Origin of the sequence: Tsuneonella deserti (assembly GCF_014644315.1) — a bacterium.
In the GTDB taxonomy this organism is placed as follows: Bacteria; Pseudomonadota; Alphaproteobacteria; order Sphingomonadales; family Sphingomonadaceae; genus Tsuneonella; species Tsuneonella deserti.
On record NZ_BMKL01000001.1, the window covers coordinates 616202 to 726376 of the forward strand.

Here is a 110175-nt window from a genome sequence, read left to right on the forward strand (position 1 = left end):
GCGCGACGCGGTCGATCTCGGCGCGCAGGGAGCGGTCGTCGTTCGAATAGTCGAAGTTCGTCCCGTCGGGCCAGTTGAGGCGGTAGAACGGGAAGACCGGCATCAATTCGACATCGGCGGCGATGTCGTGGCCCGACAGCGCCCACAGTTCCTTCAGGCAGTCGGGATCGGTGATCACCGTCGGGCCGGCATCGAACGTGAAGCCCTCGCGCTCCCAGTAATATGCCCGGCCGCCCGGCTTGTCGCGAGCTTCGACGATGGTCGTCCTGATGCCGGCCGACTGCAGCCGGATCGCGAGCGCCAGCCCGCCGAAGCCGGCGCCGATGACGCAGGCGCGCTTGCCTTCGGAAGAAACGGAGGTCGTCATGCAGCTTCCCTGGATAGTGGCGCGCCCGGTGTGACGAGCGAGCGGATGGCGCCCAGCACCGGGACCGGAGGCTTGCCGCACAGCACCCGCGCGCGGTCGCCAGGTGTCGAGCGGGCAGCGTAGAAGCGTTCGATCAGCGGTTCGGGCAGGCGGTAGAAGCGGCCGAATACCTTGTACCGCTCATCCGGGGAACCTGCACCAAAGAGCATCCGTCCGAGCTGCCGGTAGAACCGGGTCCGCCGCCAGTGGGCGCGGGCGCGGGCTTCCATCATGGCCGCGAGCCTCTCGCCGGGAAGGTCCGCCTCGCGCGCGATGGCGATAGCGGTCGCGGCCGCGAAGGGCAGGGTGTAGCTGGTCAGCGGATGGACGAAGCCGCCCCTCGCACCGGCAACCGCGACGCCGGGCGTGCGGTGAGCCGCCTGGAAGGCCGCGAAATCGCCGCCCGTCACCACCGGCAGCACGCCCGTCTCGTGGTCGAGACGCTCGCCGTCCCAGCCACGGGCTTCGCAATAGCGGTCGATCCGCCCGGCCAGCACCGTTCGATCGAGCAACGGCGAATCCGCGTAATAGGTGTCCTCGACGAAAAGCTCGTCCCCGGACAGCGGGAGAGTATAGACGAACCGGTAGGCGCCGTGCTGCTCCACCGCGGCGTCCATTATCACCGGTCGTTCGATCCCGTGCGGGCGCGCGGTGCGCAGGCGGCGGCCCATGAACACCTGCCAACCGCCTTGCAGCTGCGGCGCGCGTTCGATCCCACGGCAGTCGATCACGCAGCGCGCCTCGACCCGCTCCCCGTCGGCCAGGTCGATCCCGCGGGCATCGAGCGCGGCTATCGGCCGGTCGCAGTGCACCGTGCCTTCGGGCAGCAAGCGGCGCAGACCGGCATCGAAATCGGCCGAGGCGAGCGAGTGGTACGGCGTCGCCAGGTCGCGCGCGTGACCCGGGAAACGGACGGAATACCCGTCCCACCGGGTCTGATGCAGCTCGCGGAGCAACGCCGTGCCTTCCGCGTCGAGGTCGCTCGCGAACCAGCTCCAGCGATGGTTTCCGCCGAGCGTCGGCCCGGCTTCGACCAGCGCCACGCGCAGGTCCGGCCGGGCGCGGCGGAGCGCCAGCGCGATCAGCCCGCCGGCCAGCCCGCCACCGGCGATCGCGATATCGATGGTGCGCCCGTTCATCGGCGATTGCCCTAAGGCGCAATCCGGCGGCGGGCAACGCTTCCCGTCGGGCCGCGCGCATGGCATCACCCGCGCGATGAGTGGGCTGTTCACCCTGTGGGTGATCCGCGACAACCTCACGCTCAACATGGTCATGCTGTTCTGGCCGCTCGAAGCGATCCCCCAATGGCAGGCAGGGGCGTGAGGAACGGGCAACCTCGTAAAATGTTATTCCTCCCGCAAACAGGGGATTCAGCCAGAATGAGGACTACAGCTTTCGTCGCGGGCCTGACGGCCGCGCTCGCCGCCGTGCCTGCCTTGGCGCAGGACGATCCGGCGCCCGCCGGTCCCCCTGCGATGAGCGACACGGTCTATGACGACACCTGGCTCAGCCTTGGCGTCGGCGTCGGCTATGGCCCCAGCTATGACGGGTCGGACGACTACGCGGTCTTTCCTGCTCCGATCGTGCAGGGACGGGTCGCCGGCATCGGCATCCAGCCGCGCCCTGCGGGCCTTGCGCTGGACCTGATCCCGGACGCCGGCAAGGGCGTCGGTTTCTCTCTCGGTCCGGCTGCGCGGGTCCGCTCCAACCGTGCGAAGCAGATCAAGGACCCGGTGGTGAAAGCCGCTGGCGAGCTCGACACCGCGGTCGAGCTTGGCGTCAACGCCGGGCTCAGCTTCCCGGGCGTCCTGAACCCCTACGATTCGCTGAGCTTCAGTACCGATGCACTGTGGGACGTGGCCGGGGCGCACGGAGGCATGACCGTCAGCCCTTCGGTGACCTACTTCACTCCGCTCAGCCGCGGCATCGCCGCTTCGCTGTCACTGTCCGCCGAGCACGGCGACGGTGATTTCATGCGCTATTACTATTCGGTGACCCCGGCCCAGAGCGCGGCGAGCGGCCTGCCCACGTTCACCGCCGACAGCGGTTGGACAAGGGCGGGGGCGACCCTGCTCACCGCTTACGACTTCGGCGGAAACCTTGCCAACGGCGGCGTCTCGGCGGTGGTGATCGGCGGCTACTCGCGAATGATGGGTGATGCGAAACGCTCCCCCTACACCTCGATCCGCGGCAGCGCCGACCAGTGGTTCACCGCGGTGGGAATCGGCTATACCTTCTGACTTCTCCCGCGCCCCGAAAAGTCCATTGGGTCATCTCCCAGGGTCGAACCGTCGAATAGAGATTGATCCCGGTCAACGAACGGGTTCAAACTCGGTGGCAGAATCGAACCGAATTACGGGAAAGAGGATCCACTGCAATGACCGGACAAGGCGGCGAACATTTCGATGTCCTGATCGTGGGGGCGGGTATCTCGGGCATCGGCTCGGCGTACCACCTGCAGGACCAGTGCCCGTGGGCGAGCTATGCGATCCTCGAGATGAAGGACACGTTCGGCGGGACCTGGGACACGCACAAGTATCCCGGCGTTCGCTCGGACAGCGATCTCTACACCTTCGGCTACCGGTTCAAGCCGTGGGTCGGCGCGCCGATCGCCAGCGCTGATGAAATCCTCAAGTACATGGGCGAGGTGATCGAGGAGAACCACATCGGCGATCACATCCGTTACGGCCATCGCATCATGTCGTGCGCCTATTCGCGCGAGACCGACCGCTGGACGGTGAATGCAACCCGGCTGTCCGATAACGCCGAGCAGACCTTCACCTGCAGCTTCCTGTGGATGTGCCAGGGCTACTACGACCACGAAAAGCCCTACATCCCGCCCGAGTGGAGCGAAAAAGGCCTGTCCGACTACAAGGGCACGTTCGTCCACGCCCAGTTGTGGGATCCGAAGACCGAATACGCCGGCAAGCGGGTGCTGGTGATCGGATCGGGCGCAACAGCCGCCACGGTGGTCCCCGCGTTCGCCGAAAAGGCCGCGCACGTGACGATGCTCCAGCGTTCGCCGACCTACTTCTATTGCAGCGAGAACAAGAACGAGCTGGCCGACCGCCTGCGCCAGGTCGGCGTGGACGAGCCGACCATCCACCGCATCGTCCGCCAGCAGATCATGTTCGACCAGGACATGATGACCAAGCGTTGCATGGAAGAACCGGAAGTGGTGTTCGAGGAGCTGAAGGCCCTCATCCGCCAGTACGCGGGCGAGGATTTCGAGTTCGAGCCGCATTTTACCCCGCGCTACCGCGTCTGGCAGCAACGGCTCGCCTTCTGCCCCAACGGCGACATCTTCCAGGCTGCCGCGTCGGGCAAGGTGACGGTGGTGACCGACACCATCGACCGCTTCACCGAAAAGGGCGTGCGGACCTCGTCTGGCGAGGAGATCGAGGCGGACATCATTGTCGCCGCGACCGGCTTCAACCTGTCGGTCATGGGCGGCATCCCGTTCGCCGTCGATGGCGAGCAGGTCGATTGGTCGGAAACGGTCAACTACCGGGGCATGATGTTCACCGGCGTGCCGAACATGACCTGGGTGATGGGTTACTTCCGCGCAAGCTGGACGCTGCGGGTGGACATGATGGGCGACGTCGTCTGCCGCCTGCTAAACCACATGCACGAAACCGGCGCCAAGCGGGTCGAGGTGACCTTCCGCCCCGAGGACGAAGGCATGGAAGTGCTGCCCTGGATCGAGGAGGACAACTTCAACCCTGGTTACCTGATGCGCGGGCTCGGCGCGATGCCGCGCCGCGGCGACAAGGCCGAATGGCGGCACAACCAGGATTACTGGCGCGAGCGCGAGGAATTCCCCAACATCGACGTAGAGGGGCCGGAATTCGTCTACGACGGCAAGCGATCGGAAGCGCGAGCGCGCCGGCCGCTGGAAAACGCCGCCTGATAATGACGGCGAACGGAGCCGCGGCTGGACCCTAGCCGCGGCTCTCGATACGCACCGGCATGGCGGTAAAGCCATGGAGGAACGGGCTCGCCAACCGCGTGGGCTCGCCTTGGGGGACCACCCGCCAACCGCGCGCGACCCACTCCTCGATCAGCGTTGCCAGCTGGACCTCGGCCAGCCGCGCGCCCACGCAGCGGTGGATGCCGTGGCCGAAGCCGACGTGACGGCGCGCGTTGGCCCGGCCCACGTCGAACCGGTCGGCATCGGCGAAAACCTTCTCGTCGCGGTTGGCCGAGATGTACCACATGACGATCTTCTCGCCCGCCGCGATCTTCTGTCCGGCTAATTCCGTATCGCGCGTCGCCGTGCGGCGCATGTGCGTGACCGGCGATTGCCAGCGGACGATTTCCTGCGCCGCGTTGGGGATCAGCGACGCATCGCCATGCAACCGGTCGAGCTCGCCGGGGAAGCGGGCAAAGGCCTCGACCAGCCCGCTCATCGAATTGCGGGTGGTGTCGTTACCGCCGACGATCAATAGCGCGAGGTTGGCGATCCGCTCGATCGGGGTGAGGTGGCCCATCGCCTCGCTGTGCACCATCCGGCTGAGGAGGTCGTCGGAGGCGGGCAGCGCGCGCCGCTCCTCCATCAGCTGGTCGAAGCGGGCAAGCATCCGGCCCATCTCCCCCATGAAGCGCTGGTAGTATTCCTCGCTCTGGGTGTCGGGCGAGACGTTGCTCGCCATGTCGGACCAGGTCTTGATGTCGTGCCGTTCCTCGAAAGGCATGTCGAACAGGATGCACAGCATCCCCATCGTCAGCGGAATCGAGACCTGCTCCACCCAGTCGAACGTCTCGCCGCGCGGCAGCTCGTCGAGCAGGGTTGCGGTGCGGGCGCGCACCTGCTCGGTCAGGCGGACCATGCCGCTGGGATTGAACGCGGGGGAGACGACCCGGCGCTGCTCGGTGTGGCGGGGCGGGTCCATCGCGATGAAATTGGGAAATTCGTGACCGGCCACCCCGTCCTGGATGGTTATGTTGCCCAGCTCCGACGACCAGGTCTGGTGATCGAGTTCGATCGCGGTGACGAGATCGTGGGTCACCGCCGACCAGTAGGCGCCATAGGGGCTCTCGGCCCGCCAGCTAAGCGGCATCTCGGCGCGCATCCGGGCGAACGGCTCGCGCCAGCGGTCCTCGACATAGAGATCGTTGCTGCTGACATCGACCGGGGCTTCGGGACGGCGTTCGAGGGCGGCGGTGGCCATGGGGCGGGTCCTTTCCGGGTGGCGGCTTTACCCGATGCTCTCACAGGTCTAGACGCGTGTCATCCCCGGGGAGCCTGCGCAGGCTGAGAGGGTGGCTTCGCATCCACCGACCCGTCGAACCTGAACCCGTTAGCACGGGCGGAGGGAGGGCCGGTCGATGCGCCCCCAGTCCGTCCAGACAAGGACCGCGCGCACATGGCCGACATCAACTCCAAGCTCGAAATAGGCGTCACCACCGGCCCCATTCGCGGCAGCCGCAAGGTCCATGTCGGCCCGCTCAAGGTCGCGATGCGGGAGATCGATCTCGAACCGTCCAGCGGCGAGCCGCCGGTGCGGGTGTACGACACCTCCGGGCCCTATACCGACCCGACCGCGCAGATCGACATCCGCGCGGGCCTGCCGCAGCTGCGCCGCCAGTGGCAGCTCGCCCGCGGCGATGTCGAGGAATACGCCGCCCGCGCGGTGAAGCCCGAGGACAACGGCCAGCTCGGCCCGGACCGGTCGGGCGGGGTGCCGGCGTTCCCCAATGTCGCGAAGACCGTTCTCCGCGCCAAGCCCGGCGCGAACCTCAGCCAGATGCACTACGCCCGGCGCGGGATCATCACGCCCGAGATGGAATACGTCGCCGAGCGCGAGAACCTGGGCCGCGCGCAGCTAAAGCGCGAGCGCGATGGGCAGGACTGGGGCGCGTCGATCCCCGACTATGTCACCCCCGAGTTCGTCCGCGACGAAGTGGCACGGGGGCGGGCGATCATCCCGTCGAACGTCAACCACCCCGAAGCCGAGCCGATGGCGATCGGGCGCAACTTCCTCGTCAAGATCAATGCCAACATCGGCAACTCCGCCGTCGCGTCGGACGTCGCGAGCGAGGTCGACAAGATGGTCTGGTCGATCCGCTGGGGCGCGGACACCGTGATGGACCTCTCGACGGGCCGCAACATCCACGACACCCGCGAATGGATCATCCGCAACTCGCCCGTCCCCATCGGCACCGTGCCGATCTACCAGGCGCTCGAGAAAGTCGGCGGCATCGCCGAGGACCTCACCTGGGAGATCTTCCGCGACACGCTGATCGAGCAGGCCGAGCAGGGCGTCGATTACTTCACCATCCACGCCGGCGTGCGCCTGCCCTACATCCCGATGACCGCCAAGCGCGTCACCGGCATCGTCAGCCGCGGCGGATCGATCATGGCGAAATGGTGCCTCGCGCATCACAAGGAATCGTTTCTCTACGAACGGTTCGACGAGATCACCGAGATCATGAAGGCCTACGACATCGCCTATTCGCTGGGCGACGGCCTGCGCCCCGGCAGCATCGCCGATGCCAACGACGAGGCGCAGTTCGCCGAGCTCTACACCCTGGGCGAGCTGACGAAGCGCGCCTGGGAACAGGACGTGCAGGTGATGACCGAAGGGCCCGGCCACGTGCCCATGCACAAGATCAAGGAGAACATGGACAAGCAGCTTGCCGCCTGCGGCGAGGCGCCGTTCTACACCCTCGGGCCGCTCGTGACCGACATCGCGCCCGGTTACGACCACATCACCAGCGGCATCGGCGCGGCGATGATCGGGTGGTTCGGCACGGCGATGCTCTGCTACGTCACGCCCAAGGAACACCTCGGCCTGCCCGACCGCGACGACGTGAAGGTGGGCGTCGTCACCTACAAGCTCGCCGCCCACGCCGCCGACCTCGCCAAGGGCCACCCGGCCGCCAAGGTCCGCGACGATGCGCTGAGCCGCGCCCGCTTCGAATTCCGCTGGCGCGACCAGTTCAACCTCAGCCTCGACCCCGACACCGCCGAGCAATACCACGACCAGACCCTGCCGGCGGAAGGCGCCAAGACCGCCCACTTCTGCTCGATGTGCGGGCCCAAGTTCTGCTCGATGAAGATCACCCAGGAAGTGCGCGACTTCGCGGCGAAGCAGAATGCCGAGGTGGGCACATTCGTTGCCGCCGAGGAGGCGGAAGCCGGGATGGCGGAGATGAGCCGGGTCTACAACGAGGGTGGGCGGGAGCTGTACATCGGCGCCGGAAACCGCGAGCACGACTGATGGCGGACCTCTACGCCAAAAAGCTGGAATCCGAACGCAAGACGCTGTGGGCGACCTGCCGGCTGAAGGGGCTGCCGGTGGGCACTCCCGAGCGCAAGCGGATCGCCGAGATCGACCAGCTGATCGCGGAGCACAAGGCGAAGCAGGGGGTGAAGAAGGGGTGAATGTTGGCGTGTGCAGGCGCCAGGATCGCGCACTTCTGCTCGACGTGCGGGTCCGGGCCGCAGTCGCACGAGTGGACTGAGGACAACTTCTGCTCGATGAAGATCACCCAGGAAGTGTGCAACTTTGCGGCCAAGCAAGAGCGCCGGGGGGGGATGTTTCGTCGCGGCCGGGGAGGTGGAAGCTGGGATGGCGGAGATGAGCGAGCGTTTCGTAACGGCAACGATCTATATGGTAGAGCGGAGTAGATAATGCCCAACGTATTCTACTCTTGGCAGAGCGATCAGCCGCGGAAGGTTACGCGTGACGTCATTGAGGCCGCGCTTGCTGCAGCAATAAAGGATCTGAACGCAGACCTCATCGCTGCTGATCGTCCCGACGAGGAAAACTTACAGTTAGACAAGGACACGCAAGGCGTTCCAGGGTCTCCTGACATTACCGAGACAATACTGAAGAAAATCGATCTTGCATCGGCGTTTGTGGCAGACATGACGCCAGTCACAACGATGACTTCAGCCGCTGGCAAGGTCAAACATCTTCCTAACTCTAATGTTCTAATAGAACTTGGCTACGCGAAAAAGGCACTTTCGCCGCTGCGTCTAGTCCAAGTCTGGAACACGGCTCTCACTGGCTGCTGTCCTGAAGACCTTCCATTTGACATGAGAGGGCGGCGGGGCCCAATTGCGTTTGCCTTAGCTCGAGAAGCCGACAGGCCAACGCGTCAGCGCGTAACGGAGCAACTTACCAAGCAACTGGTTGAAGCTCTTAGGCTGATCGTTATCGAAGAGCCCGGCCGCTTACTCCCTGCTGATCGTTGGGCAGACAACGACGCAGAAGACAAATCGATCTGGCCAAACGAGAAAGGCGAGATGCTAATCAACGAGCCTGATCACGGATCAGGCACAAAAAAAGTTTTCCCACCTCCGCGAAGTTTTGTGCGGATCCTGCCTAGCCGATGGTTCGGTTCGGACGATCTAGACAGGCATGATCTTTTGATCGAAATGAATGGCGGGTTTAGCTGGGGTGCAACTTTAGACGGCGTTCTCACGTATCCTGGAAGTGTTCTGTTCGACGATACATCCAAGGTGCATGCAATCACCAAGCGGTTTGAGCGAACAGGTGAGCTCTGGGGGACCAGGACTGATCTTGCTCGAAAATTTGGTGAATACCTTTGTATTAGAGGCGACTCAATTCCGGAAGGTTGGCTCAAGTTCCTTGCGTACGCTCTCCCGCACATGACGAAGGGAGGGGCGGAGTGGCCAATGAAAGTTCGTCTGGGCGTGGTAGGTTTAGGCGGATGTCATTGGCCATCTGATCAAGGACTTGGGCGCCCCCCGCAGCTCTGAAAGAAGAGTATCTTGCCGAATTCACTCTACTGAGCAGAGACGTGGATGAGATTTGGCGAGCAGTGCTCGATGCATGGTGCGGTTATCGCAAGGTGTTCACTATTCCAAATCCTTCCGCTCAACAGCAAGAGGATTGGAAGCGCTTTTTGAGATCGGTGATAGGGGATTCACTGGCTCCGATCGTCGGCGGTTAACTGTATCGCACCCCTGCCGCTCTTTACTCCGACCCCAGCCGTCCGGTCAGCCACAGCCACCACATGCGGAAGTCGGCGGCGAGGCTCCATAGGGGGTAGGTGAAGGTCGCGGGGCGGTTCTTCTCGATCGTGAAGTGCGCGACCCTCAGCCCGTCACCGGCATCGCCAGCAGCCACCAATACCGGCCCGTCACCACCGCGCTGTTCTTCGGCTTCCTCCTGGGGCGCGGCTGAGAATAATTCTACCCGGTCCGCTGGGCTTGGGGTTCGCATCCGGCGAGCGGGACCAGCTTCGCCACCAGCCTGCGCAGCTCCCCCGCCGTCGTATGCCCGGCGACCACCTCGTGATAGCCGATCCCGGCCTTGCGCAGAGCCTCCTTCTTCACCGCGTCGCGCGCGGCGGCGGAAATGCCTAGGTGGTGGCCGTTCCCCTGGTACTCAAGCGCGTGAACCACTCGGGCGTTTTCGTCCATCAGGGCGAAATCGACCCGCTTGGAATTGATCGCGAAATAGGCGTCCTTGTCGGGGCTGGCGAGAAATTCGCCCAGGCTCACCTGCGCCATCACCTGCCAGCCGGGATTGCGCTCGATTACCGCCTTGTCGAGCGCCTTGAAGACCGCGGCCTCGGGCCTGTTGAGTAGCGCGCGCGCTGAGAACGATGCCTTGCTTACGGCTTTAAGCTGATCGGCGGCGAAGTCCGCTGCCTGCACTTCCGGCTCCTTGATCGGCACGAACTTCGCGCCGCGCTTGCCGTTGGCCGCATTGCGCCCGCGCCAGTAAGCGCGCCGCTTTTCGCGGTCGATGCGATTGAGCGTGCCTTCCAGCGCGATGCCGATCACGCCGCCGACGGTCATCACAATCAGCAGCACCAGCGGCTTGTCGAGCAGGGCAAGCAGGTCCGATATCATGGCCGCACTTTCCCACCCAGAAATGAGAAATGGATTAAGGCACTGATATCGTAAGTCTACGAATGGCCCGCAGCCCCGCGCGGTTGTTACGTCCTGGAAGCGGGGCGCATGTCTGGGAGACAGGCCATGAAGACGATGCTCGCGGCGCTGGCCGCTGCTGCCAGCCTGACCACGATCGGCGGCTGCGCCACGACCGACTATTACGACAGCCCCCATGGCTACTACGATCGCGGTTATTACAGCGAGTATGGCCGGTACGATTACGACCGCCCCGATCCGCGCTACGGCGGATATTATGCCGACCGCTACTACCGCAACGATTCCCGCTATCGCCCCTATCGCCTGAACCGGAACGACCGCATCTACCGTGGCCAGGACGGGCGCTATTACTGCCGCCGCGCGGACGGGACGACCGGCCTCATCGTCGGCGGCATCGCGGGCGGGGTGCTGGGCAACATCATCGCGCCGGGGGGCTCCAAGACGCTGGGCACGATCATCGGCGCGGTTGTCGGCGGAGCGGCGGGCGCGGCGATCGACGCGAACAACGTGACCTGCCGCTGAGGGGGCGGGCGGGCTAGCGGACCGCCGCCTCGATCTCCGGTTTCATGTCCGGCGTCACCTTCGCCTCGCGCGGGGCGAGGGCGGCGGTGCCGCGGCTGCCGTTCGCCTCGATATCCGCGATCAGCGCCTTCATCTCGGCGATCTCGCGCACCTGGGCCTCGATGATTCCGTCGGCCAGCTTGCGCACGCGGGGGTCGGTGATGGTCGCCTTGCGCGCGTTGTTGATCGCGATCGAGTGGTGCGGGATCATCGATTTCATGAACGCCGTGTCGCCGATCAGCGCCTGGCTGCGGTTGATCGCGAGCAGCGCAACCGCTCCGACGAGCGCGCCCACCAGCACGATCACCTTGGTCGTCTTCCCGCGGTACATCGGCCACATGAAGGCGAGCATCACCGCGGTCATCACGCAGCCCATCACCAGCGAGGCCATCAGCCGGTTGAGGCTGAACACCGCGTGGTCCCATTCGTAGACCAGCTGGTACATCAGCGGGAACATGATCGCGGTCGAAGTGGCGATCATGGCCGCGAACTTGCCCCAGCCCATCATCGGCTTGCCGTGTTGCTGCATCGTGTGCTTCTCCTGCTTTTACAGGGGACATACGCGCAGGTCGCGGCTTGGGGTTCAGATCGGGGCTTTCCTACTCCGGCCAAATCGGGATTACTGGCGCGGTGAGATGCCCGCTTCCCGCCCCTTCCGATCATTCCTGCCGCAAGGCTTGCAGGGCGTTTGCGGGCTCCGCCTTTTTCTACTCCAGGACAGTGGTCCATGCGGTCCATGGGTCCAACAAATGCGGCGCGGCGGCTTTGCGCAAAACACGCGACTCGCGCGGCCGTTCGTGCGAGGCTCGCGCCTCCCGCAACCTCGTTCCGGAGTGCGCATGACTGATCAGGCCAAGCCCGCCTACCGCGTGCCGATGGTGGAACGCACCGGCATGCGCCGGCTGGAGGAAAGCCGCGGACATTCGAAGCTGCTCATGCCGCTGGAGGGCAACGCGAACCACGTCGATGTCATGTACCTCGGCGCGTTCTGCATCCTGGCCGAAGCGGCGGCGGCGGGGCCGGGAATTTCCATCCTCGATACCGCGCGCTACTTCCCCATCGTGAAGGACATCGCGGTCGATTTCCACCGCATGGCCGCGAGCGACGTGACCGGTGAGTTTACTCTATCGGAGGAACAGATCGCCGGCCTCCTCGCCGATCTGGAGCGCAAGGGAAGCGCGGGCTACACCGCCGAGGTGCCGATGCACGACGCCGACGGCACGCTCGTCGCCACCGGGCGGGTGACGATCAAGCTATTGAGCCACGACTGGGGCGGTTAGTGCTGCACCACGATGTTGTCGATCCCGCCGAACGTGCGCCCCTCCGAAGGCTTGGCGACGAACAGCAGTCGGTACATGTCGGCGGTCTTGCACTTGGGGTCGACAACTATCGGGAAGCCGACCGACTGCCGGCGGACCGAGGTGGCGTAGCCGTCGTGATACATCACGTGCTCTGAAAGGAGCTGGTAGTAGTTGGCGGCGGTCTGGCGATAGCAGCCCAGGCGGATCGTCAGCGGGGCGTAATCGGGCGCGGCGGTGAGGTTGATCCGCAGATACCTCGCGGCGCTGACGCTGAAGTCCCATTTGAAGACGTAGGCCGGTGGCTGCGGGTTCCAGAAGATCTGCCGGTCGCGGCTCCATTCGCTGCCCCAGCCGCTCATGTCCTGGACCGAAAGCCCCAACTCGGGCCGCTCGCCCCAGTCTTCCGCCTCGAACACCCAGTCGGTCAGCGGCGCGAGAGCGAGGCGGAGGACCTGGTCGGCCGGTATCGATTCCGCCGGGGCAAGGACCGGCGACCGGGAGATGGTCGGGGATATCGCCGGCTGCACGCGGAGGGGCGCCTCCCGAAGTACCTGATCGGCCGGCGGGGCCGGAGCGACGGAGGCCGCGACGGGCAGGGTGGAAAGTGCGATTCCTATCCCCGCCGCGGCTCCGGTAACGAAAATGGCATGGCCGCGCTCCGCTGTTGACGTGCATCGCCAGTGTCACGGGCGGGCTATCCCGGGCTATTCGTAATCCTCCCGATCGCTCGGGGCGGGAAGGGTATGTCGGTCAGGGTTCGCCGCTGGGGGAGTTGGCGTTTTCCTGGCCCTCGACCTCCTGCTCGCCGAGCCGGCCGTGACCGTGATAGGCCGCGTTGCTTTGCCCGCCGTGAAAGCCCTTCCCGTTGTCCTTCGGCCCGATCGGTCCGCCGCCGCCCGCACCGCGGGTATCGATCGGGATGCCGGTGCCGCCGGGATCGCCCTTGTGTCTGTCGTCGACCATGCCCTGGGTCGGGTGCTTGTCGGCCATTTTTCAATCTCCGTTGCGTGTTTCTTCAACGGAGGCGGCGGGGCAAGCGTTCCGGCGCGCCTAGCCACGCGCCAGGCTGACCAGCACCCGGTCAAGCGACTGGAGGAAGCGCGAACGGTCGGCTTTGGCGAAGGGGGGCGGTCCCCCGCCAGGTCCGTCGAACCCGGCGCGCAGGTCCGCCATGATGGCCCGGGTCGCGATCGCGGTCCCGATGCTGCCGGCGTCGAACGGGCGGCCGTTGTGGGCGAGTACTTGCGCTCCGGCCTTGAGGCAGCGTTCGGCCAGCAGGATGTCGCCGGTGATCACCACCGTGCGGGGGTTGGCCAATGCGGCGATCCAGTCGTCCGCGGCGTCGAACGCGTCGCCAACCAGCACGCGGGCGACGAGCGGGTGATCGGGCACCCGGAAGAGCGAGTTGCTGACCACCTTTACCGCCGCCCCGTGACGCAGCGCCACGCGGTACACCTCTTCCTTGACCGGGCAGGCATCCGCATCGACGAGGATGGTGACGTAAGGCCGATCGTCGTTCATAGGCGCCGGCCTAGCGCCTCAGCGCGGACCTCGCCAACCGCAAACGGCCGCGCTGTCCGGAACCTTCACGCTTACCCCGCGTGAATGACGCAAGAAGATCGAAGGATTGCCAATGCTCGAACATGTTCCCTCCTTTCTAGGCCGTGCGCTCAAGAGCGTGCGCGCCGGGCACGGCAAGCTGGCGGCCGCCCGGCTGGCGAGCGAGGAGACCCTCGGGGCAGGCGGATTCGTCCTGACCAGCGTAGCCTTCCAGGACGGCGAGGAACTCGACCCGACCTTCACCGCCGACGAGGAAGACGCCTGCGCCCCGCCGCTCGCGTGGACCGCGCCGCCGGCGGGAACGAAAGGCCTGGCGCTGATCGTCGAGGACCCGGACGCGCCGAGCCCGCAGCCCCTGGTCCATCTGCTCGGTTGGGGTTTTCCCGTGGGTGCCGGCGCGCTGTTCGAGGGGGACGATCCACCGATGGTTGGACTGAACTCCTACAGCCAGGCCGGCTGGCTGCCACCTGATCCGCCGAGCGGACACGGCAAGCACGATTACGTTTTCCAGCTATTCGCGCTCGATGCTCCGGTTCCGCTCCAGCCGGGCGCAGGACGTGAGGCTTTGATCGATGCGATCGAAGGTCATGTCATCGGCGTTGCGCTGCTCACGGGGACCTACGAACGCGAATAGAGGCGGTTGAGGGAGCGGCGGCCGATTGCCGCTCGGAAGTGCCAGATTTCGCCGGATTTTTCGGAACGGGCGGCGGCTTGGCGGGTTGGGCGGACAGTCGCAATTTTCCTGGCAACCACTCAAGGACAGTCGCCATGAAACACCGCTTTCTTCTTGCTGCCGCTGCAACCTTCGCGCTCGCCGCTTGTGGAGGTGCGGACGACAATTCAGCCGACGCCACGGCAACAGATACGGCAATGACTGATAACGCGACCGTGAATCCCGCCCCCACTGGGGACGCGATGATGCCGACGAACGCGCAGGGCTTCGTCGATCAGGCTTCAGCCAGCGACATGTACGAGATCGAAGCCGGCAAGCTGGCCCAGCAGACGGGCAAGAGCCAGGCCGTGAAGGATTTCGGTGCGATGATGGTGAAGGACCACACAAAGTCCTCGGCCGATCTTAAAGCGGCTGCCGGCAAGGCCGACGGGGTCACGGTCGCTCCGAAGCTGACCGCCAAGCAGCAGTCCGGTCTCGACGCATTGAAGAGCGCCGGCGACAACTTCGACGCGACGTACAAGCAGCAGCAGGTAGCGGCGCACGAGCAGGCGCTTTCGATGCTCCAGGGCTATGCCCAGGGCGGCGACAACGGGGCGCTCAAGGAGTTCGCTGCGAAGACTGCGCCGGTGGTCGAAGGTCACCTGGCACAGGCCCGCAAGCTCCCCTGACGAACTTGCTCGCCGGGCTGCTCCGCGAAGGGCGGCCCGGCGACGTTTCGCTGGCCCGACTTGTTTGCACGACCTTGCGATTCGCTATTCCCGGCGACCCGTGCTAGTGCACTCCTGCTGACGTCGAAATTTGCGACGGACTTCGACTTTTGACGACCGCTTGCGCTTTCCCTGGATTGCCCCGCGTACCCAGACGACGACTTCCTTTCTTTTGACGACCTGACGCACGACCCCTTCGCACGCTGCGAAGGGCGCTATCGTTTCTTGAAAGGAAACACGCATGACCAAGACCGGAACCGTCAAGTTCTTCAACACCGACAAGGGCTACGGCTTCATCCAGCCCGACGACGGCTCGGGCGACAGCTTCGTCCACATCTCGGCCGTCCAGGCCGCCGGCATGCACTCGCTCGATAAGGACCAGCGCCTTAGCTACGAGATCGAGCAGGGCCGTAACGGCAAGGAGAGCGCGGTCAACCTGACTTCGGCCGACTGAGTTCTTCAATGAAAAACACCCCTCCCGCCCGTGCGGGAGGGGACCCTTCGGCCTCGCGGAGCTTTAACATGAGCCAGACCTTCGATTTCTACGACGCCCGCGCCAACGAAGCTGCTGCCGAGGCTGATGCGGCCACGCTCGACAATGTGCGCGAACGCAATCTGCGCGCGGCCAAGACGTGGCGTGCCCTGGCAGACCAGGCCCAAAAGGTCATGACCGATCGCCTGCGCACCGAGCGCGATCGTGCCGACCGTCGCGCTGCCGAGGAAGCCTGAACGGCTACCTGCTCGCCAGTTCGAACTCCACGTCGATCGTACGTGCGTCGCCCGCTGATGAGGGCGACGGGGCGAACGCATCTTGCGGTTGTGGCGTCTGCGGCTGCGGCTGCGAGGCCGGAACGATAGCTGGGTCGGCAGGCACCACATCGGCCGCATACGACCAGCCGGGCTCCGCCTGGGGCTCTTCGAGACTCGGCTCCGGAGGAGGCGCCCACTGGGCTTGTCGCCAACCAAACCGGCGCTGCGCGTAAATCCCTCGCATCGACAGCTCTCCGACTTCCACGATGCCCTCGGGCGTCCGCATCGCATAGTGGTCGGGCAAAGAGACTTGCTCGCTCAGTTCGCTGCCCGCTGCGCCGAACTGGATCGCGGGACGGACAATTTCCTCCATTCCGATGCCGGCGTGCTGGATCGGACGGGTGTTGATGGTAGCGCCGCTGACGACGCCGGCAATCGAGGCGAGCGCACAAGCGCCGAGAAACAAGGGCGTTGCCTGCATGGCCTCCGCTCCATTATTGCAACTGGTGTATGACCCACCAATGCACCCATTCCCGGCACGTTCCCGGCGCGAACGGGCCAGTGCGTAGAACGCCATTACTCACATATGCTGCGCGGCTGGCTTTGCTCGCCACGGGTTTGACCTTGGGCGCTTGCGGATCGACCCACGAGGCTGGCGGCGAAGGCCCGACTGGCTCTTCATCGCAGGCGGCGCCGGCAAGCTCGCAAGGCGTCCCCGGCGATACGAGCGACTTCCAGCCCTACGAGGGAATTCGCGCGAACGAGACGGTCCAGTTCACCGGCACCGAACCTTTCTGGGGTGGGCGCGTGACAGGCAACAACCTGACATATTCCACTCCGGAAAATCCGGATGGAGAGCCGGTCACGGTCGAGAGGTTTGCCGGTCGGGGCGGTGTATCGTGGAGCGGAAGCCTGCAAGGCCAGCCGTTTCGCATGGCGGTCACGGAGGGGCAGTGCTCCGATGGAATGAGCGACCGGGTGTATCCGTTCACGGTCACGCTCGAAGTGTCGGGCGAGCAGCGCCAGGGTTGCGCGTGGACCGATCGGCGCAGCTTCACCCCGCCATCCGGCGGGACTTAATCCGTTTCGACGCCCATCCACTCGGGCAAGAGCGCGGCATCGATGCTCTCGGTCCGCAGGTGATCGACCGCCAGGCCAAGCTCGGGATAGACGGCCTTGCGGCGTTGTTCGTCGGAATGGTCGAGCGGGACCACGATCAGCCGCCGGTTCACTTTCTGGCGCCAGTTCATCCGCGCGGTGTTCTCCTGGCCGACATAGCAACCCTTGGTGAAGCTGACGCCGTTCAGTTCGGCCGCATTGGTTTCCAGCCACAGTACGTCGCCCAGCTCTGCGCGACCCTCGGGCACGCCCAGCGAGAGACGGTGGGCGTGCCATGCCTTGTCGGCAGGCTCATCATCCGACGATGCCGGGGCGAGCCAGCGTTCACCCAGTGATGCAAGGCGCGGATCGCTCGCACCGCCGTCACCCGTGTGGGGCGCCCAATGTACGGTTACCGTATCGTCACGCTCGATGCGAAGCTGGCGGCGCAGGCGGTAGAGCGATAGCCGCCGAACCAGCTCGTCAGCGGTGGCGGCTTCGCAATCGAGCAGCAGCTCTCCCGGCGCACCGGGCCAGACGATCAGGTCGAACAGGGTCTTTCCCTGCGGGGTCAACAGACCCGCATAGACCGGCAACGGGCCGGTCACGTCGTTGGTCAGGAGCCCTTGAAGAAAGGCCCCTGCATCTTCGCCTGGGGCTTGCGGTGCGACACGGACGACGGCGCGTTCGAACAGGCGGGTAGCAGGCATGGGTGACAGATAGGAGCGGCCTCGCATAAGGGAAAGCCATGGCCGAATCCCTCACCATCCGCCGCCCCGACGACTGGCACGTCCACCTTCGCGACGGGGACATGCTGCGCGGCGTCGCGCCGTGGACCGCGCGCCAGTTCGGACGGGCGATCGTCATGCCGAACCTCACTCCGCCGGTGACAACCACGGCGATGGCGCGCGCTTATCGCGAGCGCATCCTGGCGGCTCTTCCGGCCGATGCGGATTTCGAACCGCTGATGACAGCCTATCTCACCGACGATAGCGATCCTGCCGATCTCGCGGCAGGAAAGAACGAAGGCGTGCTCGTTGCGGCGAAGCTTTATCCTGCCAATGCGACCACCAATTCCGCCCACGGAGTGAGCGACATCGCCAGGCTCGATCCGGTTTTCGCCGCGATGGAGGAATCCGGCCTCGTGCTGTGCGTCCATGGCGAGGTGACCGATCCGGAAATCGACATCTTCGATCGGGAGGCGGTTTTCATCGAACGCCACCTGGAGCGGATCGTGCGCCGGTTTCCGCGGCTGAGGGTGGTGCTCGAGCATGTGACGACCGAAGAAGGGGTCGCCTTCGTCCAGGGATCGGGCAACAACGTGGCGGGCACCATCACGCCGCAACACCTTCACCTCAACCGCAACGCCATGCTGGTCGGCGGCATGCGCCCGCACGCCTACTGTCTGCCCGTGGCCAAGCGCGAGAAGCATCGCCTCGCGCTGCGCAAGGCTGCCACTTCCGGCTCGGGCGAGTTTTTCCTCGGCACAGACAGCGCGCCGCACGCGCGCGGCGACAAGGAATCCGCCTGCGGATGCGCCGGCATCTTCAATGCGCCGTTCGCGCTGGAGAGCTATCTGCAAGTGTTCGAGGACGAGGACGCGCTCGGGAATTTCGAAAGCTTCGCCTCGCTCGACGGCGCGGCGTTCTACGGCCTAACGGCCAACGAGAGTTCGGTCACTTTGGTGCGCGAGGATCACGTTGTGCCCGAGGTGATCGACGCTTGCGGCACGCCGGTGGTGCCGTTTCACGCGGGCGAGACGCTCAGGTGGCGATTGGCGTCCGGCTAGCACGCAAGTCCCACACGAAGACCGCGATCGCGATCCAGATGGCGACGAACGCGGCCAGTTGTACCGGCAGCAGCGGCTTGTGGAAAACGGTGAGGCCCAGCACGAAGACGATCGTGGGCGAGAGGAACTGGACGAAGCCGAGCGTCGAATAGGCCATCCGCCGCGCCGCGACCGCGAACAGCCATAACGGGATGGCCGTCAGTGCGCCCCCCAAGACAATCAGCAGGCTGAGCGACCATTCGTGGCCGAACGAGGCGCCTGCGGGCGTGCTTGCGAACCACGCGACGGTGCCGAAGGCCGGAAGCAGCAGGATCAGCGACTCGATCGTCAACCCGGGCAGGGCGCCGACCGGCACCCGCTTGCGCAGGAGGCCGTAGGCGCCGAAGCTCAGGGCAAGCGTCACGCTGATCCACAAGGTGGTAAGCGCGCCTCCGAGCAGCAACGCGATCCCGGCGCCGGCGATTGCGACTGCCGCCCACCCGCGCGCGGTCAGCTTCTCGCCCAGCAGGAGGGTGCCGAGCAACACGTTGATGAGCGGGTTGATGTAGTATCCAAGACTTGCCGCGAACACTTCGCCGGTCTGGATCGCCCAGATGTACACCAGCCAGTTGATCCCGATCAGGGCGGCGCTGGCAGTGAGAGTGGCGAGTACCCGCGGCGATCCCAGGGCAGCGCGTATCTCGGGCCATTGTCGCCGCAACGAGACGATGACGAGGCACAGTGGCAGGGTCCAGATGATCCGCCAGGCGACGAACTCGAACGGCGGCACCGCACTCACGAATATGAGGTAGAGCGGGAGGAAACCCCAGATCAGGTACGCTCCAAGGGCAGCGGGGAGGCCTGACCGGGCAGGGGAGGACGCATCGTTCATGTTGCCGCGGCCTCTAGGCCTGCGGCCCCTCGCTCACAAGCGGCGCTTTCCCAACGGAAATCCTGGCCGGACCGCGCTTCGAAAAAACTTTGAACCTGAAAGCTCGGTTGCTGCCTGTTCAGGTAGAGGGTTCTATTCCTGAACAGGCAAACGGGGTGACACTCACGCTCCTGGTCGCGAGAGAATGAAAGGATAACCCGATGAAGAACACCGTATTCACGCGCGCCGCGCTGCTGATGGCCGTCCCCGGCCTCGCGCTCGCCGCTCCCGCCATGGCTGCCCCTGCTCCGCATAGCGCGGCCTACGCACACAGCGCGGTGTGGGGCGATATGGCCGTTAACCACGGCCGCGACCGTCATCGCCGTTACGAGCGCTCTGCAAACCGTTATTACGGCGGCGGCAATTATCAGCAGAGTTACTACGGCGAGCCGGTTTACGCGAACACCCGCGTGTGGCGGGGCGACAACGGCCAGTATTACTGCAAGCGCTCCAACGGGACGACCGGCCTGTTGATCGGCGGCGCGGGCGGAGCCCTGCTGGGCCGCGAGATCGCCGGCCGCAACGGCGACCGGACGCTCGGTGCGATCCTGGGCGCGGCGGGCGGCGCTCTGCTCGGCCGCGCAATCGACAAGAGCAGCACCCGCTGCCGCTGATGGCTTAGCGCAAAAGCAAGCTTCGCGGCCGTGCCCACCCACTGCCGCGCAAGCGCGAACCCCCTGGGGATCGCGGAAGGCGTCTCCTGCTTCGGCAGGGGGCGCCTTCTTCCGTGAGTAAAGGTATTGCGCTAGGCCAGGGTGCATGGTTCGCGTTGCTTCCACCGTTCTGTTGCTGGCGGCCATGCTTGCCGGATGCGGCAAAGAAACCGCTCCTGCTGCGATCGAGCCGCAGGACCCCGCGATCGCCCAGGCGCTGGGCGATCCGCTGATGACCGACCCGGACCTTTCCACCCGCAACGAGGGCGCGGCGGCGCTCACCGTCGTCACCGACGGTGGGCTGCCCGTGGTGCCTACCTCGGCAGATGCGGTCGCCGCCGCCCGCGCGGAAGCTGCCGTATTGATCGGTAGTGCGGATAAGCATGGCGAAATCCCACGGCCCTCGGGCAAGGTCGAACCACTCCCGCCCGGACACACGCCCGGCGATCATCTGGCGCTGCTCGAGGACAAGACCGCGTGCAGGGCCCGCCTCGACGGATCGACGATCTGGGCGGCGCGCCTGCCGGCTGCGCTGCCTGTCTATCCGCGCGGGGCGACGATCGCCGCGACCGGGGGCGAGGGGAACGGTTGCCGCGTCGTCGCGGTCGTCTTCACCACTCCCGTACCGGGGGAGGAGGTTCTGGCCTTCTACTGGCAACGGGCGAAGGCGGCGGGATTTAAACCGGAGCGCCGGGTCGCCGGGGACAGCGCAGTCCTGCAGGGCAATCGGGCGGGCGCGGCGTTCGACTTGCGGCTCAGTGAAACCGCCGGTGAAACGAGGGTCGAGCTGGCGACGGTGACGGGCTAGGCTTTGCGCGTCTCTTCGCGCAAGCCCACGCCGATGCTCGCGCGCGGCTGATCCATCTCGGTGCTTGCGACCGGATAGGCGCAGTAGTCCGCGGCGTAGAACGCAGCCGGCCGGTGATTGCCTGACAAGCCTGTACCGCCGAACGGCGCCTTGCTGCTGGCGCCGTTGGTGGGCCGGTTCCAGTTGATGATGCCTGCACGCACGTTCGCCCAGAAGCGATTGTAGTCCTGCGGGCTTCCTCCGACGAGCGAAGCGGACAGGCCGAAGCGGGTATTGTTCGCTTCCGCGATGGCCGCATCGAAATCGTCGACCTTGATGACCTGAAGCAGCGGGCCGAACAGCTCGACGTCGGGGCGCTCCTTCATCGCCGTGACATCGATGATCGCGGGACTGACGAACGGCAGGTCTTCGCTCGGCCGGAGCATGTGCTTGATCGGGCGCCCCCCGTTTGAGAGGAAATAGAAGAAGCTTTCGGAAAGCTGGTCGGCGGACTGGTTGTCGATCACCGGCCCCATGAAGGGGGCCGGGTCGGCGAATGGCTGGTCGAACACGATCCGGTCGGCGAGGCGTTTTACCTCTCCGACAAGCGCGTCGTACATGCTCGCCTTCACGATCAGCCGCCGCGCGGCGGTGCAGCGTTGGCCGGCACTGGTGAAGGCGCTCTGGATCACCAACGCGGCGGCATCGGCGACCTTGGGAGTATCGACCACCACGATGGGGTTGTTGCCGCCCATCTCCAGGGCGACGATCTTGCCCGGGTTGGTCGCCAGCTTCCGGTTGATGGCGATTCCGGCCTGGACGCTGCCGGTGAACAACACCCCGTCGATGTCGCGGTGGGCCACGAGCGCCTGTCCCTCTGCCGCCGCGCCGACCAGCAGTTGGACGACGTCCGCCGCGAAGCCCGCGCGATGGAAGCATCCCACCAGGAATTCTCCAACCGCGGGCGTCTTCTCGCTCGGTTTGAAGATGATCACGTTGCCGGCAATCAACGCCGGGACGATGTGGCCGTTGGGCAGGTGCGCAGGAAAGTTGTACGGCCCCAGCACCGCCATGACCCCGTGCGGCTTGTGGCGGACGGCGCTGTTCCCCTGAAGCCCTCCGTCGAGCTTCTTCTGGCCGGTTCTCTCGGCATATGCGCTGACGGAGATATCGACCTTGGCGATGACCGATTCGACCTCGGTCCGTGCTTCCCACAGCGGCTTGCCGGTCTCGCGCGATATCAGTTCGGCGAACTGATCCTGCACCTTGCGCACTTCGTTCGCGAAACGGCGGCAGAGTTCGATGCGGGTGGCGAGAGGAAGCGCGGCCCATGCGGGCCAGGCCCGGCGCGCGCGGTCGACAGCCTGGTCGACGTCGCTGATCTCTCCGCGCCACAAGGCGGCACCGGTCGCAGGCTCGTGGGAAATGATTTCGTTAGTGGCCACGCGGCATCCGTAAACGGGCGACGAGGGCTGCGCAAAGTAAGTTTGGGCTTAATGCGAGCAAAAACAACCGCCGATGGCCGCAGCGTCGCCAGCCATGCGCCCGTTAGTCCTGGTATGGACCGGAGCCGGCTGGCGGCGGGGCAGGGCCAAGCCGCACCCCGAGGTTCCGGATGCGGCCGATCGTATCGAACAGCGGTTGCCAGTCGTCGCGGTCGGCGATCGAGGACCATAGCCGCTCGACTTCCTCGATCACCAGCGAAGGCGGAACGTCGTCAACCGACAGCGCCTCCGCCGCGGGTTCGTATCCCGACATGGCCTCCGCAAGGTCGCCGTCAGCCGCTTGCCCGAAGCGATGCTGGCGGAAGAACGCGTCGGGCGACATACCGGTTTCGCGCATTGCCGCTTCCGAGGCCGCGACCAAGGCGCCATCGCGCTCTTCCCCGCGGCTTTCGAGCCCAAGCCGCCACAGCCACCGGCGCCTGACGCTGGCCATGTACAGCGGTCCGAACCGCTCCAGCGCGAAACGCAGCGGTTCAGCCTCGGCAACCATGCGCAGGGCAATCGCCAGTTGGCCGCAGTTCCAGTAAAGCGCCTCCGGCTGCCGGCCGAAAGCGTATAGACCGCTCTGGTCAAAGTAAGCGGCCGTGAAGCCGGGATCCCACCGCGGCAGCCAGCGCCAGGGGCCGTAGTCGAAACTTTCGCCCGAGATGTTCATGTTGTCGGTGTTGAGCACCCCGTGCACGAACCCTGCGACCATCCAGCTTGCGGCAAGATCGGCCAGGCGCTCGATTACCTGGTGCAGCAGGATCACCGCCGGCTCGTCGCGGCCGGGCGCATCGGCGGGAGGAAGCGGACCGGGGAAAATCCGCAGGCTGTATTCCACCAGCTCTGCCATGTGCTCCCTCTGCTCGAGGACGGCGAGGCGCTGGAAGGTGCCGATCCGCACGTGACCCCGGCTCAGGCGCACCAGCACGGCGGAGCGGGTCGGAGAGGGCTCGTCGCCGCGCCACAGCTGTTCGCCGGTTTCGACGATCGAAAATGTCTTGCTCGTATCGACCCCGAGCGCCTCGAGCATCTCGGTGGCCAGCAACTCGCGCACGGCGCCCTTCAGGGTCAGCCGCCCATCGGCGGTTCGGCTATACGGCGTCTGGCCCGAACCTTTGGTGCCCAGTTCCAGCAGGCGTCCGTCGGCATCGCGCAACTGCGCGAAAGTGAACCCGCGTCCGTCACCGATATCGGGATTGTACACCCGGAACTGGTGGCCGTGATAACGCAACGCCAGCGGGTGCGGCAGGGTGTGGGGCAACGGATCAAACCGCCCGAAATGCCGCACCCATGCTTCATCGGACAATCCTGCAAGCCCGACGGCTGCGGCCCAGCGGTCGTTGCGCCAGCGAAGCTCGGTCCTGGGGAAATCCGCGGGCACGACCGGATCGGCAATCCAGCCGGCCAGGTCGAGCAACGGCGCCTCTGGGCGATATTCGCCTTGCCGGGTACCGTCCGGAGCAGGTTGCGGATCGCTTCGCATCGGGCAATAGTGGGAGTGTGGAAGCGGCCATGCAAGCGCCGGGTCCGATTGCTCGAGCCCAGGAATGACAGGCGTGCCGATAGACAGTTCCGATCCTGCCAAATCCGAGACGGGCTTTGCCGAGCCTGGTGGGGACAAGGGATGGTCCGACCGTTACTGGCAGTCGGCCGACGGCCTGAGGTTGCATTTCCGCGACTATCCGGGGCGCGCGGACCGGCCCCCGGTGATCGCGCTACACGGATTGACCCGTAACTCCCGCGATGCTGCCCAGCTCGCTGAGCGGCTTGCAGGGGGATGGCGGGTACTGGCTCCCGAAATGCGCGGACGCGGGATGTCCGACTATGCGCAGGACAGCGCCAGCTACAATCCGCTGCAGTACGTCGCCGATCTCAAGGAGTTGCTGGGGCAGGAGGGAATTTCCCGGTTCGTCGCCGTTGGCACATCGCTGGGCGGGCTGATGACGATGTTGCTCGCGCTCGAAGATCCATCGCGTATCGCGGCGGCCGTCCTGGTGGACGTGGGACCGGTGCTGGACGAGGCGGGAATAGCCCAGATTCGCGAATACGTCGGCCAGGGCGGCAGCTTCCCGACCTGGGTCCATGCCGCACGGGCCCTTCAGGAACTGCACGCGGCAGCCCACCCGGGGTTCGAGCTAGAGGACTGGCTGGCCATGGCGAAGCGGCTGATGGTGCTGGGCGCCAACGGCCGCGTCGCCTACGATTACGACATGAGCATCGCCGAGCCTTTCAGCTCGGCCGCGGCCCCTCCATCGGTGGACCTGTGGCCGGCATTCGAGGCGTTGGCCGGCCGACCAGTGCTGCTGCTGCGGGGCGAAACCTCCTCCATCCTGTCGCGCGAGACTGCCGACGAAATGAAGCGGCGGATGCCTGGCCTGGAGGTCGTGACCGTTCCCGGCACCGGTCACGCGCCCACGCTCGCCGAACCTGAATCCCTTGCTGCCATCGACAGCTTGCTCACGCAGGTGGCATGAGCGCCGGGAAGAGCGCGGGGGCGCGCATCCTGCATCTTCATTCCACCTTCGCCGCCGGCGGCAAGGAGCGCCGCGCGGTCCGGCTGATGAACGCTTTCGGTCCCGCCATTTCCCATTCAATCGTTTCGGGCATCCCGGGCGAGACCGGGGCCGCGAGCGAGTTGTCCGCTGCGCTGAAGGTCGATTGGCCCGCCGGGTTTCCACCGCTGACGGGGCTGCCGACACCGCGCCGCCTCCAACGCCTCGCGCAGGCGATGCGGGGGTACGATCTAGTGCTGACCTACAATTGGGGCGCGATGGATGCGGTACTGTCTCACACGCTCTTCGCAGACGTGTTTTCCCTGCCGCCGCTGGTCCATCACGAAGACGGCTTCAACGCCGACGAGCAAGCCGGGTTGAAGGCGCGGCGCAACTGGTACCGGCGTATCGCGCTCGGCCGGGCGCGGGCATTGGTCGTGCCTTCGAAAACGCTCGAGCAGATCGCGCTCTCCGTATGGGCGCAACCCGCCGGCCGCGTGAAATACGTCCCCAACGGGATCGATACCGCTGCCTTCGCCAAGGCGCCCCGCGCGGACGCCTTGCCCGGCATCATCAAGCACCCCGGTGAATTGTGGGTGGGCACGCTGGCGGGCATGCGGCCGGTCAAGAACCTCACCGCCCTGGTGCGGGCATTCGCGCCGCTGCCGCCGCAATGGCAACTCGTCGTAGTGGGCGAAGGACCTGAAAAGGACGCGATACGCGCCGAGGCGGAGCGGCTTGGGATCGAGGACCGGGTGCACCTACCGGGGTTCGCCCGCGATCCGGCGCGTTACATCGGACTGTTCGATATTTTCGCGCTGTCGTCGCGCAGCGAACAGTTCCCGATTTCGTTGGTGGAGGCGATGGCCGCCGGCAAGGCCATCGCCGCGCCGGCCGTGGGGGACATTCCCGTCATGGTTGCCGAGGAAAACCGCGCTCTTATATCCAAGGCGGGCGACGAGAAGGCGCTTTCGGGGGCGTTGTCCACACTCGCCGCCGACCGCGATCTTCGCGCCCGCCTGGGGAGAGCGAACCGCGCGCGTGCGCGTGCCTGCTACGATGAAAAGCCGATGATCGAAGCCTACCGCAGGCTCTACGCCAGCGCGATGGGCCGCGAGACCCTGACATGACGGGGTTCGCGCTTCACATCGTGTTCACCGACCGGACATCACTCCGGTTTCCAAGTTGAATTGACGGGCCCATCGGGTAAAGACGCGCCGACCGCATGGCGGCGCTAAACCTGGCTCCAGAAACGAGAAGCATCACCGCTTGGCTCTCCCACCCGCACGCTCGCCCGAATCCGAAGACAAGCGCGCCCGCGCCCAGGCCGCGCAGGAGGATGTCCTGCTGCGCGAGGTGGACGATGCCGTGCGCCAGGACCAGTATGCCCAGGCCGCGCGCCGTTATGGTCGCCCGCTCATCATCATTCTGGTCGTCGGCCTCGCGCTATTTGCCGCGTACCTGTTCTGGAACAACCGGCAGGAAGCCGCGAAGGAGCGCGATTCCGAGGCACTCGTCTCTGCGATGGACCAGGTGGAACGCGGCAACCTTGCCAGCGGATCGTCCGCGCTTGATCCCCTGATCGCCGATGGCACCGACGGGGCTCAGGTGGCTGCGCAGATGCTCAAGGCCGGCATAGCGATGGAACAGTCGCGTCCCGACGAGGCGGCAAAGCTCTACGATGCCGTCGCCACCAATGGCGACGCCCCGCAGGCGCTTCGCGACCTGGCGACGATTCGCGCCGTCACCAGCCGCTATGACAAGCTGGCGCCGGGCGACGTGATCTCCCGCCTGAAGCCGCTGGCCGTGCCCGGCTCCGCCTGGTTCGCCCCGGCCGGCGAGATCGTCGCGATGGCCTACCTCGACCAGGGCAAGAATGCGGAGGCGGGCGCGTTGTTTGCCGCCATCGCGAAAGACAAGAACACCCCCGGTTCGCTGAAGTCGCGCAGCCGCCAGATGGCAGGGCTGCTCGGCGTGGACGCCATCGACGATGTCGACACGGTGCTCAAAGAGAACGCCGGAGCCGAATGACAATGACCAGGAAGCAACAGCCGATGACGACCGCCAAGGCTCTTTCCACCACCGGCCGCGTCGCCCTGGCGCTGGCCCTTTCCGTCGGGCTAACGGCCTGCGCGGGGCTGTTCGGCGGCGGCGACAAGAAGGTCACGCCGACCGTGGGCAACCGCATCCCGATCCTTTCGCGGATTGAGAGCGCCAAAGTCGATCCCTCTCTTGCCGGGGTTTCCGTGATCCTGCCGCCCGCGACCGTTAACGCGGAGTGGGCCCAGGCTGGCGGCACCGCGGGCAAGTCGTACGGCCACCTCGCGCTGAGCGATAACCTGAGTCAGGCCTGGACCGCGAAGATCGCTGGATCGAGCCAGCGGCGCCGGTTGGCGGCGGCGCCGGTCATTGGCGGCGGTATGCTTTTCGTCGAAGACAGCGAAGGCGTCGTCAACGCCTTCGACGCGGAGACCGGTGCGCGCCGCTGGACCCACGCAACCGAAGTCGCCGGTAATCTCAGCGCCGCCAACTTCGGCGGCGGTGTTAGTTACGATCAGAACCGCGTTTACGTCACCAACGGCGTGGGCGAGGTGCTCGCCCTCGATGCTTCCAATGGCAGCGAGATCTGGAAGGTCAAGCCGGGCGGGCCGCTTCGCGGTTCGCCGACGATCGCGTTCGGCTCGGTCTATGTCATGACACAGGACAACCAGATTTTCGCCCTCTCCGCGGCCGACGGCAAGCAGCAGTGGAACGAGTCCGGCTCGGTATCCCAGACGGGCGTGTTCGGGGTCGCCGCTCCGGCCGCGGCGCAGGGGACGGTCATCGCCGGTTACTCGAGCGGCGAACTCGTCGCCTACCGCTACGAGAATGGCCGTTCGCTGTGGTCCGATGCGCTTGCCCGCACCTCGATGTCGACCGAAGTCGGCGCGCTGACCGACATCGATGCCGACCCGATCATCGATTCCGGGCGGGTTTACGCGCTCGGGCAGGGCGGACGCATGGCCGCCTACGAGCTCGTTACCGGCCAGCGCATCTGGGAACTGAACCTGGCCGGCATCTCCACCCCGGCGGTCGCGGGCGAGTGGATCTTCACCCTGACCGACGACGCGCGCCTGCTGGCGATCGCGCGCGGAAACGGCAAGATCCGCTGGATCACCGACCTCGGTCAGTGGCGCAACGTCGAGAAGAAGAAGGACCCGATCTTCTGGACCGGCCCGGTGCTCGCCGGCGGACAACTGTGGGTCGGCAACTCGCTGGGCCAGGTCTATCGTGTCAGCCCGGGCGAAGGGGCGGCGACGCTGTTCCAGGATGTGAAGGCGCCGATCAGCCTGGCGCCGGTGGTGGCCAACAACACGCTCTACCTTCTCGACGACGATGGAGTCATCCACGCCTATCGCTGAGGGCAAGGACGGGGCGCCTTTGCCGCCCTGTTAACCGTTGGCGGGGTAAGGATCGGGGGTGATGAGCCCGTCCGATAACCGCCGCGCCGCAGCACGCCCGCAGAGCGACGTTTCGCCGTGGGTCGGGCTGGCCGGGCTGTGCGGCCTGTTCGCGTGGTTCCTCGTCTGCCGACATTGGCCGCAAGTGGCCGACGGGCTGGGCATTCCCGGGCCCCGCGCGCGTCTGGCGGGTCCTTATGCCGCGCTGACAGCGATGATCTGGTCGGTCCTCCCGATGATTGCGGTTTCCATCCTCGTCGACCGGGTGCACCTGCGCCCCTCGACCGGCATCGACTGGAACAGTCCTCGCCCCTTGGGCGAAACCTTGCGCATATCGCTGCTCAAGATCGGCGCGCTGTGGGTCACGTGGATCATCATCGCCGGTATCTACTGCCTCGGCCGGTGGTATTGGGCGGAACCCTACCTCTTTGCGATGGGGGTGTTGAAGGCGGCCGCCTTCCCGATGTTCGTGCTCGCGGTGCCATACGTCCTTTGGCTCGACCGTTACATGATCGAGCCGCGCGACCATGCGTGGCATTTCGGCGCCATGATGACCGGGCGCCGGGATTTCGACCCGGACGAGGTGAAGCGCCACTGGCGCGCGTGGATCATCAAGGGTTTCTTCGGCGCATTCATGATCTCCATCCTGCCGGGCGGTTGGCAGGCCGCGGTCGAGGCCGATTACGCCGCGATGCTGGGCGATCCGGGGGCGCTCGGCATGGCTCTGATTACCTTGCTGTTTCTGATCGACGTGCAGATCGGCACCGTCGGCTATCTCGTCACCTTCCGTCCTCTCGATGCGCATATCCGCAGCGGCAATCCGCTGCTCGCCGGCTGGGTGGCTGCGCTGATGTGCTATCCGCCCTTCGTGTTCACCTTCATGGGCAACGGGATGCTCGGCTACGAAGGGGGGACACCGGGGAGGGGTGACGCCAACTGGACGGTCTGGCTCGCCAGCCATCCAACCTTGATGTGGCTGTGGGCGGCACTCCTGGTGGCGCTCACGGCGATCTACGCCTGGGCGACGTTCGCTTTTGGCCTGCGGTTCTCGAATCTGACCTATCGCGGTGTCCTGACGGGCGGACCGTACCGCTTCAGCCGTCATCCGGCCTACCTTTCGAAGAACAGCTTCTGGTGGCTGTCGACGCTGCCGTTCCTGGTGGTGAACGGATCGCTGGTGGATATGGTGCGTAACACCGTCTGCCTGGGCGCGGTCGGCGCAATTTACTACTGGCGCGCGCGGACGGAAGAGGCACACCTGTGGGCCGAGGATGCGAAGTACCGCGCCTACCACGCCTGGATGAACGAGCACGGGCTGGTCACCGCGCCGCTTGTGCGGCTCAAGCGCGCGCTGCGCAGCCGCGCCGGCGCAGCAATGCCGGCGCCCGCGGAATAAAACGCCTAGAGTGCCACCCCTTCGTCGGTATCGTAGAGCCGCAGGTTCCGCTCGCTGACGCCGACCGAGCCGATCGCGGCCTGCCATTCGCGCATATGGTCCGATTTCGCGTGAGCCGTCAGCGCATCACGGTCGCGCCACGCCTCGGACACGTGCATCAGGCCCGGATCAACGAGATCGCGCGCGAATGCGTAGCGGATGCAGCCGTCTTCCTTGCGGGTCTCGGCAATCATGCGCTCCATCGCCGGGCGGGCGCTGTCGAACGCCTCTTCGGGAACCCTCACCGTGCCGACCACAAGTATCATCCGCCGTCTCCCTCAGAAGCTTTGTTCGTAGACCCGGCTGATATCGCCGTTCCACTCGCCGTGATAAAGATCGAGCAAGCGCTGGGCCGGGACTTTGCCGCTTGCGACGATCTCGTCGAGGGTTTCGAGGAAACCGCTCTCGTTGTCGCCGCCGCTGTTGAGCATCGCGCGCGAAACGAGGCCCTGGCGCGCGATCCGCAGTGCTTCGGGCGCGATATCGCGCAAAGTCCGGCCACCCGCGACCGGCGCGTCGAGGCCGAGCTTCGGCACCGCGTTGCGCAGGACCTCGCGCTCCTCCATCGTCCAGCTCTTGACGAGATCCCATGCGGCATCGAGTGCCCCCTGATCGTATAGGAGGCCCACCCACAGTGCCGGCAGCGCGCAGATGCGGTTCCACGGACCGCCGTCCGCGCCACGCATCTCGAGGAAGGACTTGAGGCGCACCTCGGGGAACGCGGTGGAGAGGTGATCCCACCAATCGGACTGGCGCGGTTTCTCACCGGGCAGGACCGCCAGCCTGCCGTCGAGGAAATCGCGGAAGCTCAGCCCTGCCGCGTCGATGTACTTCCCGTCTCGGAAGACGAAGTACATCGGCACGTCGAGCATGTAATCGACGTAGGCCTCGTACCCGAAGCCCTGCTCGAACACGAAGGGCAGCATGCCGGTGCGGTGGGGGTCGGTGTCGGACCAGATGTGGCTGCGGTAGCTAAGGTATCCGTTAGGCTTGCCTTGGGTGAAGGGCGAGTTCGCGAACAGTGCGGTGGCAAGGGGCTGTAGCGCGAGGCTGACGCGGAACTTCTGCGCCATGTCGGCCTCGCTCGAATAGTCGAGGTTGGTCTGGATGGTGCAAGTGCGCAGCATCATGTCGAGGCCAAGGCTGCCGACGCGCGGCATGTGCCGCATCATGATCTCGTAGCGCCCCTTTGGCATCACGGGCAGCTCTTGGCGGGTCTTGTCCGGCCACATGCCGAGGCCGAGGAAACCGATGTCGAGCCGCTCGCCGATCGACTTGACTTGGTCGAGATGGCGGCCGGTTTCGGCGCAAGTTTCATGCAGCGAACGCAGCGGTGCGCCCGACAGTTCGAGCTGCCCCGCAGGCTCCAGGCTGATCGCGCCATCCGGCCCGGTGAGGGCAATGATGTTGCCGTTCTCCTCGACCGGCTTCCAGCCGAAAGCCTGCATTTCCAACAGGATCTGGCGAATACCTGCGGGCTCGTCGTAGGACGGCGCGGCGTGATCGCGGCGGCGGAAGACGAGCTTTTCATGCTCGGTGCCGATGCGCCAGGCGTCCTTCGGCTTCTCCCCGCGGGCCATGGGTGCGATGAGCTGCTCGCGGCGCTCGATGATGGGATCGTCGGCGTCCGAAGCCTGGCGGGTGCTCATGCGGGTTGCATTAGAAAACGCGAAAGGCCTGCGCCAGCGAATTTAATAGTCGGCGGCTGCGTCTCTTTGCAGTTCGGCGCGCGCATACTAGTGCGCAGGGGTGAACGAGACGATCGTCCCCGACAGCGAGCACCGTGGCCTTGTCGCCCGCCTGCCGCAGCGCCTGCGCGACCTGGCCATGCTGGCCCGCTTCGACCGGCCAATCGGCTGGTGGCTGCTGTTCTGGCCCTGCGCCTGGGGCGTCTGGCTCGCCGGAGCGGGCTGGCAGCCCGGACTGCTCGCGTGGATGCTGCTCGGCGCCATCGCCATGCGCGGGGCAGGCTGCGTGTACAACGACATCGTCGATGCCGACCTCGACCGGCAGGTGGCGCGCACTGCGCAGCGTCCCGTCGCAAGCGGGCGAGTCCCGGTCCGGGTCGCATGGGGCTGGCTTCTCGCCCTTGCAGCAGCCGGTCTTCTGGTGCTGCTGCAACTGCGCTGGCAGTCGCAGTTCGTCGCGCTGGCCAGCCTCGCCCTCGTAGCAGCCTATCCATTCATGAAGCGGGTCACCTGGTGGCCGCAGGCGTGGCTCGGTCTGGTATTCACCTGGGGCGCGTTGGTGGGATGGATCGAGATACGCTCCGATCACGTGGAGGTCATGGCCGCTCTCTACGCTGGGGCGTTCTTCTGGTGCATGGGCTACGATACGATCTATGCGCTGCAGGACCGGGAGGATGACGCGCTGGTCGGCATCCGCTCGAGCGCGCTCAGGCTGGGGCGCCATGTGCGCGGCGGCGTGGCGGGCTTTTATGCCGCCGCGGTCGCGCTGTGGCTGCTGGCGTTCTGGCTGCTGCGCGGCGACCCGTTGGCGCTTGTTGCCCTCGCGCCCGCCGCGCTTCACCTCGCCTGGCAGGTGGCGACGCTCGACCCTGCCGATCCGGACAATCCGCTCGAACGCTTCCGCTCGAACCGCGTGGCGGGAGCGTTGGTCGCGGCGGCCTGCCTTGTGGTGGGCAACGCCTGATGTGCAACCTCTATCGGATGACCAGGAATGCCGACGAGGTCGCGAGATTGTTCGACGCTGTGAACGAAGCTGCGGGCGCTAACTTCGGGACGGAAGTCTATCCCGGCTATCCGGGTCTGGTAGTGGCCGAGGGCCGCGTGCGGCAGATGGCCTGGGGCTTCCCGGTGGTGCTCAAGGGCAAGCAGGGCCAGCCATTGAAACCCAAGCCGGTCAACAACGCGCGGGACGACAAGCTGCTGACCGGGTTCTGGCGCGAAAGTTTCGTCAAGCGCCGCTGCCTGATCCCCGTCAGCCACTGGGCCGAGGCGGAGGGTGAGAGCGGGCGAATGACCCGGACGTGGTATGGCCTCGCCGGTCACGAGCTGTTCGCGACCGCCGGCGTTTGGCGGACTACCGCGGAGTGGGGCGATGCATATTCGATGGTCATGTCGGACGCATGCAGCCAGATGGCCGACGTGCACGACCGGATGCCGGTGGTGCTTTCCAGCGAGCACTGGGATATTTGGCAGCATGGCACAGCCGACGAAGCGCTGCGCCTGGTGCGAACGTGCGATCTTGAATTGACGGTAGAGCGAACGGAGGAGCGGTGGGCGGGGCGGCCCAGGCCCGCCGCGCCCAAGCAACCCTCGCTGCTCTAGGCCAGTTCGGGGCCCAGCGTCGGGTCGAGATCCCGCGGCCGGGCAAAGTGCACCAGCTTCCCGGTCTCCTTGGCCAGGTTCGACCAGTCGTCGATCGCCAGTTCGAGCACCGCGAACGAAGCGGTGGGGAACTTGATCGAAGCCTCGTCGAACAGGTCGTTCTCCTCGCTCGGCGGCACCAGCGCGAAGAGCAGGTCCTGAAGGCCGGGGTTGTGACCGGCGATCAGCACGGAATCGGCATCGCCCGCGCCCCGCAACACTTCGAGCAGTGTGTCCGCATCTGCGAGATAAAGGCGTTTGTCGTAGTGCGGCGAGAGAGCGGGCAGCGCCGCTTCCAGCGTACGCTGCACCCGGGCGGCGGGGCTTGCGATGAGCAGGTCCCAGCGCACCCCGTGTTGTCGGATATGCTCCCCGATCAGCTTAGCCCCGCGCACGCCGCGTGCGTTCAGACCACGGTCGAAATCGCGCATCCCGATGTCGTCCCAGTCGGACTTGGCGTGGCGCAGCAGGCCGAGCAGCTTGGGCAGTTCACTTCATCCCGATTTGCGGCGCTTCGGCCGACTCTGCACTCGCGGAAACACCGGTTGCGACGCGTTGTAAAGCCTCGTCGAGGGTGCAGCGGACGATCGGCGTACCGGGCGGGAAGGCGGTCAGCAACCGGCTTGGAAAAGCGGGCGAGAGGACGACGAAGTGCCCCCGGTCGTCCTTGGATCGGATCAGCCGCCCGAACGCCTGGGCGAGCCGCGCGCGGATGATGCGGTCGTCATATGCGCTCCCGCCGCCCGCCGCCCGGCGCGCCTTGTGCAGGATCGTCGGCCGCGGCCAGGGGACCTGCTCCATCACCACGCACCGCAAGGAGCGGCCCGGCACGTCCACTCCGTCCCGCAACGCGTCGGTGCCGAGAAGCGAGGCCGCCGGATCGTCGCGGAAAATGTCGACCAGGGTGCCGGTATCGATCGGGTCGACATGCTGCGCATAGAGCGGCAGGCCCGACCGGGCGAGCCGGTCGGCGATTCGCCCGTGCACCGCGCGAAGCCGCCGGATCGCGGTGAACAGGCCCAGCACACCGCCACTGCACGCCTCGATAATCCGGCCATAGGCACCCGCGAGCGCCGGTATGTCGCCGCGCTGGATATCGGTGACGATCAGCACTTCGGCGTTTGCGGCGTAGTCGAACGGGCTTTGCGCTTCGGACGTGCGCGGCACCGCGTCGATGTGCGCCGCGCCGCTGCGCGCCACGGCAGCTTCCCAGTCGGGCCCGTCCTTCAGGGTCGCGCTGGTCAGCATCACCCCGTCCGACGGCTCGAGAACGACTTGTGCGAACGGCTTCATCGGGTCGAGCCAGTGTCGGTGCAGGCCGACGTCGAACTCGCGCGCACCGCTGGAGGAATTGGGGTTTCGCTCGACCGCCAGCCAGTCGACGAACTCCGGATCGCCGGGCCCGCCAAGCCGGTCGAGCAGCGATTCCCACGCCGCCAGGAGGTCGCAGCGCCAGGTCAGCGAATGACGCGCCCCTTCGATGCGCGCGCGGCCCTGCGCGTCGAGCCAGTCGGGCGGGTCCGCCAGAATGGCTTCGAGCCGCCCGCCCAGCCGCAACAGGGGCGAGCGTATCGCCGCGAGCGCCCCGGCCGCCTGGCCGGCTAGTTCGACGATCGGTCCGTCGAGCCCTGCCGCTTCGGTCTCGAGCCCATAGCCCGCATCCTGGCCGCCGCTTTCGTCACGGGCGAAGGTCACCGCGCGCACCGCACCAAGCAGCGCCTCGATCGGGCCCGCGGGCGTGCCGTCCACCAATCGCTGGAGCCAGCCGTCCGACGGGAGAGCTTGCGCCGCGGCAAGCGCGGCCTCGACCGCATTTCCGCCCGCTTCGTCATAGCTTGCGACATCGGCTAGCCGCGCTGCGAGCCCCCGGCGGCGGCCCCGCGACTGTTTCTCCGGTCCGACGATCCACCGCCGCAACTCGATCGCCTCGGCCCCGGTCAGCGCCGCGGCAAACGTGGAATCGGCCGCCTCGAAGACATGGTGGCCCTCGTCGAACACGATGCGCGTTGGCCGCTGCGCATGGTCGCGCCCGCGCGCCGCGTTGACCATGACAAGCGCGTGGTTGGCGATCACCAGGTCCGCTTGGGCCGAGGCGCGCGCGGCATGCTCGATGAAGCACTTCCGGTAGTGCGGGCATCCGGCATAGACGCACTCGCCGCGCTGGTCTGTCAGCGCCGCGATCCCTCGCTTGCGGAAGAGCGTCCCGAGCCAGCCGGGCAGGTCGCCGCCGATCATGTCGCCGTCCTGGCTGAACGCCGCCCAGCGCGCGACGAGTTGCGCCAGGATCGCCGCGCGACCGCCGAATCCGCCCTGCAGCGCATCCTCGAGGTTCAGGAGGCAGAGGTAGTTCTCGCGCCCCTTGCGGACCACCACCGGCCGGCTGCCGTCCTGCCGGTTGGCAGGCCACGCTCGCGCGCTTTCGCGGCGAAGCTGGCGCTGGAGGTTCTTGGTGTAGGTGCTGACCCACACGGTCCCGCCCGATTTCTCGCTCCACAGGTGCGCGGGGGCGAGGTAGCCAAGGGTCTTGCCAATGCCGGTCCCGGCCTGCGCCAGAAGCAGGTGCGGTGTCCCCCGCTTGGGCCGCGGAGCGAACACGCCGCCGGCTTCCCGGGCATAGCGCCGCTGTCCCTCGCGCGCTTCCGCCCCTTCGCCGGTCAGGCGGGCAAGGCGGGCCTCCACTTCCTCCTCCTCGATAAGCACGTGACCGGGGGCGGGGCGCTCGGGCGCTTCTTCCCATTCGGGCAAGCGGGCGAACAGCCAGCGCTCCGCGCGCTCGGGCTTGCGGATATGATGGACGAGCACTTGCGCCCACGGCCAGCGCATCCGTACGAGCGACTGGAGTGTGGACCACGCGCCTTCGCGCTCTGGCCAATCCTCTCTTTGACAGGTCGCGATCATCCTCCCCGCGGCGACTTGCAGGAACGCAGGCACCGCGTCGTCGCCAGCGGGCTCTTCCATGCCGAGTGCGTGGGCCAGCCCCTTGGGCGTCGGCACGGCGAAGCGGGCCGGATGAACGAAGGCAAACAGTTCGAGCAGATCGAGACCGGACAGGTCGGGATAGCCCAGCCGCGTCGCCACCAGCGGCGCGTTGAGCAGCAGCAGCGGAGTATCGGCCGCCGCCATTACCGCCTCCCCCTTGCCGCAGCCGCGGGTGGTGGTCCCCTCGCGTAGCCAGGTGCCGGCGTGACTGGCGTGCAGCGCGGGAAGGACGAGCGGCTCGATCACATTGCGATCCATGCAAAGGGTGGAACGAAAAGTAAACGCCCGCATGTCCTACAGCGGGTCGGCGAGGTAGATCGGGACCGATGACCGATGAAGACATCGCTCCCGTCGACATTTCGCGCGCGCTTTTCGCGAGCGACGAATGCATTCTCCAGGACAGTGGTCCAAGTGGTCCACCGATCCAACAAATCGCCTTGGCGCTTGCCTCCGCAGGGCGATTCGGGACAAGGCCCGCCCGATGACCGATACCGTCCTGATCGAAGCCGCCCGCGTGTCCAAGGCCTGGCCGTTCGAGGAGGCGCGCAAGCTGTTGAAGCGCTATCCGGACGGCCTCCGTCCGGACGGGCAGCCGGTGCTTTTCGAAACCGGCTACGGCCCCAGCGGCCTGCCGCACATCGGCACTTTCCAGGAAGTGCTGCGGACCACGCTGGTGCGGCGCGCGTTCGAGGCTCTGACCGGCGGTGCGCCCACGCGGCTGGTGGCGTTTTCCGACGACATGGACGGGCTGCGAAAGGTGCCAGACAACGTACCCAATGCCGACCTGCTCGCGCAGCACCTCGGCAAGCCCCTGTCGCGCATTCCCGACCCGTTCGAAGCGGGCTTTCCCAGCTTCGCGGCACACAACAATGCCAAGCTGCGGGCCTTCCTCGACGAGTTCTCCTTCGACTACGAGTTCGTCTCCTCGAGCGAGATGTACACCTCGGGCCGTTTCGACCATGCACTGCGTGGCGTGCTGACCCAGTACCAGGCGATCATGGACATCATGCTGCCCACGCTGAGGGCCGAGCGGGCGGCGACATATTCGCCGGTCCTGCCGGTCAGCCCCACTTCCGGCGCGGTGCTGCAGGTACCGGTGGAAGTGGTGGACGCCGAAGCGGGCATGATCCGCTTTGCCGACGAAGATGGCGCCACGGTGGAACAGAGCGTGTTCGGCGGTCAGGCCAAGCTTCAGTGGAAAGTCGACTGGGCGATGCGCTGGGTCGCGCTGGGCGTCGATTACGAGATGTACGGCAAGGACTTGACCGACAGCGGGATACAGTCGGGCAAGATCGCGCAGGTGCTTGGGGGGCGGAAGCCGGAAGGGCTGATCTACGAGCTGTTCCTCGATGCCAACGGCGAAAAGATTTCCAAGTCGCGCGGCAACGGGCTGACGATCGAGGAGTGGCTGACTTACGGCACCCCCGAGTCGCTCGGGTTCTACATCTTCCCCAATCCGAAGAGCGCCAAGAGCCTGCACGCGGGAGTGATCCCGCGCGCGGTCGACGATTACTGGCAGTTCCGCGGCGCGCTGGCAAACCAACCACTGGACAAGCAGCTGGGCAACCCGGTGTGGCACCTGCTTGGCGTGACCGACCCGGCACGCCAGGGCGCGGGCGATACCCAGCCGGTGACCTATTCGTTGCTGCTCAATCTGGTGGGAGTGCTCGGCGCCGCGGCAACCAGGGACCAGGTCTGGTCCTACCTCGGCAATTATGTGAAGGATGCTACTCCCGCCGCTCATCCGGAACTCGACCGGCTGGTGGGCGCGGCACTCGCCTACAACCACGATTTCATCGCGCCGGGGCTAGTCCATGCGGCACCAAGCGAGAACGAGGCGGCTGCCCTGCGCGCGCTCGACGCGGAACTGGCGGCGATGGAACCGGGAGCGTCGCCGGAGGACCTGCAGACAATGGTCTACGAGATCGGCAAGCGGGAGGAATTCGGCTTCGCATCGCTGCGCGACTGGTTTCAGGCGCTTTATCGTACTTTGCTCGGCAGCGATCAGGGGCCGCGCATGGGCAGTTTCATCGCCCTTTACGGGATCGCCAACACCCGCCGCCTGATCGCCGAGGCGCTGCAGCGTCAGCCGGGCGTATGAGGCGCGCGTTCGACACGAGCCCCGAAGCGCTGGCCGAGGATCTGCTCGGCCGACCGTTCGACGAGCTCGACGCGGAAGAGCAGCGCGTCCTCTGCCGGGTCGCCTCGACCGAGATCGAACTGGACCCGGACGAACTGGAAGTGGTCAACACCAAGTTCGGGGATCGCGCGGCGGACCGCGTCGCGGCGGTCGGGGGAAGCTGGGGATTCATCATCGCCTTCGTGCTGTTCATGGCGATCTGGATGGGGCTCAACCTTGTCCATTACATGGGCATCGCGTTCGATCCCTATCCCTTCATCCTGCTCAACCTGTCTCTATCGACCCTTGCAGCGCTGCAGGCGCCGATCATCCTAATGAGCCAGAACCGGCAGGCGAAGAAGGACCGCATCACCAACCGGCACGATTACGAAATCAACCTGCGCACGACGGTCGAAATCCTCCGCCTGTCGCGCAAGCTCGACAAGATGGCCCACTTCGCGCTGCGAGAGGCCAAGAAGGCGGAAGAAACGATCGAGGAAGCGATCGGGGAGGCGCGGGAGGGCAAGTAGGCGCTATTTCCAGCGGCGGGTGCGGTACCACTTGGTCAGGACGTATTTCACGCCCTCGATCACCGGAGTGCCGGCGTGGAGCGTGTTGTCGTTGGGCGTACCGTCGGGAAGCGCGTTGTTCCAGATAAGCAGCACGCCGGGCTTGGGCTCGATCTTGGCCCCGACCTCGACAAAATGCGTTTCGCCACCTTTGTCGACCTTGTTGAGGAACGCCATGGCGGTCCAGCTGCGCTGCCCGCCGCGCTTGCGCTCGGCTTTCCAGTAGTCTTCCGTGGTGTAGAACCAGTCGTTGTGCGCCTTGAACTCCTGGCCGGGGAAATAGCGCTGCCCCTGGATGGATTCTCCGCAAATGCCGTTGATGCCGAGCAAGTCGTCAATCCGCCGCCCGACTGCCTTCACCAGAGGGTCGTACACATTGAGGTCCCCGGAGTACGAGGTGCGGAACCCAGAGCCGTACTCTTCGTCGAACAGCGTACTAGGGCGGGCGACCGTGTCGATCATCCGCATGAGGCGCTGGCATTCCGATACGGTAAGGAAATCGCCCACGGCGAAGATTTCAGCCTTGTCGGTCGGCACCTTGTAAACGCCGGGATTGGCCAACAAACGCTTGCGTACGGTCTCGCCCACGCGGCGAAGGGCATCCTTGTCAGGAATCAGTTCGGTCGTCGCCATGGCAGTCCGATTAGCAAGCGGCGGCCATCAGGCAAACCCGCGGCTTGCCGCGCAGCGGGCCGCTGCTACAGATCGCGTTCATTTCGGGAGAGGACCCCCATGCAGGCAGAACGCGGGCCACGTTACTCGGGGGTGGCCATGCTGCTCCACTGGCTCATCGCCGTGGCGGTGATCGTCAACTGGCAGTTGGCGGAGAACGCCCGGGACGGCGACAACCTGATGCAGCTTCATGCTGCGACGGGAATTACCATCCTGGCGCTGACGGTGCTGCGCATCCTCTGGCGGCTGGTCCATCGACCTCCGCCCCTGGCCCCGACACTGCACCGGTGGGAACGCGTGCTGGCGCATGTCACCCACGCCGTTTTCTACATTCTGCTGATCGCGCTGCCTCTGCTCGGCTGGATCGGTTATTCGGTCGAGGGGAAGGGGATCGACGTCTTCGGCCTGCTCCGGGTCGGCGCTCTACCAGTTCAGCAGGGCGGGCACGATGCGGCGGAAGGAGTGTTCGAGATCCACGAGACACTTGGCAGCGCGATGATCTACCTGATCGGCCTGCACATCGTTGGCGCCCTCAAGCACACGCTATGGGACAAGGACGGCAACTTGTGGCGGATGCTGCCGTTCGGCACGCCGAAAGCCTGAATACAGCGCAAAAGGAACCCCCGTCGGCCGGGCCGGCGGGGGTCCAGATTTCCCGGAAGAGCCACTCAATCCCCGCCGGGAAGAGCGAGCATCATTACCAGAAGAAGTCGTAGATCACGTCCACCACTTCGCCACTGTAGATGTCGACCAGCAGCGCATCGTCATAGTAGCGGACCCAGCGGTACGGGCCGTAAGCTTCGGGCAGGCGATACTGCCACGGATCGTTGATCCAGTACCGGCTACCGTAGAACAGGCTGCCCAGCCGGAAGCCGATGCTCAGCCGGCTGTAGCGATAGTTCTGGTACGGCGAGTAATAGCGTCCGATGTGGAACACGTTCCGGTTCGCGCGGCGATAGTTGTACCAGTTGTACCGGTTGTCCCGCCGCCAATCGTGGTTCCACGAGCGGTGATCGCGGTCACGGTCGCGATAGTGGCTACCGCCGCGGTAATCCCGACGGTCCCTATCGTAATGCTGGGTCTGCTGGCTGCCGCTGCGATAGGTCTGGTTGCGCGTGCGATCGGTATAAGTGCCGTTGCGCTGCCAGCCGTCGTTCGAGCGCCAGGTCGATCCATCATTGCCACGCCGCTGGCTCCAGTCGCGCGTGCCGGTGGTGCGACCCTGGACAGGAGTCTGCGAGCGGGCGCGGGCGGCCGCTTCAGCGCGAGCCTGAGCCTCGGCCCTGGCCTGCACCTGGGCAGCGCTGCCGCGGTTCCAGTCGCGGCCGGAACGATCGATGCCGGTGGCGCTGCGGCGATCACCGCGGTTCCAGTCGGACCCGCTCCGTTCGATGGCGGTCGGGCTCCGGCGGTCACTGCGATTCCAGTCGCGGCCGCTGCGCTCCTGCGCCATCCGTGACTGGTAGGTGCGCTGCTGCACCGGCGCGCTCTGCCGGGCTTCAGTGCGCTGCTGCTGGCGAGCCTGACGCGCTTCGGCGCGGGCTCGGACATCCACGGTGCTGCCGGCGCGGGCGTGATCGCCACGGCGCGGGCTGAGGTCTTCAGCCGCGTGGGCGGTGGAGGGGAGCGCACCGAGCGAAAGGGCAGCGGCAACGGCCGCGGCGCTTCCAGTGCGCAACAGGGACTTGATATTCACGGGCGTTCTCCAACACGAGAAGCCGCCCCACCACCTGCGGCCGTTTGTCGATGAGTCGTTCTAGTTAATCGTGGCTGTCGCGAAACTGAACCGTGCGCGATGCCCGCCGTTAATCCGGCAATGCCCCGGCGCTCCATTGGCCGCGCGTTCGGGGCGCGTGGACCACTTGGACCACGTCCTGGGGAAACAACTTTGTGACCCACAACTGCCGTCTCGTGGAAAGTAGCGATCGGCAGGGCAGAGCAGCGTGCATCTGGCTGTGGTAGCGAGGGAAACGCCTGTAGGAAAAGTCTTCCCCGGCTCGTCGGCTGACGAGCGCCGAATGTCCGGTCAGCCCGCCTTCGGGTTCCGGCAAACCTATCTCGGCCAGTCGCCAAGCGGCCTGGTGATGATCATGCGCTGGTGGGTCAGGCAGCGAAAGGGCGTTTGTACCTTGCCCAGGTAGACGTCACGTTGTTCGGTCAATATGCGCACCAGGCGGATGCGAATTCGAACAAACTGGAACAAGGCTCTCGATGCGCTGCCCGATGAACTGGCGGCGGCGAACGACTGGCGCCGTCGTCTGGCGACGCTGATGGGCGCCGTGCTCATCGGATTTGCCGCGCTCGGCTTCGCCTGGTTCGGAGACCGTGCGCAGCACTTGTTCTTTGCCGCACAATCGACGCACCCATGGCTGAACCTCGTCGGGACGCCGGTGATGTTCGTCGCGATCGCTTATATCGCGACCCGCTTTGTGCCCCAGACCAGGGGGTCGGGAATTCCCCAGGTCATGGCCGCAGCCCGTGCCACGGATGAGAGCGCGATGGCGCCGCTCGTTTCGCTGAAAACGGCGCTGATGAAGGTGTCGCTGACGGTTGCCGGCCTGTTCTCGGGGGCGCCCGTGGGGCGCGAGGGTCCCACTGTGCAACTTGCCGCTGCATTCATGGTCCAGGTGCACCGTGTCCTGCGGGTGCCGTTGACGCCAGGTGTTCTCATCGCTGGAGGGGCCGCGGGCGTGGCGGCCGCCTTCAACACGCCGCTGGCCGGAATCGCCTTCGCGATCGAGGAGCTGGCGGTCGCCTATGAACAGCGCGTCGCTGTGCTGGTAATGGGCGCGGTCATGATCGCTGGCCTTACCGCGCAGGGCATCGCGGGAGATTATGTCTACTTCGGACACGTAACCGGCGCGCTCGAAGTGCGCGAAGTGCTTCTGGTCGCTCCGCTGGCGGGGATTGGCGGAGGCATGCTCGGTGGGCTTTTCTCGCGCGGTCTGCTGACCGTACGGGGACCGGGTGCGCGCTGGGGCGGCATGGTAGGCAGACGACCCCTGGTCACGGCCCTTCTTTGCGGCCTCGTAGTCGGTGCGATTGGGCTGGCCACCGGCGGTGCGACCTCCGGTACCGGTTACGGGCCCACCGCCATGCTGCTCAAGGGCGGCGACACCGCGTACTGGTTTGGACCGGCGAAGTTCCTGAGCGCGCTGGCGACCAGCATCAGCGGCATCCCCGGCGGCATCTTCGCGCCTTCTCTCGCCATCGGGGCCGGATTCGGAGACCTACTGACACCGCTGTTCCCCAGCCGGGACGCGGGTCTCATCGTGCTGATGGGGATGGCGGGTTATTTCACCGGCGTGGTGCGCGCGCCGCTCACCGCTGTCATCATCCTGAGCGAGGCGACCGGCAGCAGCTACGCAATTCTGCCTCTATTCGCCACCGCACTTATCGGCGACTGGACCGGGGCCATGGTGTGCCGCGAGCGGCTATACCATGCGCTGTCGCGCGGGTTCCTGCCGCCGCCCCATGAAGAGGGCGGCGGCAAGGACCAGGTCGTCAGCGGGTAAGCTTCTTGTACGCCAGCCTCGTCGGCCGGTCGGCCGCATCGCCCAGGCGGCGGCGCTTGTCTTCCTCGTAGGCTTCGAAGTTGCCCTCAAACCATTCGACATGGCTGTCGCCTTCGAAGGCGAGGATGTGGGTGGCGAGGCGATCGAGGAAGAAGCGGTCGTGGCTGATGACCACGGCGCAGCCCGCGAAGTTCTCGATCGCGTCTTCCAGCGCGCCGAGCGTTTCCACGTCGAGGTCATTGGTCGGTTCGTCGAGCAGTAGCACGTTGCCGCCCTGCTTCAGCATCTTGGCCATGTGGACGCGGTTGCGCTCACCGCCCGAAAGCTTGCCGACGTTCTTCTGCTGATCGCTGCCCTTGAAGTTGAACGCGCCGACATAGGCCCGTGTGCTCATGTCGTGGCCGTTGACCTTCATGTAGTCGAGCCCGTCGGAAATCTCCTCCCACACGTTGTGCTTGGGATCGAGATGGTCGCGGCTCTGGTCGACGTAGCCGAGGTGGACGGTCGAACCGATCTCCACCGTCCCGCTGTCGGGCGTTTCCTTGCCGGTGAGGATCTTGAACAGCGTGGACTTGCCCGCGCCGTTGGGCCCGATCACGCCGACGATGCCGCCGGGGGGCAGGGTGAACGACAGGTCCTCGAACAGCAGCTTGTCACCGAACGCCTTCGAGATGTGCTTCACCTCGATCACCTTGCCGCCCAGGCGCTCGGGCACCTGGATGACGATCTGCGCCTTGCCCGGCTTGCGGTTGTTCTGCGCTTCCTGGAGCTGTTCGAACTTGCGGATGCGCGCCTTGGACTTGGTCTGGCGAGCGGCGGGCGTCTGCCGGATCCACTCGAGTTCTTCCTTGAGCGCCTTGGATCGGCCCGATTCCTCGCGGCTTTCCTGCTCGAGCCGCTTGGCCTTCTTTTCGAGGTAGGTCGAATAGTTGCCTTCGTACGGGTAGTACGAGCCGCGATCGAGCTCGAGTATCCATCCGACCACGTTGTCCAGGAAGTAGCGGTCGTGGGTGATCATCAGCACCGCGCCGGCATATTCCTTCAGGTGGTTTTCAAGCCACTGGACGCTTTCGGCATCGAGGTGGTTGGTCGGTTCGTCGAGCAGCAGGATGCTGGGCTTCTGGATAAGCAGCCGGGTCAGCGCGACGCGGCGCTTCTCGCCGCCCGAGAGGCTTTCCACGCCCATGTCGCCGGGCGGACAACGGAGCGCTTCCATCGCGATCTCGAGCTGGTTGTCGAGCGTCCAGCCGTCGACGGCGTCGATCTTGCTCTGCAACTCGGACATTTCTTCGCCGAGCTTGTCGAAATCGGCATCGGGCTCGCCCATCGCGGCGGAGACGGCGTTGAACCGCTCGACGAGGTCAGCGGTTTCGCGCGCGCCGTCCTTGACGTTCTCGAGCACTGTCTTGGTCGGATCGAGCTCCGGCTCCTGCTCCAGATAGCCGACGGTGATGTTCTCGCCCGGCCAGGCTTCGCCCGTGAAGTCCTTGTCGATGCCGGCCATGATCTTGATCAGAGTCGACTTGCCCGCCCCGTTGGGGCCGACGATGCCGATCTTGGCGCCCTGGTAGAACTGCAGGTTGATGTCCTTCAGCACGGGTTTCGGGGCACCGGGGAAGGTCTTCGTCATGTTCTTCATGACGTATGCGTACTGGGCGGCCATCGTCGTCCTTCGGGAATCTGGCGGGTGTATGGAGTTGCGGCGCAGATAGGGATTGGCGCGGTTTCGGGCAAGCAGCTTGGCAGGCGCGCATTGAGCGGTTAGCAAGCGCGCCCATGAGGTCGCTTCCCTTCGCGCTTGCCGCGCTTCCGCTTGTCCTTTCCGCCCCCGTCCAGGCCACTCCGCAGGAGGGGTCCGGCGTCGCGTGGGAGATAACAGAGGGGCTGACCACCGAAGTGGGCCCTCGGATGGCAGGAACCGATCGCGAAGCTGCCGCGCGCGACTGGGCGAAGGAGCGCCTGACCCGGCTCGGCTTCACCAACGTGAAGGTTGAGCCTTTTCCCATCAGGGGCTTCGTGCGGGGCGACGATCATGCCCGTCTTACCGCGCCCGTGCCGCAGCCGCTTGCGATAACCGCACTGGGTTACAGCGCGGCGACTCCGGCCAAGGGGATCGAGGCGGAGCTGGTGTATTTCCCCACGCTCGACGCGCTCAAGGCGGCGCCACAAGGCTCGCTCAAGGGCAAGATCGCCTTCGTGGACCACGCGATGCGGGCGAACCAGGACGGTTCCGGCTATGGCCCCTACGGCAACGTGCGGCGCCAGGCTCCGGCTATCGCCTCTGCCAAGGGCGCGGCAGGTGTGGTCATCCGCTCGATCGGGACCGACAGCCACCGCAACCCGCACACCGGCGGGACCAATTTCGGCAAGGCATCGCCCATTCCGGCCGGGGCCGTGTCGAACCCCGATGCCGACCTGATCGCCCGCTTGGCCGGCCGGGGCCAACCGCTGCGCATCGCAATGACGCTGACCAGCCACCCGCAAGACAACATGCCTTCGGGGAACGTGATCGCCGATCTTCCGGGTAGCGATCCCTCGCTGCCGATGATCCTGCTGGCCTGCCATCTCGATAGCTGGGACCTCGGCACCGGGGCGATCGACGACGCTTCAGGCTGCGGGATCATCACCGAAGCCGCGCTCGCCGCGCACAAGGCTGGCAACCTCCGCACGATCCGGGTCCTGTGGGCGGGCAGCGAGGAACTCGGCGGCTATGGCGGCGGCGCATATGCCAAGGCTCATGCCGATGAGGCACACGCGGTCGCGATGGAAAGCGATTTCGGCGCCGACCGTGTCTGGGCGGTGCGCACCAATTTCGCCGGCACCCCGCTGGCGGCCCGCATCAATGCGGCGCTGAATCCGCTGGGAATCGTGCCGCAGGAGGGTGAGACCGAGGGCGGCACCGACGTTGGCGCGATCATCGCGGCGCAGAAGCTGGCGGTGGTCGATCTCGCGCAGGATGGCACCCGCTATTTCGACCTGCATCACACGCCCGACGACACCCTCGACAAGGTCGATCCGGCGCAGCTTGCGCAGAACGTCGCTGCGTGGACCGCTGTCCTGGGCATACTCGCGAACGAGGCCGGGCCGATCACGCGGGCGCAATAAGGCCTGCGATCTCCGGGAAACGCTTGCCTCCCGCGACCGTTGGGAGAAAAACGTTCAAGGAGAATAGTCCGTGGCACAGCGCTTTCGCGTGGCGGTAGTAGTGGGCAGCCTGCGCCGGGAATCGATCAACCGCAAGGCGGCGCTGGCGCTGAGCCGTCTGGCTCCCGATAATCTCGATCTCGAGCTGGTCGAGATCGGCGATCTTCCGCTATACGATGAGGACGTCGAAGCTGCCGGTCCTCCGGAAGCGTGGACGCGATTCCGCGAGAACATCGCACGAGCGGACGCCGTGCTGTTCGTGTCCCCGGAATACAACCGCTCTGTCCCCGGCGCGCTCAAGAACGCGATCGACGTCGGTTCGCGCCCCTATGGCAAGAGTGCCTGGGCCGGGAAGCCGGCCGCCATAATGACGGTGTCCCCTGGCGCGATCGGCGGGTTTGGCGCCAACCACCACCTGCGCCAGTCGCTTGTCTTCCTCGACATGCCGGTGCTGCAGCAGCCGGAAGCCTACGTGGGGGACGGCTTCAACCTGTTCGGCGAGGACGGCACGATCACAAAGGATGGTACCGAAGCGTTCTTCAAGAAGTTCATCGAGGCGTTCGCCCGGTGGATCGAACGAACGGCAAAAGACGATCCGGCGCGCTGAACTTCGACTGGTCGGGGAGACAGGATTCGAACCTGCGACATCTTGCTCCCAAAGCAAGCGCGCTACCGGACTGCGCCACTCCCCGACCGATCGAAGTCGATCCCGATTTGCCGGCTGGTGGGCCCGGCAGGATTCGAACCCGCGACCTAGCCGTTATGAGCGGCCAGCTCTAACCGCTGAGCTACAGGCCCTTCCCGGAAACCGGAGCGGGCGCGGTAGCCGCAGGTCACCGCGCTGGCAACTGCTCAGTGCGAAACCGCGCGGAGTATATCCCGGACGCTCGTGGGCGTGACCCCCCGCATGTCGAGGTACATGTAAACGCGCCTGAACCAATCGTAGAGACGTTCGAGATCGGCCTCGCTGCGCACGTAGGGCGTATTACCCGGTGCGAGAGACGGGCTGTGGAAGCTGAGCACGAGCAGCGGCAACCGGTCGTCGATCGCCATGTCGATCCCCCGCAGGGCTTCCTCGGCGGTGACCCCTTCGGGCGTGAGAGCGATCCGTTCCAGCAGTCCCAGCCGCGAGAACGCTCCCGTCATCCGGGGAATTCGGCCAAGCAGGGGGTGGATCCAACGCCCCTGGCGGCGGAGCATTCCCCAATACACGGTCGTCAGGGGCAGTTCGAGCAGCGCGCGTTCGCTGTCGACCCAATACGGGGCGAGGGGATGCCGACTGTAATCGGGTCCGTGGCCGGCCCGGTAATCGAAATTGGCGCGTACCGAACTGTCGATCGGCACTCGGGCCTCGCGCAAAATGGAAGCGGTGTCCCGGCCCAAGCCGTAGCGTCCCGCCCGGTAGATCAGCGGCGGGACGCCAAACGCCTGCTCGATCTTGTCCCGCAGGCGGAAGAACTTTTCGCGCTCGAGCGCGAACGGCAGGTTACCCGCATAGCTGGTGAAAGCACCCACCTCTTCCTCGAACGGCGGGTTCACCCAGGGGTGAAGCTGGATACCGACTTCGGCTCGGCCGGCACTTACCGCGCTTCCGATAACCTCCACCGCCTGAGGGGAAGTCGCGACCGGCCAATCGACGAGATAGACTGGCACTACGCCGAGTTCCTCGCAGAAGGACTGGAAGCGGGGGATGTGGGTGAAGTGCGACATGCCATGCCGGTCGCGTGTGAACGGGCCCGACCAGTCGAACTCTTCTTCAGTATCGACCGTCAGCAACGAGCGGATGCCAAAATCGGCCGGGAAGCGGGCACTCGAACCCGGGCGAGGCGGCTCGGTGATCGGTCGATCCATCTGCTCCCCCTGACTGCTTTTTCGCAGGCGCCCGCGCTCAGCCGAGCGCGACCCCTGCCTGTTCGCGGCTAGGAGCGGCTTCAACGGCGGTCAAGCGGGGCAAGGTGAGCACCACTTCGTCACCGTCACGCACAAGGTTTCCGCCAGCGGCACGCGCCTCCGCTCGCGCAAGGCGGAGCGCAAATCCCGCGCCGAACATGCCCGCGCTCACGGCTCCGCCACCGGCGCGGCTCCCTGCAGCGAAAATGTCGTCCTGCTCCCTCAGCGACTCCGGCAGCGTGCAGGCAAGCCTCGCCTCGTTGACGCCGGCATCCAGAGCCAGCGACAGCTTCTCGCCGGCTGCCGTGGCACCCGTGATCGTGGCCAACAAGCGCCAGCCAAGGGCTTCGACGTCATGGGAAGCGAACAGCACGGGACAGCGTCTGGTCTTCATAGAAAGCACGAAACGCGCGTTGCGCGAGCGCAGCACTTCGCCAAGCTGGTCCGCAAGGCGCTCTACAATCGCCGAAAAGTCAGTGCGGCCGCTTTCCAGGGTCAATGCCCCGCTTTCAAGGCGCGCCAGCCGGTCGAGTTCGTCGAAGCCGGCCAGCATTCGGGCGGCGTCGCCTGCAATCGCTGCGGCGAGCGCGCGATAATCGTGGGGGGTCGGACCGAAAAGTTGCTGCTGGATGACCTCTGCGAAGCCCTGGATCGCGTTGACCGGGGTCTTCAGTTCGTGGAGCAACTGACGCAGCCGCTCGGTCCCGCCGCTCGCACGCGCCGACGCGTCGGGAGCCTTTTGCGGACGGCGGAAACGTCCAGCGTACCCGATGAAGCGGCCTCCCTGGTCGGAGAACCGCGGTGCGGCATCGATGATCCATTCACCTGCTATTGCAGTGGCCCCGTCAAGGGCCGCGGTGACGCGCCTCAACGGCTGGTACTGGGTGCGCGGCTGTTCGGTAGCAGGAGGAAGCATGCCGCCCACGACCATGGCGGCGGCGGCCGGTTCGGCCCAGTCGATGCGCCCTTCGGCATCGCTGGTGAATGCAAAACCCTCGATAAGTCTGCGCAGAACCTCGCCACGCTCGTCGAGCGGCAGCTGCGGCGCTTCCTCCGCGGGTCGCGCGGCTCGGGTCTTCCGGAACGTTTCAATCCGCCGGACGAGCGCGCCAATCTCGCTGTCAGGACCTTCGTCGTCGGCCGCCAGATCGTTGGCAGGGATCGGGCGGGCCGGTACCCTTTCGGGAGCCGGATCCGGACCGGACCTTTCCGGACTTGGGAGGCCGCGGTCGCGGATTCCCAGCCGGTCCAGCAGATCCCGCGTCGCAGCCGGCATGTCGCGGCGCAGTCGCAGGAAACCCCGCGCCCGGACCGGCAGGCGCGGAATAAGCGCTTCCCAGTCCTCTTCCGTCAGCTGCGCTACGGCCAGCGCTGCCGCGGCGACTTCGGGCTCGTCCTCCGCAAGATGAAGTGCGAGTTCCGGATTGCGGAACCGCAGACCCGGCTCGCGAATCATTTGTGCACGCGCAGCGGGAGCGATCGTCTCACCGAGCGCGGCGAGCCTCAGCCAGGCGGCAGCTACAAGGGAGCCTTCGCGCGAAACGTCGCGGTTGCCCAGCAAGTCCAGCAATTGGCGGAACTGGGTATTCGCCGCGCGTTCGCCGGCAGCGCGGTGGCGCAGTACCGTGGCGAGGCGATCGTCGAAGTGCATGTGCTGTCAGGGGCTCTCGAAACAGATGGCGCAGAACGCTTCACATTCGTCTTTAGCACCAATGCCTGACCGTATCATTGCGGTCGGTCGGATCGTTGCAAAGCGAGACAATTGCTGGCAGATAGAATAAAATTAGCGGGCGGCAGCAAAATGTGCCGCCTTTGTTGCCCGGTGTAATCGCCGGGTACCACCTGTCGGGGGCGCGGCAATGGCAAATCTGGATGAGATCGACCGCAAACTGCTCGCAGAGCTGCAAAGCGAAGGACGGGTCACGAATGTCGAACTGGCAAGCCGGGTCGGTCTGACCGCCCCGCCGTGCTTGCGGCGCGTCCGCAGCCTCGAGGAAGAGGGCGTGATTCGCGGGTACCATGCCGATCTCGATCCTTCGAAGCTCGGCTTCGCGATCACCGTGTTCGCCATGGTGAGCCTCAAGAGCCAGGCCGAGTCCAGCCTGCGCGAATTCGAAGAGCATATGAAATCGCTCCCGGAAGTGCGGGAGTGCCACATGCTCAACGGCGAAATCGACTTCATCCTCAAGATCGTCAGTCCCGACCTGCAGAGCTTCCAGGAATTTCTTACCAGCAAGCTCACCCCCGCGCCCAACGTGGACAGCGTGAAGACTTCTCTCACGATCCGCACCGCGAAGCACGAGCCCGGCGTACCGCTCGACCGGTAACTTGCCCGTTCGGGCTTATCTCTCTGGCCGCGCGGAACACACAGGTTCGCTCGGCGGTTGCGATGTCATCAACCTCAACAGAGAGAGTCGCAAATATGCCAACCCATGCAATTTTCGATAGTCACGAACACGCCAACCGAGCGGTGGGCGACCTGCGCAACGCAGGCGTGCGTGACGATTCGATCTCGATGGTCGCGCACCACGGCCGCACGGTGACGACCACCGACGCTGATGGCACCGTGACCGACGAGGATCACACCAACGTCGTGCGCGGCATTCTGGGTGGCGGTGCGCTGGGCGCCGGTCTGGGCGTGGCGGCACTGGCGATCCCCGGCGTGGGCCCGCTGGTAGCTGCCGGTGCGATCGCATCCGGCGCGGTCCCCGGCGCGATGGGCATCGGTGCGCTGGCTGGCGCTGCCCTCGGCTCGGTCAACGAAGTCCTGAAGGACCACGGTGTCGATGACGAGGATGCCGAATACTACGGCCAGCGCATGAAGGACGGAGCCGTGTTCCTGTCGGTCGACGACGAGAAGTCCGGCTATGACCGGGATCGCACCCAGGAGGTGCTATACGGCGCGGGCGGTCACAATTCGCGCAATCCGCGCGTCTGACTTTCAAGCCAATGCGGGAGAAGGGGCGGGCCGGCGACGGCGCGCCCCTTTTTCGCGTGTTCAGGAAGGCCGCTCTCGCAAGTAATCCTCGAGCCACTTGATCGAGTAGTCCCCGCTCAGAACGTCCGGTTGCTGGAGCAGTTCGCGGTGCAGAGGGAGGCTCGTCTTGACCCCCTCGACGACCATTTCCTCGAGCGCGCGGCGCAGCCGCATGATGCAGCGTTCGCGCGTGCTGCCATACACGATCAGCTTGGCGATCATCGAATCGTAGTAAGGCGGGATGCGATAGCCGGCGTAGAGCCCGCTATCGACCCGCACGTGCATGCCACCAGCCGCGTGATACGCCGTCACCTGCCCCGGGCTCGGCGCGAAATTATAAGGATCCTCGGCGTTGATGCGGCATTCGATCGCGTGCCCGTGGAAGTGGATGTCCTCCTGCGAGCAGGAAAGGTCCTTGCCGTCGGCGACGCGGATCTGCTCGCGCACCAGATCGATACCGGTGATCATCTCGGTCACCGGGTGCTCGACCTGCAGCCGGGTGTTCATCTCGATGAAATAGAACTCGCCGTTTTCCCACAGGAACTCGATGGTCCCCGCGCCGCGATAGCCCATGTCGGCCATCGCTTTCGCGCAGATCCCGCCCATGCGCGCCCGCTCCTCCTCGGAGATAACGGGCGAGGGCGCTTCCTCGAGCACTTTCTGGTGCCGCCGCTGAAGCGAGCAATCGCGCTCGCCAAGGTGGATGGCGTTGCCTCGCCCATCGCCGAACACCTGGAATTCGATGTGGCGCGGGTTGCCAAGATACTTCTCGATGTAGACCGTGGCATCCCCGAACGCCGCCTTGGCCTCGTTTCCGGCCTGGCGCATCAGGGTTTCGAGCTGGTCGGGGCTCTCGCACACTTTCATGCCGCGCCCGCCGCCGCCCGACGCAGCCTTGATGATCACGGGATAACCGGTCTCGTCGGCAATCCGGCGCGCCTCTTCGAAATCGGAAACCGCGCCGTCGCTCCCCGGAACGAGCGGCAGGCCGAGCGCGCCGGCCGTGCGCTTTGCTTCGACCTTGTCGCCCATCGTGCGGATGTGTTCGGGCTTGGGACCGATCCAGGTGATGCCGTGCGCTTCGACGATCTCGGCGAACTGGGCATTCTCGCTGAGGAAGCCGTAGCCCGGGTGGATGGCGTCGGCATGGGCGATCTCGGCCGCGGAGATGATCGCGGCGACGTTGAGATAGCTATCCGTCGCCGAAGGAGGGCCGATGCAGACCGCGTGATCGGCCAGGCGGACGTGCATCGCATCGGCATCGGCGGTCGAGTGGACCGCGACGGTCTCGATGCCCATCTCGTGCGCCGCACGGTGGATGCGCAGCGCGATCTCGCCGCGGTTGGCGATCAGTATGCGGGAAATGCCCATCGCTGGATCAGCCGATCACGACCAGGGGCTGGTCGTATTCGACCGGCTGCGCGTTCTCGACGAGGATCGCCTTGATCGTGCCCGACTTGTCGGCGGCGATCGGGTTCATCACCTTCATCGCCTCGACGATCAGCAGAGTATCGCCCTGCTTCACGCTGTCGCCGACCTTGACGAAGGGTTGGGCACCGGGCTCCGGTGTCAGGTATGCGGTCCCGACCATCGGCGACTTGAGCGCGCCGGCATGGTCCGCAGCGGGCGCTTCGGCCACCGGCGCGGCAGGCGCGGCGGGCGCGGGAGCCGCGGCGGGGGCGACGGAGTGCACCGGCGCGTGAGCCATCGCAACCGCGCCGCCGCGCGCCACCCGCACCTTGCGGTCGCCGTCCTCGACCTCGATCTCGGTCAGCCCGGTTTCGGCGAGGAGCTCGGCGAGCTCGCGCACCAGCTTGGTATCGACGTTCATGCCGGAGCTACGCCCCGCAGCGCCCTTGGTTTCGGCCATTTCTACGCCTCTTATCGTGTCAGGCGGGTGCCTATGCGCGGGCTCGGCCAAGCTGGCAAGGGGCCGGTGCCGTAACGGCGATGGCTAGAGCGCCGCGGCCTTTTCCAGCGCGACGACGTAGCTGCGCGGACCCAGCCCCTTGACCTCGTCCACCGCGCCCATCCCGACATAGGAAAGATGGCGGAACGGTTCGCGGGTCATCGGGTCGGACAGGTGCACCTCGATCACCGGCACCGAAATCGCCTTGATCGCATCGAGCAGCGCGATCGAAGTGTGGGTATACGCACCCGCGTTGAGCAGCACGGCCTTCGCGCCCTCGGCCTGCGCCTCGTGCAGCCAGTCGATCAGGTGTCCTTCGTGATTCGACTGGCGCACGTCCACCTCCAGCCCCAGCTCGCGCCCCCTGTTTTCCAGCATCCCGGCGATGTCGTCGAGAGTGGCGGAACCGTAAATCTCCGGCTCCCGCGTGCCCAGCAGATTAAGGTTGGGTCCGTTCAGGACATAGACGAGGTCGGTCATGGCCAGCCTTCTAAAGCGCGCTCGCCCCCGCGCAAGTTGTCAGCCTGCGCGGGAGAAAGCTGAACCGTGGACCGCATGGACCACGGTCCTGGCGAACGAGTTCAGGCCTCCACTCCCTTGATCTTTCCCCATTGGCGCGCGGCGGTGTAGCCCAGGTAGCCGGTGCCAAAGAGCGCGTAGAGTTCGTCGGGCAGCCCGCGCAGGTAGGCCGTCATCGCACTTGCGATCGCGCCCGCGGCGTCGGGCCGGAAAAGCGACAGCACGCCGATCGGCAGCGCCCACAGGATCATTGCGTACATTACGTACAGGAAACTGGGCCGGGCGCGGCTGGTCCACGGATCGGCTGAATTGGCCTCCGCCACGATTGCCGAGAGGCGCGCTTCGATCTGGCGAAGCTCCTGCGTTCCTTCCAGTTCGATCAGCGCGAGCTTTGCCTTGGCCCGGGCCTCCTTGTCAGGGATGACTTTGTCGATGATGGAAGTGACCGGGCCGATGAGCACGTCGAGGATGGACATGAGTAAACCTTTCTGGTGAGTCGCGAGGCCTAATTGCTAACCAGATCGGTTCATGTAGGAAAATGCTCTGGCACACCCGGTTACGTCCGCTGGTTTGACAGGGTTCGGCCGGCCCAGCAGGAAGCCGGCATGAAGTGGCTTCTTTCCTGCATCATCCCAGCATCGCTGCTCGTCTCGTCACCCGCTCCGGGGGAGGATGCTGGGGCCAGCAGCGCCGACCGCGCGCTGCAGGAACTCTACAGCGAATACTGGAACTGGCAGGTCAGGGAATTCGGCTGGATCGAAAAGGCAGATGGATCGACCGACCAGGGGCCAACGATCGCGTCCGCAACGCCTGCCTCGCAGAAGGCGCGGGCCGACCGCGCAGCCGGGTTTCGCGACCGGCTTGCCCATATCGATGCTTCGGCGCTGTCGGAGGCGGAGAAGGTCAACGCAGCGGTTCTGCGGGCAGCGCTGACCGAGACGATCGAGGACGCGCGGTTTTCCGAATGGGAGATGCCGTTCGACAGCGATTCGAACTTCTGGACCTACTGGGATGCGCCCGGCGGCTTCCAGACGGTGCAGGAGTATGAGGACTACATCGCCCGGATGCGCGCGCTGCCGCGCTACTTCGACGAGCAGATCGCCAACGCACGGTCTGGATTGAAGCGGGGGTTCAGCGTCCCCCGGGTCACTTTGACCGGGCGCGATGCCAGCCTGGCGGCCTTTGTCGCCGGCGATCCAGAGTCCAGTCCCTTCTGGCGAGCCTTCGCGGAGATGCCGGCGCGGTTCACGGCCACGGAAAAGGCGCGCCTGGCTGGCGAGGGCAGGGCGGCAATCGCGGGGTCGGTGACGCCGGCCTACGCCAGGCTGCTCGCTTTCCTGCGCGAGGAGTACATTCCGAATTCCCGCACCACCCTGGCTGCCGAGGCGATGCCCGATGGCAAGGCGTACTATCGCCAGCAAATCCGCCAATACACCACGCTCGACCTGTCTCCGGACGAGGTGCACGCGATGGGCCTGGCCGAGGTGGCCCGCATCGAGAACGAGATGAAGAAGGTAATGGGCGAGGCGGGCTTCACAGGCACGATCGCCCAGTTCACCGAGAAGCTGCGCACCGATCCGCGCTTCATCGCCTCCAGGCCCGACGAGCTGATGGGTGTTTCGGCTTATGTCGCGAAGCGGGTCGACGGCAAGCTGGCCGATTACTTCGGCTTCCTTCCGCGCACCCGTTTCACCATCCGGCCCGTCGCGGACGCCATCGCGCCGTTCTACACCTCGGGCCGCGGCGGGCTCGACGCCTGCCAGATGAACACCTACGATCTGCCTTCCCGTCCGCTGTACAACATCCCCGCGCTTACCCTCCACGAATGCGAGCCCGGCCACAGCTTCCAGATGGCCTTCCAGCTCGAGCAGGGCGAGCAGCCGAGGTTCCGGCGCAACATCTACTTTTCCGGCATGGGCGAGGGCTGGGGACTCTACAGCGAGTTCCTTGGCGAGGAGATGGGCATCTACCGCACGCCCGAGGAACGTTTCGGCAGGCTTTCCTACGAGATGTGGCGCGCGGCGCGGCTGGTGATCGACACCGGCATCCATCATGGCGGATGGACGCGGGAACGGGCGGTGACCTATCTCGCCGACCGCACGGCGCTGTCGCGCCATGAGGTCGAGACCGAAGTCGACCGCTACATCTCGTGGCCCGGGCAGGCGCTCGCCTACAAGCTGGGGGAGATGACGATCAGGAAAATGCGCGCGAAAGCCGAACGCGCGCTTGGACCGAAATTCAATATCCGCAAGTTCCACGATGTCGTCCTAGCGCTCGGCTCGGTGCCCTTGCCCGAGCTGGAAGCGCGGATCGACCGCTTCATCTCCGAGGGAGGGCGCGGATTGCCCGGAGTGAACTACGATTGATGGATGGAATTGAAACCTTGTCGCGTTTTTACATCCATTACTGAGGCAAATAGTTGAAAGGTAAGCCCAAGGGACTAAGTGGCCTCAAAAGAAGTCGATCCTCTCTGCGCATGAGAAGGAATCGGCCCGGCCTTCGGTTCGCTCTGGATATGATCGGCGCGCTCGTCGGTCCGAATGTTGAATGGGGGTTGGGTTGCAGGGCGCAAGGGCACTCCGGGCGAATACGTCCCGCGGGACGGCTACGACGCAGAATTCGAAAGCATGTTGGGCTCGCTGGACGCGCGTCCCCGGATCGTGATCGATCGCGAGCGCCGTGTGCTGTGGCACAGCGAGAGCGCAGAGCGTCTTCTGACGCCCCCGGTGCCAGTTCGCCTGGATGGCGGCCGTTTGAGCGCGGATGCCGCGGCGTCTGCCGGCTTGTTGAGCGATTTCGTGCAAGGCATCGCAGATCATTGCGAGAGCCTGCTGATCCGGGGCGAAAACCGACGGCACTGGGCGATGATGGTGGCGTGGTGCGTGGCGGAATCGCGGGACGAGATATGCGTTCTGCTCAATCTTTCCGTGCCGCACCGCGGGGTGGAGGAAAGCGGCCTGTCGCGCGCCCTGCGGCTGACCGCGGCTGAGAGTCGTGTGCTCGACGAGTTCGCTCGCCTCTATACTCCCCGCGAAATCGCGGACCGGATGCAAGTATCATTGAGCACGGTGCGCAGTCACCTGAAACAGATCCACGCCAAGGCCGGGGTAGAGACGGCGGTCCAGCTGAGCCAATTGGTGCGCGGTTACTGCTCTTGTTAACGCGGAGAGCTCAATTGTCCCGTTAAGGGACGTGGAGTGGCCGGCGGGCATATCTTTCGATTCCTCCCCTGTGTTGGGGATGCGAATCACCGGTATCCAACGTAAGGTCCGTTAACTTCTGAAAAGCCAAAGCAGCTAACGGATCAAAGGGATGGAGAGGGGCTAGGGCTCCTTTCCAAGGGGGTCTTTTATGACAATTCGTGCGCCTTCTGCGCTGATTCTTGGAAGCCTGGCTTGCCTTCTGGCCAGCCCGGCGGCTTCGCAGGACATTACTTACCAGCCGATCGATCCGACTTTCGGGGGCAATCCGTTCAACTCGGCGCATCTGCTCGGCATCGCCAACGCGCAGAACGATTTCAAGGACCCGAAGGCGACCACGAACAGTTCGCAGGCTGACATTTTCGCCCGCCAGCTCCAGTCGCGGTTGCTGTCGGCGCTCTCTTCGCAGATCGTGGACGCCATCTTCGGCGACAACCCGCAGGAGCGCGGCACCATCAGCTTCGGCGGCCAGACGATCGATTTCGTCCGCAGCCTGACCGAAGTCACCCTCACGATCACCGATGACGATACCGGCGAAGTGACCACGATCGTCGTTCCCACTTTCATCGATGTGGCGCCATAAGGACGATGGCTCTCTCGATGACACCCAAACTGCTTCTTGCCGGGCTCTCCGCGCTCGCGCTGTCCGGCTGTGCCACCGTGACCAAGGATGGCCGCACGGCATTCCCGGAAACGCGGTCGAAGGCATTTTATCCCGATCGCACGCAGACGCAGACTCTGCTGGCCGCGCTGCCGGCGCCGGACCGGCCGGTTGCGGTCGCGGTGTACGGCTTCTCCGACCAGACCGGCCAGTTCAAGCCGAGCGAGACCGGCCAGACCCTGTCGCGCGCGGTGAGCCAGGGCGGGGCTTCGATCCTGGTCAAGGCACTCCAGGACGCAGGCAACCGCCAGTGGTTCACCATCGTCGAGCGCGAGGCGCTCAAGAACCTGCTGAATGAACGCCAGATCATTCGCGAGATGCGCGAACGCTATCTCGGCGAGCAGGGGGTGAATCCCCAAGCGCTCCCGGCGCTGCTGTTCGCTGGCGTGATCCTGGAAGGCGGGATCGTCGGCTATGACACGAACACCGTAACCGGCGGGGCGGGGGCGGCGTTCCTCGGCATCGGCGGGCGCACTGAATATCGCCAGGACACAGTGACCGTGTACCTGCGCGCCGTGTCCGTGCGCACCGGAGAGGTGCTGACGACGGTGACCGCTTCCAAGACCATCGCCAGCCAGTCGCTTGGCGCCAACGCCTTCAAGTTCGTGGCTTTCAAGGAACTGCTGCAGGCCGAGGCGGGGTACACCACCAACGAGCCTGACCAGGTCGCCTTGCAGCAGGCAATCGAGAAGGCGGTTTACGCCATGGTTCTCGAAGGAGCCGAGCTGAACCTGTGGAAGTTCGCCAATTCCGAAGCCGGCGCGCCGCTGCTGTCGCAGTACCGCGTGGAACGGGACGGCAAGATCGATGAAAGACGGATGGCCGAGGCGCTGCGCAATGCGCCGCCGATGGCTCCGCAAAAGATCAGGCGCACCGCCTCGGCGGACGAGCAGGCCGAGGAATCGGCGCTCGGCCACGGCAGCGGAGGGCGCATGTGAATTGATCGCCTCCGCAAGGGGGCGGGCAATGGCGCGGACGGGGGCCGGACCCGTTCGGTGAAGCCAGGTTTCCGGTGGCACGGAACGGGGGTTGCAGCCCTCGCGACGCGGTCGGTGAAAGAAAAGGCGCGCCGGAGTTGCAGCCCCGACGCGCCCAGATTGACGAAGTTGCGTGTGAAACAACCAGGTCTGCCAAGCGCCGAGGCGCAAGACAGGCATGGTTATGAATCTCCGGCTGGAGTTTGACAACCATGTTCACGGAACAAGTCCCGGTACGACACTGGGTTCCTGCACCCGCAGGATTAAATTTCCGTGAAGCCAAGCTCCTGTCCGGAAAGCGGTCTTCAGCGGCATCGCCACGGCAGACCGAAATGCGAAAATCGAGGCCCGGCAAAGGGTCCATGCTTCAGCGTGCAGCAGATCCTTCTGCCGGGCGCCGGGCCGCAATTCTTGGACCAACCTTCCTTCTCAGGAGCTTAAAATGAAGAACATCCTTTTCACCTCGGCGTCGATCGCGGCGCTGTTCGTTGCCGCCCCGGCGCTTGCTGCCGGCGACAACGTTTCCACCGTAAGCCAGACTGGCAACGCTCAGGCGGCGACCGTCAACCAGACCGGATCGAACGACGTTTCGACGATCGACCAGCAGAACGCCAGCAATACCGCGCTGGTGAACCAGAAGGGCACCACCGGCGGTTCGTCCTACATCCAGCAGACCGGCACCGGTAACTCGGCGACGGTTGCTTCGCAGGAAGACGACGGCAGCCTCTATCCGGGCGGGCAGTCGGCCGAAGGCGGCAGCTATCCTCCGGGCGCTTTCCCGATCAGCGTGTCGAGCATCGTCCAGGGCGGCAGCAACAACACCGCCACGGTCACGCAGAACACCAAGACCTCGGCGCTGGCCAACACCTCGGGCATCAACCAGTCCGGCAACGGCAACGCTGCCACGGTGAAGCAGTACGACGACTTCCAGACCTCGTCGATCGACCAGTCGACCGACAACAACACCGCAACGGTGACGCAGGGCATCAACAACGGCGCCGATAACTCCTACGGCAACTCGTCCGCGGTTGCGCAGGCCGGCACGGGTGGCAACACCGCCCTGGTGACCCAGACGGGCATCTTCGGCATCAGCAGCGTCAGCCAGAACGGTGGCGGCGGCGCGGCAACCGTCACGCAGCACGATGGGTCGCAAAACGCTTCTTCGTACATCACCCAGTCGGGCAACACCGACCAGGCTACCGTCGATCAGTCGGGCGACACCCAGTACTCGTCGATCGACCAGTCGGGTAACAACGAAGTCGCCAAGGTGACTCAGGACGGTGCACTGAACGTCTCGGGCATCAGCCAGAGCGGACCGGGCAACTGGGCCGAGGTCGATCAGTCCGGCACTTCGAACGTCTCGTCGATCTCGCAGTCGTCGACGGGGCCGACCTACCTCAGCGAAGGCGAGTTCCCGAGCGACACCGGCTATGCCTACGTCGAGCAAGTTGGCACCGGCAACAACTCGTCGGTCAGCCAGTCGGGTGCGTCCAACTGGGCCGTGCTCAGCCAGGACGGGGCCGGCAATGGCTCGAGCATCAACCAGACCGGCAGCGGCACCTACGCCAACGTCGATCAGATTGGCACGACCAACAGCTCGAACGTTACTCAGTCGGGCACTGCCAACAACCTGAACATGGCGGTCGGCATCTCGCAGGACGGCCTGTCGAACGTATCGAATGTGCTGCAGAGCGGCTCCGCGACCGAACTGAACTCGACCGAGAACACCGTGAATGTCGACCAGACTGGCGAGCGTAACAACTCGTACGTCGACCAGAGCGGCGTCGACAACGAGACGCGCATCTTTGCCGACGGCAACGATAACGTGTCGACGGTCCTGCAGAGCGGCAGCGATAACCACGCTTACGTGAACCAGGGCTCCGACAACAACTACTCGAGCGTTGTTCAGAGCGGCACCAACAGCACTGCCACGGTCAACCAGGGCATGTGATGAAAAACGGCGGGGTGGGCTCAAGCTCGCTCCGCCGTACCGTTCCCGGCCCGCGGCGCACCCCTTCGCGGGCCGGGATTGGTGCCCTTCGGAGCACCGTGATAAAAGGACAGGTACGATGACGCAGCGGCAATCAGGCAGGTACCAGGCGCTTCTCGCCGCGATCCTCGCCATGCCGGCCGCCAGTGTGGCGGCTTCGCCTTCCTGTCCGGGAGACAAGACCATGCAGAGCCAGGAACCGGGCGTGACCATCGTTACCGATGGATCGGGCAACCGGCGCACGACCGTGCAGAACGATCCTGAAGGGACCATCCGGCTCGAACAGCATGGCAAAGATCATGCGGCCCTGGCGGTGCAGTCCGGCAGCGGCAGCAAGCTCGACATCAGCCAAAGCGGCGCTTCCGCCCGGGCTGACGTGGTGCAGGGCGGGGCGTGCAACGCCGCCCGGCTCAGCCAGAGCGGCAGCGGAAATCGCGCAACCATCGTTCAATCGGGCGGAGGCAATCACGCCGTTGTGCGGCAAGGCCCAGCAAAGGGAGACGGACAGTGAGCCCGCGCTTCGTCGCATTCACTCTCGCCACGTTGTCGGCAGTTGCGTTCGTTCCCGCGGCCCACGCCGATACCGACAAGGAGACACCGGGCAAGCCCTGCCTGCCCGGAGGCGGGCTCGGCACCGGCAACCCGTGCAACGGCAACAACGGCAATCCCAGTCCCGAAGGCAATGCCAAGGAAAAGGTCGTCCGCTCGAAACCCGATCCTTTCACGATCGACCGGCCGGGCAATGACCGTGGCGCCTTCATCGACCAGATCGGCGAGGCCAACCAGGCGTCGATTACGCAGGCTGCCAATGCGCAATACGCGCGGATCGACCAGGACGGCGACGGAAACCGCGCGAGCGTGTCACAGACCGGCACCGGCGCCCACTATGCCGCAGTCCAGCAGCTAGGCGATGCCAACACGCTTTCGCTGGCGCAGGACGGAGCGGGGGTGCAAGTGGCGCTCCTCGGCCAGCAGGGTAACGGCAACACGATGACGATCGGGCAGGAGGGGGGCGCGATCAGCAGCGGCGTCGCGGCCACCCAGCTTGGCGACGACAACCGGATGAGCCTCGTCCAGTCGGGCAGCGGCAACCAGGCGCAGCTTACCCAGAACGGCAACGGCAACGAGATGGCCGCCACGCAGAGCGGCGGCAGCAACCAGCTTATCTGGACTCAGAACGGCGATGACCTGTCCAACCTCGCCATCAGCCAGACCGGCGGGGCGGCGCTCCAGGTCACTCAGTCGCGATGAGGCTTTTTCTCGTCCTGTCTGGAAGCTTGCTGGCCGGCCTGGCCAGCGTTTCTCCAGCGCAGGAACGAGGCGACCCGGTACGTCTGGACGATTTCGCGGTACCCGCCGCCAATCGGGCGGAATTGCTCGACCAGGTCGGCGCCACCGAGAGGGCGCAGCAGCAGCCATCACAGCAGGTCGACCGGACGCTTGCCCGCCCGGAGCTGACCGATTCCGCGGATGCGCCGCCGGCCCAGGTCTCACTACCCTCGTCCACCCGCGGCCCCGTGCCGCAACTCGCCCTACCCGGCGATTCCCGGCCCACGCCGGTTTCCGCGGTATCGACTACGCGGGAAAGCGCGCCGCGCGCTGCGACGCCGATCGGCGGGACTGACCGCTGCGATCCGCAACTCGCCCAGCGTTTCTACGCCGAATGCCTGCGCATACTCGAATTGCGATCGAGCGAATTCAGCGCGCCGGAACCGGCCAGGCTCAGCCCCGAGCAGCGCCTGATTTCCGAGCAGCGGCTGCAAGAGGATCCGGGGAGCAGGCCGGTTGCTGTACGATTGCAGCTGGCAACCAGCGCGCAGCCGGACGCCGATCTGCAAAGCAACCAGGAGCTGGCAGCGATTTACCTCGGAGAGAACGCGCCAACGCCCGTAACCGAGCCGGCACCCGCCGAGGAGCCGGCTGACCTGAGTAAAATTCTCCAGACCTTCAGCCTCGACGGAGCACCCCCACTGAACGGGAACTAGACGGCCGGTCTGCCGCGCGTGACGGCTTTCTCGGCGAGTGCTGATCTCGTCGCCATCCTCGCTGCGACCAGCGCACCACTCACTCGACCAGACAAGCACGGTCAACGCGTCCGGTTCGGGTTGCAATCGTCCGCCTTTCGATGATCTGCTGGCGGCAAGGAGAACCGGCATGAACAGCGAACTCGTCGTCTGCGGCTCGTGCAGCGCCGCCAACCGCGTGCCTACCGAGCGTCTTGCGGCAGGCCCCAAATGCGGGCGGTGCGGCCGGCAATTGTTCGGCAACGGTCCGATTTCCGCGGACAGCGCGCTGTTCAGCCGGCTTACCGGCACCGGATCCCTGCCGGTCCTGGTCGATTTCTGGGCCTCGTGGTGCGGGCCGTGCCAGATGATGGCGCCGGCTTTCGAGGCGGCGTCGCGCATTCTCGAGCCCGATGTCGTGCTGGCCAAGGTGGATACCGAGGCGGTGCAGGACGTGGCCGCGCGCTATGCTATCCGCTCCATTCCCACACTCGTCCTGTTTCGTGGCGGCCGTGAGGTTGCCCGGCAGTCGGGCGCATCCAGCGAACGCGCAATCGTTCAGTGGACGAGGGCGGCGTTGGCCAAGGGGTGAGCAGCTCTGCGGTATTTCCGCAGTCAGGCCGTATTGCACTCCTGCAGATCGGCCAGGAAACGATCGGACCAGCGCTGGACAGTATCCTCGCGCACCGAAACAACCAGTTTATCCCATCGCTGGCGGCGCTCTTCGAGCGGCATGTCCAGCGCGACCCGGATAGCGTGAGCGAGATCGTCGGGGCTGTGAGGATTGACCAGCAGCGCCTCCTGCAATTGCTCGGCAGCCCCGGCGAACCGTGACAGGATCAGGACGCCGGGGTCTTCGGGATCCTGAGCGGCGATATATTCCTTTGCAACCAGGTTCATCCCGTCGCGCAGCGGTGTCACGAGGCCGATCTTCGACGCGCGGTAGAGGCCGAACAACGCTGCAGTCGTCTGGCCCCGGTTCACGTAACGGATGGGGACCATGTCGATGTCCGACCAGGCACCGTTGATCTGGCCCGTCTTCTGCTCAAGCGTCGCGCGGATCTGCTGGTAACTGCCGATGTCGCTGCGGCTCGGTGGGGCGATCTGGATATAGACCAGGTCCCTGACGCGCTCCGGATGATTGTCGAAGAACCGGGCGATGCCATCCATCCGCTCGGGCAAGCCCTTGGAATAATCGAGCCGGTCCACTCCGATCATGGCCGTCCGGTGTCGGGTGCTCGACATCAGCCGTTGCTGTGCCTGGCGGGAATCGCCGGTGTTCCCCTCGGCAATGAAATGGTCGTAATCGATGCCGATCGGATAGGACCTGGCAACGGTCGTTCGGCCATCATGGCGGATCGTGCCGGTGCTGTCGTCGACCTCTGCGCCAAGCTCCTTGCGGCAATAGTGCAGGAAGCTTTCGAGCCACTCGTTGCTCTGGAAGCCGATCAGGTCGTAGGCCAGCATCGCGCTTACCAGGCGCTCGTGGAAGGGCAGGGACACGAGCAGTCGCGTCGGCGGCCAGGGGATGTGGAGGAAAAACCCGATCCGGTTGCCGAACCCGCGCGCTCGCAGAAGCTCGCCCAGCGGGATCAGGTGGTAATCGTGGACCCACAGGACGTCATCAGCATGGATCAGGGGAGCCAGGCTTTGGGCGAAGCGGTCGTTGACCCGCTCGTAGCCCTTGCCGAACTCCATCTCGTACTGCGTGAGATCGATGCGGTAATGGAACAGCGGCCAGAGTGCCGAGTTCGCGTACCCCTTGTAGTATTCTTCGACATCCTGGGGTTCGAGGTCGATCGTGGCCGTCCGGACGCCTGCGTTTCGATGCTCGTGCAAAGCCCCGGTAAACGTCTCGGTGACCTGTCCCGACCAGCCGAACCAGATGCCTTCTCTTTCCTGGAGCGCCGAGTGGAGCGCGCCCGCGAGGCCACCTTGCGCCCCAGCCGCGCCGGCGGCAGTGGGCACGGCTACCCGATTGGAGATCGCAACGAGCCGGCTCACCTGACGGTGTTCCAGCTCTTCGACAGCAGGGAGGCGCAGTTGATCACGCCGACCAGCGAGTAGGTCTGGGGGAAGTTCCCCCACAGCTCGCCGGATTCGAAATCCATGTCTTCGGACAGGAGGCCGGATCGGGTGCGGTGCGCCAGCATCGTGGTGAAAAGCGCCCGTGCCTCCTCGGTCCGCCCGGCACGCGCGAGTGCGTCGATCAGCCAGAACGTGCAGATATTGAACGCCGTCTCGGGCAGCCCGAAATCGTCTTCCGCTGCATATCGAAGCATGTGCTCGCCCCTCCGCAACTCTTTCTCGACCGCTTCGAAGGTGGAGAGGAAACGGGGATCGTCGGCGGAAAGGAACCGCAGTTCGATCATCTGGAGCAGGCTCGCGTCGAGGTAGTCGCTTTCGAAGGAGGCGCCGTAATGGCCGCCCTCGCCGTCGCCGTCCGCCACCCAGGCATCGCGCTCGATCCGTGCGCGGACCTGGGAGGCGCGGTCCCGCCACAGCGCCTCGCGATCGGGCTTGCCGAGGTGGCCCGCGACGTTCGCCAGCCGGTCGCAGGCGGCCCAGCTCATCACCGCGGAATAGGTGTGCACTTCCTGCCGGGTGCGGAATTCCCACAGGCCGGCGTCGGGCTGGTCGTGCATCGCCCAAGCCATCTCGCCTACCTGCTCAAGGCTGGCGAAGTCGCTCTCGTCCGCCATGCGCAGCAGGCGCCGGTCGAAGAAAGCCTGCGCGGTCGGCAGGACGATCTGGCCGTAGCAATCGTGCTGGATCTGGAAGTAGGCCGCGTTACCGACCCTGACCGGCCCCATGCCGCGGTATCCCGTCAGGGCAGGGGCGAAGCTTTCTTCCAGCTCTGCCACCCCCATGACCGAATAGAGCGGCTGGATCTGGCCGCCTTTTGCGTTGTCCACGATGTTGCGCAGGTAGGCGAGGTACTTCTCGAGCACGTCGAGAGCCCCCAGGCGGTTGAGCGCCTGCACCGTGTAGTAGGAGTCCCTGATCCAGCAGTACCGGTAGTCCCAGTTGCGGTCGCTGCCGGGCGCTTCCGGGATCGAGGTGGTCATCGCAGCGACAATCGCGCCGGTCTCCTCGTGCTGGCAGAGCTTCAAGGTTATGGCACAGCGGATCACTTCGTCCTGCCAGTCGAGCGGAGTGGCGAGACCGCGAACCCACAGCCGCCAGTACTTCGCCGTCTGCTCTTCCATGTTGCGCAATTCGGCGCGCAGGTTTCCGGTGAACGGCTCGTCCGGACCGAGGAAGAAATGCTGGTCGCTTTCGATGCGATAGGTCCGTTCCTCCAGCACGTAGCCGACCGGGGCGTCGGTGGAGAGCCGAAGCGGGCAGTCCCCGCCCAGGTAACGGACATGGTTCGACCCGTGGGTCGTCTCGGCCAGGTGCGCTCCATAATCGCGCATTGGCCGCAGGGTGATCTTGAGCCGCGGCACTCCTGCAACAGGGCGGACGATCCGTGCGTAGGCTTCCGGACGGTACATGCGCCCGGAGCGTTCGAAGCGTGGACAGAAGTCGGTGATTTCTACCACGCTGCCATCTTCCGCCTCCAGGCGAGTAACGAGAATTGGCGTGTTGCGGATGTAGTGCTGGCTGGCGGAAACCTGCCCCGCGAGTTCGAAGCGCCAGACGCCGTCGGCCTGGTTGTCGCCGTTCAACAACCGGCAGAAAACGGGATCGCCATCCACCCGCGGAAGGCATCCCCAGACGAGCGCACCGCCATCGTCGATCAGGCCGGATACCTGGCAGTTGCCGATCGGCCAAAGCTCGAGATCAGGGCGGGATCCGCTCACAGGCCGAGCCATTCATGAACCGCGGCGGGATCAGCAAGGCGGTAAGCCGCGGCGGTGGGATGGCGTTCGCCGACCAGCACGCCGAAGCCGCCAATGCCGGCGGCGGCGGAGAATCCATCCTCGTCCGTCATATCGTCACCCACGAAGATCGGCCGCGACCCGGCAAATGGCGAAAGTTGCATGAAAGCGTGAACGGCGGCTCCCTTGTTGGCGCCCCTGGCGACCAGTTCGACAACGGATTTGCCGGTCTTGATTTCCAGCCCGTGCTCATTGGCCAGATTTCGCGCGAAATCGGCTGCCTCGTCTTCGAGAAGCGGCGCCATCCGGAAATGGAGTGCCAGCCCGTGAGGTTTTTCCTCGAGCAACAACTTCCTGCTTGCAGCGAAGTCCCGGAACAACCGGACCACGTCCGGCGCGAGAGCGGCCGGCTCCGGGCCAATCGGCCCACCGTCCGCCATCGTCATCGCGAGCCCGTGGGAACCCGCCCGCGCGACTTTCGGCTGTCCTATGTGACGATCGAGATCCGGCACGGCCCGGCCGCTGACCAGTGCCAGCCGGCCACCGAGCCGATCCGAAAGCTTTTCCAGCCTGGTGTGAAGGCCCTCGGCCACCGATATCGCATCGGGCCGCTCCGCCAGGTCGACCAGCGTGCCGTCGAAATCGAGGAAGAGCGAGATCGTCTCCGATGAGGCGAGCGCATCGAGCCGTGGCGGGTCAGGGAGGACGCGTGACACAAGCATGACTCCGCCTTTACCCGCGGGGTCTCTCGGGTCAACGTGAGGGGGCGTCAGGTCCCTTGCTCCGCTATTCAAGGCTGGCTGTAGCCCAAGGGGCGGATTTGAAGATTTCCCGCGCGCGGGTCGTTGGTGAAGAATACGCCGCCCTTCACCGTCGACTGCCCCGGCACATAGTCGAACGTCATGACGGCTTTCTCGGTTTCCCGGCCTCCGTTCGTCAGCGTAGCCTCGACTTCCACCTGCTGCGCCGTCGATTCGGATATGTTTCGCGCTTCTATTTCCACCAGGTAGAACTGTCCGGCAGGTTCCACCGATGCGATCTCGAACCTGATAACTGGCGCCGCCTCGCGGTTTCCAATGGCGGCCTCATATCCGATGGTGCCGATCAGCAAGATCGCCAGCAACAGGCCGATGCCGCCGGCGATCCATTCCAGCCAGTCCTTTCTCCTCCTGCTTTCGGCGGAGCCATCCGGGTGATGCGCGTCCTGGTTCATGGTCGCATGCTCACAGGATCAGCCGGGCGGCGGCTGCGCCCAAGGTGGCGGGGAAACCCAGAACGGTGATCATCGTAGCGATGTGGTAGTGCGAGACTCCCTCCGTTCTGCCGAACGTCCACAGCATGTACGCGCTTACCGCGATGGCTACGCCGTAGCCTGCCAGTCCCTGCCGAACGACGAGGCGGACGGGACCGGTGTCGTCGCCCAGCTTTTCCCCGCCGTGGAAATCCAGGGCGAACACGAACGCCAGCAGCATCGCGATCGAAAGCGCGATGAGCGCCAACGCCTGCCACGGACCCATTTTGTATGAGATGAGGATCATTTCCTCGGTCGGAGCTACGTTGAAAGCAAAGTACACCGCTCCTCCAAGCATGATCAGGAGCTTCACGGCGTATCCCGGCCGATCGTTTTCCACCGCGTCGCTTTCACTGCTGGAGCCGCCCATCTGGCCCCGGGCGAGAATGGCGCCGAGGCTCGCCGGAACAGTCTGCAAGGCGATCTTCCCGGTCGCCTCGTGCAGCGAGCTCCCGATCTCGAGCACACCGAAGACCAGCAAGATCACCACCGAAGCGAGCGCCCCGACTCCCCAAGCGGTTAATGCGTCGAGGAGATCGTCTGTCAGCGAGTGCGTTTCCTCGAACCCCACGACCCGGGAGAGGGGTACGAGCAACGCCAGCGTAAGCAGGAGAAGCAGGACGAACCGTGTCCGGTCGAGGTAAAATCCGAGGGACCACATTTCCATCGTCATCATCAGGGGCAGCGAAAACAGGACTGCGCCCCCGAAGGCGCGAGCCAGGCTTCGCAGGAACTTGCTTCGTTCGAATGACGATTGCGCTGCGCCGGTCACGTCCACCAATGCGCCATGCCGCGCCTCGGTTGCATGATCGCCCGGTTACCCGAACGGCGTACCATGATCGTACTGTCGACAGGGCGGCGAAAGGGCTTTCCACTGGTCGGGACGAGAGGATTCGAACCTCCGACCCCCACACCCCCAGTGTGATGCGCTACCAGGCTGCGCTACGTCCCGAGACCAGTGGAGCGGGCGCCTATAAGTCCGGGTTCAGGGCAAGGCAAGGCGTGTCGGCATCGATGCCGACCGCGCCCCGTGAATCCCGGTCGATTGCCCTGCTCGCGGCGACCTGCTAGGCGCGCCGCCGTTACCGCCGCGGCGCCTTTTCCGGGCGCTCGCGCGGATTCCTTTCGATTGAACGGACCGATTAGACGATGCTCGATATTCTCGCCGCCGCCTCGACCGGCGCAGCGCCTCCGGTTTGGATGAGCTGGCTACCCATCATCGGCATGATCGCCATTTTCTGGTTCCTTCTCATTCGACCGCAGATGCGGCAGCAGAAGGCGCACCGCGAAAAGGTCGCCGGCCTCAAGAAGGGCGATCAGGTCGTGACCGCCGGCGGGCTGGTCGGCAAGGTCCTGAAGGTCGATGAGAACTACGTCGATCTGGAACTGGGGCAGGGCGTGAAGGTCAAGGCCGTCAAGCACACGATCGGCGAGGTCATCCCGCCGGCCGGCACCGCTGCGAACGACTGACAAGGGCGCACCCGCGAAATGCTCGATTTTCCGCGCTGGAAGCAGATCTGGCTCTGGAGCCTGATCATCGTGGTATCGCTCGCCGCGCTGCCTTCGCTGGCATCGCTGACGGGAGTGCGCTGGCCGCAGAGCCTGCCGAGCCCGACAATCAACCTCGGCCTTGACCTCGCCGGCGGCAGCCACATCCTGCTCGAAGCGGACGCGCGGCAGATCGCGAGCCAGCGTCTGGAAACGATGGAAGAAGCCGTTCGCAGCGTGATGCGCCAGGCTTCTCCCGCGATCCGCATCGGCGACGTATCGACGAAAGACCGGCGGCTCAGCTTCATGGTCGACAGCGCCAGCGACGTGGACCGCGCGCGCGAGTTGCTCCTTCCGCTCGTCAACGGCCAGGGTCTGCGCCGCGAGTGGACGCTGAACGTCGTCGACGAGACGCGCTTCGTTCTCGTTCCGACGCAGGAAGGCCTTGACGCAGCGCTCGACCAGGCAATGGACAGTGCCAAGGACGTGATCGACCGGCGCATCAATGCGATCGGCACGCTCGAGCCGACCATCATCCGCCAGGGTGACGATCGCATCGTGGTGCAGGCGCCGGGACAGCAGGATCCCGAGGCGCTGAAGGCGCTCATCGGCCAGACTGCGAAGCTCGAATTCAAGCTGGTCGATGAGACCGCGCTGCCGAGCGATGTCCAGGCGGGCAACGCCCCTCCGGGCAGCCAGATCTTCCCATATGCCGAAGGCACCCCGTTTGCCGGCGGCAAGCTTGCCGTGCGGCGGCTGGGCGGCATCAAGGGCGACAGCCTCACCAATGCGCAGGCGACGGTCAATCCGCAGACCAACGAGAATGTCGTAACCATCCAGTTCGACCAGCAGGGCGCGGCCAAGTTCGCCCGGCTGACGACGCAGAATGTCAACAAGCCGTTCGCGATCATCCTCGACAACAAGATCCTGTCAGCTCCCAACATCAACGAGCCGATCCGCGGCGGCACCGCCCAGATATCGGGCAGCTTCACCGCCGAGAGCGCCAACCAGCTCGCCATCGCGCTGCGATCCGGTGCGCTGCCGGTGGACCTCAAGGTGATCGAGGAGCGCACCGTCGGACCTGACCTGGGGGCGGATTCAATCCGCAGTGGCATGATCGCCATGGGCATCGGGACCGGGCTGGTGCTTCTGCTGATGCTGGTCACTTACGGCCGTTTCGGGTTCTACGCCGACATGGCGCTGGTGCTGAACGTGCTGATGATCCTGGGCATCATGGCGGTGCTGAACACCACACTGACGCTGCCGGGCATTGCTGGCTTCGTCCTGACGATCGGCGCGGCGGTGGACGCCAACGTGCTGATCAACGAGCGTATCCGCGAAGAGCGGCACCGAGGGCGCCGCGTCGTCCAGGCGGTCGAGGTTGGCTATACCGAAGCAAGCCGCGCGATCTTCGATGCCAACATCACCAACGTGATTGCCGCCGTGCTGCTGTTCCTGTTCGGGCAGGGGCCGGTGAAGGGCTTCGCGGTCGTCCTTGTCATCGGCGTGGTCACTTCAGTGTTCACCGCCGTCACCATCACCCGCATGTGGGTCGCCGGCTATTTGCGCCGCGCGCGCCCGACCGACCTGCACATCTGAGGAGGCCAGCGACATGAAACTGCTCAAGCTGGTGCCCGACCACACCAACATCCATTTCCTAAAGTGGCGCGTACCCTTCTATGCCATCAGCCTCCTGCTGATCGCGGCGAGCTGGGGCCTGGTGCTGACCAAGGGGCTGAACCTGGGCGTCGATTTCGTCGGCGGTCAGATGATCCGTGTGACTTTCGTCGGCAAACCGGACGCGCCCGTCGCCTCCATGCGCGACGAGATTGCGGCGCTCGGATATGGCGATCCGATCATCCAGCGCTTCGGCCAGCCGAACGAAGCATCAATCCGCATGAAGCTGCCCGAGGGTTCGGATGAGCGTCCCGACCTTGCCAACACAATGTCGCAGCGGATCACCAGCGCCCTTAAGACGGCACACCCGGAAGTGCGCATCGACGGGGTCGACTCGGTTTCCGGCAAGGTTTCGGGTGAGCTGTTCCAGACCGGTCTTCTCTCGCTGTTGTTCGCGATGATCGCGATCTCGATCTACATCTGGGTGCGGTTCGAGTGGCAGTTCGGCGTGGGCGGGCTGTTCGCGCTGTTCCACGACGTTTCTCTGACGCTCGGCATGTTCGCGCTCACCCAGCTCGAGTTCGACCTCAACATCGTCGCCGCGATCCTGACCATCATCGGCTATTCGCTGAACGACACCATCGTGATCTACGACCGTATCCGCGAAAACCTGAAGAAGTTCCGCAAGATGCCATTGCCGGAGCTGCTCGACCTGTCGGTCAACGAGACTCTCGCACGCACGGTTATGACTTCGCTGACCGTGCTTATCGCACTGATACCGCTGCTGCTGTTCGGCCCTGCCAGTCTGTTCGGTCTGACTGCGGCGATTACGCTCGGCATTTTCGTGGGCACCTACAGCTCCATCTACATGGCGGCACCGCTGCTGATCTGGTTCGGCGTCAGGTCCGACAGCTTCGTGCCGACAGACACCGGTCGCGATCAGGCGGAGAGGACCGCTCGCGGAGAAGCCTGACGGGCTGCCGCTCAGGCGATCAGGCGCTCGAAGTGCTTCGCCAGCGCTGCGGCATTCGCCTGCCAGCTGAACCGGTCGGCAAGGGCTGCAACTTCGCCCCGCTGCGGACGATCGGCCAGAAGCGCGCGCACGCCATCGGCAATCGCCAGGGGGTCGCGGGCGACGATCCGGCCGGCCTCCGGTGCGGTAATTACCTCGCGCGCGCCGCCGGTATCGGTGATCACCAGCGGCGTGCCGCAGGCCAGCGCCTCGATCCAGGCGTTCGCCAGGCCTTCGCTCGACGACGGCAGGACCATCGCATCGGCCGCTGAAAGAACCAGAGGCACCAGGTCATGATCTAAGCTGCCCAGGAAGTGGACCCGTGCCCCAACTCCGCGGGCAGCTGCCAGGGAGCGCAGCTGCCTTTCGTCTTCCCCGCGGCCAACCAGCAGCAGGATGGTGTTCCCGGGCAGGTGGGACATTGCCTCAATGACCAGAGCTTGGCCTTTACGCGGGATGAGAGCGCCGACCGTCGCCAGGACGGGGGCGTCGTCGTTCAGGGCCAATCCAAGCTCGCGGCCAAGGCGCCGGCGCAGTTGGGCATGCTGGAGCGGGCGGAATCGGTCGTGGTCGAGCCCCGTGTAGTGCAGAGTTATCTTATCTCGCGGGATGCCCATCGCCGCCATGTCGTCGGCCAATGCACCGCACACCGCGAGAAGTCCCGCCGCTTGCTCTCCGGCCGCTAGCATGCGCCTGCGGGCGTAGCCCCGCCTGCCCCAATAATGAATATCGGCGCCGCGTGCCTTGATCGACAGCGGCAGGCCCAGCGCTTCGGCGATCACCGCCGCCGCCGGGCCGTCCGGATAGAAGAACTGCGCATCGACGATATCGAACGGGCATTCGGCGTGAAGCTTGCGCGCCAGAGGCAACACGGCGCGGGCGATCATTCCTGGGTTGATCCGTCCGCCAATGCGGGGAACGAGGGTAAACGTCGGCCGCAGGACCTCGACCCCGCTTTCGACACCGCCCACAGCCCCCTTCTTCAGAGCCGCGTAACGGCCGATCGCAAGAGGCGGAATTCCGACGGGATTGATCAACGTGACGCGCCAGTCTCCGCGTGCGGCGAGAGCCTCGAGGCTTCGGGCGACGAACGGACCAAAGCGCGGGGCCGCCGCGTTCGGGTACAGCGTGGAGATCGACAGGACGCGCTTCACGGGGTCCGGTTCCTAGAGACGCCGGACGAGCATCTCGGCCACCGCGATCCACGCAGGATCGTCGACCACCAGTTGCTTTTGTCCGGCGCCTACCGGGAGTATGCCCACGCGGAGGCCTTGGCGGTCGATCAGCCGGCCGAAGGCGAAGCGGCCGCCCTTGCGCGGCACCAGCACGTCACGGTTCACGGCACGCCCCCCCTCCTCGGGAGCGATCTGGCGCAGCCATAGCTGGTCGCCCGAACGGTATTCACCGGCACTGGCCTCGATCGACAGGACCACCCGCACGGCATCGCCGGAAAGCTCGCTTGGCAAGAGAGCATCGCGGGGCGCACTCAGCGCTTCGGCTCCGCCCGCGGTGAGCTGGGCCACGACCTGCGGCCGCGCGCTCCCCTCCGAACGAACCAGCATCTCGGGTTCGACCTCAAGTGCCCGCGCGATCCGCTCCATCCACTTGAGCGACAGGTTCCGCATGCCCGTCTCGAGACGTCCGACCGTCTGGGGCGTCGTCGGCGGCTTGCACGCCTCGGCCAGGTCGGCGAGAGTCATCCCTTTTTCGCGGCGAATGTCGCGGATGCGGTTTATCACTGAGACGTCCTAACCAAATGGGTTTTTTATCTTTCCTACAGGATGGCGTTTTTGGCAATCCATGAGTCGACCGAGGGGAGAGACTGCATGAACCGCCAACTTGTCGAACGCGAACTGACACCGGAAGGGCCGCGCCGCACGGGTACCGCCCGGGGCCGCCCGCGGACGGTTACCCTGAATCTTGCGGAGTCCCCCATCGCTTGGCTGCATTCGCGCGGACATCTCGATGATCGCCTGTTCGATGCCGGTGAGCGATTGCGAGCGGACTACGAGCGGGCCCAGCTTTCACCGAGCGTTACGATGCGCTGGGACCCCGTGCGGGTGAAGTCGACAGCCGATTCCGGGCTAAGCGCCGGAGAAAGGCAGATCGCTGCGAAGGCACGGTTCGATGGCGCGCTGGCTGAGGCCGGGTCAGGGTTGGCGGACGTGTTGTGGCGGGTGGTTTGCGCGGGCGAGAGCCTGCCCGCTGCCGAGCGGGCGCTCGCCTGGCCCGCGCGTAGCGGCAAGGTCGTGCTGCGTCTCGCTTTGGACCGGGTGGCGAACTTCTATCGGATCGTCTGATTGCCGCGGTCGGCGGCTGCCAAAGTGCGGCCTTCACGCAGCGTCTGGACTACGAACAGAATGACCAGCACCGCGGACATGCCGGTGAAAAGTACGTCGAACGCGTTGAGGCCGGCTAACCGGCCGAAGTCCGGGCCCAGCCACCCCATCGCCACCGTGAGCACGATCAGCAGGATGCGTGCCTCGGTCGGCCCGGCGCCGAGGTGCGAGAGGGGAAAATTCCCTGACACTTTCGCCAGCAGGAAAGTGTGAACGGACATCAGGAGGTAAACCACGACGGCGAACAGCGCGACGTCCACCCGAAGGTAAGGGCTCGCTCCCAGGCCGCCGAGGATCAGCAACGTGGCGAGCGCATCGCACGAATGGTCGATGAAATAGCCATATCGCGGCCGCTCGATCTGTCGGTAGCGCGCAATCGTGCCGTCGAGCGAGTCCCCGAACCAATGGACCACGAAACCCGCAACGGCGAGCGCCAGCCACCCGGCGCTCAGGTTGCTGAGCAAATAGCCCGCACCGATCGCGATTGCCGAAGCGAGCGCGAGCGCGGTGAGAATATCGGGGCTGAGCCATCGCGGCAGGCGAGGGCAGAGCCATTGCAGGACGCGCTGCTCCCCGCGCGCGAGCAGGTTACGCTGGATGCGCCGAGGAGGGGCCGGGGGCGTGGTCATCGAATTGCAATGTCGCGGCGGTAAGGGCGGGGCAAGCGCTTTCGCGGTCAGCCCTCGACAAGCTCTGCAAGTTCGAGCCATCGCTGCTCAGCCGCATCCTTTTCCGCCCGGGCGTTGGCGAGTCCCTGGTTGATCGTGGCAAAACGCTGCGGATCGCGCGTGAAAAGATCGGGATCGGAGAGTATCTCTTCTCCGCGGGCGATCGCCCGGTCGAGTTCGTCGATCCGCGCCGGCAGCAGTTCGTAATCGCGCTGGTCCTTGTAGCTCAGCTTCGAACGCGGCGCGGGCTGGGAAGGGCGAGGTGCCTCGGCTGCGGGCTTGCGCTCGTTCCGAGCGGGAGCCTTGGCCGCATTGCGTTCCCTTCGCCTGGCAACCCAGTCTTCGTACCCTCCGGCCACGATGTCGACAGTGCCGCTGCCATCGAGCCCGAGAGTGAGCGTGACCGTGCGGTCGAGGAAATCGCGGTCGTGGCTGACGATCAGCACCGTGCCGTCGTAATCGGCGATCACCTCCTGCAGCAAGTCGAGCGTCTCGAGATCGAGATCGTTGGTCGGCTCGTCGAGCACCAGCAGGTTGGACAGGCGGGCAAACTCGCGCGCCAGCAGCAGCCGGCTGCGCTCCCCGCCTGAAAGCATCCCTACCTTCGTATCGACGATCGCCGGATCGAACAGGAAGTCCTTGAGGTAGCCCTGGACGTGCTTGCGCACACCGCGCACGTCGATCCAGTCGCCTCCTTCGGCCAGCACTTGCCGCACGGTCCGGTCAGGCGCCATCAAGCTGCGTTGCTGGTCGATCATGACGCCGGACAGCTTCCTGGAAATCTCGACCGTGCCGCTGTCCGGGGCGATTTCGGCCGTCAGCAATTTCAGCAAGGTGGTCTTGCCTGCGCCGTTCGAGCCCACCACGCCGATCCTGTCGCCGCGCTGGATGCGCAGGGAAAAGTCGCGGATGATGCGCCGCTCGCCAAACGATTTGCTGACGTGATCGGCGACGATCACCGATTTGGACTTGAAGTCCTCCGCCACCGCGAGCTCGAGCTTGGCCGAACCCTGCGGTCCGATCATCGCGGCGCGCTGGGCGCGCATCTGCCATAGCTTCTCGAGCCGGCCCTGGTTGCGTTTCCGCCGGGCGGTGACGCCCCGTTCGAGCCAGTGCGCCTCGATCTTGAGCTTTGCGTCCAGCCGCTCGGCGTTGCGCGCTTCCTCCGCGTAGACCTGCTCTTCCCAGGCTTCGTACCCGCCGAACCCCACGTCCTTGCGCCGCATCATCCCGCGGTCGAGCCAGAGCGTCGCATTGGTCAGCCGCTTGAGGAACGTGCGGTCGTGACTGATGACGACGAATGCGCCGGTGTATCGGCTCAGCCAGTCCTCGAGCCAGTCGATGGCGGCGAGATCGAGGTGGTTGGTCGGCTCGTCCATCAGCAGCAGGTCGGGATCCTGGGCTAGGGCGCGGGCGATTGCCGCGCGCCGCCGCTCGCCGCCGCTGGCCCCTGCCGTCGGCGTCGCCATGTCGATCCCGAGCTGGCCCGCGATCGCCTCGACCTCATGCGCGGCCGGCGGCATTTCTCCCGACAGCGCCCAATCCATCAGCGTCGCGTGACCGGTGAGGTCCGGTTCCTGTTCGAGAAGCACGATGCGGGTGCCCGGCTTCACCTTGCGCAGGCCCCGGTCGGGATCGATCTGCTGGTCGATCAGTCGAAACAGCGTGGTCTTGCCGGCGCCGTTGCGGCCAATCAGTGCGAGCCGGTCGCGCGGGCCGATGTGCAGGTCGAGGCCGTCGGTGCCGGGTCCGCCAAACAGCCAGCGCCCGCCCTGTTGAAGGCCTAGGCCCTCCCAGCTCAAGATCGGGGGTTGCGCCATGAAGCGGGCGCCCTAGCGTTGCACCGGCATTGGAACAAGGCGGTTCACGGACGCGTAATCACGCGCCGCGCAATTCTTGCCAATTGATAGGGAGAATACATTCATGATGCGAACCACGCTCGCCCTTGCCGCCGCTGCGGTTGCCGTCCCGGCCACGGCCGCCGATGTGCAGGTGACATCGCAAGGCCCGCTGGTCGAGCTGTCAGTTACTGAAACGGTCAAGGCTCGGCCCGATATCGCCGAAATCAGCGCGGGCGTCACCAGCCAGGCTCCCACGGCGGTAGAGGCGATGCAGAAGAACGCGCAAGCGATGGACGCGGTGGTCAAGCGGATCAAGGCGCTCGGCATTGCGGCGGAGGATATCCAGACCACCGGCATCAATCTCGGCGCGCAGTACGATTATGACCAGTCGCAACAGCGGCAGGTATTCCGGGGATATCAGGCGTCCAACCGGGTCAGCGTCACGTTGCGCAAGGTGGACCGGACCGGACCGGTGCTCGACGCCCTCGTCGCGGCGGGAGCGACCGATATCGGCGGTCCCAACTTCTCGATTGACGATGACACCGCACCGCGAGCGCAGGCGCGCCAGGCAGCCTTCCAGAAGGCGCAGGCGCAGGCGAATGAATATGCGCGTTGGGCGGGTTATACGGGCGTCCGCGTGCTGTCGGTCAGCGAGGCGGTCAATCCCGGCCGCCCCATGCCATACGCCGAACGCGCGGTGGCGGCCTCGATGGACGCCAAGGCCTCGCCCGTCGAGCCCGGCCTCGTCGGCACGGCGGTTACGGTGTCCGTGACGTTCGAGATGACCCGCTGAACTGAACGAAGTACGCCGCCCGCATTCACGGGTTATTCAATGCGGCGCGGCTACTTCGGCACTTGTCATGAACAGGCTCCTTCCCTCGCTCGCCGTCGCCGCGCTGTTGCTTTCGGGCAACCCTGCGCTTGCCCAGCGCAACGACCAGAGCGTCGCGCGCAAGGAGATGCGCGCCGGCAACCAGCTCAGCCTGCGGGCGATCGAGGGGCGGGTCGTGCCCCAGATGGAAGGGCAGCAATATCTTGGCCCCGCCTACGATTCGACCGCGATGGCGTATCGCCTCAAGTTCATCAATCGCCAGGGTCATGTCACTTACGTGGACGTGGATGCGCGGACGGGCCGCGTGCTCGGCATTACCCGCTGAAGCGCAAGCGGAAACCGCGCGCTGAGTTGACGCGTTGTCACCGAGCGCCCACATCGGGCGCGCGTTCGCAACGTTCGTCTTAGGGGACCCACTCGACCATGCGCATCCTGATCGTCGAGGACGAGCCGACCCTCGGCAAACAGCTCAAGTCCACGCTGGAGCAGAACGGCTATGCCGTCGACCTGTCGACCGATGGCGAGGACGGGCATTTCCTCGGCAGTACCGAAGAATACGATGCGGTCATACTCGACCTCGGCCTGCCCGAGATCGACGGGCTGACCGTTCTGGGCATGTGGCGCAAGGAGGGCCGCAGGTTCCCTGTGCTGGTGCTCACGGCGCGCGATTCGTGGTCCGACAAGGTTGCCGGGCTGGACGCGGGAGCCGACGATTACCTCGCCAAGCCGTTCCAGACCGAAGAGCTGATCGCTCGCCTGCGTGCGCTGATCCGGCGTGCCTCGGGCAACACCTCGAGCGAGCTCACTGCCGGCCCGGTTCGGCTCGACACCCGTTCGGGCCGGGTCACTCATTCGGGCGAGCCGGTGAAGCTGACCGCGCAGGAGTACAAGTTGCTGAGCTACCTGATGCATCACAAGGGCAAGGTGGTCAGCCGCACCGAATTGATCGAGCATATCTACGACCAGGATTTCGACCGTGACTCGAACACGATCGAAGTCTTCGTCACCCGCATCCGCAAGAAGCTGGGCGCGGACGTCATCACCACCATCCGTGGCCTCGGTTACAGCCTCGACGACCCCGACGAGCAGCCCCGGGCGTCCTGACGGTTCGCTTTCGCCGGCGGCTCAGGCAGCCGATAGCGGGGCCGCGCCGGGCGCGCCGGGGAACGTCTCGCCGGAGGGTCCCCCGCATACGGGCAGCCTTGCGCGCCGGATGCTGCTGATCGCCTTCGGCTGGATCGCGGTGCTGCTTCTCGGAGGCGGGTTCGCGCTCGACCGGACTCTGACCAACCTCGTCGAGAAGAATTTCGACGAGCAATTGAGCTACATGCTCACGGCGATGATCGCCTCGGCCGAGATCGGCCCCGATGGCGAGGTGTTCTTCAATCGAGCGCTCGGGGACCAGCGCTTCCTCGAACCCAACAGCGGGCTTTACTGGCAAATCAGCGGCAAGGGGCACGACGATTTCCCCAGCCGCAGCCTGTGGGACCGCAGCCTCGCTGTGCAGCGCGACCACGCGGACAGCCAGACTCACATCTACAATTCGGACCAGTTTGCCGCTGAGCCGCTGCGGGTCGCCGAACGGGCGATCACCCTTCCGGGCAGCGACACCCGCTGGTGGTTCATCGTCGCCGCCAGCCGCGGTGAGCTTGACTCGCAGCTCTCGCGGATCCGCTCGATCCTTGTGTGGAGCTTCGCGGTGCTGGGCTTGGGCCTTTTCGCGATGACGATCCTGCAGACCTGGTACGGCCTCGGTCCCTTGCGCCGCGTTCGCTTGGCGATCCAGCACATGCGCGCGGGCGGCGCGAACCGGGTAACCGATCCCCTTCCGCTCGAGGTGCAGCCGCTGGTGCAGGAATTGAATGCGCTGCTGGAGCATTCCGAACGCCAGGCGGAGGAAGCGCGCACCCATGCAGGCAACCTTGCGCACGCACTCAAGACGCCGCTCACGGTCATCAACAACGCGGCCACCGCCAAGGCGCCCGATCTGGCCGAAACCGTCATCCGCGAGGCCGGGACAATGCGCCGGCACGTCGATCACCATCTCGCCCGCGCGCGCGCAGTGGGCCGGCGCGCGGTCGGCCATGCCCAGACGCCGGTGTGCGAAAGCGCGGAAGCAGTGCGCCGTGCTATCGAAAGGCTCTATCCCGAAGTCCGGTTCGACCTCGACGGCAACCGTAACGCGAAAGTGGCGATCGAGCGTCAGGACCTGGACGAGATTCTTGGCAATCTGATCGAGAACGCCGCCAAGTACGGTGGCGGCAGCGTCTTCGTGACCGTCGATGCCGAGCCCGCGAGTGGCCCCTGCGTCATCTGGGTAGAGGACGACGGGCTGGGGATTCCCGAGGAGGAGCGCATCCGTATCTTCGACCGCGGCGCACGGCTGGACACGGGCAAGCCGGGAACTGGACTTGGCCTCGCCATCGTCCGCGACGTGGCGGAAATCTACGGCGGCGGCGTCACGCTTGGCGAAAGCGAGGATCTGGGCGGCTTGCTGGTGCGGCTCAGCCTTCCGCGGGCGGGTTGACGGCTGTCAGCCCTGTCGCGCCTTCTCGTGATGGCGGATCACCTCGTCGATCACGAAGCGGATGAACTTTTCACTGAATTCGGGATCCAGGTCGGCATCTTCCGCCAGCTTGCGGAGGCGCGCGATCTGCGCCGCCTCCCGGCCCGGATCGGCAGGAGGGAGGGAGGCAGAGGCCTTGTACTCGCCAACCGCCTGGGTAGTCCGAAACCGCTCGGCGAGGATGTGGATCAGCGCCGCATCGAAGTTGTCGATGCTCTTGCGATAGGCCGCTAGCACAGGATCGGGGGCGGCGGGATCGGTGGGGTCGGTCATACAGGGCGGGCACGATAGCGGCGATTCCGCGCTTGCCAAGCGCGCCGCGCTCTCCCATTTGCCCGTCATGACCGCCGAGATCGTCCCGCTGAAACGCGCCGGCCAGGCGGCTCCCTCGCTCGATCCGATCCTGGGGCTGACAGCTCCCGGCATGAACGCCGTCAACGCAGTCATTCTCGAGCGCATGCAGTCGAAAATTCCGCTGATACCCGCGCTTGCCGGTCACCTGATCGCAGGAGGGGGAAAGCGGCTGCGGCCAATGCTTACGCTCGCAGGTGCCGAACTGGTCGGCTACAATGGAACTCGCCACCACAAGCTGGCTGCGGCGGTGGAATTCATTCATACCGCGACGCTGCTCCATGACGACGTGGTCGATGGAAGCGACCTTCGGCGCGGCAAGGCGGCAGCGAACATCGTTTTCGGCAATCCCGCGACCGTGCTCGTTGGGGACTTCCTGTTCAGCCGGGCATTCGAGCTGATGGTCGAGGACGGCAGCCTGAAGGTGCTGAAGATCCTCTCCAACGCCAGCGCAGTGATCGCCGAAGGAGAGGTGGACCAGCTGACTGCCCAGCGGCAGATCGAAACCAGCGAGGAACGCTATCTGACGATCATCGGTGCCAAGACCGCCGCGTTGTTCGCCGCGGCCAGCCGCATCGCCGCCGTGGTGGCTGAATGCGACGACCGGCGCGAGCAGGCGCTCGACGATTACGGGCGTAACCTGGGAATCGCATTCCAGCTCGTCGACGATGCGATCGACTACGATTCGGACGCCGGCACGATGGGCAAGGACCGCGGCGACGACTTCCGAGAAGGGAAGATGACGCTGCCGGTGATCCTTGCCTATGCCCGTGGAAGCGAGGCGGAGCGCAAGTTCTGGCAGGCGGCCATCGCCGGACATCGCGCGGATGACGATGCGCTGGCCGAGGCGACCCATCTTATCGACAAACACGATGCTTTGCACGCGACGCGCGAGCGCGCGCGTCATTTCGCGTCCCGTGCGGTGGATGCGCTGTCGGTATTTCCCGATAGCGCTGCCCGGCGCGCCATGGCCGAGGCAGCCGATTTCGCGGTGGCGCGAGGCTATTAGTTCGGGGCCGAACGCCCGCCTTCAGAACCGCACGCCCAGTCCGACTGCGCCTTGATGGCGATAGATGCCATCGTGGAAGTTGGCATATCGGTACTCGCCCAGCGCATAGAGCTTGCGGCCGAGCTGGTACTCGATCCCGGCACCGGTCCAGAATCCCACCAGGGTTCCCGGGCGGGCGAACTTCGGCACCCGCCGCGGATCCGGAACCTGCGCGGGCTCGGGAGAACGCGAATCCGCCTTGTAGGCCGAACGCATCTCCGTGAGCGCGACACCGCCGCGTCCGAACGCGAGGAATCTCCTGCCAAGAACCCGGCCTGCCCGGAACCCGGCGTAAACATCGCGTCCGTAGTGAACCGTTACGCTGTCCCCTGGCGCGGCTACTCCATATTCGGTCTTCCCAGCATCCGTTCCCCCGATGCTCGCCGCCAGGCCGAGCACCCAAGGGCCGGCCCGCCAGTCAAAACCCGCTTCCAAGGCATACATGAACTCCGGTCCGTCATCGTTGGGCAATTCGGTCGCATCGAAACCGGTAAGGATCGCGGCGCGTGGCCCTTCGAAGTCGTATTCGTCCGCGTCGCTTGCACAGGCGGGGGCCGCAAGGCCGACGAGGGCAAGGGCCAAACTGAAAGTCAGTCTTTGCATTGGCTCTCCGCGTCAGGGCGGCCAAACCGCCGGTGTTGGTATGGCAGGGTGGATGTGCCAATGCCGTCAAGTGACGGCTAATCCTTCGCAATCGGTCAGGCAACCGGGCAATCTGCCCATCGACGGCGTGCTGGACGACCTGCTGGCCGCGCTCCGGCGGGGGAACGCTGCGGTCCTGATAGCGCCTCCGGGCGCGGGAAAGACGACCGCGGTTGCCCCCGCGTTGATCAGCGAGCCGTGGTGCCAGGGGCAAGTGATCGTCACGAGCCCGAGGCGTGTCGCCGCTCGCGCGGCAGCAGAGCGCATGGCCGAGCAGATGGGAGAGAAGGCCGGAGAGACGGTCGGCTACCTCACGCGAATGGACAGCAGGTCGTCATCCCAGACGCGCATCCTGGTGGTCACCGAAGCGATCCTCGTTAACCGCCTCGTGGAAGATCCCGAGCTCGCGGGCGTGTCGGCGATCCTGTTCGACGAAGCGCACGAGCGGCATCTTGACGGCGATCTTGGCTTGGCGCTCGCGCTCGAAGCGCAAGGCGTGCTGCGTGATGATCTGCGGGTTCTGGTAATGTCCGCCACCATCGATGGCACGCGTTTCGCCCGCCTTCTCGGCGAAGGCGCGCCGGTCATCGAAAGCGAGGGCAAGGCCCACCCTTTGTCCGTGCGTTGGCTGGGCTCATCGCCCGGCGAGCGGCTGGAGGATGCGATGACCGCCGCGATCCTGACTGCCTGGCGCGAGACGGCGGATGCGCCGGGGGGCGATCTGCTGGCGTTTCTCCCGGGCGTGCGAGAGATCGAGCGCGCGCGCGAGCGGCTCGAACAGCGGTTGCCGGATACTCCTGTCCTCGCGCTGCATGGGCAAGTGGACCCGGCTGGCCAGCGCGCCGCGATCCGGCGCGATCCGCAAGGGCGCCGGCGCATCGTGCTCGCCACCGCGATCGCGGAAACCTCGCTCACGCTCGATGGAGTGTCGGTGGTCGTTGACAGCGGCCTTGCCCGCCGGGCGGAGTTCGACAAGGCCGCCGGCACGACGCACCTAGGGACCTCGCGAGCGAGCCAGGCGGCCGCGGCCCAGCGGGCGGGTCGCGCGGCACGGCAGGGACCAGGAGTGGCCTACCGATTGTGGGAAGAGGCCGCCCATCCGGGGCGTCCGCCGTTTGATCCGCCCGAGATGCTTACCGCCGACCTGGCTCCCCTGGTGCTGGCGCTGGCGCAATGGGGGACGGGCGATCCTGCGGCCATGCCCTGGCTCGACCCACCTCCGCCTTCCGCTCTTGCGTCGGCACGTCGCCGGCTGGCGGAACTGGGCGCGCTGGATGAAAACAACCGGATCACGGGACGGGGGAAGAAGCTGGCCGCCTTGCCGCTCGAGCCCGCCCACGCGGCCATGGTATTGGCTGGCGCCGAGCGGGGTCAGGCTGGGGTCGCGGCGAAGCTTGCACTGTTGTTGCAGGAGCGTGTTCTCGGCGGGCGGGGCGAGGATTTGCACGCACGGCTGCAACGATGGGATGCGGACCGCAGTTCGCGCGCCGAAGCCAGCCGGAAGCTCGCAGGCGCCTGGGCACGAAAGGCGTCGGGTATCGCGTCCGCTTCTGACGAAGGGCCAGTCCCTCCCGCGATCCTGCTCTTGGCGGGACTTCCGGAAAACCTTGCGCGTCGACGCGATGCCACTGGTGAACATTGGCTGTCGGCGGGCGGGCGCGGCTACATTCTCGATCCGGCTAGCCCGCTCGCGCGTTCCGAATGGCTGGCGATCGGCGATGCGCAGGGATCGCCCAAGGGGGCGCGCATCACGGCGGCACTCGCGCTGGAATCGGCGGATGTGGATCGATGGCTCTCCGACCGGATCATAAAGCGGAGCGTTCTTGCTTGGACCGGCAAGAGAGCCGAGGCACGGCTTGAGCGGCGGATCGGCGCGATCACACTCGCGAGCGGGCCGGACCCATCGCCAGACCCTCGCGCGATTGTTGACCTTCTTGTGGAAAAAGCTCTGGAAAAGCTGTCGACGATCGTGCCGTCCGATCTCCGGGCGCGAGCGCGTTTCGCTGGCGTGGGCGGGCTGGGCGACGATGCCTTGGGCAAGTCGGCCGACCTCTGGCTGCGGCCCCTGCTTGCCGGTCGCCGCGACCTCGACCTGGCACCAGCGCGCATTTCCGAGGCGCTGCTCGGACTCCTTGATTGGACGTCACGCCAGCGGCTCGAGCAGCTCGCGCCGCGCCATTTCGAGAGTCCTGCGGGTAGCAGCCATGCCATCGACTATACCGGCGACGATGCACCGAGCGTGGAAGTGAGGGTGCAGGCACTCTTTGGCCTCGAGTCCCACCCAATGGTCGGGCCAAGAGAGCAAGGCGTGCCGCTACTTCTCAAGCTCACCAGTCCCGCGGGTCGGCCGATCCAGTCCACGCGCGACCTGCCCGGATTCTGGCGCGGAAGCTGGGCCGAGGTGAAGAAGGAGATGAAGGGCCGCTATCCCAAGCACCGCTGGCCCGACGCGCCGTGGGCCGAAAAGCCGAGCCTGAAGACCAAGAACGCCTTTCAACGCTCCCAAAGCTGAATTAAGGGCTTCGTCATGGCCGCACGCATCTATCAACGCCCGAAGAACGCCATGCAGTCCGGCAGGGCCCGGACCGCCGAGTGGGTTCTCGAATTCGAAAGCTCCGAGGCCCAACGGCCAGATCCGCTGATGGGCTGGGCTGGAGGCGCCGACACGCAGAGCCAGGTCGTGCTCACTTTTCCGAGCGTCGCCGAAGCCACCGCTTACGCCGACCGCTACGGCATCCCGGCGCGGGTCCAGCCGACGCCGCCACGCCGGCTCAAGCTGCAGGCCTACGCGGATAATTTCCGCTGAGTTGATTTCCGTCTCCGACACCGCCATATGCCCGCCCGGGAGTCGGTCGGACGCTTGCGTCCGCCAACCTGGTCAGGTCCGGAAGGAAGCAGCCACAACGGGTTGCGGCGGGTCGGCCGGCTCCTTTTCACCTCCGGCGAATGCTTCGCGTTCTTCCCATGACAATCGCCTCCTCAACCCCTAGCTTCGGCACATGATCGATTCCGGGGACATGTTCGGCGATACCCCTCCCGATAACGACGACGCGCCGACGACGGCGGAGCTGGAGGCGGCGGGCCAGAACACGATGTTCGGCGGTCCCGAGCCGTCGATTCCCGCACGCCCGGAGCCTGCCGCTGCGCCCCCGGCGCCGGCCGCCGCGCAGCCCTACCGCGTGCTCGCTCGCAAGTACCGTCCGCAGACGTTCGGTGAGTTGATCGGCCAGGAGCCGATGGTTCGCACGCTCGCCAACGCGATCAAACGCGACCGGCTCGCGCACGCGTTCCTGATGACTGGCGTGCGAGGGGTGGGCAAGACCAGCACCGCGCGCCTGATCGCCAAGGCGTTGAATTGCATCGGGCCTGACGGGAAGGGTGGCCCCACGATCGACCCGTGCGGGGAATGCGAACCATGTCGCGCGATCGCCGAGGGCCGTCATATCGACGTGATTGAGATGGATGCGGCTTCGAATACGGGCGTCGACGACGTGCGTGAGATCATCGAAGCCGTGCGCTATGCGGCCGTTTCCGCGCGCTACAAAATTTACATAATCGACGAAGTCCACATGCTGAGTCGCAACGCTTTCAACGCCTTGCTGAAGACTCTTGAGGAACCTCCGGCGCACGTGAAGTTCCTGTTCGCGACGACCGAGGTCGAGAAGCTGCCTGTCACGGTACTCAGCCGGACGCAGCGGTTCGACCTGCGGCGCATCCCGGCTGAACTGCTTCAGCAGCACTTCGGCTCGATCTGCCGGCAGGAAGGGGTCGAGGCGGAAGATGAGGCGCTGCACCTGGTTGCGAGCGCAGCGGAAGGATCGGTCCGCGACGGCTTGTCGATCCTCGACCAGGCGATCGCCTATGCCGATCTCGACAGCGATGGCGCGGCTGCCGCGCCTAAGGTGACGGCCGGCCGCGTGCGTGACATGCTGGGCCTGGCCGACAAGGGGGCGCAGCGCCGGTTGCTCGCCTGCTTGCTCCAAGGCGATGCGAAAGGGTTGCTGGCCGCGCTTGGCGACCAATACGCGCTGGGCGTCGAACCCCTCGCCCTGATGCGCTCGCTGTTGGATGTCACCAACCGCATCACCGTATGCCAGGTTGGCGGGAACGGCGCGGACGCCCCTACTGCCGAAGAACGTGCAACGATCGAGGAGTGGGCGGGGCGGTTGTCGCCGGGCCAGCTCCATCGGCTGTGGCAGCTTCTCCTCAAGGGTTACGAGGAGGTGCGAAGCGCGCCCGATCCGCTCGTCGCGGCGCAGATGGCGCTCCTGCGCGCGCTCCACGCCAGCGACATGCCGGATCCAGGTACGCTCGCGAGGTCGCTGGAGGAAATGGCTGCGCGAGCCGCGGCGTCGGCCTCCGCGCCCGCGGCCGCCAGTGGAGCGCCCGCGGTCACTGCCACTATCGACTGGGCGGCCCTGGTTGACGACATCGAGAACAAGATCGGCCGCCTCCAGCTCGCGTCGCAGCTCAAGATGCAGGTTCGCCCCGTGGAAGTGAGTTTCGGCCAGCTCACTTTCGAGCAGGCGCCCGGTTTCCCGGAGGACTTGACCGCAGATCTCCGTCAGGCGCTGCTCGACCTCACCGGACAGCGTTGGCAGGTCGAGAGGGTTTCGCAAGGCGGCGCGCCGACCCTGTACGAACGTGAGTTGGCCGAGCGCGAGGCGGCGGCGGCGAAGCTGCGCGCGCATCCGCTGGTCGAAGCGGTTTTCGCTGCCTTTCCTGATGCCGAGATGCTGCCCGAGGATGACAGTGCCGGCAGCCCCCCATGGAGAAACCGAGCATGAAGTCGATGGAAGAAATGCTGGCCGCCGCGCAGAAGGCGGCTGAAACGATCCAGCAGCAAATGGGCGATGCTCAGGCCAAGCTCGACAACCTCGAGGTCGAAGGCGTTTCGGGCGGTGGTCTGGTCAAGATCCGCTGCACCGCCAAGGGCCGCATCCTCGGCGTCGCGATCGACGACAGCCTGATCGTCAAGGAAGACAAGGCGATGCTGGAGGATCTCATCACCGCGGCTTTCAACGACGCGCGCGGCAAGGCTGACCGGGTCGCCAACGAGGAAATGCAGAAAATCCAGACCGGAATGGGTCTTCCGCCAGGCCTGAACATCCCCGGCCTGACCTGACCGAGACCGAGCTTCCTGCGTATTCTTGCGTAGGCTGAGCTGTGCAACACGTTAGCCCCGCTGCCGCACAGAGGCGGCCGGGATGCGAAAGTCTGCGATCTTCTTCGGCTCCTTGTCAGGGGTCCTCCTCATCGTGGCTTCTCCGTCGCAAGCGGGCACCGCATCGGGCGTGATGGAAGTCTCGTTCAAGGTGCTGCCCGGGTGTAACGTGACCGCCCAATCGCTGGCCTTCGCTGCCCGGGCGGGATCCGGCGCGGAGGCCGAGGCTTCCATCGACGTGACCTGCTCGGCCGAGAGCGGGGTGCAGGTGTCGCTCGACAATGGCCGTAACGCCTCTGACGGCGTCCGGCGCATGGCGAGCACGACCGGCGCAATGGTACCTTACGAGATATATCAGGACGCCGGCCGAACCCGCCGATGGCAGAATGTCGCTGTCCGAAGCGTCGCCGGACCGGACGCTCCCCTGCGCATCATCGCGTTCGGGCGGATCGAGCCGGACGGCAGCGCCGTTCCGGTCGGTGAATACCGCGACAGCGTGACGGTAACGGTAGCGTTCTAGCCCACCCTACGGTCACCGATGCTTCGTCTGCCGAGGGGAAAGTTCTTCTTCCAAGCCAGCCGGGGAAGCTGCTGCGCGGAGCCGTTGCGCCCGCCAGGGCAAGGCACCATATCCGTCGTCAAGAAGGCACGCAGAGGCGCGCCGCCAACGGATAGGCATATGAACCAGATTTTTCCCGTCCTGCCCTTGCGCGACATCGTCGTCTTTCCGGGCCAGGTCGTTTCGATCTTCGTCGGCCGCGAGAAGTCGGTCGCCGCACTGGAAGCGGCGATGGAAGGTGACAAGGACATCTTCCTCGTCGCGCAGCTCGATCCGGGCTGCGACGATCCGGAGCAGAACGATCTTTACGGCACCGGGGTGGTGGCCCAGGTCCTCCAGCTCCTCAAGATGCCCGATGGCACGGTTCGCTTGCTTGTCGAAGGGGGCTCACGCGGCGATCTCATTGCCATGCGGCCTGAGGGTGGCTTCATGGTCGCCGACGTCGAACTGAACGACTCCGAGACGGCGTCTGGCAGCGAAGTCGTCGCCATGATGCGCCAGGTGATCGTGCAGTTTGGCGAATATGCCAAGCTCAACAAGAAAATCGGCGAGGGTGCGGCGAACGACCTTGGGGAAATCGACGATGCCGGTGAGCTTGCAGACACCATCGCCGCCGCCCTGGCCGGGAAGGTTGCCGAGAAACAGGCGCTGCTGGCGGAGCGAAGCCCGCTCAAGCGACTCGAGATGGTCATGTCCATCATGGAAGGCGAGCTGTCCGTCCTGCAGGTCGAGCGCAAGATCCGCGGCCGCGTGAAGCGGCAGATGGAGAAGACCCAGCGCGAATATTATCTCAACGAACAGTTGAAGGCGATCCAGAGCGAACTGGGCGGCGGCGACGGCGAGGACGGCGACGAAATCGCCGAGCTGACCGAGAAGATCGCCAAGCTGAAGCTTAGCAAGGAAGCGCGCGCCAAGGCGGAAAGCGAGCTCAAGAAGCTCAAGGGCATGCAGCCGATGAGCGCCGAGGCGACCGTCATCCGCAACTATCTCGATGTGCTGCTGGGCCTGCCATGGGGCAAGAAATCCAAGCTGAAGCGAGACATTGCCAAGGCCCAGGCCGTTCTCGACGAGGACCACTACGCGCTGGAAAAGGTCAAGGACCGGATCATCGAATACCTGGCGGTCCAGGCGCGCACCAACAAGCTCAAGGGGCCCATCCTGTGCCTCGTCGGCCCTCCGGGTGTCGGCAAAACCTCGCTCGGCAAGTCCATCGCCAAGGCGACGGGCCGCGAGTTCGTGCGCCAATCGCTGGGCGGCGTGCGTGATGAAGCGGAGATCCGGGGCCACCGCCGTACTTACATCGGCTCGCTGCCGGGCAAGATCGTCTCGAACTTGCGCAAGGCCGGGACCAGCAATCCGCTGTTCCTGCTCGATGAGATCGACAAGCTTGGTCAGGACTTCCGCGGGGATCCGGCTTCGGCGTTGCTCGAGGTGCTCGATCCGGAGCAGAACAACAAGTTCCAGGATCATTACCTCGAACTCGATCTCGACCTGTCGGACGTGATGTTCGTGACCACCGCGAACAGCCTCAACCTGCCGCAACCGCTGCTCGACCGGATGGAGATCATCCGTCTCGAAGGCTACACCGAGGACGAGAAGGTCGAGATCGCGGAGCGGCATCTCGTGCCGAAGCAGATCGAAGCTCATGGCTTGAAGGAGGGTGAGTTTTCGCTCACCACCGAGGGCCTGCGCGATCTCATCCGCTACTATACGCGCGAGGCGGGAGTCCGCACTTTGGAGCGCGAGATTGCCCGTCTGGCCAGGAAAGCGCTGCGGCGCATCCTGGAAGGCAAAGCGACCAGCGTTACCGTCACTCCGGAAAACCTCGGGGAGTTCGCCGGCGTGCGGAAGTTTAGGCACGGCGTTTCGGAAGAAGAAGCGCAAGTGGGCGCGGTGACCGGCCTTGCCTGGACCGAAGTCGGCGGCGAATTGCTGACGATCGAGAGCGTGACTACCCCTGGCAAGGGGGAGGTCAAGACCACCGGCAAGCTTGGCGAGGTCATGAATGAGAGCGTCGCTGCGGCCTTCAGCTTCGTGAAGGCGCGCGCGCCGGCTTATGGCATTCGTCCGAGCGTGTTCCAGCGCAAGAACATCCACATCCACCTTCCCGAAGGCGCCGTGCCGAAGGATGGTCCCAGTGCGGGGGTGGGCATGGTCACCTCGATCGTGTCCACATTGTCAGGGGTCGCGGTGCGCCCCGACGTGGCGATGACGGGTGAGGTAACCTTGCGCGGCCGGGTTCTGGCTATCGGCGGGCTGAAGGAAAAGCTGCTCGCCGCGCTGCGGGGCGGCATCAAGACCGTTCTGATCCCGGAGGAAAACGTGAAGGATCTCGCGGAAATACCTCAGAACATCAAGGAGGGGCTCGAGATCGTCCCAGTGTCCCACGTCGACCAGGTGCTCGAACGCGCGTTGGTGACCCCGCTCGATGCTATCGACTGGAGCGAAGCGGACGACCTCGCGAGCCAGCCCCTGCCGCCGGCGCACGGCGAGGGGGCCACCGCGCACTGAACCGGGGGACGCTAGGGAAATCGGGCTTGTGCTGTTCCGGGCACGGATGGACCGCTTCTTGTAAGTCGGGTCGGCCGTGGCCGGAATTGCCTTTGACTTGGCGGGCAAAAGCCTTTCAAACCCGCGCCTTCGCAAGACTGATTCAGTTTGGAGTCGCGGGTCGGCTCACTTCATTGGGGGAAGGGATGAACAAGAACGATCTCGTCGGGGCGGTGGCAGAGGCTGCCGGCCTTTCCAGGAGCGACGCCGCGAGCGCTGTCGAAGGGGTTTTCGATGCGATTACCGGAGCGCTCAAAAAGGGGGACGAGGTTCGTCTGGTCGGCTTCGGCACCTTCACGGTCGCCCGCCGGAAGGCGTCCACGGGACGCAACCCGCGCACCGGCGAACCGATGAAGATCAAGGCTTCCAACCAGCCCAAGTTCAAGGCCGGCAAGCTCCTCAAGGATTCCGTGAACTAGGAACTGAACGGGGCCGAACTGGCCCGACACTCCCGTCAGTTCAGATCGACAAGCGCAGTGGGTGCCTGCCGGGTGCGCACGTTGACCGTCCACGTCAGGGTCTTTGCACCGGATGCCGTGACGGGTCCTCCGTCAGTGTTGTTCGCCAGGATCTGGCCGTTCGTGACTATCGTAAAGGTCCCGTCCGGTGTCGGCATGCGAGGAAGCGCCTCCCCCATTCCGTCGCCATCGGGGCGAGCGGCGGCAGCGCTCGCCATCATGCCGCCCATCAAGCTCTGAAGCGGGTTTCCACCCGCTTGCGGAGCGAACCCTGGTGCATCGATCCGCACCACGCCGCCGTCCCTGCGCGTGACGAGAACGAAAAAGTTCGACATCGGGAAGCCTTCCATGGTCGGAAACAGGAAGTCGTGGTCCAGCTTTCCACTCAGCGCGAAGCTCACTTCGAACAGTCCGTCGCCCTTGTAATCCACCCTGTTCCAGCCGGCTTGGCGCCGCAGCCTGGCGGCCAGCTCTTCGGCTGCCGCCGGGTCGGCTGGATCGATGCCGCCGAGCATTGCGCGCATCGAGGCGGCTTCCTCGTCCTTACGCGCCTTGCGCTCGGCCGCGCCTTCCTCCCACGCCTTGCGCTGCTGTGCGACCTCCTCCTCCGCACAAGGGCGCTCGTCGTAGGTTTCGTCATCGTGGCAGGTTTCTTCCACGAAGGTTTCCGAGGCCTCTGTCGCGCGGCCCATCTCGGCGAGCTTGCTCAGGGCAAGAAGGTGTATCTCGCCATCATATCGGTATGAGAACGTGCCGCCCTTGCGTAAATCGAGGGTCGAAGTGAATTTGCCCGGGCTTAAGAGACAGCCGGCCAACAACAAGGCGACGCACGCGCTCAGCACGCCGGCGGAGAACCGACGCGAAGGTTTCCAGTGCAGCACGATCTTTCCCCCCTCAGGCGCCCCGTGTCGCCACAGCGTATAAAGCAATCGCAGCAGCGTTGGAAACGTTGAGGCTCTCCATCGCATCGGAGATCGGAAGGCGCGCGATTGCATCGCAGTGCGCCGCGATGTTTTGACGCATGCCTTCGCCCTCGGCGCCGAGAACGAGGGCGACGGGCCCGGCGGGAAGGGCCGCGGCCAGAGTAAGATCGCCTTCACCGGAAAGGCCGATGCGCCAGTATCCGGACTCGGCAAGCTGGTCGAGCGCCCGGGCGAGGTTCACCACACGCACCCAGGGAACGGTTTCGAGCGCGCCGCTGGCAGACTTGGCGACCGTTCCCGATTCCGGCGGGGCGTGCCTGTCCTGGGTGACGATGGCGGCAGCACCGAACGCCGCTGCAGAACGAAGGATGGCCCCCACGTTGTGTGGGTCGGTCACCTGGTCCAGCACCAGAACCGGCCCCTCGCCAGCGTCGAGCACATCGTCGAGGAAAACGTCCTCGAGCGGCGCGCATTCGAGTACCAGCCCCTGGTGCGGGGCATCGCGTGCGACCAGGCGTGAAAGGTCGTGCGCGTCGGCGTACTCGACCGGAAAATCGGCAGGCAATTCTCCGTCAAGCGAGGCGACCCCTTCCCGGGTTGCCCAGAGCTTGCGGTGGTGCCGTTCAGGGTTCTTCAATGCGGCTTCCACCGCATGGCGTCCCCACAGGCGCACTTGACCCGTGCTGGCCCTGCCGCTGCCGCGACCGCCCTGCATGCGTCCCGCGCGCCCGCGCATCGCGCGTTTCTTCTCACCCTTGATCATGGGCGCGGCACTGCCAGCGCGGGCATTGACAGGCAAGCGCTGCTTCGCCATGGCGCCCGCTCTCGGCTCGCTAGCCCCGGAAACGGGGCGTTGGTTGCGAAGCGGCTGGCACTGTGTGGACAGGTGGCCGAGTGGTTAATGGCAGCAGACTGTAAATCTGCCCGCGAGAGCGTACGCTGGTTCGAATCCAGCCCTGTCCACCACTTGCCCGCCTTTTACTTGCAGGAATCTTTCGTTAGACAAGTTCCCAGGCTGGGGGCTTATGAAACGGATTCCCAACTCTCCACAGGGCCGGCGCGTCTACGCGAGAAACAGCGCAAGCGCGCGCGCCTGTTGCAGAGCGGTGTAACGGTGCTTGCGGCAGCAGCGGTCGGCGCTTGGGGATACATTCTCCTGATCCAAGGTTGAGTGGGCTGCTTGCGACGAGCCTCGCCCGGGCGTAACCGGCCGGCATGATAGCCACGCACCGCCCCGTAATTTCGGCCACCGGCCTTTTCACCCCGCCGCAGTCGATCTCGAACGAGGAACTCGTTGAAAGCTTCAACGCATACGTCAAGCGGCATAACGCTGCCCATGCCGATGCGATCGCGGCTGGCGAATTACCGGCGCTCGAGCGCAGTTCGGTCGAATTCATCGAGAAGGCGAGCGGCATCAAAGCGCGTCACGTGGTCGACAAGGCCAACGTGCTCGACCCCGAAGTCATGTGCCCGCGAATTCCCGAGCGTGCGAACGATCAACTCTCGGTGATGGCCGAGATGGGCGTCGCTGCCGCCCGCCAAGCGCTTGAACGGGCGGGTCGCGAGGCAGCGCATGTCGACGCGGTCCTGTGCGCCGCGTCGAACATGCAGCGCGCCTATCCGGCGATGGCGATCGAGATCCAGCATGCGCTCGGGATCGACGGATTTGCCTTCGACATGAACGTCGCGTGCTCTTCGGCGACCTTCGGCATCCAGACCGCGGCGGACTACGTTCGCGCAGGCAACGCCAAAAGCGTGCTGGTCGTGAGCCCGGAGATCACCAGCGGACATCTCAACTGGCGCGACCGGGACAGCCATTTCATATTCGGCGACGTCGCGACGGCCGTGCTGGTGGAAGATGCTTCGATAGCGCCTGCGAACCATTGGGACATTCTCGGCACGAAATTGAAAACGGTCTTCTCCAACGCGATCCGCAACAATTTCGGCTTTCTCAACCGCGCGGCGCCCGAAGGGGTCGGGCAACCGGACAAGCTCTTCGTCCAGGAAGGCCGCAAGGTCTTCAAGGAGGTTGTGCCCATGGTTTCCGCTATGATCATCGAAGAGGCTGCGCGGCTCGGCATCGACCCACATTCGCTGCGCCGGCTATGGCTGCACCAGGCGAACGCGGGCATGAACCGGTTGATTGCCCAGCGCGTGCTGGGGCACGAAGCGAATGACGACGAAAGCCCGACCGTCCTCGATACGTATGCCAACACATCGAGTGCGGGATCCATCATCGCGTTTCATCAGCACAGCCAGGACCTGGCGCCCGAAGACACGGGAATCATCTGCAGTTTCGGTGCCGGATACTCGGTCGGGACGGTTATCGTCCGCAAGGCAGGCTAAACCGGTTTCGCTTGTGACCAGCGAACGCAGGACCTAAGCCGAACCGATGGCCGGTGAAATACTCGACAGCAAGGGGCGCGGCGACGCGCACTGGCAGTGGCCCTCTGTCCATCCTGAAGGGCGCAAATTCGGCCTGATGGTCGCGGCTGCCTCGCTGGTCTGCGCGTTTCTCGCCTGGGAAACGCTTGCCTGGCCGCTTGCTTTCCTCTCTTTGGGTGTCCTGGCCTTCTTCCGCGATCCGGAAAGGGTCGTGCCGCAGGACGAGCGGATGATCGTCTCCCCTGCGGATGGACTGGTGTCGCTGATCACCCTGGTGGAACCGCCGGCCGAACTGCTGGTGGATGACGGAACCGGGTTCCGCGGCCTCGCCGCGGGGAAGGTAACCCGCGTATCGATTTTCATGAGCGTGTTCGATGTCCACATCAACCGCGCGCCGATCGGCGGGACGGTGCAGCGCGTGGTCTATATACCGGGCAAGTTCGTCAACGCCGACCTCGACAAGGCAAGCGAGGAGAACGAACGCCAGCATATCCTGATCGAACGGCCGGACGGAGTGGCCATCGGCTTCACCCAGATCGCGGGGCTGGTCGCCCGCCGGATCGTGCCGTTCGTCAAGCCTGGCGATTTGGTGGCAGCCGGGCAGCGGGTCGGGCTGATCCGGTTCGGTAGCCGGGTCGACGTATACCTGCCCGCGGGCACGGATTCTAAGGTGGTACTCGGCCAGACGGTGGTAGCGGGGGAAACCGTGCTCGCGGAGCTCGGGATTCAAACGGTGATCGAAGGGGTGAACCAGTGATCGACGATCAGCCCCGCATGGGGCCGAAAGCGGCGGAAGATGAAGTCCCGCTTGCCACCAGGAAGATCGCCGGTGGCCTGGCGATGCGCGCCGTGGTGCCCAATGCGATTACCGCGGCTGCCATGTGTTCCGGGCTGACCGGGATCCGGTTCGCTATCTCGGGCATGTGGCGCGAGGCCGTCATTGCGGTGATCCTTGCCGGCGTTCTCGATGGCATCGACGGGCGGATCGCCCGGCTCTTGCGAGCGCAATCGCGGTTCGGAGCAGAACTCGACAGCCTGGCCGATTCGCTCAGTTTCGGCACCGCTCCTGCCTTGATCCTGTTCCTCTGGTCCCTGAACGACATGACGCGGCTCGGCTGGTTCGCCGCCCTGGCATTCGCGATTTGCGGCGCGCTGCGCCTGGCCCGCTTCAATGCGCAGATCGACGTGAAGGAACAGCCGCATAAGTCGGCCGGCTTCCTTACCGGGGTGCCGGCCCCGGTCGGAGCAGGCCTGGCCCTGTTGCCGATGTACCTCTGGCTTGCGACCGGCGAAGAAATGTTCCGCGATCCCTTGCTGGTCGCACCTTGGACGGCGCTCATGGCGTTCCTGATGATTTCCAACGTCGCGACGATGAGCTGGACGCTCATGCGTCCGCGTCGCGACGTGCGGCTCGGCGTGATAGCGATGGTTGGGATGGTGTTTGGGGCGCTGTTGCTGGAGCCGTGGTGGACGCTGGTGGCAATCTGCGCGGTCTACCTTGCGCTGATACCTTATGGCTGGATTCGCTACGCCAGGGTTAAGCGGCAGCGCGCAGCCGCTCCGCCACCCGCGCCGCGGGACGTCGCGCCGCACGTGCTGCGCTGATAGCCGCGGGGCGCAGGACGGGCATGGGCGCGGAACTGTTCACGCCCTCGAACCGCACGGTGACGTTCCGGAACGTATCGATCCGTGCGAGATCGCCACGCAGCAGCCGGAATGCATTCCGGCTGCGAAGGACGCCATCGGCGAGAGCGACGAAGCTCGTCACAGCGACGGTGGCGAACAGTGCGAGAAGCAGCGAAGCGATCATTTTCGAGACCCTCAATGGTCGGCACAATCGCGTGGAGCGCTTGTGGACAACTAGTGGAAAACTTCGAATCGAGATAAGTTCCCGATACGAGACAATGTTCCTCTTTTGTTCCACCGGGGTCAAGTGGTTTTCGCGACGAGCCGAATCCACCGCGCGTCTAAGCGAGGCTGGATTTCTGGACCTATCGTCGCTAAGGGGCGCGCGTCTGCCGCGAATCTGCGCCTTTCCAGGGGCCGGTCCGGGTGGGCAAATCCACATGGAGAGCGCCACATACCGGTGCCGCCTGCGGGATCTCCGCACGGTTCCAGCTCTCCAGAGGCTCAACCGGAAAGGAATTACCTATGGCGGCTCCTGTCGTCACCATGCAGCAATTGATCGAGGCCGGCGCACACTTCGGCCACCAGACCCACCGCTGGAACCCGCGGATGAAGCCGTACATCTTCGGCGCCCGCAACGGTGTTCACATCATCGACCTGTCGCAGACCGTGCCGCTCTTCGCGCGCGCTCTCGATTTCGTGCAGGACACGGTCCGTTCGGGTGGCAAGGTCCTGTTCGTCGGCACCAAGCGCCAGGCGCAGGAGCCGATCGCCGAAGCCGCCCGCCGTTCGGGCCAGCACTTCGTCAACCACCGCTGGCTGGGCGGAATGCTCACCAACTGGAAGACCATCTCGGGCTCGATCCGCCGGCTCAAGAGCCTGGAGGAGCAGCTTTCGGGCGACACTTCGGGCCTGACCAAGAAGGAAGTCCTCCAGCTTACCCGTGAGCGTGACAAGCTCGAGCTTTCGCTCGGCGGCATCCGCGACATGGGCGGCATCCCGGACGTGATGTTCGTGATCGACGCCAACAAGGAAGACCTCGCGATCAAGGAAGCCGGCGTGCTTGGCATTCCCGTGGTCGCGGTGCTCGATTCGAACGTCGATCCGACGGGCATCGCTTTCCCGATCCCGGGCAACGACGACGCCGCGCGCGCCGTGCGCCTCTATTGCGACGCGGTGGCCGAGGCGGCGACCAGCGGCAAGGGCCGCCAGGCGATCGATTCGGGTGCCGACGTGGGCGCGATGGCCAATCCGCCCGCCGAGGTGGACGCCGCCGAAGCCGCGACCGAGGCCTGATCGCTTCAAGACTGTTGCAGGCGCCGGGCCATCGTGCCCGGCGCCGCACTGCGTTTCTACCAAGAAGGAATTGTAACATGGCTGCTTTCACCGCCGCCGACGTGAAGAACCTGCGCGAGAAGACCGGCGCGGGCATGATGGACGCCAAGAAGGCGCTCGAGCAGACGAATGGCGACATCGAAGCCGCGGTCGACGCGCTGCGCGCCAAGGGTCTCGCCACGGCCGCCAAGAAATCGAGCCGCACCGCGGCCGAAGGACTCGTTGGCGTCGCTGTCGATGGCACCAAGGGTGTCGCCGTCGAGGTCAACTCGGAAACCGATTTCGTCGCCAAGAACGACAAGTTCCAGGACTTCGTCCGCAAGGTGACCCAGGTCGCTCTCGCCGAAGGCAGTGCCGACGTCGAGGCGCTCAAGGCGGCAGGCTACCCCGATGGCGGCACCGTGAGCGACAAGCTGACGGACAACGTCGCCACGATCGGCGAGAACCAGCAGGTCCGTCGTCTGAAGCACGTTTCGGTTACCGATGGCATCGTTGTTCCCTACATGCACAACGCGGCCGCCCCGAACCTTGGCAAGATCGGCGTGCTCGTCGCTCTGGAGTCGACTGCGGACAAGGCCGCTCTCGAAGCGCTCGGCAAGCAGCTCGCGATGCACATCGCCGCCGCTTTCCCGCAAGCACTCGATGCTGCCAGCCTCGACGCCGAAGTGATCGAGCGCGAGCGCAAGGTCGCCGCTGAAAAGGCTGCCGAGAGCGGCAAGCCGGCGGAAGTCCAGGCCAAGATGGTCGACGGCGCGGTGGCCAAGTTCGCCAAGGAGAACGCGCTGTTGAGCCAGGTCTTCGTGATGGACAACAAGACTCCCATCAGCGAGGTCGTCGCCAAGGCCGGCAAGGACGCCGGCGCTTCGATCGTGCTGAAGGACTACGTCCGTTTCCAGCTCGGCGAGGGTATCGAGAAGGAAGAGACCGACTTCGCTGCCGAGGTGGCCGCAGCGGTCAAAGGCTGAGTCCTTACCCAATCGAATTGACGGCCGCCGGAGCGATCCGGCGGCCGTTTTCGTGGGCGCTGCGCCCTTGCCGCATGGAAGCCTCGCCCTATAAGGGCGCGCGATCCGTACCGTTTTTTCGCGAGAAACCATTTCCATGGCCCTGCCACCCCTTAAGCGCGTCCTGATCAAGCTTTCGGGCGAAGTGCTGATGGGCAACCAGCAGTTCGGGATCGATCCCGCTTTCGTCAGTGAACTGGCGCACGAGATCAAGGCGGCGAAGGAGACCGGTCTCGAGGTCTGCCTCGTCATCGGCGGCGGGAACATCTTCCGCGGAATGGCAGGCGCGGCGGCCGGAATGGACCGGGCTCAGGCCGATTACATGGGCATGCTCGCCACGGTCATGAATGCGCTGGCCATGCAGAACGCGCTAGAGCAGATAGGCGTGCAGACGCGCGTGCAGTCGGCAGTGCAGATGGACGCCGTGTGCGAGCCGGTCATCCGTCGCCGGGCCGAACGTCATCTTGAAAAGGGGCGCGTGGTGATCTTTGCCGCCGGCGTGGGCGCGCCTTATTTCACAACCGATTCGGGAGCTGCTCTGCGCGCTGCAGAGATGAAATGCGACGCATTGCTGAAGGGCACCAGCGTCGACGGGATTTACGACAGCGATCCCAAGAAGAATTCGCAGGCGAAGCGCTTCGATACAGTAACTTACGACCAGGTACTGGCAAGCAACCTCAAGGTCATGGATGCATCCGCCGTGGCGCTCTGCCGCGATAACGGCATTCCGATCGTGGTCTTCTCCATCCGCGAAAAGGGCAACCTCGCGCGGGTGCTGGCCGGCGATGGCGTACGAACGATAGTGCAGGGAAGTTGACGATGGCGAAGTATGACAAGGCCGACATCGAGCGGCGGATGAAGGGTGCGGTCGAGAGCCTCAAGGGCGATCTGTCGGGTCTTCGCACTGGCCGCGCCAACGTGAGCCTGCTCGATCCCGTGGTTTGTGAAGTGTACGGCGCGATGATGCCGCTCAACCAGGTGGCGACCGTGTCGGCGCCCGAGCCGCGCATGCTGAGCGTGCAGGTGTGGGACAAGTCGAACCTCACCGCAGTCGAGAAGGGTATCGCCAAGGCCAACCTGGGCCTCAATCCGATGATTGACGGGCAGACGCTGCGGCTGCCGCTGCCCGACCTCACGCAGGAGCGGCGCAAGGAACTCGCCAAGCTCGCCGGCGAATACGGGGAAAAAGCCAAGATCGCCATCCGCAACGTCCGCCGCGACGGAATGGAAGCGCTGAAGGACGACGAGAAAAAGAAGGACATTTCCGAAGACGAGCGCAAGCGTTCGGAGGACGATGTCCAGAAGCTTACCGACAGCCACGTCGTCGAGATCGACACGGTGGTCGCGGCCAAGGTGAAGGAAATCCTTAGCCAGTGAGCGAGAGGCGCGGCGGAGCGGGGTGATGGCGGACGGAGACGCAGTCGCACGTCACGTCGCGATCATCATGGACGGCAACGGGCGCTGGGCGAAGAAGCGCCACCTGCCGCGCGCGGTCGGACATCAACGCGGAGTCGAGGCGGTGCGCAAGCTGGTCCGTTCCCTCAAGGACACCTCGATCGAGTGCCTGACGCTCTACGCCTTCAGCTCCGAAAACTGGAAGCGGCCCGAGGACGAGGTCGACGATCTGATGAACATGATGCGCAAGTTCATCAAATCCGACTTGCCCGAATTCATCGCCAACGACGTCAAGCTGCACATCCTGGGTGACTGGCGGGGCCTCGCGCCGGACATCGTCCAACTGCTCAATGAAGCGCTCGATTCGACGTCGAACGGGCGCCGAACACTCGCTGTCGCGCTCAATTATGGTTCGCAGCAGGAAATCGCCCGCGCGGCGGCGCTCGCCGCCAAGGAGGGAGCAATCACTCCCGATGCGATCGAACGCCATCTCGATACCGCGCCGCTGCCCCCGCTCGACCTGCTGATCCGCACCAGCGGCGAGGTTCGCCTGTCCAACTTCCTGTTATGGCAATGCGCCTATGCCGAAATGATGTTTACCGATGTGCTGTGGCCGGATTTCACTCCCGAACATTTATCACAGGCGCTGGATGAATTTGCGCGCCGGGAGAGACGTTATGGCGGACGCTGAGGTGGCTACGAGGAAGAGCGACCTGCCGGTACGGCTCGCTTCGGCGGTCATCATGCTGGCTGTAGCCATTGCCGCGCTCGTCATCGGCGGGCGGGTGTTCGAGACGTTCGTCGTCCTGGTCGCGCTCGCTGCCTTCGTCGAATTCATCCTCCTGGTCGTCAAGGCGACGCCGAACATCGCGTATCGGCTGGCGGCGATCATCGCGGGCGCGCTCTATTTCGGCGCGGCGGCGGGAGTGCTGGCGGGGGCGGGCGACTTCCTGATCGTGCTCATCGTCGGCGTGACCATCTTCACCGACACCTTCGCCTATTTCACCGGGCGCGCGATCGGCGGACCCAAGATCGCTCCCGCGATCAGCCCGTCCAAGACCTGGGCAGGGCTGCTTGGCGGGATGATCGGCGCCGCGCTCTGGGTCGTTTTGTGGGTTGTCGCCATCGACGGCGGTATCGTCGGCCCCCGGTTCGATCTCGGACTGCCGCTGATGGCGGAGAATCTGGGCCTCGCCGCCCTGCTCGGCGCCGGCCTGGCCGTGCTCGCGCAGGCGGGCGACTTCTTCGAATCCTGGCTCAAGCGGCGGGCGGGGGTGAAGGACTCCTCGCGTCTGATCCCGGGCCATGGCGGGGTGTTCGACCGGATCGACGGGATGCTGCCGGTCGCCATTGCGGTCGGCGCGCTCGCATCGCTGTTGGCAAACTGATGCGATCGATATCGATCTTCGGTGCAACGGGGTCGGTCGGCGCGTCGACCCTCGATCTCGTGCGGCGCAACCGGCGCGAATGGCGCGTGTCGGTCTTGACCGCCAACTGCAATGTGGCCGATCTGGCCGCGCTGGCCCGCGAATTCCAAGCCGAGCTTGCGGTTGTCGCCGACGAAAGCTGCCTTGCCGAATTGCGCGGCGCCCTGGCCGGCTCGGGCATCGCCACCGCGGGCGGTGCGGACGCGCTGGTCGAGGCAGCGGCGCGCGGTGCGGACGTGACGGTCGCCGCAATCGTCGGCTGCGCCGGTCTCGCCCCGGTCATGGCCGCGATCGAGCAAGGCGGGATCATCGCGCTGGCCAACAAGGAGGCGCTGGTCTCCGCCGGCGAGGTGATGACCGCCGCGGTCGCCCGCCATGGCGCGACGTTGCTTCCGGTCGACAGCGAGCACAACGCGATCTTCCAGTGCTTGCAGGGAAACCGGATCGAGGATGTGCGTCGCATCACCCTCACCGCCAGCGGCGGCCCCTTACGGACCTGGAGCGCGGCCCGGCTCGAGGCTGCCACGCCGGCGCAGGCCGTCGCTCACCCCAACTGGGACATGGGCGCCAAGATCAGCGTCGATTCCGCGACGATGATGAACAAGGGGCTCGAGTTCATCGAGGCGCACCACCTGTTCCCGGTCGGCCTCGACCGCATCCGCATCGTGGTTCACCCGCAGAGCGTGATCCACAGCCTCGTCGAGTACCGCGACGGATCGACCTTGGCGCAGCTCGGCCCGCCCGACATGAGGGTGCCTATCGCAAGCTGCCTTGCCTGGCCCGCGCGGATGGAAACGCCGATGGCTCCTCTCGACCTGCCCGCCCTCGGCGAGCTGACCTTTTTCGCGCCCGACGAGGATCGCTTTCCCGCGACCCGGCTGGCGCGCGAGGCGGCGGCCGCGGGCGGCGCGGCCCCCGCGGTGCTCAATGCCGCGAATGAAGTCGCGGTCGCGGCTTTCCTTGCCGGCAAGATTGCGTTCACACGAATTGCGGTAACAGTTGAGCGAACCCTGACACGCGCCATGCCCGCTGCTCCCACCACGCTCGAAGAGGTGCTCGCCGTGGACCGCGAGGCGAGGGCGCGTGCCGACGAATTGCTGGAGCTTGCCTGAGTTGATCGAAAGCCCTCCATTCTGGCTATACATCGCCGGTTTCCTGCTGCTGCTGGGCCCGCTGGTGACCGTCCACGAGTTCGGCCATTACCTGATGGGCCGCCTGTTCGGCGTCGGTATCGAGGCGTTTTCGGTCGGGTTCGGCAAGGAGATCGCCGGGTTCACCGATCGCCGCGGTACGCGCTGGAAGCTGTCCGCGCTCCCGCTGGGCGGCTATTGCCAGTTCAAGGGCGACATGAACCCGGCCTCCATTCCCGATGCCGAGGCGTTATCCGCGATCCCCGCCAGCGAGCGCGCAGGCAACTTCCACTTCGCTCCCTTGTGGCAGCGGGCGCTGATCGTGTTCGCCGGCCCGCTGACCAACATTCTCGTCGCACTGGGCATCTTCGCGGCGTTTTTCATGGCGTACGGCCAACCGGTGCAGGCCGATCCGGTCGAGGCGAACACGGTGCGCGCGTTCGCGCCGGGATCGGTCGCGGAAAAGGCGGGGATCGAGGTGGGCGACAGGATCGTCTCGATCGACGGGGCGCCGGTATCCGAATTTCGCGAGGTCACCAACCGGGTCATCATGCACCCGGGAGAACCGATCGTGCTGGGCGTCGAGCGGGCGGGCGAGCGCCTGCGCATTCCTGTCACCATCGGCACCGCGATCGAGCGCGACAAGTTCGGCAACGAGTCGCGGGTCGGCCGGCTGGGGATCTATTCCAGCCCGCTACGCTTCGAACCCGTGGGCCCCGTCGAGGCCGTCCGTCTCGCGGCTGACGAATCCGTCGGCATGGTGCGGATGATGGTGGTCGGCATCGGCCAGATCGTCACCGGGCAGCGATCGGTGAGCGAGCTGGGCGGCCCGATCAAGATCGCGAAATTTTCCGGTGAGCAATTGAGCATGGGCCCGCAGGCCTTTGCCGGCTTCGCGGCGCTCATCTCGCTTAACTTGGCATTCATCAACCTGTTGCCAATCCCGGCCCTCGACGGCGGTCACCTCGCTTTCTACGCAGCCGAGGCGGTGCGTCGGAAACCGGTCGGCGCCCGCGGTCAGGAATTGGCGTTTCGCGCCGGCGCGGCGATGATCCTCGCGCTGATGCTGTTCGTCACGGTCAACGATCTGCTGTCGCTGCCGATTTTCGGGCGATAGAGTCGGCGACCGCGAATATTCGTGGGTGAGGGAAGGCTGTCGCGCTGCTTGATTGGGGCCATGCTATCGGGCAAGGGCGCACGCACGTGGCGCCGGACTTGACGATACGGCAGGCGGCGTGCGCATTTTCGCGCAAAACTGAAAAATTGGACGGGAGTCCCACGTCAATGATCGCACGCGAATTCGCCGGTTTGCGCACCCGGCCGGTGATGACCAGGCTGGCCCTCTCCCTGCTGTGCGGAACCGTCCTCGGCGGAATGCCGGTCGCGGCCCTGGCCCAGGAGGCTGCGGCAGCGCCCGCTCCGGCCGCTGCCCCGGCGCCGCAGTCGGATGTGATCCGCACGATCTCGGTCGCGGGCGCCCAGCGGCTCGAGCCGAACACCATCGTGTCCTACATCCGCCTTCGTCCCGGCCAGGTCTATACCCAAGCCGCGGCGGACGAAGCGCTCAAGGATCTCTATGCGACCGAGCTGTTTTCGAGCGCGAGCATCGTCAACAACAACGGCGACGTCGTGATCACGGTGGCCGAGAACCCGGTCATCAACCGCATCGTCCTCGAGGGCAACAAGCGGATCAAGACGGACAAGATCACCCCCGAGATCAAGCTTGCGCCGCGCCAGATCTTCACCCGGTCCAAGGTGCGCGCCGACGTCGCCCGCATCGTCGAGCTGTACAAGCGGCAGGGCCGGTTCGCCGCCACGGTCGAGCCGAAGATGGTCGAGCTGTCGCAGAACCGCGTCGATGTCGTCTTCGAAATCAACGAAGGGCCCAAGTCCAAGGTCCGCCAGATCAACATCATCGGCAACGAGGCTTTTTCCGACGGCGATCTGCGTGACGAGATGGTCACCAAGCAGGCGCGCCTGACGAGCTTCCTCAGCTCGAACACCAGCTACGATCCCGATCGCCTCGCGTTCGACCAGCAGAAGCTGCGCCAGTTCTACCTGACCCAGGGCTATGCCGATTTCCGCGTCGTGTCCGCGGTGGCCGAGCTGACCCCCGACAAGCGCGACTTCATCATCACGTACGTGGTTGAGGAGGGCAAGCGCTACAAGTTCGGCGACGTCAACGTGCAGAGCCAGATCCGTGACTTCTCGAGCGAGGCCCTGACGAAGAGCCTGCCGATGAAGACCGGCGACTGGTACAACGCCAAGTCGGTCGAGGACACGGTCGAGCAGTTCACCGAGCTGGCAGGCACCTTCGGCTACGCCTTCGCCGACGTCTCGCCGGAGTTCCGCCGCAACCCCGACGACCTGACCATGGACGTGACTTACACGATCCGCGAAGCGCCGCGCGTCTATGTCGAGCGGATCGACGTCAACGGCAACACCCTGACGCAGGACAAGGTCATCCGCCGCGAATTCCGCCTGGTGGAGGGCGATGCCTTCAACTCACTCCAGGTGAAGCGGACCACCAACCGCATCAAGTCGCTCGGCTATTTCCAGGAAAACTTCGAGGTTGCGCAGAAGGACGGCAGCACGCCGGACCGCATCGTGCTCGAGGCCAACGTGGAGGAGCAGCCGACCGGCCAGCTCCAGCTGTCGGCCGGTTTCTCCTCAATCGAGAGCTTCATCCTCGCCGCCTCGATCCAGCAGCGCAACTTCCGCGGGCGCGGGCAGACCGTTGGCCTGGGCGTCAATTACTCGCGCTATTCGAAGAGCGCGAACGTCAGCTTTTCCGAGCCGTACGTTTTCGACCGCAACATCTCGATGGGCGTCGATATCTACCGGCGCGACCTGAACAGCTTCAATTACCTGAACAACGACCGCAACACGACATTCCAGCAGACGACCACCGGCGGCCAGGTCCGCATGGGCGTTCCGCTGACCGAGTACATGTCGCTGATCGGCAGCTACACGCTCAACTTCGACGACGTGACGCTGGACAAGAACCAGTTCTTCACGCTGGATTCGGACGGCAACTTCGCCTGCAACCCCTTGCTCGCCGGCCGCTACCTTTGCGAAGCCGTGGGCAAGCGCACGAGCTCGATCCTGGGCACCACGATCGCTTACGATTCGCTCGATAGCCGCCTGCGCCCGACTCGCGGACGCTCGGCATCAATCGGGGTCGAGTATGCGGGCCTCGGCGGTTCGGTGAACTACGTCCGCGTGCGCGGCAAGGCGGCACAATACTGGCCGGTCGGCTCGGGCTTCATCTTCTCGCTCACCGCGGAAGGCGGGGCCATCAAGGGTCTGGGCGGGGATGACGTCCGCCTGACGGACCGATTCTTCCTGGGCGAGCCCCAGTTCCGCGGCTTCGACATCCGCGGCGTGGGTCCGCGCGTGATACGGCGGCCGTACGACGTCAACGGAGTGCCGATCGAGGATCGCAACCGGGTGTCGGACGACGCACTCGGCGGCAAGTACTACTATCTCGGCCGGGCCGAGCTCGAGATCCCGCTCGGCAGCGGGGCCAAGGAACTGGGCCTGCGTCCGTCCATCTTCATGGACGTGGGCGCCTTGTGGGGCGTGCGGTTCCGCGATCCGGAGGACCTCACAACCTGTCCGTTCAATCCAGGGGCGAACAACCCATGCGCTTTTCCGCAGCGGGATGCGGCCGGAAACGCGCTGTACACGCAGACGGTGATCAACGCCGATGGCACGACGACAACGACGATCGTGACCAATCCGACGGCTCCGAACGGCTCCGCCAACACGGCGCTGGTGAACACCATCGCTCCGTTCAGCGAAGTGTTTTACGGCGACAGCCCGAGCCCGCGCCTTTCGGTGGGCATCGGCGTAAACTGGAACTCGCCCTTCGGTCCGTTCAGGATCGATTTTGCTCACGTGTTGCTTAAGCAGCCCGGTGACGACACCAAGCGCTTCACATTCAACGTAGGAACCCAATTCTGATGAAGAAAATCGTTCTCGGCGCGGCTTTCTCCGCGCTTTCGCTCGCGGTCGTGCCGACTGCCGCTCATGCCCAGAAGGTACCGGGCGCCGTGATCGTGGTCGTGGACACCGAGCGCGTGTATCGCGAGTGCACCGCCTGCGTCGCCGCCCAGTCGCAGCTCCAGGGCCTCGTGACTTCGTCGCGCACCCGTGCCCAGCAGCTCGGCGAGCCGCTGGCGACCGAAGGCCAGTCGCTCGAGCAGGCGGCGGCCGCGCTCGCCAAGCAGACCGGTGCGGCGCGCACTTCGGGCGAGACTGCCCTGAAGACCCGCGTGGAAGCATTCCAGCAGCGCCGCACCGCCGCGCAGCAGGAGATGGCCCAGCTGGAGCAGAACATCCAGTCGACCCAGGCCAATGTGGTTCGCCAGATCAACGAGCGGCTGAACCCGATCATCTCCCAGGTGATGAACTCGCGCGGCGCGAACGTGGCGCTCGACGCCAACTCCACGCTCGCACGCGGCGCCAACCTCGACGTGACCAACGACGTGCTGGCCGCGCTCAACGCCGCGCTGCCTTCGGTCAGCGTCACCCCGCTGCCGGCCCCGGCCGCCCCGGCGCAGCAGCCGCAACAGCAGACCCGATGAGCTCCGAAGCGGCAGAGGCCGCCGCCCACCCGCTGGACATCGGCCGGGTGATGGCGGCCCTGCCGCACCGGTATCCGCTGCTGCTGGTCGATCGCGTCAAGTCGATCGAGCTCGGGACGCGGATCCACGCGGTCAAGGCGGTCTCGTTCAACGAGCAGTTCTTCCAGGGCCACTTCCCGGGCCGGCCGATCATGCCGGGCGTCCTGCAGATCGAGGCGCTGGCGCAGGCCGCCGGCGTACTCGGCATCGAGACTTTCGGCCTCGCCGGCACCGGGAAGCTGGTAATCTTCATGGCGATCGAGAACGCCAAGTTCCGCGCGCCGGTGGAGCCGGGCTGCCTGCTCGACCTGGAGGTCGAATTCGTCCGCAAGAGCACCCGGGTATGCAAGTTCAAGGGGCGCGCTAGCGTGGAAGGCACGACGACCTGCGATGTCGAGTTCACCGCGATGATCGCCGACGCGCCGAAGGACTGACGCTAGTCCTTGCCAATCGGGCCGCCCATCGCTAGGGGCGCGCCTTTCCCGAAACAGCCTGGCCGGTCGGAACCGGCCTCACGCTAACGGAGCATGATGCCATGAAGGCCGATATCCACCCCGATTACCACACCATCACGGTCAAGATGACCGATGGCACCGAATTCCAGACCCGCTCCACCTGGGGCGCGGAAGGCGACGTGCTCGCCCTCGACATCGACCCGACCAGCCACCCGGCATGGACCGGCGGCAAGCAGCAGGTTTCCGAAGGCGGCCGCGTGGCCAAGTTCAACCAGCGCTTCGGCGGGCTCTCGCTCAAGAAGTAAGCCCTCGCTGGCTTCTGCTGATGAAAGGGCGGTCCGCGTGGGCCGCCCTTTTCGCATTCAGACGAGGTCGAGCGGCCGATGAGGGGCGGGCGGCAGTTCCACTTCGATCGCCGCGCCCTGCGCAATCTCCCCGCCGCTCTCCACCACCGCCATCACCCCGCATTTGCGCAGGATCGAGCCGTCAGCGCGCTTCTCGATCATCTCGGCAAGCAGGCCGGGGCGAAACGCGTCAATCTGCCAGCAGGGGTTCCGCAGCCCCGTCACCCGGACAACCACGTCGCCGATCCGCAGACGGGCGTCCGTCGGCAGCGCGAGAAGGTCGATCCCCCGCGTGGTGAGGTTTTCGCCCAGCTCGCCCGACGCGATTGCGAACCCCTTGGCGGCCACTTCATCGAGCAATTCCGAATGGATCAGGTGCACCTGCCGCAGGTTCGGCTGGTGCGGATCCTTCTTCTTGCGCGAAACGTGCTGCACGGTCGCCCCGGCGTGCGCATCATCGGCCACGCCGTATCCTGCAATCAGGGTAAGCCGCTCGCACGGCTCCTTGGAAAAGCGGTGCGATCCGCTCCGCGCGAGGCCGATCACGCGCGCTCCATTCATGCCCACGCTTTCTCCCGATACCATTTGGTGATGATGTATTTGACGCCGCGCCGCACTTTCATCCCGTGATGCAGCGTGGCCGGATTGACGGTGCCATCGGGCTGGCGGTTATTCCAGGCAAGGAGCTTCCCGGTCTCCGGCTGGATGATCTTGCGCGCTGCGTTGAAGCGCGTGCCGCCGCCCGCCTCCAGATCGTTGAGATAGACCATGAAAGTCCAGGTGCGCTGGCCGGCCACGGAACAGTAGCGGTCCCAGTCGATTCCACCGGGATCGAAGTAATCGGTGTGGGCCTTGAACTCCTGCCCTACGGCGTAACGCTGGCCCTGGACAGGCTCGCCGTGGGCCGGATCGATGCCGTTGAGCGCGAAAAGGCGGTCCTCGAGGTTGCGGACCGCTGGATGCACGGGATCGAGGTCGCACGTCTCGCTTGTGCGGAATAGCGCGTCGCCATTGGCGTCGGCGATGGTCGATGGGCGCCGGTTGGCGTCAATGAGTTCGATCAGCTCAGCGCATAGTGCCGGGGGCAGGAAGCGCTTGAGCTGGAAAAGCTCCAACCCGGGAAACGGCGCACGCTGGATGCCCGGATGCCTCGCCAGGATTTGCGCAGAGGATTCGCCGGGATTAGTCATCCGCCTTGCGATATGCCAAGGTGACGCGCGAAACAATCTTGCGCCATCTGTTGCCCGGCGCAGTTTTCGCTTCTCAAAAGGGAGCGGCTATGCAACAGGCGCTCGCCCGTGTGGGAAGCCGCTTGACGGCTCTCCGCCGGGGTCTATCTGCCCGGCCTCACGGCATGCAACAGGGCATGTGGCGATCGTAGCTCAGTTGGTTAGAGCGCCGGTTTGTGGTACCGGAGGTCGGGGGTTCGAGACCCCTCGATCGCCCCATTTTTTCCCTTTGGACATGCCGCCATTCACGGCGCGCGTTCCTGCGTGCCGAACGCGGGGCGCAGTGCGATGACGGCTTTCTGGACGCAGGCGGATTACGACGATCACGAGCTGGTCGAGCTGGTCCACGACCAGGCATCGGGCCTGACCGCGATCATCGCACTCCATTCCACCCACCTCGGCCCCGGTGCGGGCGGTACCCGGTTCTGGCACTATGCCGACCCCGCCGACGCAATGCGCGATGCGCTGCGTCTTTCGCGCGGGATGAGCTACAAGAATGCCATGGCCGGCTTGCCCATGGGCGGCGGCAAGGCAGTGATCCTCGCCGGAAAGGACCGCGCAAAGACGCCGGAGATGCTCGCCGCTTTCGGCGACGCCGTCCAGGCGCTCGGCGGCAAGTACGTTACGGCGGAGGACGTCGGCATTTCCGAAGCCGACATGGTCGCGGTTTCGCAGCGCACGCAATTCGTTTCCGGCTTGCCGGTGGGCGAAGGGCAGGCTGGCGGCGACCCGGGCCCGTTCACGGCGATGGGAATCTACCTCGGGATCAAGGCTGCGGTCGAACACAAGCTTGGCCAGTCCTCGCTCAAGGGCGTGCGGATCGCCGTGCAGGGCACCGGCAGCGTCGGCGGCGGGGTTGCGCGGCTGCTGCACAAGGATGGGGCCACGCTGACCGTCGCCGATGTCGACGCCGGCCGCGCCGAGGCTCTCGCCCGCGAAGTCGAGGGCGTGGCGGTCCCGGCCGACCAGATCATGTCCGTGGCCTGCGACGTGTTCAGCCCCAACGCGCTCGGCGCGATCCTGAACGAAGAGGGCATCGCCCGGCTCGACTGTCCGATCGTCGCGGGAGGTGCAAACAATCAACTCGCCGAGGCCGGCCACGGCCAGCTGCTGGCCGAACGCGGCATTCTCTATGCGCCTGACTACGTCATCAATGCGGGCGGCATCATTTCGGTGGCGCTCGAGTACCTGTGCCGCACGCAAGGCCAGCCGTGCGACATCAACGAAGTGCGCAAGCGCCTCGCGCAAATCCCCGAGCGGCTGCGCACGATCTGGGAAGAAAGCGACCGGACCGGCGTCTCGTCGGATGCGGTAGCCGACCGCATGGCGCAGAGGCTGATCGGGCGTTAGGACGCCACACGCACGCTAAACGGCTTGCGGACACGCTCGGCCACTTGCCGCGCCGACCCGGTCCTGCCAAAGCGTCGCGGACGGTTTTTCCGATGCACGGCTTCGCCAATCCCAAACGCTTCCTGAGCCTCGCGCGGCCGCTCACTCCGTGGCTGCTGGGAATCGGATTCCTGCTCACTGGCGGAGCGCTGGGCTGGGGCCTCGTCGGCGTGCCCGCCGAACGGCTGCAAGGGGAAACCGTGCGGATCCTTTTCCTCCACGTGCCGGCTGCGTGGCTTGGCATGGGCGGCTGGACCACGATTGCGCTGGCCAGCCTTG

General features: G+C 65.5%; 115 protein-coding genes, 5 tRNA genes, 1 other RNA gene, 2 pseudogenes and 1 riboswitch (2 of these 124 only partly in view). Of the genes and pseudogenes, 77 read left to right on the top strand and 46 right to left on the bottom strand.

The features are described 5' to 3' along the window. Both IEW58_RS02715 and crtY read right to left on the bottom strand, forming a co-directional pair. Positions 1-367: the beginning of a phytoene desaturase gene (locus IEW58_RS02715; RefSeq protein ID WP_188643714.1), read on the bottom strand. The gene continues 1139 nt to the left of window position 1, outside the view; 367 of the gene's 1506 nt are visible here — the first part of the coding sequence; the start codon lies at positions 365-367; its stop codon lies off the left edge, out of view. Beyond that, positions 364-1545 carry a lycopene beta-cyclase CrtY gene (gene crtY / locus IEW58_RS02720; RefSeq protein ID WP_188643715.1) on the bottom strand — a complete coding sequence of 394 codons (1182 nt, stop codon included), beginning with the start codon at positions 1543-1545 and terminating at the stop codon, positions 364-366. Before crtY ends, IEW58_RS02715 begins: the two co-directional genes overlap by 4 nt. On the opposite strand from crtY, the gene IEW58_RS02725 reads away from it, so the two are divergent. The 3 genes from IEW58_RS02725 to IEW58_RS02735 all read left to right on the top strand — a co-directional run bounded on the left by IEW58_RS02725 (position 1529) and on the right by IEW58_RS02735 (position 4316). Beyond that, a complete protein-coding gene (locus tag IEW58_RS02725; RefSeq protein WP_188643716.1) occupies positions 1529-1729 on the top strand; it encodes a DUF2585 family protein in 201 nt (66 codons plus the stop codon). The genes crtY and IEW58_RS02725 overlap by 17 nt on opposite strands. 56 nt (positions 1730-1785) lie before the next feature. Beyond that, on the top strand, positions 1786-2646 hold the full coding sequence (locus tag IEW58_RS02730) for a MipA/OmpV family protein (RefSeq protein WP_188643717.1): 861 nt from the start codon (positions 1786-1788) through the stop codon (positions 2644-2646). Between the two features lie 137 nt (positions 2647-2783). After that, the gene (locus IEW58_RS02735) at positions 2784-4316 is read left to right on the top strand and encodes a flavin-containing monooxygenase (RefSeq protein WP_188643718.1); all 1533 of its coding nucleotides are present in this window, start codon (positions 2784-2786) and stop codon (positions 4314-4316) included. 31 nt (positions 4317-4347) lie between these two features. Here IEW58_RS02735 and IEW58_RS02740 read toward each other — a convergent pair whose 3' ends face one another. Next, positions 4348-5577 (bottom strand): cytochrome P450, encoded by a 1230-nt coding sequence (locus tag IEW58_RS02740; protein WP_188643719.1) that lies wholly within the window; start codon positions 5575-5577, stop codon positions 4348-4350. A gap of 56 nt (positions 5578-5633) precedes the next feature. Continuing rightward, positions 5634-5741: riboswitch (TPP riboswitch) on the top strand. A 31-nt stretch (positions 5742-5772) separates the two neighbouring features. Between IEW58_RS02740 and thiC the strand changes: the two genes are divergently transcribed. The 4 genes and pseudogenes from thiC to IEW58_RS02755 all read left to right on the top strand — a co-directional run bounded on the left by thiC (position 5773) and on the right by IEW58_RS02755 (position 9137). Beyond that, positions 5773-7629, top strand: coding sequence for a phosphomethylpyrimidine synthase ThiC (gene thiC / locus IEW58_RS02745; RefSeq protein ID WP_188643720.1), 1857 nt, complete (start codon positions 5773-5775; stop codon positions 7627-7629). Further along, a complete protein-coding gene (locus tag IEW58_RS02750; protein ID WP_188643721.1) occupies positions 7629-7793 on the top strand; it encodes a hypothetical protein in 165 nt (54 codons plus the stop codon). The genes thiC and IEW58_RS02750 overlap by 1 nt, the downstream gene beginning before the upstream one ends. Positions 7794-7796: 3 nt before the next feature. Continuing rightward, a pseudogene (locus tag IEW58_RS14065) lies at positions 7797-8043 on the top strand (hypothetical protein); the annotation flags it as partial. Beyond that, positions 8043-9137 (top strand): hypothetical protein, encoded by a 1095-nt coding sequence (locus IEW58_RS02755; protein WP_188643722.1) that lies wholly within the window; start codon positions 8043-8045, stop codon positions 9135-9137. The pseudogene IEW58_RS14065 and the gene IEW58_RS02755, both read left to right, overlap by 1 nt. A 217-nt stretch (positions 9138-9354) precedes the next feature. On the opposite strand, the pseudogene IEW58_RS02760 reads toward IEW58_RS02755, so the two are convergent. Next, positions 9355-9474 (bottom strand): annotated as a pseudogene (locus IEW58_RS02760) (Mpo1-like protein); the annotation flags it as partial. Between the two features lie 98 nt (positions 9475-9572). Then, on the bottom strand, positions 9573-10238 hold the full coding sequence (locus IEW58_RS02765) for a DUF2726 domain-containing protein (RefSeq protein ID WP_229658406.1): 666 nt from the start codon (positions 10236-10238) through the stop codon (positions 9573-9575). 126 nt (positions 10239-10364) lie between these two features. On the opposite strand from IEW58_RS02765, the gene IEW58_RS02770 reads away from it, so the two are divergent. Continuing rightward, entirely contained in the window at positions 10365-10799 is a 435-nt protein-coding gene (locus tag IEW58_RS02770) for a glycine zipper 2TM domain-containing protein (protein ID WP_188643723.1), read from the top strand. A 13-nt stretch (positions 10800-10812) separates the two neighbouring features. Here IEW58_RS02770 and IEW58_RS02775 read toward each other — a convergent pair whose 3' ends face one another. Next, positions 10813-11367 (bottom strand): DUF305 domain-containing protein, encoded by a 555-nt coding sequence (locus IEW58_RS02775; protein WP_188643724.1) that lies wholly within the window; start codon positions 11365-11367, stop codon positions 10813-10815. A 310-nt stretch (positions 11368-11677) separates the two neighbouring features. On the opposite strand from IEW58_RS02775, the gene IEW58_RS02780 reads away from it, so the two are divergent. Next, a complete protein-coding gene (locus IEW58_RS02780; RefSeq protein ID WP_188643725.1) occupies positions 11678-12118 on the top strand; it encodes a PaaI family thioesterase in 441 nt (146 codons plus the stop codon). On the opposite strand, the gene IEW58_RS02785 is transcribed toward IEW58_RS02780, so the two are convergent. The 3 genes from IEW58_RS02785 to IEW58_RS02795 all read right to left on the bottom strand — a co-directional run bounded on the left by IEW58_RS02785 (position 12115) and on the right by IEW58_RS02795 (position 13660). After that, positions 12115-12666, bottom strand: a complete 552-nt coding sequence (locus tag IEW58_RS02785; RefSeq protein ID WP_188643726.1) for a hypothetical protein — start codon at positions 12664-12666, stop codon at positions 12115-12117. The two genes, IEW58_RS02780 and IEW58_RS02785, sit on opposite strands and share 4 nt — an antisense overlap. A 223-nt stretch (positions 12667-12889) precedes the next feature. Then, the gene (locus IEW58_RS02790; protein ID WP_188643727.1) at positions 12890-13129 is read right to left on the bottom strand and encodes a hypothetical protein; all 240 of its coding nucleotides are present in this window, start codon (positions 13127-13129) and stop codon (positions 12890-12892) included. 60 nt (positions 13130-13189) lie between these two features. Continuing rightward, complete coding sequence (locus tag IEW58_RS02795) at positions 13190-13660, bottom strand: YaiI/YqxD family protein (RefSeq protein WP_188643728.1); 471 nt, start codon at positions 13658-13660, stop codon at positions 13190-13192. Between the two features lie 112 nt (positions 13661-13772). Here IEW58_RS02795 and IEW58_RS02800 point away from each other — a divergent pair, with 112 nt between their 5' ends. From IEW58_RS02800 to IEW58_RS02815, 4 genes are all read left to right on the top strand, one after another. Beyond that, positions 13773-14333 carry a YbhB/YbcL family Raf kinase inhibitor-like protein gene (locus IEW58_RS02800; protein ID WP_188643729.1) on the top strand — a complete coding sequence of 187 codons (561 nt, stop codon included), beginning with the start codon at positions 13773-13775 and terminating at the stop codon, positions 14331-14333. A 236-nt stretch (positions 14334-14569) separates the two neighbouring features. Beyond that, positions 14570-15040, top strand: a complete 471-nt coding sequence (locus IEW58_RS02805; RefSeq protein WP_188643730.1) for a DUF4142 domain-containing protein — start codon at positions 14570-14572, stop codon at positions 15038-15040. A gap of 280 nt (positions 15041-15320) precedes the next feature. Beyond that, entirely contained in the window at positions 15321-15533 is a 213-nt protein-coding gene (locus IEW58_RS02810; protein ID WP_188643731.1) for a cold-shock protein, read from the top strand. Positions 15534-15601: 68 nt separating this feature from the next. Beyond that, entirely contained in the window at positions 15602-15808 is a 207-nt protein-coding gene (locus IEW58_RS02815; protein WP_188643732.1) for a hypothetical protein, read from the top strand. Positions 15809-15812: 4 nt separating this feature from the next. Here IEW58_RS02815 and IEW58_RS02820 read toward each other — a convergent pair whose 3' ends face one another. Continuing rightward, positions 15813-16310 (bottom strand): hypothetical protein, encoded by a 498-nt coding sequence (locus IEW58_RS02820; RefSeq protein ID WP_188643733.1) that lies wholly within the window; start codon positions 16308-16310, stop codon positions 15813-15815. A gap of 137 nt (positions 16311-16447) precedes the next feature. Here IEW58_RS02820 and IEW58_RS02825 point away from each other — a divergent pair, with 137 nt between their 5' ends. Continuing rightward, positions 16448-16909 (top strand): COG3650 family protein, encoded by a 462-nt coding sequence (locus IEW58_RS02825; RefSeq protein WP_229658407.1) that lies wholly within the window; start codon positions 16448-16450, stop codon positions 16907-16909. Here IEW58_RS02825 and ygfZ read toward each other — a convergent pair. Further along, entirely contained in the window at positions 16906-17637 is a 732-nt protein-coding gene (ygfZ, locus tag IEW58_RS02830) for a CAF17-like 4Fe-4S cluster assembly/insertion protein YgfZ (protein ID WP_188643734.1), read from the bottom strand. The two genes, IEW58_RS02825 and ygfZ, sit on opposite strands and share 4 nt — an antisense overlap. Positions 17638-17675: 38 nt before the next feature. Between ygfZ and pyrC the strand changes: the two genes are divergently transcribed. Next, a complete protein-coding gene (gene pyrC / locus IEW58_RS02835) occupies positions 17676-18716 on the top strand; it encodes a dihydroorotase (protein ID WP_188643735.1) in 1041 nt (346 codons plus the stop codon). Here pyrC and rarD read toward each other — a convergent pair. Continuing rightward, positions 18691-19587: an EamA family transporter RarD gene (rarD, locus tag IEW58_RS02840; protein WP_188643736.1), complete on the bottom strand. Its 897-nt coding sequence runs from the start codon at positions 19585-19587 to the stop codon at positions 18691-18693. The two genes, pyrC and rarD, sit on opposite strands and share 26 nt — an antisense overlap. Positions 19588-19787: 200 nt before the next feature. Between rarD and IEW58_RS02845 the strand changes: the two genes are divergently transcribed. Together IEW58_RS02845 and IEW58_RS02850 are read left to right on the top strand one after the other, a co-directional pair. Then, positions 19788-20240 (top strand): glycine zipper 2TM domain-containing protein, encoded by a 453-nt coding sequence (locus tag IEW58_RS02845; protein WP_229658408.1) that lies wholly within the window; start codon positions 19788-19790, stop codon positions 20238-20240. A 145-nt stretch (positions 20241-20385) separates the two neighbouring features. Next, positions 20386-21087 (top strand): hypothetical protein, encoded by a 702-nt coding sequence (locus IEW58_RS02850; protein ID WP_188643737.1) that lies wholly within the window; start codon positions 20386-20388, stop codon positions 21085-21087. Here the strand turns inward: IEW58_RS02850 and astD are convergent. Together astD and IEW58_RS02860 are read right to left on the bottom strand one after the other, a co-directional pair. Beyond that, positions 21084-22511, bottom strand: a complete 1428-nt coding sequence (gene astD / locus IEW58_RS02855) for a succinylglutamate-semialdehyde dehydrogenase (protein ID WP_188643738.1) — start codon at positions 22509-22511, stop codon at positions 21084-21086. The genes IEW58_RS02850 and astD overlap by 4 nt on opposite strands. A 103-nt stretch (positions 22512-22614) precedes the next feature. Beyond that, the gene (locus IEW58_RS02860) at positions 22615-24039 is read right to left on the bottom strand and encodes a protein adenylyltransferase SelO family protein (RefSeq protein ID WP_188643739.1); all 1425 of its coding nucleotides are present in this window, start codon (positions 24037-24039) and stop codon (positions 22615-22617) included. 73 nt (positions 24040-24112) lie between these two features. Between IEW58_RS02860 and IEW58_RS02865 the strand changes: the two genes are divergently transcribed. The 5 genes from IEW58_RS02865 (at position 24113) to IEW58_RS02885 (ending at position 29884) form a co-directional block, all read left to right on the top strand. Further along, positions 24113-25030: an alpha/beta fold hydrolase gene (locus tag IEW58_RS02865; protein WP_308419251.1), complete on the top strand. Its 918-nt coding sequence runs from the start codon at positions 24113-24115 to the stop codon at positions 25028-25030. Further along, complete coding sequence (locus IEW58_RS02870) at positions 25027-26178, top strand: glycosyltransferase (RefSeq protein WP_188643741.1); 1152 nt, start codon at positions 25027-25029, stop codon at positions 26176-26178. Before IEW58_RS02865 ends, IEW58_RS02870 begins: the two co-directional genes overlap by 4 nt. 139 nt (positions 26179-26317) lie before the next feature. Further along, positions 26318-27079 carry a tetratricopeptide repeat protein gene (locus IEW58_RS02875; RefSeq protein WP_188643742.1) on the top strand — a complete coding sequence of 254 codons (762 nt, stop codon included), beginning with the start codon at positions 26318-26320 and terminating at the stop codon, positions 27077-27079. A 2-nt stretch (positions 27080-27081) separates the two neighbouring features. Then, positions 27082-28449 (top strand): outer membrane protein assembly factor BamB family protein, encoded by a 1368-nt coding sequence (locus IEW58_RS02880; RefSeq protein WP_506016861.1) that lies wholly within the window; start codon positions 27082-27084, stop codon positions 28447-28449. 61 nt (positions 28450-28510) lie between these two features. Then, a complete protein-coding gene (locus tag IEW58_RS02885) occupies positions 28511-29884 on the top strand; it encodes a methyltransferase family protein (RefSeq protein WP_188643743.1) in 1374 nt (457 codons plus the stop codon). Positions 29885-29889: 5 nt separating this feature from the next. On the opposite strand, the gene IEW58_RS02890 is transcribed toward IEW58_RS02885, so the two are convergent. After that, complete coding sequence (locus IEW58_RS02890) at positions 29890-30189, bottom strand: putative quinol monooxygenase (RefSeq protein WP_188643744.1); 300 nt, start codon at positions 30187-30189, stop codon at positions 29890-29892. Positions 30190-30201: 12 nt separating this feature from the next. Continuing rightward, a complete protein-coding gene (locus IEW58_RS02895; RefSeq protein ID WP_188643745.1) occupies positions 30202-31572 on the bottom strand; it encodes a glutamate--cysteine ligase in 1371 nt (456 codons plus the stop codon). A 100-nt stretch (positions 31573-31672) separates the two neighbouring features. Between IEW58_RS02895 and ubiA the strand changes: the two genes are divergently transcribed. Then, positions 31673-32575: a 4-hydroxybenzoate octaprenyltransferase gene (ubiA, locus tag IEW58_RS02900; protein WP_188643746.1), complete on the top strand. Its 903-nt coding sequence runs from the start codon at positions 31673-31675 to the stop codon at positions 32573-32575. Next, on the top strand, positions 32575-33213 hold the full coding sequence (locus IEW58_RS02905; protein ID WP_188643747.1) for an SOS response-associated peptidase: 639 nt from the start codon (positions 32575-32577) through the stop codon (positions 33211-33213). Before ubiA ends, IEW58_RS02905 begins: the two co-directional genes overlap by 1 nt. On the opposite strand, the gene IEW58_RS02910 is transcribed toward IEW58_RS02905, so the two are convergent. After that, positions 33210-33740, bottom strand: coding sequence for a SixA phosphatase family protein (locus IEW58_RS02910; RefSeq protein WP_188645643.1), 531 nt, complete (start codon positions 33738-33740; stop codon positions 33210-33212). The genes IEW58_RS02905 and IEW58_RS02910 overlap by 4 nt on opposite strands. Position 33741: 1 nt before the next feature. After that, positions 33742-36477: an ATP-dependent DNA helicase gene (locus IEW58_RS02915; protein ID WP_373284701.1), complete on the bottom strand. Its 2736-nt coding sequence runs from the start codon at positions 36475-36477 to the stop codon at positions 33742-33744. Positions 36478-36712: 235 nt separating this feature from the next. Here IEW58_RS02915 and IEW58_RS02920 point away from each other — a divergent pair, with 235 nt between their 5' ends. Both IEW58_RS02920 and IEW58_RS02925 read left to right on the top strand, forming a co-directional pair. After that, entirely contained in the window at positions 36713-38332 is a 1620-nt protein-coding gene (locus IEW58_RS02920; RefSeq protein WP_188643749.1) for a lysine--tRNA ligase, read from the top strand. Beyond that, positions 38329-38880: a DUF1003 domain-containing protein gene (locus IEW58_RS02925; RefSeq protein WP_188643750.1), complete on the top strand. Its 552-nt coding sequence runs from the start codon at positions 38329-38331 to the stop codon at positions 38878-38880. The genes IEW58_RS02920 and IEW58_RS02925 overlap by 4 nt, the downstream gene beginning before the upstream one ends. 3 nt (positions 38881-38883) lie before the next feature. Here the strand turns inward: IEW58_RS02925 and IEW58_RS02930 are convergent, their stop codons facing one another. Continuing rightward, on the bottom strand, positions 38884-39552 hold the full coding sequence (locus IEW58_RS02930) for a prolyl hydroxylase family protein (RefSeq protein ID WP_188643751.1): 669 nt from the start codon (positions 39550-39552) through the stop codon (positions 38884-38886). A gap of 99 nt (positions 39553-39651) precedes the next feature. On the opposite strand from IEW58_RS02930, the gene IEW58_RS02935 reads away from it, so the two are divergent. Then, positions 39652-40194, top strand: a complete 543-nt coding sequence (locus IEW58_RS02935; RefSeq protein WP_188643752.1) for a cytochrome b — start codon at positions 39652-39654, stop codon at positions 40192-40194. A gap of 94 nt (positions 40195-40288) precedes the next feature. Here IEW58_RS02935 and IEW58_RS02940 read toward each other — a convergent pair whose 3' ends face one another. Further along, complete coding sequence (locus IEW58_RS02940; RefSeq protein ID WP_229658410.1) at positions 40289-41287, bottom strand: RcnB family protein; 999 nt, start codon at positions 41285-41287, stop codon at positions 40289-40291. A gap of 481 nt (positions 41288-41768) precedes the next feature. Here IEW58_RS02940 and IEW58_RS02945 point away from each other — a divergent pair, with 481 nt between their 5' ends. Then, positions 41769-43106 carry a chloride channel protein gene (locus IEW58_RS02945; RefSeq protein WP_188643753.1) on the top strand — a complete coding sequence of 446 codons (1338 nt, stop codon included), beginning with the start codon at positions 41769-41771 and terminating at the stop codon, positions 43104-43106. On the opposite strand, the gene ettA is transcribed toward IEW58_RS02945, so the two are convergent. Then, positions 43096-44769 (bottom strand): energy-dependent translational throttle protein EttA, encoded by a 1674-nt coding sequence (gene ettA, locus IEW58_RS02950; RefSeq protein WP_188643754.1) that lies wholly within the window; start codon positions 44767-44769, stop codon positions 43096-43098. The two genes, IEW58_RS02945 and ettA, sit on opposite strands and share 11 nt — an antisense overlap. A 113-nt stretch (positions 44770-44882) precedes the next feature. Between ettA and IEW58_RS02955 the strand changes: the two genes are divergently transcribed. After that, positions 44883-46211 carry a M28 family peptidase gene (locus IEW58_RS02955; protein WP_188643755.1) on the top strand — a complete coding sequence of 443 codons (1329 nt, stop codon included), beginning with the start codon at positions 44883-44885 and terminating at the stop codon, positions 46209-46211. 70 nt (positions 46212-46281) lie between these two features. Further along, the gene (locus IEW58_RS02960; RefSeq protein WP_188643756.1) at positions 46282-46857 is read left to right on the top strand and encodes an NADPH-dependent FMN reductase; all 576 of its coding nucleotides are present in this window, start codon (positions 46282-46284) and stop codon (positions 46855-46857) included. An 8-nt stretch (positions 46858-46865) separates the two neighbouring features. Here the strand turns inward: IEW58_RS02960 and IEW58_RS02965 are convergent. From IEW58_RS02965 to IEW58_RS02980, 4 genes are all read right to left on the bottom strand, one after another. Then, positions 46866-46942: transfer RNA gene (locus IEW58_RS02965), tRNA-Pro, on the bottom strand. A gap of 30 nt (positions 46943-46972) precedes the next feature. Continuing rightward, positions 46973-47048, bottom strand: a tRNA-Ile gene (locus IEW58_RS02970). Between the two features lie 54 nt (positions 47049-47102). Further along, positions 47103-48101 (bottom strand): polysaccharide deacetylase family protein, encoded by a 999-nt coding sequence (locus IEW58_RS02975; RefSeq protein ID WP_188643757.1) that lies wholly within the window; start codon positions 48099-48101, stop codon positions 47103-47105. 37 nt (positions 48102-48138) lie between these two features. After that, entirely contained in the window at positions 48139-49791 is a 1653-nt protein-coding gene (locus IEW58_RS02980) for a sensor histidine kinase (protein WP_188643758.1), read from the bottom strand. 208 nt (positions 49792-49999) lie between these two features. On the opposite strand from IEW58_RS02980, the gene IEW58_RS02985 reads away from it, so the two are divergent. Next, on the top strand, positions 50000-50467 hold the full coding sequence (locus IEW58_RS02985) for an Lrp/AsnC family transcriptional regulator (protein WP_188643759.1): 468 nt from the start codon (positions 50000-50002) through the stop codon (positions 50465-50467). Between the two features lie 95 nt (positions 50468-50562). Then, entirely contained in the window at positions 50563-51078 is a 516-nt protein-coding gene (locus IEW58_RS02990) for a general stress protein (RefSeq protein WP_188643760.1), read from the top strand. A gap of 60 nt (positions 51079-51138) precedes the next feature. Here IEW58_RS02990 and accC read toward each other — a convergent pair whose 3' ends face one another. The 4 genes from accC to IEW58_RS03010 all read right to left on the bottom strand — a co-directional run bounded on the left by accC (position 51139) and on the right by IEW58_RS03010 (position 54021). Then, positions 51139-52488, bottom strand: a complete 1350-nt coding sequence (gene accC, locus IEW58_RS02995) for an acetyl-CoA carboxylase biotin carboxylase subunit (RefSeq protein WP_188643761.1) — start codon at positions 52486-52488, stop codon at positions 51139-51141. Positions 52489-52495: 7 nt separating this feature from the next. Then, the gene (gene accB / locus IEW58_RS03000; RefSeq protein ID WP_188643762.1) at positions 52496-52987 is read right to left on the bottom strand and encodes an acetyl-CoA carboxylase biotin carboxyl carrier protein; all 492 of its coding nucleotides are present in this window, start codon (positions 52985-52987) and stop codon (positions 52496-52498) included. Between the two features lie 84 nt (positions 52988-53071). Further along, positions 53072-53506, bottom strand: a complete 435-nt coding sequence (locus tag IEW58_RS03005) for a type II 3-dehydroquinate dehydratase (RefSeq protein ID WP_188643763.1) — start codon at positions 53504-53506, stop codon at positions 53072-53074. 101 nt (positions 53507-53607) lie between these two features. After that, positions 53608-54021 (bottom strand): holin family protein, encoded by a 414-nt coding sequence (locus IEW58_RS03010; protein WP_188643764.1) that lies wholly within the window; start codon positions 54019-54021, stop codon positions 53608-53610. Positions 54022-54150: 129 nt separating this feature from the next. Between IEW58_RS03010 and IEW58_RS03015 the strand changes: the two genes are divergently transcribed. The 9 genes from IEW58_RS03015 (at position 54151) to trxC (ending at position 62968) form a co-directional block, all read left to right on the top strand. Beyond that, positions 54151-55911: a DUF885 domain-containing protein gene (locus IEW58_RS03015; RefSeq protein WP_188643765.1), complete on the top strand. Its 1761-nt coding sequence runs from the start codon at positions 54151-54153 to the stop codon at positions 55909-55911. Positions 55912-56085: 174 nt separating this feature from the next. Then, a complete protein-coding gene (locus tag IEW58_RS03020) occupies positions 56086-56706 on the top strand; it encodes a helix-turn-helix transcriptional regulator (RefSeq protein WP_188643766.1) in 621 nt (206 codons plus the stop codon). 190 nt (positions 56707-56896) lie between these two features. After that, complete coding sequence (locus tag IEW58_RS03025; protein ID WP_188643767.1) at positions 56897-57328, top strand: curli assembly protein CsgF; 432 nt, start codon at positions 56897-56899, stop codon at positions 57326-57328. A 17-nt stretch (positions 57329-57345) separates the two neighbouring features. Then, positions 57346-58344, top strand: coding sequence for a CsgG/HfaB family protein (locus tag IEW58_RS03030; protein ID WP_188643768.1), 999 nt, complete (start codon positions 57346-57348; stop codon positions 58342-58344). 481 nt (positions 58345-58825) lie between these two features. Continuing rightward, on the top strand, positions 58826-60334 hold the full coding sequence (locus IEW58_RS03035) for a beta strand repeat-containing protein (protein WP_188643769.1): 1509 nt from the start codon (positions 58826-58828) through the stop codon (positions 60332-60334). Positions 60335-60452: 118 nt separating this feature from the next. Then, on the top strand, positions 60453-60884 hold the full coding sequence (locus tag IEW58_RS03040) for a hypothetical protein (RefSeq protein WP_188643770.1): 432 nt from the start codon (positions 60453-60455) through the stop codon (positions 60882-60884). Then, positions 60881-61624, top strand: coding sequence for a hypothetical protein (locus tag IEW58_RS03045; RefSeq protein WP_188643771.1), 744 nt, complete (start codon positions 60881-60883; stop codon positions 61622-61624). The genes IEW58_RS03040 and IEW58_RS03045 overlap by 4 nt, the downstream gene beginning before the upstream one ends. Continuing rightward, positions 61621-62358 carry a hypothetical protein gene (locus IEW58_RS03050; protein WP_188643772.1) on the top strand — a complete coding sequence of 246 codons (738 nt, stop codon included), beginning with the start codon at positions 61621-61623 and terminating at the stop codon, positions 62356-62358. The genes IEW58_RS03045 and IEW58_RS03050 overlap by 4 nt, the downstream gene beginning before the upstream one ends. A 169-nt stretch (positions 62359-62527) precedes the next feature. Further along, positions 62528-62968, top strand: a complete 441-nt coding sequence (gene trxC / locus IEW58_RS03055; RefSeq protein ID WP_188643773.1) for a thioredoxin TrxC — start codon at positions 62528-62530, stop codon at positions 62966-62968. Between the two features lie 23 nt (positions 62969-62991). On the opposite strand, the gene IEW58_RS03060 is transcribed toward trxC, so the two are convergent. The 6 genes from IEW58_RS03060 to IEW58_RS03085 all read right to left on the bottom strand — a co-directional run bounded on the left by IEW58_RS03060 (position 62992) and on the right by IEW58_RS03085 (position 68443). Further along, positions 62992-64380, bottom strand: coding sequence for an alpha,alpha-trehalose-phosphate synthase (UDP-forming) (locus IEW58_RS03060; protein WP_188643774.1), 1389 nt, complete (start codon positions 64378-64380; stop codon positions 62992-62994). After that, positions 64377-66194 carry a glycoside hydrolase family 15 protein gene (locus IEW58_RS03065; RefSeq protein ID WP_188643775.1) on the bottom strand — a complete coding sequence of 606 codons (1818 nt, stop codon included), beginning with the start codon at positions 66192-66194 and terminating at the stop codon, positions 64377-64379. The genes IEW58_RS03060 and IEW58_RS03065 overlap by 4 nt, the downstream gene beginning before the upstream one ends. Next, a complete protein-coding gene (gene otsB, locus IEW58_RS03070) occupies positions 66179-66922 on the bottom strand; it encodes a trehalose-phosphatase (protein WP_188643776.1) in 744 nt (247 codons plus the stop codon). The genes IEW58_RS03065 and otsB overlap by 16 nt, the downstream gene beginning before the upstream one ends. Before the next feature lie 68 nt (positions 66923-66990). Further along, a complete protein-coding gene (locus IEW58_RS03075; RefSeq protein WP_188643777.1) occupies positions 66991-67413 on the bottom strand; it encodes a hypothetical protein in 423 nt (140 codons plus the stop codon). Positions 67414-67423: 10 nt separating this feature from the next. Then, positions 67424-68269, bottom strand: a complete 846-nt coding sequence (locus tag IEW58_RS03080) for a TIGR02587 family membrane protein (protein WP_229658411.1) — start codon at positions 68267-68269, stop codon at positions 67424-67426. Between the two features lie 97 nt (positions 68270-68366). Then, positions 68367-68443: transfer RNA gene (locus tag IEW58_RS03085), tRNA-Pro, on the bottom strand. A gap of 197 nt (positions 68444-68640) precedes the next feature. On the opposite strand from IEW58_RS03085, the gene yajC reads away from it, so the two are divergent. Genes yajC through secF form a run of 3 tightly spaced genes read left to right on the top strand, consistent with a single transcriptional unit; the run spans position 68641 to position 71569 of the window. Beyond that, complete coding sequence (yajC, locus tag IEW58_RS03090; protein ID WP_188643778.1) at positions 68641-68961, top strand: preprotein translocase subunit YajC; 321 nt, start codon at positions 68641-68643, stop codon at positions 68959-68961. 18 nt (positions 68962-68979) lie between these two features. Continuing rightward, entirely contained in the window at positions 68980-70578 is a 1599-nt protein-coding gene (gene secD / locus IEW58_RS03095; protein ID WP_188643779.1) for a protein translocase subunit SecD, read from the top strand. A gap of 13 nt (positions 70579-70591) precedes the next feature. Beyond that, entirely contained in the window at positions 70592-71569 is a 978-nt protein-coding gene (gene secF / locus IEW58_RS03100) for a protein translocase subunit SecF (protein ID WP_188643780.1), read from the top strand. A gap of 11 nt (positions 71570-71580) precedes the next feature. Here the strand turns inward: secF and IEW58_RS03105 are convergent, their stop codons facing one another. Together IEW58_RS03105 and IEW58_RS03110 are read right to left on the bottom strand one after the other, a co-directional pair. After that, positions 71581-72762 (bottom strand): glycosyltransferase, encoded by a 1182-nt coding sequence (locus tag IEW58_RS03105; RefSeq protein ID WP_188643781.1) that lies wholly within the window; start codon positions 72760-72762, stop codon positions 71581-71583. Positions 72763-72774: 12 nt separating this feature from the next. Then, positions 72775-73347, bottom strand: a complete 573-nt coding sequence (locus IEW58_RS03110; RefSeq protein WP_188643782.1) for a helix-turn-helix transcriptional regulator — start codon at positions 73345-73347, stop codon at positions 72775-72777. Between the two features lie 87 nt (positions 73348-73434). Between IEW58_RS03110 and IEW58_RS03115 the strand changes: the two genes are divergently transcribed. Continuing rightward, positions 73435-73908, top strand: a complete 474-nt coding sequence (locus IEW58_RS03115; protein WP_188643783.1) for a DUF6456 domain-containing protein — start codon at positions 73435-73437, stop codon at positions 73906-73908. Here IEW58_RS03115 and IEW58_RS03120 read toward each other — a convergent pair. Continuing rightward, on the bottom strand, positions 73893-74576 hold the full coding sequence (locus tag IEW58_RS03120; protein WP_188643784.1) for a CDP-alcohol phosphatidyltransferase family protein: 684 nt from the start codon (positions 74574-74576) through the stop codon (positions 73893-73895). The two genes, IEW58_RS03115 and IEW58_RS03120, sit on opposite strands and share 16 nt — an antisense overlap. 47 nt (positions 74577-74623) lie before the next feature. Continuing rightward, positions 74624-76435 carry an ABC-F family ATP-binding cassette domain-containing protein gene (locus tag IEW58_RS03125; RefSeq protein WP_188643785.1) on the bottom strand — a complete coding sequence of 604 codons (1812 nt, stop codon included), beginning with the start codon at positions 76433-76435 and terminating at the stop codon, positions 74624-74626. A gap of 103 nt (positions 76436-76538) precedes the next feature. Here IEW58_RS03125 and IEW58_RS03130 point away from each other — a divergent pair, with 103 nt between their 5' ends. The 4 genes from IEW58_RS03130 to IEW58_RS03145 all read left to right on the top strand — a co-directional run bounded on the left by IEW58_RS03130 (position 76539) and on the right by IEW58_RS03145 (position 79815). Next, entirely contained in the window at positions 76539-77249 is a 711-nt protein-coding gene (locus IEW58_RS03130; RefSeq protein ID WP_188643786.1) for an SIMPL domain-containing protein, read from the top strand. Between the two features lie 67 nt (positions 77250-77316). Further along, positions 77317-77613: a PepSY domain-containing protein gene (locus tag IEW58_RS03135; RefSeq protein WP_188643787.1), complete on the top strand. Its 297-nt coding sequence runs from the start codon at positions 77317-77319 to the stop codon at positions 77611-77613. 98 nt (positions 77614-77711) lie between these two features. After that, positions 77712-78392 (top strand): response regulator transcription factor, encoded by a 681-nt coding sequence (locus IEW58_RS03140; protein WP_188643788.1) that lies wholly within the window; start codon positions 77712-77714, stop codon positions 78390-78392. 109 nt (positions 78393-78501) lie between these two features. Further along, positions 78502-79815, top strand: a complete 1314-nt coding sequence (locus IEW58_RS03145) for a sensor histidine kinase (protein WP_188643789.1) — start codon at positions 78502-78504, stop codon at positions 79813-79815. Positions 79816-79821: 6 nt separating this feature from the next. Here the strand turns inward: IEW58_RS03145 and IEW58_RS03150 are convergent, their stop codons facing one another. Then, complete coding sequence (locus IEW58_RS03150) at positions 79822-80127, bottom strand: chorismate mutase (protein ID WP_188643790.1); 306 nt, start codon at positions 80125-80127, stop codon at positions 79822-79824. A 67-nt stretch (positions 80128-80194) separates the two neighbouring features. Between IEW58_RS03150 and IEW58_RS03155 the strand changes: the two genes are divergently transcribed. Beyond that, complete coding sequence (locus tag IEW58_RS03155; RefSeq protein ID WP_188643791.1) at positions 80195-81214, top strand: polyprenyl synthetase family protein; 1020 nt, start codon at positions 80195-80197, stop codon at positions 81212-81214. 21 nt (positions 81215-81235) lie between these two features. Here the strand turns inward: IEW58_RS03155 and IEW58_RS03160 are convergent, their stop codons facing one another. Then, positions 81236-81856, bottom strand: a complete 621-nt coding sequence (locus IEW58_RS03160) for an outer membrane protein (protein WP_188643792.1) — start codon at positions 81854-81856, stop codon at positions 81236-81238. A 52-nt stretch (positions 81857-81908) separates the two neighbouring features. Between IEW58_RS03160 and hrpB the strand changes: the two genes are divergently transcribed. The 8 genes from hrpB to IEW58_RS03200 all read left to right on the top strand — a co-directional run bounded on the left by hrpB (position 81909) and on the right by IEW58_RS03200 (position 90587). After that, the gene (gene hrpB, locus IEW58_RS03165) at positions 81909-84407 is read left to right on the top strand and encodes an ATP-dependent helicase HrpB (RefSeq protein ID WP_188643793.1); all 2499 of its coding nucleotides are present in this window, start codon (positions 81909-81911) and stop codon (positions 84405-84407) included. Between the two features lie 15 nt (positions 84408-84422). Continuing rightward, positions 84423-84701 (top strand): ETC complex I subunit, encoded by a 279-nt coding sequence (locus IEW58_RS03170; protein WP_188643794.1) that lies wholly within the window; start codon positions 84423-84425, stop codon positions 84699-84701. A gap of 35 nt (positions 84702-84736) precedes the next feature. Next, positions 84737-84831, top strand: an RNA gene (gene ffs / locus IEW58_RS03175) — signal recognition particle sRNA small type. A 63-nt stretch (positions 84832-84894) separates the two neighbouring features. Next, positions 84895-86682: a DNA polymerase III subunit gamma/tau gene (locus tag IEW58_RS03180; RefSeq protein WP_188643795.1), complete on the top strand. Its 1788-nt coding sequence runs from the start codon at positions 84895-84897 to the stop codon at positions 86680-86682. Further along, positions 86679-87020, top strand: a complete 342-nt coding sequence (locus IEW58_RS03185; protein ID WP_188643796.1) for a YbaB/EbfC family nucleoid-associated protein — start codon at positions 86679-86681, stop codon at positions 87018-87020. The genes IEW58_RS03180 and IEW58_RS03185 overlap by 4 nt, the downstream gene beginning before the upstream one ends. A gap of 82 nt (positions 87021-87102) precedes the next feature. Beyond that, on the top strand, positions 87103-87579 hold the full coding sequence (locus tag IEW58_RS03190; protein WP_188643797.1) for a Csu type fimbrial protein: 477 nt from the start codon (positions 87103-87105) through the stop codon (positions 87577-87579). A 159-nt stretch (positions 87580-87738) separates the two neighbouring features. Beyond that, entirely contained in the window at positions 87739-90129 is a 2391-nt protein-coding gene (gene lon / locus IEW58_RS03195; RefSeq protein ID WP_188643798.1) for an endopeptidase La, read from the top strand. Positions 90130-90314: 185 nt separating this feature from the next. Next, positions 90315-90587 (top strand): HU family DNA-binding protein, encoded by a 273-nt coding sequence (locus IEW58_RS03200; protein ID WP_188643799.1) that lies wholly within the window; start codon positions 90315-90317, stop codon positions 90585-90587. 35 nt (positions 90588-90622) lie between these two features. Here IEW58_RS03200 and IEW58_RS03205 read toward each other — a convergent pair whose 3' ends face one another. Continuing rightward, positions 90623-91507 (bottom strand): hypothetical protein, encoded by an 885-nt coding sequence (locus IEW58_RS03205; protein ID WP_229658413.1) that lies wholly within the window; start codon positions 91505-91507, stop codon positions 90623-90625. Between the two features lie 13 nt (positions 91508-91520). Beyond that, the gene (rlmB, locus tag IEW58_RS03210) at positions 91521-92312 is read right to left on the bottom strand and encodes a 23S rRNA (guanosine(2251)-2'-O)-methyltransferase RlmB (protein WP_188643800.1); all 792 of its coding nucleotides are present in this window, start codon (positions 92310-92312) and stop codon (positions 91521-91523) included. 117 nt (positions 92313-92429) lie between these two features. Here rlmB and IEW58_RS03215 point away from each other — a divergent pair. The 4 genes from IEW58_RS03215 to IEW58_RS03230 all read left to right on the top strand — a co-directional run bounded on the left by IEW58_RS03215 (position 92430) and on the right by IEW58_RS03230 (position 95539). Further along, a tRNA-Tyr gene (locus tag IEW58_RS03215) sits at positions 92430-92515 on the top strand. 249 nt (positions 92516-92764) lie between these two features. Beyond that, positions 92765-93895: a beta-ketoacyl-ACP synthase III gene (locus IEW58_RS03220; protein ID WP_188643801.1), complete on the top strand. Its 1131-nt coding sequence runs from the start codon at positions 92765-92767 to the stop codon at positions 93893-93895. 46 nt (positions 93896-93941) lie between these two features. Further along, the gene (locus IEW58_RS03225) at positions 93942-94691 is read left to right on the top strand and encodes a phosphatidylserine decarboxylase (protein ID WP_188643802.1); all 750 of its coding nucleotides are present in this window, start codon (positions 93942-93944) and stop codon (positions 94689-94691) included. A gap of 17 nt (positions 94692-94708) precedes the next feature. Further along, a complete protein-coding gene (locus tag IEW58_RS03230) occupies positions 94709-95539 on the top strand; it encodes a CDP-alcohol phosphatidyltransferase family protein (RefSeq protein ID WP_188645647.1) in 831 nt (276 codons plus the stop codon). Here IEW58_RS03230 and IEW58_RS03235 read toward each other — a convergent pair. Continuing rightward, positions 95472-95744, bottom strand: coding sequence for a hypothetical protein (locus tag IEW58_RS03235; RefSeq protein WP_188643803.1), 273 nt, complete (start codon positions 95742-95744; stop codon positions 95472-95474). The genes IEW58_RS03230 and IEW58_RS03235 overlap by 68 nt on opposite strands. A gap of 341 nt (positions 95745-96085) precedes the next feature. Here IEW58_RS03235 and rpsB point away from each other — a divergent pair, with 341 nt between their 5' ends. The 12 genes from rpsB (at position 96086) to rpmE (ending at position 107239) form a co-directional block, all read left to right on the top strand. Next, the gene (gene rpsB, locus IEW58_RS03240; RefSeq protein WP_188643804.1) at positions 96086-96856 is read left to right on the top strand and encodes a 30S ribosomal protein S2; all 771 of its coding nucleotides are present in this window, start codon (positions 96086-96088) and stop codon (positions 96854-96856) included. A gap of 77 nt (positions 96857-96933) precedes the next feature. After that, on the top strand, positions 96934-97860 hold the full coding sequence (gene tsf, locus IEW58_RS03245) for a translation elongation factor Ts (RefSeq protein WP_188643805.1): 927 nt from the start codon (positions 96934-96936) through the stop codon (positions 97858-97860). A gap of 136 nt (positions 97861-97996) precedes the next feature. After that, positions 97997-98716, top strand: a complete 720-nt coding sequence (gene pyrH, locus IEW58_RS03250; RefSeq protein ID WP_188643806.1) for a UMP kinase — start codon at positions 97997-97999, stop codon at positions 98714-98716. Positions 98717-98718: 2 nt separating this feature from the next. Next, entirely contained in the window at positions 98719-99276 is a 558-nt protein-coding gene (gene frr / locus IEW58_RS03255; RefSeq protein WP_188643807.1) for a ribosome recycling factor, read from the top strand. A 25-nt stretch (positions 99277-99301) separates the two neighbouring features. Further along, a complete protein-coding gene (uppS, locus tag IEW58_RS03260) occupies positions 99302-99985 on the top strand; it encodes a polyprenyl diphosphate synthase (RefSeq protein WP_188643808.1) in 684 nt (227 codons plus the stop codon). Between the two features lies 1 nt (position 99986). Next, positions 99987-100682 (top strand): phosphatidate cytidylyltransferase, encoded by a 696-nt coding sequence (locus IEW58_RS03265; protein ID WP_308419252.1) that lies wholly within the window; start codon positions 99987-99989, stop codon positions 100680-100682. Further along, on the top strand, positions 100682-101833 hold the full coding sequence (gene dxr, locus IEW58_RS03270; RefSeq protein WP_188643810.1) for a 1-deoxy-D-xylulose-5-phosphate reductoisomerase: 1152 nt from the start codon (positions 100682-100684) through the stop codon (positions 101831-101833). The genes IEW58_RS03265 and dxr overlap by 1 nt, the downstream gene beginning before the upstream one ends. 1 nt (position 101834) lies before the next feature. Beyond that, complete coding sequence (gene rseP / locus IEW58_RS03275; protein ID WP_188645648.1) at positions 101835-102968, top strand: RIP metalloprotease RseP; 1134 nt, start codon at positions 101835-101837, stop codon at positions 102966-102968. A gap of 167 nt (positions 102969-103135) precedes the next feature. After that, entirely contained in the window at positions 103136-105817 is a 2682-nt protein-coding gene (bamA, locus tag IEW58_RS03280) for an outer membrane protein assembly factor BamA (RefSeq protein WP_188643811.1), read from the top strand. Further along, the gene (locus IEW58_RS03285) at positions 105817-106440 is read left to right on the top strand and encodes an OmpH/Skp family outer membrane protein (RefSeq protein WP_188643812.1); all 624 of its coding nucleotides are present in this window, start codon (positions 105817-105819) and stop codon (positions 106438-106440) included. Before bamA ends, IEW58_RS03285 begins: the two co-directional genes overlap by 1 nt. Further along, the gene (gene fabZ, locus IEW58_RS03290) at positions 106437-106913 is read left to right on the top strand and encodes a 3-hydroxyacyl-ACP dehydratase FabZ (RefSeq protein ID WP_188643813.1); all 477 of its coding nucleotides are present in this window, start codon (positions 106437-106439) and stop codon (positions 106911-106913) included. The genes IEW58_RS03285 and fabZ overlap by 4 nt, the downstream gene beginning before the upstream one ends. Before the next feature lie 101 nt (positions 106914-107014). Next, positions 107015-107239: a 50S ribosomal protein L31 gene (gene rpmE / locus IEW58_RS03295; protein ID WP_188643814.1), complete on the top strand. Its 225-nt coding sequence runs from the start codon at positions 107015-107017 to the stop codon at positions 107237-107239. Positions 107240-107296: 57 nt separating this feature from the next. Here the strand turns inward: rpmE and IEW58_RS03300 are convergent, their stop codons facing one another. Next, positions 107297-107839 (bottom strand): MOSC domain-containing protein, encoded by a 543-nt coding sequence (locus IEW58_RS03300; protein WP_188643815.1) that lies wholly within the window; start codon positions 107837-107839, stop codon positions 107297-107299. Next, positions 107836-108468, bottom strand: a complete 633-nt coding sequence (locus IEW58_RS03305; protein WP_188643816.1) for a prolyl hydroxylase family protein — start codon at positions 108466-108468, stop codon at positions 107836-107838. Before IEW58_RS03305 ends, IEW58_RS03300 begins: the two co-directional genes overlap by 4 nt. A gap of 181 nt (positions 108469-108649) precedes the next feature. On the opposite strand from IEW58_RS03305, the gene IEW58_RS03310 reads away from it, so the two are divergent. From IEW58_RS03310 to ccmC, 3 genes are all read left to right on the top strand, one after another. After that, positions 108650-108726: transfer RNA gene (locus IEW58_RS03310), tRNA-His, on the top strand. A 69-nt stretch (positions 108727-108795) separates the two neighbouring features. Continuing rightward, on the top strand, positions 108796-109857 hold the full coding sequence (locus tag IEW58_RS03315) for a Leu/Phe/Val dehydrogenase (RefSeq protein ID WP_188643817.1): 1062 nt from the start codon (positions 108796-108798) through the stop codon (positions 109855-109857). 92 nt (positions 109858-109949) lie between these two features. Further along, positions 109950-110175, top strand: partial view of a heme ABC transporter permease CcmC gene (gene ccmC / locus IEW58_RS03320; RefSeq protein ID WP_188643818.1) — the beginning only. Its footprint extends 527 nt past the window's final position; the window shows 226 of its 753 coding nt (coding positions 1-226); the start codon lies at positions 109950-109952; its stop codon lies beyond the right edge, outside the window.

Bases quoted from the DNA above. Each gene is read 5' to 3' on its own strand.
- accB (WP_188643762.1), bottom strand. From the start codon at position 52,987: ATGGCCGAAACCAAGGGCGCTGCGGGGCGTAGCTCCGGCATGAACGTC.
- IEW58_RS02985 (WP_188643759.1), top strand. From the start codon at position 50,000: ATGGCAAATCTGGATGAGATCGACCGCAAACTGCTCGCAGAGCTGCAA.
- IEW58_RS03200 (WP_188643799.1), top strand. From the start codon at position 90,315: ATGAACAAGAACGATCTCGTCGGGGCGGTGGCAGAGGCTGCCGGCCTT.
- IEW58_RS03010 (WP_188643764.1), bottom strand. From the start codon at position 54,021: ATGTCCATCCTCGACGTGCTCATCGGCCCGGTCACTTCCATCATCGAC.
- IEW58_RS02845 (WP_229658408.1), top strand. From the start codon at position 19,788: ATGAAGAACACCGTATTCACGCGCGCCGCGCTGCTGATGGCCGTCCCC.
- IEW58_RS02765 (WP_229658406.1), bottom strand. From the start codon at position 10,238: ATGATATCGGACCTGCTTGCCCTGCTCGACAAGCCGCTGGTGCTGCTG.
- IEW58_RS03125 (WP_188643785.1), bottom strand. From the start codon at position 76,435: ATGGCGCAACCCCCGATCTTGAGCTGGGAGGGCCTAGGCCTTCAACAG.
- IEW58_RS03185 (WP_188643796.1), top strand. From the start codon at position 86,679: ATGAAGTCGATGGAAGAAATGCTGGCCGCCGCGCAGAAGGCGGCTGAA.
- IEW58_RS02810 (WP_188643731.1), top strand. From the start codon at position 15,321: ATGACCAAGACCGGAACCGTCAAGTTCTTCAACACCGACAAGGGCTAC.
- IEW58_RS02880 (WP_506016861.1), top strand. From the start codon at position 27,082: ATGACCAGGAAGCAACAGCCGATGACGACCGCCAAGGCTCTTTCCACC.
- IEW58_RS02920 (WP_188643749.1), top strand. From the start codon at position 36,713: ATGACCGATACCGTCCTGATCGAAGCCGCCCGCGTGTCCAAGGCCTGG.
- IEW58_RS03065 (WP_188643775.1), bottom strand. From the start codon at position 66,194: ATGGCTCGGCCTGTGAGCGGATCCCGCCCTGATCTCGAGCTTTGGCCG.
- trxC (WP_188643773.1), top strand. From the start codon at position 62,528: ATGAACAGCGAACTCGTCGTCTGCGGCTCGTGCAGCGCCGCCAACCGC.
- IEW58_RS02770 (WP_188643723.1), top strand. From the start codon at position 10,365: ATGAAGACGATGCTCGCGGCGCTGGCCGCTGCTGCCAGCCTGACCACG.
- IEW58_RS03190 (WP_188643797.1), top strand. From the start codon at position 87,103: ATGCGAAAGTCTGCGATCTTCTTCGGCTCCTTGTCAGGGGTCCTCCTC.
- IEW58_RS03130 (WP_188643786.1), top strand. From the start codon at position 76,539: ATGATGCGAACCACGCTCGCCCTTGCCGCCGCTGCGGTTGCCGTCCCG.
- IEW58_RS03235 (WP_188643803.1), bottom strand. From the start codon at position 95,744: ATGATCGCTTCGCTGCTTCTCGCACTGTTCGCCACCGTCGCTGTGACG.
- hrpB (WP_188643793.1), top strand. From the start codon at position 81,909: ATGTGCCAATGCCGTCAAGTGACGGCTAATCCTTCGCAATCGGTCAGG.
- IEW58_RS02780 (WP_188643725.1), top strand. From the start codon at position 11,678: ATGACTGATCAGGCCAAGCCCGCCTACCGCGTGCCGATGGTGGAACGC.
- IEW58_RS02925 (WP_188643750.1), top strand. From the start codon at position 38,329: ATGAGGCGCGCGTTCGACACGAGCCCCGAAGCGCTGGCCGAGGATCTG.
- IEW58_RS02975 (WP_188643757.1), bottom strand. From the start codon at position 48,101: ATGGATCGACCGATCACCGAGCCGCCTCGCCCGGGTTCGAGTGCCCGC.
- IEW58_RS02890 (WP_188643744.1), bottom strand. From the start codon at position 30,189: ATGATACTTGTGGTCGGCACGGTGAGGGTTCCCGAAGAGGCGTTCGAC.
- IEW58_RS02945 (WP_188643753.1), top strand. From the start codon at position 41,769: ATGCGAATTCGAACAAACTGGAACAAGGCTCTCGATGCGCTGCCCGAT.
- IEW58_RS02870 (WP_188643741.1), top strand. From the start codon at position 25,027: ATGAGCGCCGGGAAGAGCGCGGGGGCGCGCATCCTGCATCTTCATTCC.
- IEW58_RS03020 (WP_188643766.1), top strand. From the start codon at position 56,086: ATGTTGAATGGGGGTTGGGTTGCAGGGCGCAAGGGCACTCCGGGCGAA.
- IEW58_RS02800 (WP_188643729.1), top strand. From the start codon at position 13,773: ATGCTCGAACATGTTCCCTCCTTTCTAGGCCGTGCGCTCAAGAGCGTG.
- bamA (WP_188643811.1), top strand. From the start codon at position 103,136: ATGATCGCACGCGAATTCGCCGGTTTGCGCACCCGGCCGGTGATGACC.
- IEW58_RS02795 (WP_188643728.1), bottom strand. From the start codon at position 13,660: ATGAACGACGATCGGCCTTACGTCACCATCCTCGTCGATGCGGATGCC.
- IEW58_RS03025 (WP_188643767.1), top strand. From the start codon at position 56,897: ATGACAATTCGTGCGCCTTCTGCGCTGATTCTTGGAAGCCTGGCTTGC.
- IEW58_RS02725 (WP_188643716.1), top strand. From the start codon at position 1,529: ATGGTGCGCCCGTTCATCGGCGATTGCCCTAAGGCGCAATCCGGCGGC.
- IEW58_RS02885 (WP_188643743.1), top strand. From the start codon at position 28,511: ATGAGCCCGTCCGATAACCGCCGCGCCGCAGCACGCCCGCAGAGCGAC.
- uppS (WP_188643808.1), top strand. From the start codon at position 99,302: ATGGCGGACGGAGACGCAGTCGCACGTCACGTCGCGATCATCATGGAC.
- IEW58_RS02895 (WP_188643745.1), bottom strand. From the start codon at position 31,572: ATGAGCACCCGCCAGGCTTCGGACGCCGACGATCCCATCATCGAGCGC.
- IEW58_RS03305 (WP_188643816.1), bottom strand. From the start codon at position 108,468: ATGACTAATCCCGGCGAATCCTCTGCGCAAATCCTGGCGAGGCATCCG.
- IEW58_RS03145 (WP_188643789.1), top strand. From the start codon at position 78,502: ATGCTGCTGATCGCCTTCGGCTGGATCGCGGTGCTGCTTCTCGGAGGC.
- IEW58_RS03220 (WP_188643801.1), top strand. From the start codon at position 92,765: ATGATAGCCACGCACCGCCCCGTAATTTCGGCCACCGGCCTTTTCACC.
- ygfZ (WP_188643734.1), bottom strand. From the start codon at position 17,637: ATGCCTGCTACCCGCCTGTTCGAACGCGCCGTCGTCCGTGTCGCACCG.
- rpmE (WP_188643814.1), top strand. From the start codon at position 107,015: ATGAAGGCCGATATCCACCCCGATTACCACACCATCACGGTCAAGATG.
- IEW58_RS02805 (WP_188643730.1), top strand. From the start codon at position 14,570: ATGACTGATAACGCGACCGTGAATCCCGCCCCCACTGGGGACGCGATG.
- IEW58_RS02815 (WP_188643732.1), top strand. From the start codon at position 15,602: ATGAGCCAGACCTTCGATTTCTACGACGCCCGCGCCAACGAAGCTGCT.
- IEW58_RS03155 (WP_188643791.1), top strand. From the start codon at position 80,195: ATGACCGCCGAGATCGTCCCGCTGAAACGCGCCGGCCAGGCGGCTCCC.
- otsB (WP_188643776.1), bottom strand. From the start codon at position 66,922: ATGCTTGTGTCACGCGTCCTCCCTGACCCGCCACGGCTCGATGCGCTC.
- pyrC (WP_188643735.1), top strand. From the start codon at position 17,676: ATGGCCGAATCCCTCACCATCCGCCGCCCCGACGACTGGCACGTCCAC.
- IEW58_RS02790 (WP_188643727.1), bottom strand. From the start codon at position 13,129: ATGGCCGACAAGCACCCGACCCAGGGCATGGTCGACGACAGACACAAG.
- IEW58_RS02740 (WP_188643719.1), bottom strand. From the start codon at position 5,577: ATGGCCACCGCCGCCCTCGAACGCCGTCCCGAAGCCCCGGTCGATGTC.
- frr (WP_188643807.1), top strand. From the start codon at position 98,719: ATGGCGAAGTATGACAAGGCCGACATCGAGCGGCGGATGAAGGGTGCG.
- IEW58_RS03120 (WP_188643784.1), bottom strand. From the start codon at position 74,576: ATGACCACGCCCCCGGCCCCTCCTCGGCGCATCCAGCGTAACCTGCTC.
- crtY (WP_188643715.1), bottom strand. From the start codon at position 1,545: ATGAACGGGCGCACCATCGATATCGCGATCGCCGGTGGCGGGCTGGCC.
- yajC (WP_188643778.1), top strand. From the start codon at position 68,641: ATGCTCGATATTCTCGCCGCCGCCTCGACCGGCGCAGCGCCTCCGGTT.
- IEW58_RS02850 (WP_188643737.1), top strand. From the start codon at position 20,386: ATGGTTCGCGTTGCTTCCACCGTTCTGTTGCTGGCGGCCATGCTTGCC.
- IEW58_RS02860 (WP_188643739.1), bottom strand. From the start codon at position 24,039: ATGCGAAGCGATCCGCAACCTGCTCCGGACGGTACCCGGCAAGGCGAA.
- IEW58_RS02735 (WP_188643718.1), top strand. From the start codon at position 2,784: ATGACCGGACAAGGCGGCGAACATTTCGATGTCCTGATCGTGGGGGCG.
- IEW58_RS03285 (WP_188643812.1), top strand. From the start codon at position 105,817: ATGAAGAAAATCGTTCTCGGCGCGGCTTTCTCCGCGCTTTCGCTCGCG.
- IEW58_RS03115 (WP_188643783.1), top strand. From the start codon at position 73,435: ATGAACCGCCAACTTGTCGAACGCGAACTGACACCGGAAGGGCCGCGC.
- pyrH (WP_188643806.1), top strand. From the start codon at position 97,997: ATGGCCCTGCCACCCCTTAAGCGCGTCCTGATCAAGCTTTCGGGCGAA.
- IEW58_RS03140 (WP_188643788.1), top strand. From the start codon at position 77,712: ATGCGCATCCTGATCGTCGAGGACGAGCCGACCCTCGGCAAACAGCTC.
- IEW58_RS02980 (WP_188643758.1), bottom strand. From the start codon at position 49,791: ATGCACTTCGACGATCGCCTCGCCACGGTACTGCGCCACCGCGCTGCC.
- dxr (WP_188643810.1), top strand. From the start codon at position 100,682: ATGCGATCGATATCGATCTTCGGTGCAACGGGGTCGGTCGGCGCGTCG.
- IEW58_RS03300 (WP_188643815.1), bottom strand. From the start codon at position 107,839: ATGAATGGAGCGCGCGTGATCGGCCTCGCGCGGAGCGGATCGCACCGC.
- tsf (WP_188643805.1), top strand. From the start codon at position 96,934: ATGGCTGCTTTCACCGCCGCCGACGTGAAGAACCTGCGCGAGAAGACC.
- IEW58_RS03180 (WP_188643795.1), top strand. From the start codon at position 84,895: ATGATCGATTCCGGGGACATGTTCGGCGATACCCCTCCCGATAACGAC.
- IEW58_RS03230 (WP_188645647.1), top strand. From the start codon at position 94,709: ATGGGGCCGAAAGCGGCGGAAGATGAAGTCCCGCTTGCCACCAGGAAG.
- IEW58_RS02905 (WP_188643747.1), top strand. From the start codon at position 32,575: ATGTGCAACCTCTATCGGATGACCAGGAATGCCGACGAGGTCGCGAGA.
- IEW58_RS02955 (WP_188643755.1), top strand. From the start codon at position 44,883: ATGAGGTCGCTTCCCTTCGCGCTTGCCGCGCTTCCGCTTGTCCTTTCC.
- IEW58_RS03005 (WP_188643763.1), bottom strand. From the start codon at position 53,506: ATGACCGACCTCGTCTATGTCCTGAACGGACCCAACCTTAATCTGCTG.
- IEW58_RS03135 (WP_188643787.1), top strand. From the start codon at position 77,317: ATGAACAGGCTCCTTCCCTCGCTCGCCGTCGCCGCGCTGTTGCTTTCG.
- IEW58_RS02755 (WP_188643722.1), top strand. From the start codon at position 8,043: ATGCCCAACGTATTCTACTCTTGGCAGAGCGATCAGCCGCGGAAGGTT.
- IEW58_RS03160 (WP_188643792.1), bottom strand. From the start codon at position 81,856: ATGCAAAGACTGACTTTCAGTTTGGCCCTTGCCCTCGTCGGCCTTGCG.
- IEW58_RS02930 (WP_188643751.1), bottom strand. From the start codon at position 39,552: ATGGCGACGACCGAACTGATTCCTGACAAGGATGCCCTTCGCCGCGTG.
- IEW58_RS03315 (WP_188643817.1), top strand. From the start codon at position 108,796: ATGACGGCTTTCTGGACGCAGGCGGATTACGACGATCACGAGCTGGTC.
- IEW58_RS02935 (WP_188643752.1), top strand. From the start codon at position 39,652: ATGCAGGCAGAACGCGGGCCACGTTACTCGGGGGTGGCCATGCTGCTC.
- rlmB (WP_188643800.1), bottom strand. From the start codon at position 92,312: ATGATCAAGGGTGAGAAGAAACGCGCGATGCGCGGGCGCGCGGGACGC.
- accC (WP_188643761.1), bottom strand. From the start codon at position 52,488: ATGGGCATTTCCCGCATACTGATCGCCAACCGCGGCGAGATCGCGCTG.
- IEW58_RS02750 (WP_188643721.1), top strand. From the start codon at position 7,629: ATGGCGGACCTCTACGCCAAAAAGCTGGAATCCGAACGCAAGACGCTG.
- secF (WP_188643780.1), top strand. From the start codon at position 70,592: ATGAAACTGCTCAAGCTGGTGCCCGACCACACCAACATCCATTTCCTA.
- rarD (WP_188643736.1), bottom strand. From the start codon at position 19,587: ATGAACGATGCGTCCTCCCCTGCCCGGTCAGGCCTCCCCGCTGCCCTT.
- IEW58_RS03050 (WP_188643772.1), top strand. From the start codon at position 61,621: ATGAGGCTTTTTCTCGTCCTGTCTGGAAGCTTGCTGGCCGGCCTGGCC.
- IEW58_RS03040 (WP_188643770.1), top strand. From the start codon at position 60,453: ATGACGCAGCGGCAATCAGGCAGGTACCAGGCGCTTCTCGCCGCGATC.
- IEW58_RS03150 (WP_188643790.1), bottom strand. From the start codon at position 80,127: ATGACCGACCCCACCGATCCCGCCGCCCCCGATCCTGTGCTAGCGGCC.
- IEW58_RS02990 (WP_188643760.1), top strand. From the start codon at position 50,563: ATGCCAACCCATGCAATTTTCGATAGTCACGAACACGCCAACCGAGCG.
- IEW58_RS02820 (WP_188643733.1), bottom strand. From the start codon at position 16,310: ATGCAGGCAACGCCCTTGTTTCTCGGCGCTTGTGCGCTCGCCTCGATT.
- IEW58_RS03170 (WP_188643794.1), top strand. From the start codon at position 84,423: ATGGCCGCACGCATCTATCAACGCCCGAAGAACGCCATGCAGTCCGGC.
- ettA (WP_188643754.1), bottom strand. From the start codon at position 44,769: ATGGCCGCCCAGTACGCATACGTCATGAAGAACATGACGAAGACCTTC.
- IEW58_RS03075 (WP_188643777.1), bottom strand. From the start codon at position 67,413: ATGAACCAGGACGCGCATCACCCGGATGGCTCCGCCGAAAGCAGGAGG.
- IEW58_RS02775 (WP_188643724.1), bottom strand. From the start codon at position 11,367: ATGCAGCAACACGGCAAGCCGATGATGGGCTGGGGCAAGTTCGCGGCC.
- IEW58_RS03030 (WP_188643768.1), top strand. From the start codon at position 57,346: ATGACACCCAAACTGCTTCTTGCCGGGCTCTCCGCGCTCGCGCTGTCC.
- IEW58_RS03225 (WP_188643802.1), top strand. From the start codon at position 93,942: ATGGCCGGTGAAATACTCGACAGCAAGGGGCGCGGCGACGCGCACTGG.
- IEW58_RS03035 (WP_188643769.1), top strand. From the start codon at position 58,826: ATGAAGAACATCCTTTTCACCTCGGCGTCGATCGCGGCGCTGTTCGTT.
- IEW58_RS02730 (WP_188643717.1), top strand. From the start codon at position 1,786: ATGAGGACTACAGCTTTCGTCGCGGGCCTGACGGCCGCGCTCGCCGCC.
- fabZ (WP_188643813.1), top strand. From the start codon at position 106,437: ATGAGCTCCGAAGCGGCAGAGGCCGCCGCCCACCCGCTGGACATCGGC.
- IEW58_RS03015 (WP_188643765.1), top strand. From the start codon at position 54,151: ATGAAGTGGCTTCTTTCCTGCATCATCCCAGCATCGCTGCTCGTCTCG.
- rpsB (WP_188643804.1), top strand. From the start codon at position 96,086: ATGGCGGCTCCTGTCGTCACCATGCAGCAATTGATCGAGGCCGGCGCA.
- lon (WP_188643798.1), top strand. From the start codon at position 87,739: ATGAACCAGATTTTTCCCGTCCTGCCCTTGCGCGACATCGTCGTCTTT.
- thiC (WP_188643720.1), top strand. From the start codon at position 5,773: ATGGCCGACATCAACTCCAAGCTCGAAATAGGCGTCACCACCGGCCCC.
- secD (WP_188643779.1), top strand. From the start codon at position 68,980: ATGCTCGATTTTCCGCGCTGGAAGCAGATCTGGCTCTGGAGCCTGATC.